We start from the raw sequence: 88862 nt of genomic DNA, 5'->3' as shown, positions 1-88862 counted from the left end.
TTAGGCGTATATTGTTTAAATACCTGTTTAGTCTTAGTTTTGGCCATAGTAATTTCAATGTGGTAATTAAAATTACTAATCGGCCCTTTCTCTGCAAAGAAAAGGGCCGACCTTTTTGGTCAGCCCCATATGATCGGCAGAGGACTGCTTATATCAGTTCTTTCAACCTAGCCACTACCTGGTCTACTTCTGCTTTGGTATTGTTTTTACAGAAAGAGAAGCGGACAGCGATCTGGTTGGGGTTGCTGTTGATGGCGCGGATAACGTGCGAGCCGGCATTCGCGCCGGAGGTACACGCACTGCCGCCGGAAGCACAGATGCCGTTGATATCCATATTGAACAGGATCATTTCTGATTTTTCAGACTTAGGGAATGCCACGTTCAGTACCGTGTAGAGGCTTTTGCCATACAGGTCGCCGTTGAAGGCTACCCCCGGGATATGCTGCTGCAATTGTTCTGCCATGTACATACGCAGTCCGTTGATATGCGCGCTATGCGCTTCATGTTCCGCAGTAGCAATTTCCAGTGCTTTGGCAAACCCGATGATACCGTACAGGTTCTCTGTACCTGCGCGCATATTACGTTCCTGGCTGCCTCCCTGGATGAAAGGCGTAATTTTCACGTTTTCATTGATGTACAGGATACCTACTCCTTTAGGACCGTGGAACTTGTGTCCGGCGCCGGTAACGAAGTGTACGGGCGTGTTACGCAGGTCGAACGGGTAGTGCCCCACCGTTTGCACGGTATCAGAGTGAAAGATGGCATCAAATTCCTTGCAAAGATTACCTACCGCATGAATGTCGAGCAGGTTACCGATTTCGTTGTTGGCGTGCATCAGGGTAACCAGGCATTTTTCGGTAGAATTTTGCAGCAGTTCACGCAGGTGTTCCATATCAATATGACCGGTAGGCAACACTTTCACAAAGGAAAGGGCTACGCCGTCATGATGATGCAGGTACTCTACGGTGTGCAGGGTAGCATGGTGTTCAATGGGAGAGGAAATAATGTGTTTGCACCCCAGGTCTCGCACCGCGGCAGAAATGGCGGTATTACTGCTCTCTGTACCACCGGAGGTAAAGAAAATTTCCCCGGGATGTGCATTCAGTATTTTAGCTACTGATTTGCGTGCGTTTTCGATACCCAATCTTGACTCCCGTCCGTAAGAATAGATAGAGGAAGGGTTACCGAACTTTTCAGTCATAAATGGCAGCATAGCTTCTAATACTGCCGGGTCCAGCGACGTGGTAGCTGCATTGTCGAAGTATATTCTTTCCATGGTGGTTTTTGATAAAAGAATAATTAATTAATGGTGGTATGGTTTAAAAAGAGGGCTAAGTTCGGAAAAAAAGCAGAAAGCGAAAAGCTTAAAGCAAAAAGCTATTGTAGCGAATACATATCAAATATAATAATATATTAATATTACGCTTCGATATATTCGCTACAATAGCTTTTTGCTTTAAGCTTTCCGCTTTCTGCTTCTCAGGAATTCCGGTTAATCACGTCATAGAAACGATCCCTGTACCCATCAGAGATAGGAATAGATTGATTGGCGATCATGACGGTATTTTTCTCCACGCAATTTATTTTGTTGAGAGATACCAGGTAGGAACGGTGCACCCGGATGAACTTATCTGCGGGTAAACGTGTTTCAAACGATTTAAGGCTACGCAGGGTAAGTACCGGCAAATTATGTGTATAAATTTTCGTATAGTCTTTCAATGCTTCAATGAAAAGGATGTCTTCCAGGTTGATCTTAATGATCTTATACTCTGTTTTGATGAAGATGTAGTCATTCACCCAGGTGGCTTCCATGGGTACAGTGTTACCAATGGCCGGCACATTTTTCTGCTGGGAAACCGACCAGGTTTCACTGGCTTTGGCAGCTGCTTTCAGGAAACGTTCGAAGGGCACCGGTTTCAGGAGATAATCAACCACATCGAGATTAAATCCATCCAGCGCATACTCGCCGTATGCCGTAGTGAATACTACCATAGGCGGATATTTCAATGACTTGAGGAACTGGATGCCGGTGATATCCGGCATTTTGATATCCAGGAATACCAGGTCAACCGGCTCGTCCTGGATGAAGCGCAACGCGGTGGCCGCGTTTTCGAATTTACCCGCCAGGGTGAGGAATGGAACCTTACGGATATAATCTTCCATAATTTCCAAAGCCAGCGGTTCGTCATCCACAGCAATACACTTAATCATTTGTTCAACACAATTTTAAGATCTACAATAAATTGGTTCTCCGTTTCGCTGATATTAATCTCATGCCTGTTTTCATAGAGCAATGCCAGGCGTTTCAGTACATTGTCCAGACCTATGCCTCCCCTCTCCGCTACACGTTCTTTAAAATGACTGTTTTTAACTATTAATCTGATCATATCATTTATTGTCGTCACATCTATATCGATGAAAGATTCCTCTGTATAACTAATACCATGTTTAAACGCATTTTCTACGAAAGGTACCAGTAACATTGGCTCTATCTGCAAACCGTCTGCATCTCCATTCAACTGGTACCGGATGTTAATATCTTTCGGTAATCTCAATCGCTGTATTTCTATGTAATCATGCAGGTACTTCAACTCCTGCGACAGTAACACTTTGGCCTCATTGGATTCATAGATCATATATCGCATGATGGTGGACAGCTTCAAAATAGCGTGTTCCGTTTGCGTCGACTGTTTATGCGCCAGCGAATAAATGGTGTTTAAACAGTTAAACAGAAAATGAGGATTAATCTGTGACTTTAAGAATTTCAGTTCCGCATTTAACTTCTCTACTTTCAGTTCTTCCCGCTGTTTTTCACTTTTAAACCATTCAAGCGCAATCTTGATAAAACCACTCATAAACAACATCAACAATGCAAAAAATCCCGATCTTCTGAGTACCTCCGGGAAAAAGAGATATTCCCACAGTGTGGGCCCTTCTTCAAATATGCGCGGAGGATGCATAGGCAAAAACCCGGGCGCTGCCACCGTTACAGCTCCTCCCGCCGTGTCATGCACCTCTCCCCTCGTTACAAATGCTGGTTCTCCCATGGAAGCCCGGGCGCTGAAAAACATGCGACGATGATGAAACGGAGGAAAGCTATCAGATGTTACTGACACCGTATTACTTTTTTGACCTAAACGAACCGCCATCATCTCAGGCCGGGGTCCTAAGTGTTTGAAAAAATAGAAATTAAGCGCCGCCTGTTGGGCCGTAATAAAAATAATTAACAGGGCAATACTGCACAGATATGTAACAATCTTGCTTCTATTGAAATACCGGGGAATCAGCACATAAATATTCAGGTAAAAAATACCAATGAGGAACAAGTTATCTACCAGCTCTTTTAAAAAGAAACCGGTATGCATGATCTGTATACGATAAATAAAAAACGGGAAGAATAAAAAGCATGCCCATCCCAGGATGTGCAAGGAAATGAGGAAGGGACGACTTTTGAGAATCCGTTTGAAACTTAGCATCATGTAATTTGATGCGATAAACTTACATTAGATAGGGTTAGACTTGTGTTAAAGTTTGTTAATCCTCTATAAGGGATTGTTAAATTTAATAAAGAACTTAAAATCGGCTTAAAATACACAAACAGATTAAACCTTTGGATCAGTATTGTTTTTAATGCGTGGCATTGAAAACAATACTGATCCAAAGGTTAATTTATATGGTAAACAATTACTCCGCTTCCGGTATACCCATGCGCACCAACTCCTGCTGTGACATAGAGGGGATTTTATGGTGGGTTAGCTTTTCTGCGACCACATTCCCTACCCGCAATGCGTTTTCCTTTGAACGGAATACCCGGTTTCCGGGAACGCCAGGGATAATGTCCTGGTAGATATAAGTGCGACCACCTACATTTACCTTATATCCCCAACCATCGTGTATCGCAAAGGGTTCTACTACTACGGCAAGCATATCTGAGCCGTTCTGCTGCGCGGTTGTACGGGATGTCTTCCAGGCGAAGAACACCAGCGCCGCAACAGCTACCAGGGAAACGATGATAATGTTACGCTTAGTCATTTTTGTTATACGCTGCGTTTGGATCAAATTCCCGCATATCATCCAGCTGTAAACTGGAGCTTTGTCCTAATACTACGAAGCCGCGGTTTTTCACGGTAAAGCCGGTAGCATAAGTGCGTGCGGCGCCTTCGAAATCTGTTTTCTGTACCCAGCGATCGGTAGCCGGATCGTACTCCCAGGTAGCGGCAGTATAACTACCTCTTGTACCGGTAGTGATATACCCTTTTCCATTGATAACAAAAGAAGCCGCACCACTGCCCGCAAAGTTGTAGGCATCATCAAAGCTATCGTCGCTTACATTCGCAATCGAGTTGAGGGTAGTCCAGTTGGTCCCATCAAAGGAATAAAAATCTGTAACAGGTGTAGAGTTAGCCGTTCCCATCACTACATACGCTTTGTTGTTGATCACAAAGGCAGAAGCGTCTTGTCTTTTACCGCTGTTGAGGCTCTGTGCTTGTGTCCAGGCATTGGTAGCCGGATCGTATTGCCAGTTATCCTTTAACCAGTTACCATCGTAGCCGGTAGCGATATAACCTTTGTCATTCAGGGCAAAAGCTACCGCTCCATAACGGGCACTACCGCTAAAGTCAGCTTTGCGTGTCCAGGTATTAGCGGCAGGGTCGTATTGATAAAAATCATTCAGTTTATTCAGTCCATCGTAACCGGTACCGATATATCCTTTTCCGGCCATGGCCATACCAACAGCGTTACTGCGTGCAGTTCCGGTAAAAGGCGCCTTCTGTGTCCACTGGTTCAGGTCCACATCGTACATCCAGATATCCTGTAATCTGTTAAGTCCATCATATCCGGTTCCTACATAGGCTTTATCATTAACCACGAATGAAGCAGCTGAGCTTCTGGCAACACCTTCAAATTCAGAACGTTTAATCCAGTTCCCAACCAGCGTAGTAGTATTTGAACTTTTCGAACAGGCTGCCAGGGAAGCCATCAATAATAAACTATAACCTTTTAAATATCGCATTAGCATGTTCTTTTTACTGCAGCCAAAATTATCTGCCGGAGCATTCCGGCAAACAGGAAATAGCTATTCCCGCTATTTTAGATGACGGATACCGTTATTTCATCTACCAGTAGGATTCTTTCCCCCGAAAAGCCCGTTCCCGCGCTATTGTCAGCATAAAGAACAGATTTCGTTATTCATCGATAAATTTTGGCTGTTGGCATATTAAAGTAATTGAAAGTATCGATCCTGTCTAAAATTGCGCACCATGAACAATACCATGTATCATTTAATTTTCACGTGCGTAAATGGTCGGATACGCAGGTACCTCCCGGCAGTGTTGCTGGCGGCGCTGATCTCATCCTGCCAGAAGACGGGGTTTACCTATAACAATATTGTAGACAATAATCAGCATACCGATTATATCCTTACTGATACCTTATCGGTGAAGATGCAAACCATACAGCAGGACTCCATGCCTACCTCCGGTGCAGAAGTATTACTGGCCGGCAAGAGAGTAGATCCGCTCTTTGGTACTTCCACCGTTCAATCTTACTTCCAGATTGCGCAACCGGCCACCATTGATATTCCTGCCAATGGCTCCAAATATGATTCCATGGTGCTGATGATGCGCCCCAATGGCTACCTCGCCGGCGATTCTACCCAGGTACAACAACTACAGGTATACCGGGTGACCTCTACCATCCAGACTGCCAAGAACTTCTACTACCTGTACAACAGCAGTAGTTTTTCTACAGAAAGTACGCCGATAGGAAGTTTCACCGGCGTTATCCGTCCCAATACCGACAAACTTATTACCGCCCATATGTCCGACCAGCTGGGCGCCCAGCTATTCCAAATGCTGGTAGATAAAAGTCCGGATATTACCACCAACAATATGTGGCTGGAATTTTTCCGGGGGTTGAATGTAAGGGGAGCCGCCGGCAGTACCCTGGTATCGGGCTTTACAGCTAATGATACTTCCCTGGTGATGCGTTTATACTATCACGTCAACGAATTAATCACTACTGTAAAATATGTCGACTTCAAAATGCAGGCATCTAACCTGCAATTCAACCAGGTGGTAACTACCCGTACGGGCACGCCACTGGCACCACTTACCGGCCCTGGGAAAACCCTGCCTTCCGCCAGTGCCGGCAACCAGGGCTTCACACAGCCGATCACCGGCGTAGCCACCCGCATCGATATTCCTTATATTAAAAACCTGGCTTACCTGGGGCAGTTCTTTAAAGTCATGAAGGTATACCTGTCTCTTAAACCGGTAAACGGTACCTATGTCAACGACCGCCTGCCACCACGCATGGCCCTCTGCGAAGTAGATAAGCTGAACAACGTTACCGATACGCTGACCTATGGACAGCTGACCATCGACAAACAATTTAACGTAAACACCAACTATACCTTCGATATCACCAATTATGTGATCAAAGAACAAACCGTTACCGATGTTAATTCACGGGGATTGTTACTCACACCAAGTGCTACAGATGGAAAAACAACACTGGACAGGCTGGTAATAGGCGATCAAAAAAACACTCAGAACCCGCTTAAAGTACAGTTATACTATCTGTTGTACAAATAAAGGATACACATGCGCATAAAAATATATAGCGGTTTAACTTTACTCCTGTTGTGCGGCACCGCTGCCAAAGCGCAACATGGCCTCAATTCCATCTATTCTGCCTATGGTATAGGAGATATGGAAACAAGGGATTACAGCCGGAACTACGGCCTGGGGAGCAGTGGTATTGCCCGTCGCCACTCCGGCTACCTCAATGAACTCAACCCTGCGTCTTACAGTGCGATACCTAATCAGAACTTCATGTTCGATGTATCGATCAAAGCGCAGCAGATCAACTATAACGGCGCCGGCATTTCCAATAGCGCAGGAGACGTCAACTTTAAACGATTGGCCCTGGGTTTTAAAGCAACCAGTTTCTGGGGTATCTCCGCCGGTATTGCACCTTTCAGCAGCATCGATTACAAAATTCTTAACCAACAGTTTGTCACTGGTACAGGCGCACCCGTTACCACTACCACCACCGGTACCGGCGGGTTTAACAGGGCATATATTTCTAACGGCTTTGCCATCAACAAGCATTTTTCCGTTGGGGTATCTACCGCATTCTTATTTGGCCCCATCAACGTATCACAAAATATTGGTTCCGACTCTTTACAAACACAGCACAACAAATATGGCTTTAAGCCCAACTTTACTGCTGGCGCACAATATGTAGGTAAAATCAATAAAGACTGGCAGCTGGGATTGGGCGCCACTTATCGCTTCCAGACCAAAATGAAATTGCAGGAAAAACTGAATATCGTCGATATCAACGGTACTTCCCTCTTCTCAAAAGACCAGGATCCCTCCTATTTCACGCTACCAGCTGAATATGGGGGCGGTATCGCCCTCACCAATGGTACCTTCACCTGGGTGGCCGACTACCGGCATTCTCTGTGGAACAGCCTGAATGAGAAAGGCCCGACCTTCACTTATGTAGACGGACAACGTTACTCTACCGGTATCGAATACACGCTGAAACGCCAGTATTACAATCAAATGATTGAAGGGGCTGTATTACAAGCTGGTTTTGCTTTCAACCAAACGCCACTGGTAGTGAGCAATACTCAGATTAAAGATATTTCCGGTACCCTGGGCGTATCGCTGCCCAGCAAAAACGGGCAGCTAAGATATTACATAGGGCTGGAAGCTGGGCAACGCGGCACTTCCGGCACGGCGCTGATAAAAGAAACTTATGTAAATGCGATATTTCACTTCAGCCTGAGAGATCTCTGGTTCCTGAAGCGATTAGCCCAATAAGAAGATTTACGCAAAGGTGCTAAAGAAAAAAGCACCTTTGCGTGACACGTTATTGCATTCGTTCAGTCAAAAGCTTCCTGAACCAGTATCCGGAATCTTTGATTATTCTTTGTTGGGTATCGAAATTAACATGCACGAGGCCGAACCTGGCCCGGTATCCTTCCGCCCATTCAAAATTATCGGTGAGCGTCCAGGCAAAATAGCCTTCTACCGGTACTCCTTCTCTACGGGCCTTTAACACACCGGACAGGTATTCCCGGAAATATTCAATACGGGCGGTGTCAGCAATGCGGCCATCGGCGGTAAGCTGGTCGGGGAAGGCAGCTCCTCCCTCTGTTACAATGATTTTCCTGACGCCCTCGTAGGCGCTAAACTGTTTGAGTATTTCATACAGCCCATTGCCACTGATTTCCCAGCCTAAACCGGTAAGCGGTACATTGCGGTACCTGGCCTTTACTTCCGCAATTTTTACCACGGGCATAAAGTAATTGTACTTCACTACGAGCGGGAAATAATTCTGTACCCCTATAAAATCAAAATCAAATGGGAGGCGATCCCAATCGCGCCACAGGGCATACCGGCGTTCAATACGGTGCAGCAGCGGGAAATCTTTTTCCGGGTATCCCATGCCCAGGGCTGGTTCCAGGAACAGGCGATTAAAGAGCGCATCTGCCCGGCGGGCGGCCTGTACGTCTTCTTCACTATTGGTATATGGGATAATTTTTGAGCAGGACAACGCCGTGCCAATATTGGCGCCGGCTACCTCCTGGCGGATCACCCGCCCCGCCTCAGCCTGTGCCAGGGCAGCATGGTGCACTGCCGGCAAAAACCAGGAAAGGCCAAACTTTCCCGGGGCATGTACGCCCAACATATAACCCAGCGCTGTAAACCCAAAGGGTTCATTGAGTACAATCCAGTTCTTTACTTTATTTCCGTATTCACGGGCACATATTCTCACAAATTCCTCAAAGGCAAATACTACTCCCCGATGGCTCCAGCCACCTTTATGTTCCAGCGCCTGCGGCAAATCCCAGTGATATAGCGTGATATAGGGTTCCAGCCCCAATTCGAGACAGGCATCTATCACCCGGTGATAATAGTCAATTCCTGCCTGGTTAACGGCGCCCGTTCCCTTGGGCATAATGCGCGACCAGGCCAGGGAAAAGCGGAATACGGAAAATCCCAGCAGCTTGGCCAGTAGTATATCTTGTGTATAGCGATTGTAAAAGTCAGTGGCCACCTGTGCGTGACTCCTATCTTTGATTTTACCTTTACGGCTGGCGAAGGTGTCCCAAATAGAGAGACCTTTGCCATCTGTATTGAAGGCACCTTCATTCTGAAAAGCGGAAATAGTAACCCCCCAAAGAAAGTCGTCACCGAAATCCTTGCGTGTAAAGGGTATAGCAGTTGTTTGCATACGCGATACCGTAAACCGGGGCTTGCGGACGTCCCGAAACCGTGTGCAGTTTACAACAGTTTTTGTGGAAAATCGATTATATAATTGTTAACACCTATATGGTGCCCGTTTTTTGAGGAAAAACCGTAAAGCTATGGTTTTAATACTATTTTTGAGTGCCGACTAAACAGAGCTGTCTATAACATGCAAAAAATAAACATACTGCTGGGGCTAATCCTGCTGAGTGCCTGCGCCGGGAATAGTGGCAAAAAGAAGAACGATCTTACGGAAAAGGATACACTGAATAAGATGGTATTGATTCCTGCCGGTTCTTTTTTCATGGGCGCAGACGACAGTACTGGCATGGCAGATGAGTATCCCAAACACAGGGTGGATGTTGCCTCTTTCTGGATGGATGAGCACGAGGTAACCAATGAAGAATTTGCCCGCTTCGTGGAGTCCACCGGTTATGTTACCACCGCCGAGCAACCTATCAGCAAAGCAGAATTGCTGGCCAGCCTACCTCCTGGCAGTCCTGAACCCGACAGCAGTGTACTGGCCTCCATGATGGCGCCCGGTGCCCTGGTGTTTACGCCCCCCGACCACAAGGTGCCTTTCAACGATATTTCGCAATGGTGGTCATTTGTTCCCGGTACCAGCTGGAAGCATCCTGAGGGGCCGTCGAGTAACATCAATAACAGGGGCAAGGAGCCTGTTACGCAGGTTTCCTGGCTGGATGCCCAGGCATTTGCCAAATGGGCCGGTAAAAGGCTTCCTACGGAGGCAGAATGGGAATATGCCGCCCGCGGGGGACTATCAGGGCAATTATATCCCTGGGGCAATGAGGCATTGACAAGTGGCCACCCTAAAGCCAATACCTGGAATGGTAATTTTCCTTATCACAATACGCAAACTGATGGTTATACCGGCCTGGCGCCGGTGAAATCTTACCGGCCCAATGGCTATCACTTGTACGATATGTCGGGAAATGTGTGGGAATGGTGCGACGATTGGTACGATGCCAACTATTACATACAGGGCGAAAAGGGCGTACAAAATCCTGCAGGCCCTACCACTGCTTTTGATCCGGACGACCCGGGGCAGGCCAAGCGGGTAATACGGGGAGGCTCTTTCATGTGCAGCGATGAATATTGCCGGGGATACCGGGTATCTGCACGTATGAAAAGTACGCCGGAGTCAGGGTTAGCTAACCTGGGATTTCGTTGTGTACGGTCAGCGGACCAGAAATGAGGCCAGGTCCTGGTAATCGCCGTCATATCTTTTCCCGTTCACATAAAAAGTAGGCGTACCATTTACGCCACTGCGCACGCCACTTTCGAAGTCGGCCTCCACTTTGCTGAGCAACCGGGGAGTGTCCATATCATTTGAAAACTTGTGGAGGTCTAAGCCCAGCTCAGTGGCCAGCGTTACCAATAGCGTCTCATCCAGGTCAGACTGGCGATTGTACAACGCGTCATGCATGGGCCAGAACTGCTGCTGTAAAGCAGCCGCTTCAGCAGCTAGGGCAGCATCCATCGCATATTCATGGGCTTCCGATAAGGGAAAGTTGCGAAAAATGAAGCGCAGCTTATCTCCCAGCTGTTGCTGTAACTCTTTCACTATAAAAAAAGCTTCGCGGCAATACGGGCATTGAAAATCGCCGTATTCTACCAGTTCTATTGTTGCATGTTCTGCTCCGGTGGCATGGTCCAGCGCATTTACGGGAGGAATCAGTGTAGGCATCACCGTTGTCATTTAATTTTTTCTAATGCATCCAGTATACCATCGGCTCCCGGGTTTTGGCCAATGGGCGATAAATAACTCCAGCGGATAATTCCTTCGGCATCTATCACAAACAAAGCGCGCTGGCTAACGCCTTCCGCATATACGTCATAAAGGCGTGACACCGCTCCCTTCGGCTCAAAGTCGGCCAGCAGATCGAAATGCAGCTGCCGGGCCTTCGCGAAAGCCTGGTGACACCAGGCGCCATCTACTGAAACACCCAGTAGTACCGCATTATATCGTTCAAAATACTTGAGCATTTCGTTGTATAACGACATTTGATCGCTGCATACAGGACTCCAGTCGGCCGGATAAAACGCCAGGATAACATTCTTTCCGCGCAAATCCGCCAGTGTTATACTCTTCTCGGGAGTTGACGGCAATGTGAAATCAGGTGCTTTTTCTCCTTTCTGTAACATAAGCTGGTAATTATCCCCTATATAAACAGCCTTTTTCACATAATGTTGTGCAGAAACAAAAATGCCACGGTGGCGGACCGTGGCTTTTTGTAAGTATGATATAACTATTGGCAGATGAAAATAGTGTATGAAAACCACCATACAAAATATATAGCCATTACCGATACTCCTGTCAAAAATAGCTTATCGTACGTTTATAGTATCTTTTGTTGCTGTTATATTGCTCCCTTTCAGATGGCCTTTAGTAGTGACGAGTACCACTCCATTTTTTGCTCTTCTACCATAAATGGAAGTAGCAGCTTCATTTTTCAACACACTAACGGACTGTATCTGATCAGGATTAATAGATTCGAGCCCTTTCTCATTTTCCAGCGGAACTCCATCTACCATAATCAGTACCTTTTTCAGGTCATCTTTCTCATTGTTGCTCAGGCCCCGGTATACCAATGGCCCTTTTGCAGACGGGTCTTTGGTTTCAATGAATACAATTCCATTCTTTGCCTGGTTGCCGTAAGTATCCACATCTTTTGCAGATGTACTTTTTACCACGGTAACGGATACCACTTTTTTATCGGCTTCATACTTATTCACAGCCTCCATATCACTGATATTTCCGTCAATCACGATCGCTGGCCTTGTAGCTGGATCTTTGGAAAAAATATCTGTTTTCTTACCACTTGTTACTTCCTGGATAACTGGTGTTGTTGGTGGTGGCGGCGGTGGCGGCGTTTTAGGCAGTTTTCCCGCTTTTTTCACTTGCGGTGCAGGCGCAGGGGGTGGCGGAGGAGGAGGTGGTGGTGGTGGCGGCGTTAGGGTATCTTTTTTCACCTCCTGGAATGGCATCATTACGGCGGCCCGGCTATAGTTCAGCGACAGCACGGCGCCGGCTACAATAACGCTCAGCACCAGGTAACGTACCACCTGATATTGGGATGATTTCTTTCTATTCATCATCATGATCCTGTTTTTAAGATGTGAGAAATTGAAATTGTTTGCGATGGCCGTCGCATATGGGATCCCACTAACTTTAATAAGGTTGTATTGATAAGCCGTTTTGTCTACTCCCTGTTGCAGGAGATAACGGTCGGTAATAAATTCGAGGTTCTCACGGATGGCTGTTTTCATGAGCCACGCGCCGGGATTAAACCAATAGAAGATGTTATTGAGTTCGCCTAGCACGACGTCCATACTGTGCCACTGCTTCACGTGCACTTTTTCATGCCGCAGGATGGCCGGCAGTTCTTCCGGCAGGTGCAGGGAAGGATTGATATAGATATGGCGGAAGAAGGAAAAAGGATTTACGGGCTGCTGCAATACCTGTACCTGTACGTTGTCGATTTCATCGCGGTGCGATTTCCGGTGTATCTTCCATAGGGAAAATAATTGTATAGCAAAACGTATAGCCATCACTGCTACACCGGTCCAGAAAACATATACCAGGGCTGTCCACACCGTAAACTCCGGCTGAGGCGCCTGCCATTTGGTAAAATCAGGTATATAAGTCATGACCGTGCCGGCAATGACTTCGTGTTTATCCACAAAGGCATTGATAGAGATCAGCGGAAACAGGGAAGAGAATACGATACCTGTCAACAGGAACAGCCTGTTGCCGGTATAAAAGGTAAGCCGGCGCAGTCCGAAGCGGTAAGCCAGAAAAAACAGCGTGAGCGAGATGTTAGCCTTTAACAGGTAGATCAAAACAGCAGGTACCATAAGTCTTCGTTTTATTATTTCCCTTTTTCAATCATGCTAATTATTTCCTTCAGTTCGTCGGGGCTGATCTTCTTTTCTTTAGCAAAGAAAGACACCAGCTCTTTGTAGGAATTTTCGAAGTAGTCTTTTACAAACCCGTTCATGAACTTTTGTTTGTATGCGGCTTCCTCCATCAATGGCGTATATTCGTATACGTTACCCATTTTCCGGCTTTTTACAAAGCCTTTTTTCTCCAGGTTTTTGATGGTAGATGCCAGGGTGGTATACGGTGGCGCCGGCGCCTGATGCGCTTCCAGGAAGTCTTTCACAAAACCTCTCCCTACTTTCCAGATAGCCAGCATGGCTGTTTCTTCTTGCTGGGTCAGTTTTTCCATAGCAACTGTTATTATTGAATTACGATTCTTTCGTAAATCTACGAAATAATCGTAGATAGCCAAATTTTTTTTTAAAAAAAACAACAGAGAGCAAAAGGCTTGAAAGCAAAAAGCTATTGTAGCGAATAACCAATGCGATTTTAATACCCGCAAAGTTCATTCGCTACAATAGCTTTCTGCTTTGAGCTTCCGCCTATTTCAGGATCTCTTCCAGTTTAGATTCGAGTTCTTCACCACGAAGGTTTTTGGCTACGATCTTACCTTTGGGATCAATCAGTACGTTTTGTGGAATAGCGCGCACCCCGTAGAGGTCGGCCGCTGCATTTTTCCAGCCTTTCAGGTCGGAAACATGTTTCCAGGCAAGCTTATCAGCTTCGACAGCCGCCAGCCATTTTTCTTTTTTATCATCCAGGGAAACACCGAGGATTTCGAAACCCTTGTCTTTGAACTTATCGTACGCCTTTACCACATTAGGGTTTTCCGCGCGGCAGGGACCGCACCAGCTGGCCCAAAAGTCGACCAGTACATATTTACCACGGAAAGAAGACAGGCTGATATCTTTACCATTTGCATCTGCCTGTGAAAATTCGAGGGCAGGTTGGCCTACTTCTGTTTTACGGGCTGATTCCAGGCGTTTGGCAAACTCTTTACCAGAAGGGGAATTCTTAGCCTGTTTGCTTAATTTCTTATATAAAGGCGCTATTTCAGTAGGTTTCAGGTCGTAGCCGGCTACCTGGTTCAGCAGGAACATAGCAATAGGCGAAGAAGTATTTTTCAGGAGAAAATCATGCTCGATTTTCTTCTCTTCTGCGTCCAGTGCGTCGTACTCCGCTTCCAGCTTTTTGATGCCTTCCTGGTCTTTATTCTTAGCCAATTCGCGGTATTGTTTCTGCAGGGCAGCACCTTTTTCATTCACATCTTTCAACAGGTCGTTCAGCTTTTTGTAGTCATCGTTGGCCTGGGAACCGGTAACGGTGGCTTTGCTGATAGAATCAGTGGTGTTCACACTCACCACACCTTTATCGATGAATACAGCGAGCATATCGCGGCCCATAGACAACGGCCTTTCTGTGCCTTTCTGCACTAACATTAAACTGGCCATGGAAGGTTCTTCCAGTGTGCCATTGAAGGAAAATTTACCATCTTTTACCTGTGCGCTGTCCAGGAAGTTTTCGCCCGACTTACGCATTCTGAGATAAACAGTGGCAGGATCTTTTTGCTGAGAAACTGTTCCTTGTATGGTGTAAGGCTTACCAGCAGCCGATCCCTTTTTATCCTGGGCTATCAGCACAGTGGGAGCTAAAAGGGCAATGCCTAAAATTGCTTTCTTCATTGGTTTTTGTTTTACGAATAACAAATTTGTAAAATCGGCGGCGCAATCGCAACCTGATTTTGATAAACGGCTATTTCAGCAGCTCCTCCAGTTTAGCTTCCAGCTCTTCACCACGCAGGTTGCGGGCGACGATTTTACCGGCAGGGTCTACCAGGAAATTAGAGGGAATAGACTGGATACCGTATTGCACGGCCACTTCATTGCCCCAGCCCCGCAAATCGGATACCTGGGTCCAGGCGAGCCCATCATGACTAATGGCCTGCAACCAGCGCTCCCGGTTATCATCCAGCGATACGCCCAGAATAGTGAAATTCTTACCCTTATATTTGTTATACGCTTTTACCACATTAGGGTTTTCCTGGCGGCAAGGCCCGCACCAGCTGGCCCAGAAGTCAACCAGCACATATTTACCGCGGAAAGAAGACAACTTCACCTGCTGGCCTTTGGCGTCCTGCTGCGAAAAATCATCAGCGGGCACATTAACGCCGTTTGCCCGCAGGCTTTTTATATAGGCGGTTACGCTTTCGCCGTATTGGCTGGCCTGTACCGACTTATCCAGCGAGCTGAACAACTGCTGGAACTCATCCGGCTCTAACCGGCTACGCAATTCATTCATCAGCATCCAGATACTGGCAATCGCCTTAGGATGGGTTTTGATGAACTCCTTACCTGTGCTCACCACATCTTTGCTGAACACATCTGCCTTCTTGCGGAAAGCATTCTTTCCCGGCTCATCCTCCGGGTTAATATTCTTTGCCTCTGCATTCAGGTCCTGCGCCCTTTTAATTAACGGCTCAAAAGCTTTCTGGTACTGCTGCATAGCCTGTGTATTCTCATTTCCCTTTACCGATGAAGCAATGGGAAACGTAGCCATGGAGGTGACCAGGTGTATAGGTTCATTTCCTGTTACGAATAACATTGGGTAGCTTACATCCTTCATAATCAAGGCATATACTGATGGCTCCTTCCCGTTTTTTACCTTAAAGCTGAACTCATCATTTTTGATCACTACCGAGTCATCAGGGTAATTATCCTGGTCGTCCAGGAGATATATGGTTTTACCGCTCCCGTTCTTCACAATACCCGATACCTGCTGAGCATACGCTCCCATGGAAAGCAGCCCTGCAACGGCCAACAGGAAAATTCTTTTCATTACAAATTATTTTAATTAGTTAGAGGCTGTAATATACGAAGAGATTTTTTATAGAGAGAAGGGGTAGTCAACCGCCACCAGTGGCAATTGATGGGACATGGTTTTCAGGATACCGGTACAGGCAAGCGTTTCATTCCCGTTTATTAAAAGCCTATTTGCTTAAAATCAAGCATTAATAAATAAAAATAAACACCGGCAGGTAGCTATACAGGGGCAATAAGCCAGCAGCAACACCCGCCAGGCGGGTGTTGCTCGCATTTATTTATGACGTTGTTTTAACACTGATATAACATCTGACAGCTGAAATCCTTTTGCCTGAAGGAGTATCAGGTAATGGAACAACAAATCAGCAGATTCATTGAGAAATAAATCGTCGTTATGATCCTTTGCTTCAATCACCACTTCTATAGCTTCCTCTCCTACCTTTTGCGCTATTTTGTTGATGCCTTTGGCAAAGAGGCTGGCAGTATAGGATTTATCGGTAGGATTGTTTTTCCGGTCGGCAATAATTCCTTCCAGGGTAGCCAGGAAATCGTTGCTGATATTTTGCTCATCCCAGCAGGTATCTGAGCCGGTGTGGCATACTGGGCCCAGGGGACTGGCTTTTACCAGGATGGTATCCTGGTCGCAATCTACTTTCAGGTCTTTAACGATCAGGAAATTTCCGCTTTCTTCCCCTTTTGTCCATAAACGGTTTTTAGAGCGGCTGAAAAAAGTCACCTTACTTTCCGCCATGGTTTTTTCCAGCGCTTCGCGGTTCATATAACCCAACATCAGCACTTTACTTGTCACAGCATCCTGTATAATAGCCGGAACCAGGCCATCGGACGACTTTTGAAAATCTATCTGCATGTTAACATATTTCAGGTATCACTAAAATCTTACGTTCACTCCCTTCTCATAGAGAAAGGTTTTGAGCGCAGGTATTTCTATTTCTTTGTAGTGGAAGATACTGGCCGCAAGGGCTGCATCGGCCTGCGCAATTTCAAATACATCCACAAAGTGGGCCATCGTGCCGGCGCCACCGGAGGCAATTACAGGCACGTTCAGGTGCTGAGACAATTGCGCGGTAATATCAAGAGCAAATCCCTGCTTAGTGCCATCATTATTCATAGATGTGAGCAGTATCTCTCCGGCGCCACGGTCAACGGCTTCTTTGGCCCAATCGAACGCTTTTACCGGCGTTTTTACGCGTCCCCCGTTCAGGTACACGTACCAATCGCCTTCTTCGAAGCGAGTGTCGATAGCAAGCACGATGCATTGACTACCAAATTCCCGCGCCAGTTTATCCACCAGTCCTGGATCTTTGAACGCGGAGGTGTTCACTGAAATTTTATCAGCGCCCGATTGCAACAACACATTCACATCTTCTACAGAGGAAATGCCTCCCCCTACTGTAAAGGGGATATTAACATGGCGGGCAATACGGGTAACCAGTTCCGACAATGTTTTCCTTCTTTCATTGGTAGCGGTAATATCCAGGAATACCAATTCATCCGCTCCCTGCTCAGCGTATAATGCGCCCAGTTCGATAGGATCTCCGGCATCGCGGATATTTTCGAAATTGATACCCTTAACGGTGCGACCGTCTTTGATATCCAGGCATGGTATGATACGTTTGGTCAACATGTTGTAATATTTTACAGGAATGTTTTTAATGCCTCCATAGAGATGTTTCCCTCATAGATGGCTTTACCGATAATAGCCCCACTACAGCCAATTTCCTGCAAGACAGCCACGTCGTCAATATTGCTTACGCCGCCACTGGCTACAAAGTTAATGCCTGGGAAGCGTTCTATAATTTTTTTGTACAGGGCGGTTGATGGTCCTTGTAAGAGGCCGTCTTTAGCGATGTCTGTACAAAAGATATTGGTAACCCCGGCTGCGATATTGCTTTCCAGGAAATCAAACACCGACAGCGTAGTGGTTTCCAGCCATCCGCCTACCGCTATTTTCTCTTCCTTCACATCTGCGCCCAGGAATATTTTCTCTGCGCCATATTGTTTTACCCAGCTGAAAAAGAGCTCTGGCTGTTTTACCGCAACGCTGCCAATAGTGGCCAGGGCCGCTCCGCATTCAAAAACAATATCCAGGTCCTTCCCCGTTTTGATGCCGCCTCCAAAATCTGTTACCAGGCTTGTTTTTCCAGCAATGCTCTCCAGCACTTTCCAGTTCACCACTGCACCTTTTTTAGCGCCATCCAGGTCTACCAGGTGAAGACGGCGTACACCGATCGCCTCGAATTCTTTGGCTACTTCCAGCGGATGTTCGTTGTATACTTTCTGTTGGCTATAGTCACCTTGCGTGAGTCGTACACATTTACCATCAATAATGTCGATGGCGGGAATTACTTCAAATTTTTTGGTCATAGTGTGCTGTTCCAGGGGCAGTTCCATTTTGATATACCTGATACCGCCCTTCATAAAATAATCGCCCTTTTTAATATAGCCGAGCTTCTCATAAAAGCTGGCGGCTGTATCACGAGCATTACACCAGAGTAATTTTATTTTCTCTTTTTGGCAAACGCCTGCCAGGTGCGCCAGCACAGCCTTGCCATAGCCTTTGCCCTGTGCGGCGGGCAGCGTAGCGAGTTTACGGAACTGAGCGCTGTCATGGCCCAGGAACAGGGATACCACCGTTACCAGTTGCCCCTGATCATATACACCGAAGTGTAGCCCATCCCGGTCATTCTCTACCATTACTGCCTCCCATGATTCATTGGGATACAGTACATCTCTTCTTAGCTGCAAGGTATCTGCTGCCGTAATCTGACGGATATTCATCTTACAGGTTCAAAAAGTTCTCTATAATGCGGGCGCCTGCTTCGGCAGATTTCTCCGGGTGAAACTGCACCGCATAAAAATTGTCCTTCTGCAGGGCAGCGCTGTAATTAATCACGTAGTTGGTGATAGCCACGGTATCAGCTCCCAGGGCAGCGTAGTAGCTATGTACAAAATACATGTAGGCATTTTCCGGTACATGTTCAAACATCACACTGTGTAAGCCGGTAATATTATTCCAGCCTATCTGTGGTATTTTGAGCAGGTTTTCTACGGGCGATTGAAAACGTTTTACCGCGGTGTCAAATATCCCGATACATTCGGTATCGTTTTCCTCCGAATGTTTGCACAGCAATTGCATGCCCAGGCAAATGCCCAGCACAGGCTGCTGCAAACCGGCAATCACCTTGTCCAGCTTCCGCTCCTTCAGATACTGCATGGCCGTACTGGCTTCTCCCACACCGGGGAAAATCACTTTATCCGCCGACATGATCTCCTCGTGATTATCCGTTACAGTACCGTCAACGCCTAAACGCTCCAATGCAAATTGCACAGAGCGGATATTACCGGCGTTATATTTTATGATAACTGTTTTCATGTTTGTTACTGAATTATTCCCGAAATAAACGTTTCTACCGTTTTATCAATATCCTGGCTATGTTCAATGGCTTTAATGAAAGCCGTACCAATGATGGCACCGTTAGCATAGGCAGATGCCGTATCAAAAGTAGCTTTATCTTTTATACCAAACCCGATTAATACCGGGTTACTGAGCTGTAAACTTTTCAGTCGCCCGAAATATGCCTGCTGATCGTTCATATTCTTGTCCTTCCCCGTAGTAGAAGAAGATGATACCGCATACAGGAAACCCTTGCTCAGGCTATCTATCTTGCGGATACGTTCTTCGCTTGTTTCCGGTGTTACGAGGAATATCAGGTGCAGGTTATACTTTTCAAAAACAGGCCGGTATTCACTTTCATATTCGGCCATCGGCAAATCAGGTACAATGACGCCATCGATCCCTACTTCGGCGCACTTGGCGCAGAAGGCTTCTACCCCATAAGTTAATACCGGGTTAAAATATCCCATAAGGATAACAGGAACATGTATCGTTTGCCTAAATTCCGCCAGCTGCGTAAACAGGGTATGCAGGCTCATTCCGTTCTGCAGGGCTTTGGTGCTGCTATCCTGGATCACGGGACCATCGGCCAGCGGATCGGAGAAAGGCATGCCCAGTTCAATTAGGTCCGCACCATGCTGTTGTAAAGCGGTCATCACCGGCAGTGTATCATTTAACTTAGGAAAACCTGCCGTGCAATATATATTTAAAACGCCGTGTTGCTTTTTGGCAAACAGTTGATCAATACGATTTTGCATAGTCCATTTTATTTTTTCATGTTACGGATATAGGTATCCAGGTCTTTATCCCCACGACCGGAAAGGCATACCACCACTACATCATCTGTGTTCAGCGGGAGGTCTTTCAGTTTGGCGAGGGCATGAGCCGACTCCATTGCGGGGATAATACCCTCCAGCGCACTCAGTTCGTAGGCTGCCGCCAGTGCTTCATCGTCAGTAGCATCCAGGAACTGGGCGCGGCCCGATTCATACAAATGAGCGTGCATGGGTCCAATACCGGGATAATCGAGACCCGCAGAAATAGAGTGTGGCTCTACAATCTGTCCGTCGCTGGTTTGCATAAGCAGGGTTTTACTGGCATGGATAATTCCGATGGTTCCCAGCTGCGTGGTAGCTGCCGAAAATCCGCTGTGTACGCCTTTACCACCGGCTTCTACTGCCACCAGCTTCACTTCTTCCTCATCGAGGTAGTGAAAGAAAGCACCAGCTGCATTACTGCCGCCGCCGATGCAGGCTACTACGTAGTCAGGATGTGCGCTGCCTGTTTTTTCCAGCAGCTGCTTCTTGATTTCTTCACTGATCACCGACTGGAAACGGGCCACCATATCAGGATATGGATGAGGGCCGGCAGCGGTGCCCAGTATATAATGCGTATCTACCGGATTGTTGATCCAGTCGCGTATGGCTTCATTGGTGGCGTCTTTCAACGTTTTACTACCACTGGTAGCCGGTACTACGGTGGCTCCCAGCATTTTCATGCGGGCCACGTTGGGCGCCTGTCTTTCGATATCGATGCTCCCCATGTACACTACGCATTCGAGCCCCATCAGGGCACAAACAGTTGCCGTAGCTACGCCGTGCTGACCAGCGCCGGTTTCAGCGATGATACGCGTTTTCCCCAAACGTTTTGCCAGCAGGATTTGTCCAATGGTGTTATTCACCTTGTGGGCGCCGGTATGATTCAGGTCTTCCCGTTTGAGGTAAATTTTTGCTTTATATTTTTCAGATAAACGCTTCGCGAAATATAAAGGAGAGGGTCTTCCTACATAGTCTTTCAACAAGGCTTCAAACTCCTGTTGAAAAGAAGGATCACTGAGTACTTCCAGGTATTTGGATTGTAATTCGTGTACGTTGGGGTACAGCATTTCAGGAATGTATGCCCCTCCAAATCTGCCGTAATAGCCGTTCTTATCCACCTGATACCTGGAGTTGCTGGTATTGATTGCAATATCCATGACCGTTTATTTTGTTAATGATGAATGTATTTCTTTTACAAATTGTTCCACCAGCGCTATGTTCTTAACGCCGGGGCTGTCTTCAAACTTACTGTTCACATCTGCTGCAAACAGCATGGGCAACTGCATGCTACTGATTTCCCCTGCCTGATCCGGTGTAATACCTCCGCTTAAGAAAAAGGGATGATCAAACGGGTAGGTTTTCAACAGTTCCCAGTTAAACCGGTCGCCTGTGCCACCATAGCCTTTTACCGACGCGGTATCGAACAGGAAATAGTCGGTAACCGGAATAAATGGCGCCACGGCTGTTTGCCAGCTAACGTTATCCCCAATACGAAATGCTTTAATCACCTGGATGCTATTGCGGAGAGCGGCACAAAATTCGGGCGTTTCATCGCCGTGCAGTTGTACCATATCCAACGCATAGTCGGCAACAGTACGTTGTACCTGTTCCTGGGAAGCATTTACAAACACACCTACTTTCCGGATGCGGGTAGTTTCCCGTACCGACCTGGCGTCTATTTTGTTGCCCGCAAAGCGGGGTGATTTCTCATAAAAAATAAATCCGGCATAGTCTACTCCGTTAGCTACCAGCGCCTGCAAGTCATTGATTCTTGTAATACCGCATACTTTAATACGCATATCGTTATTGTTTTTGCTGCAGGTCGTTGAGTGTCTGTACAAAGTTTTCAAATGCCCTGGCCGGATCTTCCTGTCTCATAAAATGTTCTCCGATGAGGAAACCCTGGAATCCTGCGTTCTTCAGGGTAACGATCGAAGCGGGATCATTGATACCGCTTTCCGCTACCTTTATTTTATCGGCCGGAATTTTAGGCGCCAGCTCACAGGAGCGGTTAAAGTCGACCTGGAAAGTAACCAGGTCCCGGTTATTTACGCCTACCAGGTGGGTATGTGCCGTTACCTTTTCCAGTTGAGCTTCGCTGTGTACTTCCAGCAATACTTCCAGGCCGAGGTTATGTGCAAATGCAGCCAGGTGTGCTACCTGTGTGGCATCCAGGCATTCTGCAATCAGCAGGATAACATCGGCGCCGATGGCCCTGGCTTCCAGGATCTGGTATTCATCTATCACAAAGTCTTTGCGTAGGATAGGAATCTGGTTAAAGCTGCGTGCCTGTTGCAGGTCGTCGGAAGAACCACCGAAATATTTCTCATCGGTGAGCACCGACAATCCGGAGGCGCCATAGCGGGTATAGGCAGTAGTTACTTCCTGCACGGTTACGTCGCCATTGATCAATCCTTTGGAGGGAGAGCGGCGTTTAAATTCTGCGATGATGCCTGTTTTTTCCGGTTGTTGCAGGAAATTGCGCAGGGATAAGGTTTCCCGGCTAAATCCGGGCGACTGTTGCAGGTCCTGCGCACTACGTTGCAATTTACGGGCAGCTACTTCTACCTGTTTATGTGCGACTATTTCAGCTAAGATGTTTTTCATGATCAATTATCTGGTACTACGATTGCAAAGCAATCAGTTTTTTAAATGAGGTAAGCGCGCTACCCGACTCGAGTGACTCCACTGCCGCGGCAAAGCAATCATCGTAGGATGAATATTTCCCCAGGCTGTAGAGGCCCATAGCTGCGTTGGCAAATACTACGGAATTCTGTGCCCAGGTACCTTCTCCTTTGAGTATCTTCATAAAGATTTTCGCAGCTTCTTCGGTAGAGTTACCACCATAGATATCTTCCGGGTGTACCTTTCTTTTGCCCAGTTGTTCCGGCGTCCAATCCTGCTCTCCTTTATTGGTGATCACCTTGGTATCGGCGGTCAGGGAAATTTCGTCGTATCCGTCCAGGCTGTGTACAATTACAAACTGCTTGTCTGTTTGCTGGAACAGGTAGTTATATACCCTCGCCATTTCCAGGTTATATACGCCAATGAGCTGATGTTTGGCCAGGGCCGGGTTTACCAGGGGACCCAGCATATTAAAGAAAGTTCGGATGCCCAGCTGGCGGCGGATACCGGCCACATGTTTCAGGGCCGGGTGAAATAACGGGGCGTGCAGAAAGCAGATGCCAGACTCTTCCAGTTCCGTTTTCAGCCTGGCATCATCATTTTTGAACTTATACCCTACCAGTTCCATCACATTGGAGGCGCCACTTACCGAAGACACGCCATAGTTGCCATGTTTGGCCACCTTGGCACCTGCCCCGGCTACCACAAAGCACGACAAGGTAGAAATATTAAAGGTATTTTTTGCATCCCCGCCGGTACCTACGATGTCCAGTACATCGTAACCATTCAGGTTTACCGGTACACAAAGCTCCAGCAGGGCATCGCGGAAGCCGAGCAGCTCGTCGATGGTGATACTGCGCATCAGGAAAACAGTCATGAAAGCAGCGAGTTCACTTTCATTGTACATACCCTTGGAAATGCTGATCAGGATGTCTTTTGCTGCTTCCCGGGAGAAGGTTTTATGTTCGAAGAGATAATTGAGAATCTTTTTCATAGCTGTTAGCTGTTGGCTTTTAGCTTTTTTAACAAAATGGTTTAATGCGACACGCGGAGCGCGGAAGGCTGTAGATTACCGCTCCAGCCAGTTTCGCAGGATTTGTTCGCCCTGTGGCGTCAGCACACTTTCGGGGTGAAACTGTACACCGCTTACATCGTATTTGTTATGTTGCAATGCCATAATAAAGCCGTCTTCATCTTTGGCAGTCACGATTAATTCAGCGGGGAGGGTACTTTCATCCACCACCCATGAATGATAGCGACCCGCCTGGATCTCGCGCGGCATGCCCTTAAACAGGCGCCCGTTGTCGGCAATAATGTTTACCCGGGTAGCCACGCCGTGGTATACTTCTTTCAGATTGGTTAAGGAAGCGCCGAAAGCCTGTCCGATGGCTTGTTGGCCGAGGCAAACCCCAAAAATAGATTTGGTGGGGGCATATTCTTTAATAAGCGGCAGTAACAGCCCCGCTTCTTCCGGGATACCGGGGCCGGGAGATAGAATAATTTTATCGTAGTCGTTTACTTTTTCCAATGGAATTTCATCATTGCGTACCACGGTGACTTTGCCGTTGATGATTTTTTCCACGAGATGAACGAGGTTGTATGTAAAGGAGTCGTAATTATCGAAAACGAGGATATTCATCACTAAATTTTTTGTGCCAGCAGGATGGCTTGTTTTAAGGCATTGAGTTTGTTATTTACTTCTTCCAGTTCTGAAGAGGCTACTGACTTGGCCACTACGCCCGCTCCGGCCTGATAGTACAGGGTATTCATTTTACTGAGTATGGAACGGATCATGATGGCATGGTTAAAGTCGCCGTTGAAGCCTACCGCGCCGATACAGCCGCCATAGAAGCCGCGGGCGGTGGGTTCGTACTGGTCAATGATTTCCATTGCTCTATATTTGGGAGCGCCGGAGAGCGTGCCTGCAGGAAAAGAAGATGCCAGCAGGGCAAAAGGATTCATGGTTGGATCCACTTTACCGGTTACTTCACTCACCAGGTGAATCACGTGTGAGTAAAAATGTACTTTCCGGTAGGAGGCCACTTCCACCTCGGTAGCATTGCGGCTAAGGTCATTGCGGGCCAGGTCTACCAGCATCACATGCTCTGCATTTTCCTTTGGATCTTCCAGTAGTTTTTCTGCCAGCAATTTATCCTGGTTATCATCCCCGGTACGGCGAAAAGTGCCTGCTATCGGGTGAATGGTGGCCTTGCCATTGGTAATTACAATCTGTGCTTCCGGGGAAGATCCCATTAATTTATAGTCGCCATAATCGAAGAAGAAAAGATAAGGAGAAGGGTTGATGGAGCGGAGCGCGCGGTATACGTTGAATTCATCGCCGCGGAACGACTGCTGGAAAGCTCTGGAAAGTACTACCTGGAAAACATCTCCGCGGAAACAGTGTTGCTTGCCTTTTTCCACCATTTGCATATACTCCTCATCTGTCATATTGCTTTCCTCTGCTCCGGTGGCTGCAAACGGGTATCCCGGCGAGTCTTTGTGGCGTATCAGTGATTCCACCAGGTCAAATTCACTGTCGAGGCCCTCTACCTGGTTTTCACAAAGAAAGAGTTCATCTTTAAAGTGATTGATGGCTATGATATATTGATAGTAGCGGTAACGCATCAGGGGGATGGTATTACCGGCTTGTTTCTGTTTATTGAATTCGATGGTTTCGAAGAACTGTACCGCATCGAAAGTGGTGTAGCCGAAGAGGCTTTGTGCGCCGGGTACGGGGTGTTTACCACTGAAAGAAAAGTTGCCCAGGAATTTCTGCAGTTCATCCAGCACGCTTTGGCTGTTTTTCAGCTCTTTCTTTTCTACCGGCAGGTTGGGATATTTGAATTCGAACTTAGTGGTAGAAGTAACTTCGATGCCGGCAATAGGTTTTACGCAGATAAAGGAATAGCTGTTTTCACTGGCCCTGTAGTCGGTGCTTTCGAGGAGGATGGAACCGGGGAATTTATCGCGGAGCCGCAGATATATCCCCACTGGCGTGAAAATGTCTGCCAGCATCTGTTTCGATCTCGTGTTTACTTGGATGGTACGCATGATATATTGGGTGAAATGTTTGTTTTTCTGTTGAAATAGAAAGGTATAAAAAGCCAGAAGGCCCGCTGTGTAACAGCGGGCCTTCCAAATATATTTCTAAACGAAACATGGCACTGTAACACAGATCAGGGATTGATTCCGTGCCACCACCAATGTTTATTTGTAATGATATTTTGCATAGCGGGACAAAAATGGGTATTTTTTTTATAAAATGCAAATTTTTTTCGCGTGTCACTTATAATACTCCTTTTGTAGATGGCAGCTGCATATTGTAAGGGTTCCGCTTCACGGCCATTTTAATGGCTTTGGCAAATGCCTTGAAGATGGCTTCTATCTTATGGTGCTCATTTTCACCCGTTGCCTGGATGTTCAGGTTTGCTTTAGCGCCATCGGAAAAGGATTTGAAGAAATGGTAGAACATTTCGGTAGGCATCTCCCCTATCTTTTCCCTTTTAAATGCTGCGTCCCATACCAGCCAGTTACGGCCGCCAAAGTCGATCCCCACCTGTGCGAGGCAGTCGTCCATAGGCAGGCAGAAACCATATCTTTCGATACCACGTTTGTCGCCCAGGCCTTTTGCAATGGCCTCTCCTAAAGCAATACCGGTATCTTCTATGGTATGGTGTTCGTCGATATGTAAGTCGCCTTTCGCGGAAATATTCAGGTCTATCGCTCCATGGCGGGCAATTTGGTCGAGCATATGATCAAAGAAACCCAGTCCTGTATGAATATTGGCTTTTCCTGTACCATCGAGGTTCAGTTCGATGCTGATATCCGTTTCGTTGGTTTTTCGTACATGCGTTACCGTTCTCAATCCCAGTTTCAGGAATTCATAGATACGGTTCCAGTCGGTCGATTCCAGCACGATTACAGATTGCAGGGCGGTTACATCATCGCTGATTTCCGCGCTGCCCAGGCCAGCGCCTTCATTGATCCAGATGGCTTTACTGCCCAGGTTTTTAGCCAGTTGTACATCGGTGATCCGGTCGCCTATTACAAAAGAGTTGGCCAGGTCGTAGCTGCCATCCAGGTATTTGGTGAGCATACCGGTACGGGGCTTACGGGTGGGCGCATTATCGGCCGGGAAAGAGCGGTCGATACATACTTCATCGAATTTCACGCCTTCATTTTCGAAGGCTTTCATGATCATATTCTGTGCCGGCCAGAAAGTATCTTCCGGGAAAGACGCTGTACCCAGGCCATCCTGGTTGGTGACCATCACCAGCTCATAATCCAGTTCTGCCGCTATCCGTACCATATTCACAAATACTTTGGGATAGAACTCTACTTTATCCAGGCTATCGATCTGGTAGGTGGGTGGCACTTCTTTGATAAGGGTACCATCACGATCTATAAAGAGTACTCGTTTCATGCAGATACAGGTGTTTCTTTTTTCAGATTAAAAGATTTCAATACTTCCAGCAGGTGCAGGTTTTCGGCGGGAGTACCGATGGTGATCCGCAGGCAACCCATGCACAGCTCTACTTTGGAGCGATCGCGCACCACGATGCCGCGCTCAATGAGGTAGTTATAAATACCTTTGGCATCGGTGGTTTTTACCAGGATAAAGCTGGCATCGCTGGGATAAATTTCCAGTACTTCCGGCAGCTGAATAAGGCCTGCAGAGAGCAGGTCGCGCTCTATCACGATTTCGCGGATCCACTCATTTACCTGGCTTACATTGTCCAGCGCCTGTAAGGCCAGCTCATTGGTAGCCTGGCTGATATTATACGGAGGCTTTACCTTGTTGAAGGTATTGACGATATCTTCACTGGCAAAGGCCATCCCTATCCGGAGCCCTGCCAGCCCCCAGGCTTTGGACAGGGTTTGCAGTACCACCAGGTTCGGGTATTCTGTCAGCTCCTGTATAAATGTTTTCTGACGGGAGAAATTAATGTAAGCTTCGTCGATCACCACGATACCATCAAAGTTGTTCAACAGTAATTCAATGTCTGCACGGTTAATGGAGTTGCCGGTTGGATTATTGGGTGAGCAGATAAAAATCAGTTTGGTATTTTCATCGATGGCCTGTTGCAGCGCAGGGATGTCCAGCTGAAAGTCAGGTGTAAGACTCACTTTGCGTACAATGGCATCGTTGATATGCGCACTTACTTCGTACATGCCGTAAGTAGGAGGGCAGAGCACCACGTTATCCACGCCGGGGTTTACGAAGCAGCGATACAGCACATCGATCGCTTCATCGCTACCGTGGCCGATGAAAATATTTTGTGGTGGCACGCCTTTTATTTCGGCCATTTTATATTTCAGTTTCCACTGCATCGGATCGGGGTAGCGGTTATAATTTACCGGCAGCGGTGATCCGAAATTATTTTCATTGGCGTCCAGGAAAATGGTCGCTTCTCCTTTAAACTCATCCCGGGCTGTAGAATACGGCACCAGTCTTTTTATATTTTCCCTGATCAGGGTATCGAGATTAAACATATCGATTGTAATTAGGTGATTATTATGAGTTGGATGTTTCCAGTTGCTGTAATCTTACGGTCACGGCGTTTTTATGTGCTTCCAGTCCCTCTGCTGCAGCCATGGCTTCGATGGTGGCGCCAATGTTTTGCAGCCCTTCCGGCGAAATCTGCTGGAAAGTGATTTTCTTCACGAAACTGTCCAGCGATACGCCACTATAGGCGCGGGCATAACCATTGGTAGGCAGTGTATGGTTGGTACCGGATGCGTAGTCGCCTGCACTTTCAGGAGTGTAGTTACCCATGAAGACGGACCCAGCATCGGTCACCCTGTCTGCCAGGTTTTCAGCGCCATTACAAGCTAAGATAAGGTGTTCCGGGGCATATGCGTTCAACATATCTATGGCGGTATCGATATCTTTCACCAGGATAATTTTGCTATTATCCAGCGCGGCCGTGGCAATGCCTTTACGGGGCAGTTTTTCCAGCTGGGTATGTAGGGCGTTGGCGACGTTGGTGATGACACTTTCGCTGGTGGTTACCAGTACTACCTGGCTATCGGGGCCGTGTTCTGCCTGTGATAACAGGTCGGCTGCCACAAAATCAGGGATACAGCTATCATCCGCCAGTACAGCTACTTCTGAAGGGCCTGCCGGCATATCGATGGCTACCCCGCTTTTATTGACCAGCTGCTTGGCGCAGGTCACATATTGATTACCGGGGCCAAAGATCTTATATACCTGTGGTACGGACTCCGTACCATATGCCATAGCGCCGATGGCCTGTACCCCGCCGATAGTAAATACTTTTTCAATGCCTACCAACTGTGCAGTATAGAGGATAGCCGGGTGCAGGGAGGGCGTACACAGTATCACTTCTTTACAACCCGCTATCATGGCTGGAATGCCCAGCATGAGGATGGTGGAAAACAAAGGGGCTGATCCACCGGGAATATATAAGCCTACCTTTTGGATGGCCACGGGCTTACGCCAGCACTGCACGCCTGGCATAGTTTCAATTACCTGCACTTTTTCCTGCTGTGCGCGGTGGAAGGTGGTAATATTTTTGGCGGCCTGCTGGATAGCCGCTTTCAGTGCGGGCTCCAGTACCGCTTCTGCTGCGGCAAAAGCGGCAGCTGGCACCTGGATATTTTCCAGGGTTACCTTATCAAATTCGGCGGCAAATTTTCTGATGGCCTGGTCACCATTGTCGCGTACTTCCTGCAGGATGTTACTCACTTTCTGTTCCAGCGCGGAAGTGTCCATTACTGGTCTTTGCAGCAGGGCTGCCCAGGTATTTTTTTCCGGAAACCTAATTGTTTGCATCATTGACTCTTTTATCAGATCACCATTTTTTCGATGGGCACCACCAGGATACCTTGTGCGCCAGCTTCTTTCAAGCTTTCGATGATATCCCAGAAATCATTTTCATTGAGCACAGAGTGCACAGAGCTCCAGCCAGCTTCTGCCAATGGCAGTACGGTGGGGCTTTTCATACCTGGTAGCAGGCCAATAATTTCATTCAGTTTATCATTGGGTGCATTGAGCAGGATGTATTTATTATTCTTCGCCTTTCTCACCGCCTGGATACGGAACAGTAGTTTATCGAGCAGTACCTGTTGCTCAGCTGTAAGTTGGTGACAGGCGGCCAGTACGGCTTCTGATTTCAATACAGTTTCTACTTCTTTCAGGCCGTTCATGAATAAGGTAGAACCACTGCTCACCAGGTCGCAGATAGCATCTGCCAAACCTATGCCCGGCGCTATTTCTACCGAACCGCTGATTTCGTGTATTTCTGCGGTGATACCATTGCGTTTCAGAAAATCTTCTACTATTACAGGATAGCTGGTAGCAATTCTTTTGTTTTGCAGGTCTTTTACAGACGTGTAATCCACCGATTTTTCCACCGCCATGGATAAGCGGCATTTGCCGAATCCCAGCTTCTGTACAATGTTTACCTGTTTTTGTTTTTCCAGTACTACATTCTCACCCACGATGCCGATATCGGCTACACCATCTTCAATGTATTGAGGAATATCATCATCGCGCAGGAAAAACACTTCCAGCGGGAAGTTGGTCGCTTCTGTTTTCAGCTTGTTCACACCATTGTTGATGTCGATGCCGCATTCCTTCAGCAACTTGATGGAATCGTCGTGCAGGCGGCCTGATTTCTGGATTGCAATTTTTAATTTCATCCTGGGTAAAAATAAAAAAAGGGGCTTACCTCTTCGGTAAGCCCCTGTTGATGATGTAATATAGTGATATACAAAAAATCATCCCCTGCCTACCGTGCTGGTAAGATATGATGGTGATGATGTATATGTATGTTTGTCTTCATAATTCGGGTACAAAAATAGTAAGGAAAATGATAAATCAAAGGATTTTTTTTGAATTGTTGTCATCAAATAAATATTAGTACTTATCTATCTCCCGGCAGAATGTTGGTGCTAAAGGATGATACCGGGAAGATGATTATCCGGAAATAATAACCTGGCTATGCTGCAAAAAAAATAACCATAAAAAATAAGGTAAAAACAGAAAGTATCACTTTCCATTTTCACCTTATTTTTCAATGGCTGGAAACTATTAATTAGTTAGGCACATTGGACCATGCAGACCAATCCAGGCCACTTTGCCATGATATCTGTACCATATTGCCATTGGATCCTGGTGCGTAGATATTAAGGCTACTAGTTGACCTTGCAGCTACTGTGGGCGTGCCTATGATGCTACCACCCAGTGTTTGCCAGCCTGACCAGGTATCTGTTACAGCTGCTACAGTATTATAAAGCTGCCCTAATGCATTATCTGAACGCTGTGCGTATATATTTATGGTTAACGGAGCCCGTGAAACGGTAGTTGGACCGGATATGATAGATCCGCCCAGATCTGCCCACTGGTGCCAATCTTCGCCCAATACCCATTTTTTGAGCATAAGATTGTTATTAGCTCCTTTTGCAAATACATATAAGATATTAGCGGCGGTGGCTGCCGTTGCCGGAGCAGAGGTAATCGTTCCGCCCAGGTCCTGCCAGTTTGACCAGGTCGTAGTGGTAGCCATCGTATATCGCTGCATGAGATTATTATTAACTCCCCGTGCAAAGATGTTGATACTTATACTATCCTTACAAACGGCCGCCGGGGCTGAAGTAAGTACTCCTCCCAGGTCTGTCCACGTTGACCACCCTGTTGAATCCGTCCATCTTCTTTCTATGATGGTATTAGTGGCGCTCTTTGCATATATCAATAACGAATGAGTGCCGAAAGAAGCCACTGCAGGTTGTGAGGTAATATTACCTCCCAGGTTTTCCCAGGCAGACCATCCGGTTAGTGGCGACCAGGTGCGGTGTATGAGTGTGTTGGTAACACTTTGCCCGAACATATCCACTACGTTGGTATACTTTCTTGAAAAAGCGACAGGGGAAGATAACAACCGTGGAACTGAATCTATATGTACGGAGTCTGTTTTAGGATTTGGAATAATATCGTCTCCCTTGCTAACAGTACAGGAGTAAAAAGCTAAAAAGCCCGCTAACAGGGGTAACAAAGTTCTTTTCATTGGTATTTGGTTTAAGGATCAAAAAACTATGCTTGCAATACGTAACAGGTATCGTTTCAGAACGCTGTAAAGATATATTTTTAATTACATATTATTAAAAACACTTATCTAGATAAGTATTTTCACCACTTTCGCCTGACGGGTTGTAATATCAAAAAAATCTGACTGCGCCTGGTTTAGCACTTTCTTTACACATTTTGCTGATTTGCTGTTTATTAGCATCCAGCCTGATTTTGCGGCGTTGTAAACGATCTGTTAATTGATTTTTTAAACTAATAAATTTAGTTTTAATTTGCTAATATTATTAGTATTTATTAAAACGATAGTTATATGGAAGAAGCATTGAAACGGCGCGTGTTGGATATAGCCCTGCCGTTTGTTAACACCAGCATACCCGCAGGGTTTCCAACCCCAGCATTGGATTACCAGGAAGAAGAAATAGATCTTTCCCGGATCCTGCAACCTAATCCCAACAGTTCCTTCATCATTAAAGTGAAAGGAGACAGCATGACAGACGCCAATATTCCTGATGGCTGCATGGCAGTGGTAGACCGCTCCATTCGCCCCGGCACCGGTGATATCATTGTAGCGGCGCTAAACGGGGAATATACCGTGAAACGACTGGTAAAAGCCGGACGTAGCTGGGTATTACATCCGGAAAATGCGTTTTATAAGCCGATCGTGATCACGGAAGACTGTGACTTCCAGGTATGGGGCGTAGTTACCGCCGTGATTGTAGATATGCGTAAATAAACCATGAAACCGGCCCGTCATGCATAATCCACTGGCATTATTAACGCCTGAACTGGTAAAGGCCTTACTCAATCACGGCTTTACGTTGTTCGTCCGGCAAAGCTATGCCGCCGGACAAAATGATTTAGATACACACATCAGGGAAGTATTTCTCATTACTCCCTATAAAGACATAGGCAAAGCCAACATCCACTTTCAGGAAATTCGTTTTGACCACCGGAAATATATCTACCAGGCGCACCACCCGGAAGAAATAGATAAATTATATATCGCCGCTTCACAGCCGGAAGGCTACAAAGTATATGTAGCACTGCTACAGCAGGAAGTATGGCAGCCGCCTCTATATATGGACCCGGCGGTAAGACGCTATATTTCTCTCAAAACCAGCTGGAAGCCGGACAAGGATGAAGAAGTGCAGGCAGAATTATACCTGCACTACGGGGAGTTGTATTTTTCCCTGAAATACGCCAATGAAGAAATAAAAGTACCTTTATCTGATATAGACTACGACTAAATTATTATGTGTTACGATATTGCCTTCAGTGCCAACATAGAGAGTATTTTCAAATATCTGCCCCAGCTGAAAGCCGGTGGCAACCTGGATATTCACTTTGACCCCACCTGGCATAAAATCGGGATGTCATACCCTCAATGGCCGGTCATTACACATCGTAATGGCCTGCAACTGGAACAATTCACCTGGGGACCTATACCTAAACTATTAGATACCCTGGAAAAGGTAAAAAGACAACGCCAATTGTACCTGAATGCCCGTAGTGAAAAAGTATTGGAAAATGGCACCATGTGGAATGCTATCCGGCACCAGCGCTGCCTGATACCGGCTACCGGCTTCTTTGAATACCGGCAGATACCCGGATGGAAAAATAAAATAGCTTACCATATCAAATCAAAGGAACAGGAAGTCTTTTTCATTGCCGGCCTGTGGGCGTTGTCCAACTCCTGGGATGTGGATAAACCAGCGCGTATCCCCACCTTTACCCTGTTAACGCGTAACGCCAATCCATTAATGGCGCAAATCCATAATGGCGGCGACAATGCCGGCAGAATGCCGATGATGCTGACAAACGAACTGGCAGATGAGTGGGTTAAGCCGTCTCTCACAGACACGGATATACGTGAAATATTACGATATGAGTTACCAGCCGATCAACTGGATTGCTGGCCGGTAAATTCTGTTCGCAAAGTGAAACCCGACGACGCTACTGTTATTGCCCCCGTGATACACGAAGGGTTGCCTGCTCTCCAGCTATAAGCTACCCCGTGAGCTGCTAACCCGGCTACTAAAACGCTTCACTGTTTACATAAAAATGCGGCTATTTTAAAAGAATTACTGCATTGCCTTCACCCTTTATGCATAGTGCGTTGTCTTACCTCTAATAAATGCGCACAAATATGATTAAAATAAGATATAGCGCCTGCTGTGCGCTGCTATTGTTCCTGCTACGGTTGCCGGGGCTGGCACAAGGGTTTGAAATCAAAGGCGCCGTAAAGGATGTAAAATATGGTAAGATAAAACTGCTGGCGCTGGAAGATAACAAAGTCGTACTGGGGGAAGCCGATATCAAAGGGCATCAGTTTATCGTAAAAGGGAAACTGGATTATCCTCAACCAGTTACCCTTTGCATCAACGGAAATGTTACGCGTGTATTCCTCGAAAACACCCGTTACCAGCTGCAAACGGATTACTTCGGATTGAATGGCCATCAATTACAAGGCGGGCAGCTGAACGCTGAATACCAGTACTATCTGCAGGATATGACGAATCCCTCCAATCCTGACCGTACCAGGGAATTTCTCGCTAAATACCCTGATTCTGAGGTAGGGGCTTTCCTGGCCAATTACTGGGGAAAATACCCCTATTCCCGGGTAAAAGCTTTCCTGGATGCCATGGGCCCTCATGCACGGCGATCCTGGTATGGCAAACTGGTAACCCAACGGGAAGATGTTATGGCGAGATCACAGCCTGGCCGCGTAGTACCCGATTTCAAAGCCCTGGGGGCAAATGGCGATACCGTTAATTACAACCGCTTCCGTGGCAAAGTACTCATGCTCGACTTCTGGGCTTCATGGTGCCACCCCTGCCGCATGGAAATACCCCATCTCAAAAAGGTATACCAGACCTTTCATGAAAAGGGTGTGGAAATTCTCAGTATTTCCGTCGATGCCGTAGATGCCGCCTGGAAAAAAGCACTCGGACAGGAGCAGATGCCGTGGCCGCAGGCTCGCGACCCCAAAGGATTTGATGAAAATGGCTTCCGCAAAGTATTTGGATTCGGCTTCGTTCCCTTTGCAGTGATCATAGGCGCCGATGGTAAAGTAGTTACCGTATGGGACCGCACCGGGAAATCGTTGGAACAATTGCTGGAAGAAGCATTGGCACAAACCAAATAAAAAAGATCCATGAAATATAGTCTTCTATTATGGCTGCTTGCAGGATGGGGCCTATCTGCTACCGCGCAACGGACAAGTATACAAAATCAGCTGACCGCTATGCGCAAAATAGCTGCTGATGGCTCCCGGGACAGCGCCACTGCCAGCAAAGCTGCCATCAAACTATTGCCGCAGCTGGATCCAGACAATCCACTGCTGGCCAGGCAAGGGAATGACAGCATCATCAATAGCTACCTGGACGGCTTTTTTGAGATGCGCCACCTGGCAGGAACTGCCACCAACTTCGACAACAGCAGCGACATGCGCCTGAAATATGTGCTTTACAATGTACAGAGCGATCGGGTAAGATGGGCTTATTATCAACGCGTAGCTGCCGAGCGCACCGCTCTTAACGATGACTACAGCATACTGAAAGAAGTGAAAGCCGACCTGGCGTTGGTAGTACCGGCACGCCAGCGGATGAAATACGATTCCTTGTTCAGTATCTGGTACAATGTACGCCAGGGCGAGCCGGCGCCAGCGTTTACTTTATACAATAGCCAGGGAGGACGCCTGCTTACCAATGCTCCCGGCGAAAAGATGTGGGTGATTCAAACCTATGCTCCGTCAGATACCGCCAGCATGCGCACTTACCGGAGCTTCTGCGCCCTTGCGCAACGATTCGCCAAAGACACCAACTTCATTTTTATTGGCGTTAATCTACAGCATGGAGCTGCACCCTCCACTATGCTGCCACAATATCACCTGTCGCCCGGGGATATACCGGCTTTCCGTCGCTTATATGCTATCCATGGCAACAGCCGGGGCATGATTATACGTAATGGCTATTTCCAGATGGCTACTATCCCCGATGCACCGGAAGATATGCTGGCACTGCTCCTGCAGTATAATACCAATATGCACTATCCGGATACCGAACATGGAGAAACAAGCATCAACGTAGAATAAACAAAAAAGGGATGGCATCTGCAGCGGATGCCATCCCTTTTTACGAGAACGAAATTATTTTTCCAGCACACCTGCCGGTACTTTACCATCCGTTTTTTCCAGTAATAGCCCCAGCAGTTGCGCCACTACCGGCGCTACATCCATTACGCTCATTTCTTTTACATGTCCACCTTTAATGATCCCCGCGCCATAAGCAACGAAGCCGGTTTGTATCTCCTTAAAATCCGGGAAATAACCATGGGTACCCCCTTTAGCACTTTTCACCAGGTTGCCTGCAGCAGCGCCACCAATGGTTACGCCTGGCGTAGCAGCCAATGCAAAAGCCGCATGAGGATCAGCCCCTGCCGCTTCCACCTGCGAATGACTGATTATTTTAAACAACTGACGTTGTTCGGCAGGCAACTTCTGTAAGATGTCCAGTACTTTATTACTGGTAGCCACATCGCGCTCCTCTTTCAGATGAAGAAAAGCTGCCCCCCCGGAAACATGGAACTGCGCTTTCCAATCGCCTGTGGCAGCATTATTTAACAAACCATTTTTTGCCAGTAAGATATTGGGAGAAAAAGTCTTATTGATATCCACAAAGCCGTGATCGCCGGTTACCACAATGGCTGTGCGTTCGTATATTCCGGCCCGTTTCAATGCCTCTATAATAGTGCCTAACGCCCTGTCGGCGCCGGCTATCGCCTTTCTCACCAAAAATCCATCCCTGCCCTGCTCATGTTCGTAATGATCTGTGCAGGCCAGGTGCACTGTGGTAAGAGCAGGCTTATAGGTGGCGATAAGGTAGGCCGACATGCGTGCTACATTTTCATCCATAATCATCTCCCCCTCTTCCATGGTGAAATCTTTTGGCCCCAGTTTACCTGTAGCATGTTCCTGCACTTCCTGCCACAACGAAAGCGGCTTACACACACGGGCCATCAGCTCCCGCCGGTCTTTTTCACCTATGGCCCACACATCGGGAATGTTGTAATCGATAGGCGCGCCTACCGATACCGGCCAAATTACGTTAGCCGACTGCTTACCAGCTTTATGCACAACATCAAACAGGGTAGGCACTTTGATACTGTCGTAATAAAAGTACCAGACACCGGTAGCTCCTTTAGGCTCAAATGGCGCATTGTAATAAATACCATGCCTGGCAGGCGTTACACCCGTGATTAAAGAAGTATGATTGGGATAGGTAACGGTAGGGAATACACTATTCACCCCATCAGCCCAGACGCCGTTGTCCTTCATCATTTGGAGGTTGACCATCCCCCAGGAAGGATCTGTATAAAACTCCGGGCGAAAGCCATCGATCGTAATTAACACTACATGATCAGCGCGTTGCGCAAATGAATATCCACTCATTAGCAGCAAGAGTAATAAACCAGTTAATCGTTTCATGTTTTTCATTATTATTCCCATCCTTTGTTTTGTAATAATGCAGGGTTCAAGGTCAGATCGTTTAACGGTATAGGATATACGTATTTATAATCTTCCCATTTTCTGTCGATATTATCCAGCCAGATAAGATTACCGCTGGCACCGGCCGACAGCCGGGTTTGGTCGTCATCTATGAGGAAGTAATATACGCCCGGCACTTTCGTAGCAGGAGTTTTCTTTACAAAAGAAACATCCGGTTTACCATCTTCATTCAGATCCATCAGTACATCCATAGCAGGCACATACAATCCTACATAAGGTTTGGCCAGCAGCTGGCCCAGGTTCCAGCGTACGAGGTCATAAAAGCGGAAACCTTCCAGGATCAGCTCAACACCCCTCTCCCGGCGGATTTCCAGTAATACCGGGTTTAAATTACCGTAAAAATTATCCCGGAGATAAGGATCCGCTGTTAATGGCAGATCTGTATTTCTCAGACCGGCACGGGCGCGCAATGGTTTGATGGTCTGGTTCCAGTCGGCCGCCTGTAAGGTGCCCTCCAGTTCTGCTTTCGCCTCAGCCTTATTCAGTAAAACTTCCGCATAACGGATGATGGGAATAGAATTATAGTTTTCTGCTACCCCATCGGTCGCCTTGGCGTCCAGGGTAAACTTTAGTGGTTGATAACCGGTATAGGTATACGTAAAATCCGGTGGCGCGATCTGTCCATCGCGGTTATATTTGCCCATGCGGATGGTTTGTTGCAAACGCAAATCCCTGTTCTTTACTTCTTCATTGAACGGCAGGTTATCGAAGCCGGGCTTGTCGGTAAAGCGGCTGCCATCGATGTTCAGGTAAGTATCTGTAAATGTTTTGGTGAGACTGATCCTGTTACCATAAGTGGCGCTGGTAAAGAACCAGTTGGCATCATTGAACACGCGCAGACTTTTATTACATACATAGGCCAGTATAATTTCGCTGGCATTTGGTGTTTCATTGATAAACAGGCTTCGATAGTTCATGGTGGCATCTCCAGAGGTATTCAGGGAATACTGTCCGCTATTGATCAGCTCATCTGCTGCACTCAGCGAAGCTTGCAGCCACCTGGTGGCATCCGGCAGATTCAACTCCGGGCGGTATTTACGGAAAGTACCTTCAAACAGGCATACCCGGGATTTAAAGGCCAATGCCACCCATTTGGTTACCTGCGAGGCCGTATTATCCTTTTTGGAGCGGATATTGGCACAGGCAAAATCCAGGTCGGCCAATACGCTATCCATTACGCTTACGCGGGGATCGCGGCCTTTATACAGATCAGGATCGTTAATAGACATGGTTCTGCTATACCAGGGCACATCCCCGAAGCGTTTTACTTTTTCAAAGTAGAACATAGCCCGGAAGAAGCGCGCCATACCGGCAAAATGATTCTTCGCTTCCGTAGGAATATTGGCTTGATTGTAATGCTCAAGGAAGTAATTAATGTTGCGCAGATCGCCCCAGCTCCAGCCGGTAGAAGATGTGGAAGAATACGCGCCCGGACGGATATATGCGTTCACGTCTTTCCCAGCCATATAATCGCTCATCACATCTCCCCTGATAATGGCATTTCCATCAGGTAATATTTTGTAGAAAGAGTTGGCATACAGCTGCAGGTCTGCTTCCGTATTAAACGCATTCTCCGGACTTAGCTTATCAAATGGTTTCAGGTTCAGGTCCTTTTTACAGGCGGTTGCCGCCAGTACCAGCAACAGATAAATATGCTTTTTCATCTTGGTAAACATTAATCATTAAAAAGTTACACTCAGACCTACAGTGTAGGTTTTCAACATCGGATAGGCCATGCCGTTACCGGCGCCTATACCACCTGCGTTGTTGTTCAGCTCAGGGTCAGAACCTTCAATTACTTCCGGGTCCAGTGTTTTCATGATACGGTACATAGGTGACCATGTCCACAGGTTTTGCCCGGTAAAAAAGATGCGTGCATTTTTCATCTTCACCCTGGATATCCATTGCTGTGGCAGGTTGTATCCAACAGTGAGGTTTTTGAGTCGGATATACGCTACATTTTGTACGTACCTGGATTGTGGTACTGTTAACTCTGCATTGGAGTTAAGCGCCGTGTAGCCTCTGAACCGGGGGAAGTAAGCATCACGGTTGGTTTCCGACCAGCGGTTATCCATAATTTGTTCGGGCATCCAGCTGTAAGGACGGTTGTACTGTCCCCAGAAAAGAGAGGCATCCGTACCAGGCCACCAGTCGCGTTTACCTATGCCCTGAAAGAAAAAGCTCAGGAAGAAATTATTCCAGTTAGCACTGCCGGTGATACCAAAAGCATAGCGTGGTTCTGAATTACCGATAATGGCCTGATCGCCCGGATTATCCAGCCTGCCGGTACCCTGGTCTATCTTTTTGTTGCCATCAAGGTCTTTGAACCGGATATCGCCTGGCATCAGGGTATTGGCATTGGATACCCGGATGAAGGACTGGTTTACGTCATATTTCGCAATTTCGTCGGCGCTCTGGAAGTAGCCATCATTTACAAATCCCCACATATCGCCTACGCGCATCCCTTCATAGTAAGTATTGATCAACTTGGTAGGATTATTAAACCGGGTAATGAAAGACTGGTAGTCAGACAATACTACGCCCACGCTATAGGCCAATGGCTTGCCGCCAGCCTGAAACTGATCGGCCCAGTTCACCGACAATTCCCATCCTTTCGTTTTCAGGTCCGCATAGTTTCCTTTAGGTACACTGGCGCCAAATACAGCCGGCACCGGTAGTCCTGCAGTAAACATATTGGTGGTATAGCGGGTATATTTATCGAAGGTTACTTTTAACCGGCTGTTCAGAAAAGCTGCATCTACGCCGCCATTAAGGGTGGTAGACTTTTCCCAGGTGAGGCCATTCGGAATTACGTTGGGTTGTTGGGTATAATCCGGAAGGATACCATTGATAGACATCGGTAACTTGCTCACCGACATGGTTTGCAAAAACTGGTAAGGATTGACGTTACCATTCCCCAGGGCGCCATAGGACATTCTCAGTTTAAGGTCGCTCACTGCTTTGGGCGCAATGTGCCAGAATCTTTCTTTAGATACCCTCCATCCTGCGGAAGCAGAAGGGAAAAAGCCGAATTGCTGGGACTGTGGGAACTTGGATGAACCGTCGTAACGGCCATTCACTTCCAACAGGTAACGCTCATCGTAATTGTAGTTTAAGCGAAAGAAACCGCCCAATGTTCTCCATTCATAGCCGCCGCCGGTGAGGGTATAGTTCAATCCATTCATCAGCGAAAAATCGGGCATGCTGGCATTGATCAGCCCATCGCGCTGGAAATACCTGGATTTGAACAGGGTGTTTTCATAGTTATAGCCCACCAGTATTTTAAACGTATTTTTTGCCAGCCGCTGTTCATAGTCGGCATAAAAGTTTAACCCGGTGTAAGTCGTTCTGTCGTTTTCTTCATTCATCTTGCTTTCGCCGCGCACCAGGGTTTCACCTGGCTTCTTGCTGTAAGGCACGGGTGTATATAAACGGGTTTCTACGCTGGATGTATAAGCATAGGTAAAGTCGCCGTTTACATGCAGTTTATCATGCAGGAAGGAAGTGGTAAAACGGGAGGTATTCCTCAGCAGCAACTGTGTCTGATCAGAATAATTATTACCAGTTAAGAAACTCCCAAATACAATCGCGGCGTTTTCCGTGAGGGATCCATCAGGATTTTTCAGCATAGCAATAGGAAATGCCTCATCGGAAATCCTTCTCCAAACGGGCGTATTGCTGGGATGGTTCAGGATAGGAAAGAAATAAGTACGCTGGGAGAAATCGAAATTATTTTCCAGTTTCAGCCAGTCGAATGGCCGTACTGCTCCTTTGGCCCGCACGTTATACATTTTGTATTTATCGGGGTTGTAACGGAAAATACCATTTTGTGCCATGTACCTGCCGGAGAGGTAGTACTCCGACTTGGCATTACCACCGGATGCGGTCAGCGTTTGTTCAGTAGATGGGTTTCTGTCGGCATACAGTTCCTTGAACCAATCGGTATTACCATAGTATACATAGTTACCGGTGGTGGGATCGATATCTGTTTTAGGCAGGGATGGGTCGTCGTTACGGCGTTTTAGTTCGTCGAGATAGTCGAGCGAAAAAGGGAATACACTGTTGGCTTTTGCCGGATGCGATTTATAGTCATTCCATGCATAGTAGGCTTCGTCAAAATTTTTGGCCCATTCGTACCCGTTAGTAACAAATTTAGGTTTGATGGTACGGTCGTTCAGGGAATAGTTGCTGGCATAGGTGAGCTGGGTATTATTTTTCGCCGGGCTTTTGGTGGTAATCAACACTACGCCAAAACTTCCCCGGGCGCCGTAAATAGCGGCGGATGCGGCATCCTTCAGTACCGACACGCTCTCAATATCATTCGGATTGAGCAGGTTAGGATCACCGGGTACACCATCGATCAGTACCAGGGCACTTCCGCCGGCACCAATGGAGGTGGTTCCCCTTACATTATAGGTAGCGCCCCGGATAGGCTTTCCATCTGTCATGCGGATATTCAGGTTGGGTAATACCCCCTGTAAGCCACGGGTAGCACTGGTCATGGGCCTGTTTTCAAACACTTCTTTGCCCACCTGGTCTACGGCGCCTGTGAGATTTAGCTTCTTCTGTGTACCATATCCCACCACTACTACTTCCGTGAGTGCTGAAGAAGATTCCTTCAGCACTACATAAATAGATTGTTCTTTTTGTGGATCGAGGCTATTTTTGACGATTGTTTGGGTTACATATCCTACATAGGCTATGGTGAATACAAATGGTCCTTGCTGATGTGCATTATCGAAAGTAAAAACGCCGCGGGCATCTGTTACGGCAAAGCTTTTGGTGCTGTCGGCGCCGCTTTTCATCTGTACAGAAGCGCCTGGAACGGGCTGTCCTTTTTCATCTTCAATCAGCCCTTTGATCCACGCCTTTCTTTGGGCCTGGGCCGGCGCCAGGTGGATAAAAGCCAGGAGTAGCAACAGGCAGAAAAATTTAGCGTAGTGCTGCAGGTGTTTAAAGGGCAAGGCTCCGCCCTTCACTAGCAGGTAGCGATGTGTCATAAAGCGCAAATATTTAGTGAGTTATTTTTTCTCTATCCGGTAACCAGTACTTGTTGATATTATTTTTAAATCGTGCAGCATGGCCATGCGATGCAGTACCTGTGCCAGCGAGTCGGTGCCCCGGATCATTCCGGAAAAGGCAATATCCTCGAAGACGTGTGGCTGGTGGCTGATCTGTATATGATATCCTGCGGCAATGGAATCCAACACGGCAGATAATGGTGTTTGATCGAAGGCGGCGGTAAAGCCCTGCAGAGACCCGAAGGCGATGACCGGTGTCACTACTGACCGGGCTGGTTGCGGCTGTACACGGGCAATACCTGTGGTGATATTACAGCTTAGCTGTTGCCCCGGTTGCAGGTAGCGTGTTTGCGTAATAGACTTTACCATTACCTTACCGGTATGCAACAGTACTTTCACTTCCCGGTGCGCGGAATAAATGGTGAAGGAGGTGCCCAATGCTGTGGTGGCTATGCCCTCGCTGATAACGGTAAAAGGCAGCGGCGCGTTGCGAACCACATTAAAAAATCCTTTCCCTTGCAGCCAGATAGTTCTGTCTTTGGCGCCAAATGGTGTAGCGTAGCGGATGGATGCACTGGGATACAGCACTACCTGTGAACCATCCGGTAAATTGAGCGCCTGCGGTTGGGCCAGCGTGTTTTGTACCACGGTGGTATCTGGTGTGGATGGCTTTTTTTCTGCTAATACAGGCCGTATAGGCGATGACGTTATTCCTGATATCCACCACATACCCAGGGCAATGACAACAACAGCGGCAGCGGCGGCAGTTATCCAGCGCAGGTAATGCACTTTCTTCCGGGCGCCTATACCGGCAGCAATTACCTGGTACATATCATCGGCTTCTTCGGCTGTAAACAAGTGCCCGTCCGGGTTTGACTGTTGTTCATACCATTGGTGATACGCTGCCTGTTCCGCATCAGTAGCGGTACCATCCAGGTATTTTTCCAGTAAATATTGCAGGCGCGATGGCGTCATCAGCATGGGTGTTTGTATACTTATCACTTCAACCGCTATTTACCCCCATCTGATTTTCATCAAAAAAGCGGAATTCATATTTAGTTAACATTGGAGCAATGTTCACTATAAGTTAACATACAAACCCTGCCCCAGTAAATATCTTTGCACGCAAAACTATATTCTTATCTACCCGGTTGATCATCATACTTGCAATGACTTATGGCAGGCAGCCAGGAACGGCAACACAAAAGCGTTTGAGTTGCTGTACCGGGAGCTGGTGATTGTACTCAGCAACCAGGCGTTCCGTGTATTAAAAGACCGGGAACAAGTGAAAGATATTATCCAGGAAGTATTTATCAGTTTATATACGCGGAGAGATGAATTACCCGAAGCCGTGAATATCGTCGGTTATCTTAACAATGCCGTAAAATATAAAGTATCCAACCAGCTGCGGAACCAACTGCTTAAAGAAAACCACCACCAGGCGCTCATCCGCCAGGCTCATCAGCAGGAGGCGGCACCAACTGTTCACCTGGAACAATATGAGCTGAAAAATAAAATTGCCCGCAGCATTAATATCCTGCCACAGAAATGCAGAGAGGTGTTTATGCTCAGCTATTACGGTAATATGGGCTACAAGGCGATTGCACAGGAAATGGGTATCTCTGTAAAAACAGTGGAAAAACATATGAGCAAGGCGCTACAGGTATTGCGCCGGGAACTGAAAGAAGAACACTATCTCAGTATGCTCCTGGTAGCTGCCAGCACCCTGATCTAGCCCTAAAATTAAAGCAATATTATATCCCTCTGGTATGGTGATTGTGGCATATTATAACGAACTTTGTATCGTTCAACCTATTGTTACACCAAAACGTTACTGATATGGCACACGTAGAAATTCATCACAAGAGGAAGAGCAACACCACCTGGATATGGATGATTATCATACTGCTTACGTTAATGGTCATTTTATTTGCATTGATGCGCAGTACTGATAAAGTGGCTCCATCACCTATTCCGCCAGCCAATACTGCTGCAAAAGCCTAGAATACCGGTCCGGGGAGCATTTGAACGCCCGTATTTAGCACATCACTACTTAATATTTAAAATATTATGTTTTATTTGTGCCAAATAACCGGGATGAAATACTTTTTGTGGTACTGTTTTCTGCTGCTTCCCTTCATTTCGTATGGACAGGAATTGACTTCCTATCGCGATACGGTACATAACTTTTCAGTGGGTATTCCTGCCGGGTGGGAGGTGATGCAGGCGCCTAAATCGTCGCCTGTAAAACTTCTGGCAGGGCGGATATCTGCCGACAGCACCCATCGCATGCCAGAAAAATTTAATGTAACTATTATTGATGCGCCCAGGTCCAACCTGTATGCGGAAGTAAAGAAACTGCTGAATTATACCCGTCACAACCCCTATTTTAAGCTGGTAGATTCCAGCACTATCGTCAATAAGGGGAAAAGGCTGTTCCGGATGGATGAAATACACCAGGAACCCAATATTCCAGATACCTTCTTCGCCAGCATTTTCGTGTCTTATACCAACAACAAGGTATACCTGCTGACGGCATCTACCTTATTGCCATTTTCAGCCGGTTTCCGGCCATTATTTCACCAGGTGGGCGCCTCATTCAAAACAGGTAAGGCCAGCCGGAAAGAACGCCTGAAAATCGCTTTCCCAGCCACAGAAAAATGGAAGACCATTGTAGATACCGATGTGGATAACCTGGCTACGCGCCAGTTGCTACCGGAAAACGAAACTCCGGATAACTGGACCCAGCTGCTGAATGAAATGACGATGGAACAGGGCCAGGTAGCTAATATTGACCAGGCCATTAAAAGCTTTACGGGGGCTGCCCTGCAGCAATCGCCCAATGCTACCGTGACTTTACTGGCGAAAGAAAATCTTCCCAAACGCCGCTGGGCATTATTTAAAGTAGAAAGCCCGGTATCTGCAGTACAAACGCCCCAATCGCAGTTATATTACGTCATGCAGGGACCAGAAGCATTTCATGTAGTATTTATTGCGAGAAAGGAGTCTTACCTGTTGCCATCCTTTATCAAAACCTGGGGAGATATTTTCCGGAAAAGCCAGGTGGTATACGAATAACTAAGCCGGCAGGATTGCCTTACGGCCGGAAAACCAGGTTCCGGCCGCAGTAATAGCAATTAAAATAATGGCAATAATATGCGGCATGGCCGTCATCACGTTGCCATGCGTAGCCTGTAATACCAGCGTCATGTCTGTAAAAGGAACCATGACACCCATCAACAGCACCACTACCAGGGCTTTTCTTTCATTCATAGCCGCCAGTAATACGATGACCATACCGGTAAACAAATCGCGGATACCTTTGATGTAATGAAATGAGTAATCTCCATTTTCCTGGAAATGCAAGCCGAACCCAATCTCCCCTGCTTCCGGCTGTATCAGGAATTTTAAACCAATATATACCAATATTAACCCGGAACAGATAGTGAGATACTTAAAGAAATTTGAACGTGTCATAGCCAATAGTTTTATAACACAAATTTCCGTCAGGCAGACAAGGATTTCGTGCACCCAGGTTAATTAATTCCTTTTGCCATTCTTTTCCGGATCCGGCTAAGCGATTGTGGTTTTACACCTATATAAGACGCAATCATATACTGTGGAATACGATGTTGTATGCCCTGAAACATTTCAAAAAACTCGTGGTACCGTTGCTCCGGTGTTCCCGTATAGAGGGAAGTAATTTGTTTCGCCGACCTGATAAATACGTCTTCTATAATGAGCCGTCCCATGCGGTCACCTTCCCGGAAAGTGTCGTACAAGCGCTGCAAATCTTCCGCGGAAATGGTCCACAAGACAGTGGGCTCCACCGCAATAATACTTTTGGTAGAGGCCGTACGGGTGAGCATACTTTCGTGAAGCCCCACCCACTCATTTTCGCAGGAAAAATACAAGGTTACCTCTTCCCCGTTATGGTTCGTTAAATACCTGAGCAGCCCCTGTTCTACGAAAGCCACGCGGGTTGCTACCTTCCCTTCCTGCAGGAAGTATTCATTTTTCTTCAGCGTCACCCGTTTAACGAAATCAGGTAACATTTGTTCCTCCTCTTCCGATAAGCGGATCAAATACTTAATGGATGCGACTAGTTGCTGGTTCATAGGTATCAAATGTATAAAAATTATCAAAAGACCTGTTTAGGTTATATATTCACCGGATATTCAGCCAGATTTACCATTTGCTCAATGGGCAAAAATAGCGTGTACTGATACCGATAGCTTTGGCATTATAAACCTATAGTATCATGAAAAGGACTTATTATCTATTGCTATTGCTTTGTATCCCTTTACTGACAGCGGCAGCAAAACCACCAGGTTACCTGGCATTGCAGCCTGGTGACTGGTTTGAGATGCAGGTAACATTTGGACCTAAAGACGGTCCCTTCCCCATACTTCCTTCTCCCTATCTTCCCGAAGGGTTCGGGCCCGCCAAAGGAACCACCTCTTTCCTATGCAGCCGGCGTTACACCTTGAGATACCTTCTGCTACACCAATTAGCCAACGGCCACCAACAGTACCGAATTTCCCTGGAAAGAGTAGCCAATTTCGCCCAACCGGATCTCTCGCAAAACGGCAACCGCTATTTACCCACCGGCTGGATGGGATACGACAGTTACTACCCTTCCTACATACAAGGGCTCTCGCAAAAACCGCCTAAAGATGTGTTTACACTGGAGATTACCCCTGAAGGGAAAACCGTATCGCTGTTGGAAGATTCCCTCCTCCAACCAGTCACCATTACGATGACCAATTATGGTCCTGCCACCAACGCTGCCAGCAGCATGCTCATAACCACCCCTGCTATCAGTATAGTGGACGTGCAGGAAAATATTCAACATATAATGGCATTACGTACCCGGGAAAAACTGCCGCCGCTGTTTACACCGGTGAGTAAAGGTGGGTATTCACAGCTATTGGTGGGGGCATCTTACGTCCCGGGTGGTAATACCCTGGTAAAAGGCAGTATTGAAACTAGTTCTAAAGCATTGACCCTACAACTACCAGATAGCACCTATACCATTCCGGTAAAAGCCAATGGCGAGTTCCTTTGCCCTTTATTGCTGAAAGCCCCGCAGGAAGGGATGTTACTCCTGGACAACCGCAACGTCCACATTTTCCTGACACCGGGCGATACCCTGGCCATAGCCTTCGATAAAACCGGTGCTATGACGCTGAATGGCAATGCCGCTGTTAATACCCGGCTGTCTGAAGCAGTGAATGGACTCTACTACTACCGCGACCAGGTAAAGCCTATCCAGATGATGACCAATATCCAGGAGTGCATGGATATACAACAAATAGCCACCGATAAATTTAATGCACTACTTCAGCAGTACCGGGACAAAGCATCGCCGGTATGCGTGGACTACTACCAAACTGCCTGGAAATACTACATCGCCGGCGAACAACTGCTGTTCCTGAATGTACGCGGCTACCAGGCCGACCGTGCCCTGGCTTCGTTCCAGCAGATCCCAATTTCTGTTACCACTACTATGGATACCTTGCCGGTAGCCCTTTGTCCGTACCCACAAAATAATTTTTATAAAATTTATATAGAACAGCTCCTGCAATACCAAACGGCGCATATCAGCTACGCCAGCGGCGGCAAGGCCCTGTTCAACAATTTTTACGACGACTTTTTCTCAGCCGTCTCCATATTGAAAGGTTACCCGCTTTATTACAGACTTGCCAGTAGTATCAATAAGGAGCTGATGCAGAAAAGCTGGACAGAAAATCAAAGACTTAAACCTTATTACCAGGATTTTATACAAAACTGTGGCGACAGTATACTAACAGCACCGGTGGTAAAAAACTGGCAGTTGATGGATCAGTGGGCGCCCGGAAATAATTTACCTTTCAGCAGATTACCGTTGCCCAATGGCGGGTATACCACATTACAACTTTCTCAAGACAAAATTACCTGCTTGTTATTCGACCATGGCAGCCCGATCCAGGACACCGCTTTTCTTTCCTTCTTGAAAAGGCATCCTGAAGTGCATTTCATTTACCTCTGGATGCAAGAACCGCATACTACGGCGCCACAAAGAAGGGATAGCCTGTTTCGCACGCTGGCTCATGTAACCAGCATTGAAATAGCTAACAAAGGCGATCAAAACTATGCTGCTTATGGCTTAGCCAAAATAGGCAACAATAATTTTGTGGTGTTGGATAAATGGGGGCGCATTGCCGACGATCACGTTCACAGCAGTTATAACAGCTGGCATGAACTGGAAGAAGCTTTTAAAGCGGCAGAAAAAATTCCCCGTTTTTCCGCCGCGCAAAAAGCAAGTTTTTTGAACGTTGCAGGATGGAGCTTAGGCTCTATCCTGCTCACTGCTTTAGCGGGCGCCTGTTTTTACAGGATCCGCATACGCAGGCTTCAACAAGGCGCTGCCCTGAAAGCGACTATCCGCGACCTGGAAATAAAAGCGATCCGCTCCCAGATGAATCCACATTTTATCTTCAATGCGCTCAACTCCATTCAATCGCTGATCAATACCGGGCAATTTAAAGCGGCCAACAGCTACCTGGTAAAGTTTTCTCAACTATTAAGAAGTGTATTGCATAATGCCGAAAAAAATACTTTGCCCCTGTCTGATGAATTGGCTACGATACAACTATATTGCGAACTGGAACAGCTCCGGTTTAACTTTAACTTTGAGATGACGGTAGATCCTGATATTGAGCCAGACCTGCTATCGATACCCGGCATGATTATCCAGCCACTGGTAGAAAACGCGATTGTACATGGTATTGCCGCCAAGGGCGCCGCCGGAATTCTTCAAATTAAAACGACCAGGCAAGATAGCGTCTTACGTATCAGTATATACGATAACGGAAACGGTTTCACCACCGCTCCTGCGGATACTGCACAACATAACGGCATAGGGCTCAAACTGGTAAAAGAACGGCTGCAACTGTTTACTACACATACCGGCAGTCTCCAATTCAGCAACGGCACCGGCACTACGGCACTATTAATCATTCCAATTGAACCGGCATGAAAATAAAGAGTATCATTATAGACGATGAAAGTAAAAGCCGCGAAAACCTGCGGGTGCTACTCAGTGAATATTGCCCGGCCATTGAAATTGTGGCGGAAGCTGAAGATGCCGCCAGCGCTTTGAAACTGATCCGTCAACTGGAGCCTCATCTGCTGTTCCTCGATATTGAAATGCCCGGAGGATCCGGATTCCAGTTACTACAATCATTGCCAGCCAACAGGAACTTTGAAGTCATATTTGTAACCGCCTACGATCAATACGGCATTGCTGCTGTAAAAGCCTGTGCCATTGATTATGTGCTGAAGCCGGTTGATGTGCTGGAATTATCAGCAGCAGTAGAAAAAGCAGTGGCACAAATTATTCCCCAAAAAGAAAACAGCCGTCTACGCGAGCTAGTTGCCAACATGAGCAAATCTCCTGCGGAAAGCCGCATTGCATTCCCTCTGGCCGACAAAATTATTTTTGCTTTACCTACTGAGATCATACGGCTGGAAGCAGACGGCAACTATACGCATGTATATATCGCCGGGCAAAAAAAATTAATTGTCTGTAAAACATTGAAGGAGTATGCCGACCTGCTGAGCAACAGTCATTTTATCCGTACTCATCAATCCCACCTCGTTAACAGCCACAAAATAACTGCCTGGATCAAAACAGAAGGAGGCGCCATTTCTATGGAAGATGGCAGCCTGGTACCTGTTTCCCGTCAACGCAAAGAGGAAGTATTAAAGCACCTGGTGAAATAAATCGCCGCTATTGTGTATTTCTTTACGCACCTGTAAAATCACTATGAATTGTAAGTCAACCACTTCTACATGGTGCAGTGTTTGGAGCTGATCCTATAAAAAACGTTATGCAAAAAATACCTGAAACACCTGGACCATTGCGGGACAATGACCTGCAACCGGATGACGTGGTGCTGAATCAGCAGCAGCCCGTACCGCCCAAAGGCAACCAGGACGAGCAATCGCGATCATCCGCCGACCGTTCGGAAGAGCTGGAGGAGGAAGAATTGGAAGATGAACAGATAGATGATTTATTGGAAGAAGAGCATATTACTGATGAAGATATCAATCCTACTTTTCCGGAAGAAGATGATGCCGAGAAAGGCCCCATGAAATGATAAGATATAAACGGATACAGGCAAGTAGTGTTGCCTGCATCCGTTTATTATTTATTAGTCTTTATAGATAAAGACTTCTATTTTACCGTCTTTGGTAACACTACCACGATACATGCCTTCTGTATTAAAAGACATGGTCATATTACCATTTTTATCGAGCGCAATCAGGCCGCCATCGCCACCCATATCGCCTACTTTTTTGATCACTGTTTTACCCGCCTGTTGCACCGTATATCCTTTATACTCCATCAGAGCAGATAAATCGTATGCTACCACATTCCGGATATAAAATTCACCCCAGCCGGTACAGGAGATGGCCGCAGTTTCGTTGTTGGCATACGTACCCGCGCCAATAACCGGCGAGTCCCCAATGCGGCCGAATTTCTTATCGGTCATACCTCCGGTAGAAGTCGCAGCTGCCAGGTTACCTTGTTTATCCAGGGCCACTGCGCCTACAGTACCGAACTTATAATCCCTGTTCTTAATGCCCAGTTTGCCGGACTGATTAGATACATGCGTTTTAAGTGCTGCGATAGAGTCATCTTTCAACGCCCTTTGCAGGTCGTTCCAGCGTGATGTTGTTCTGAAGTAGGAAGGATCTACGATAACCAGCCCTGCTTCTTTGGCAAACTTATCGGCGCCAGGACCTACCAGCATCACGTGTTCAGACTTTTCCATTACCGCTCGGGCAGCAGTGATGGGATTGCGAACGGTGGTAACGCCCGCTACTGCACCGGCAGCTTTAGTTTTACCGTTCATGATAGCAGCGTCCAGCTCATTGCGGCCATCGTGCGTAAATACAGCACCTTTGCCGGCATTAAAGAGGGAGTCGTCTTCCAGTATTTTCACCGTAGCCTCCACTGCATCGAGACTGCTGGCTCCTGATTGCAGCACCCGGTAGCCCGTTTCCAGTGCCTTCTTCAGGGAAGCTTTATAAGCAGCTTCTTTCTCCGGTGTCATATTCTTTTTCAGGATAGTACCAGCTCCTCCATGGATCACCAATACATAAGAAGGCGTTTTTTCCTGTGCCATAGCCGGTGTTAAAAACGATATCAAGGATAACAAGAAAAACAAATAACTAAACCGTACTTTCATATCAAACTTTATTAGGAATCATCAAATTGCTTTTTTCTTCAATTGCCCCTTTTCCACCCACCACCAATACCAGCTACCGCCGCTGGCTTTAGCAGGGTCGAAGTCGGCCACGGAAAAGCTGCCGTTGCCATTGGCGGAAGCAGGAATTTCGTACACTTTCAATGCCTGCCCGGCGTGGTTCCATTCCAGTGGCTGACTGTTCTCGCAAAGTTCTGGTTTTTTAAGACTATCTGTCATAATAAAACAGGCTTTACTTACGCCATATACCGTGGCCATCCCATTTTCGTCAATGCACACCGCCGTTTTCTCGTCGGGGGCGATACCGCGTGGGAAAACCGCATTGTCTTTTATAATACGGCTCATAAAGGTAACATGCCTGCCCTCCCGATGACGTTTCAGGTAATGCTGATCGCTGATTACCTGTTGCAGGTAGGGCGCATGCAGGAAGTCGTTATTATAAAGCTTTACGAGTGAATCATATGGGTTGGCGAGTACCGAGTCGGATACTGCGCTGCCACCTTCTCCACTGTAATACCAACCGCTCAATATAGCGCAGCCGGCGCTGGTACCGCCTACCGGCACTTTCTTTTCCTGCAACAGGTAATTAATGGCTGCGTCTACTTTGGTACCTCTCCATTGCTGCATATACCTCGACTGATCTCCTCCGGCAATAAACAACATCTCTGCATGGCGGATAATGTACGCCACCGTGTCGTTGTTGGCCAGCTCCCGACTGGTAATGTTCAGGGTTTCCACTGAGTTTACCTTGCCCAGCGAATCGATATCTGCGTTATAACCGCCGTTGCCGGAAGCGGTGAGCACCACTACATCTCCGCCGCCACTGCGTGATAGCATCCATTGAAAAGCGCCATCTACATTACCTCCGCCACCAATTAACACCACTCCACCTTTCACAGGTGCAGCAACATCGGCTGTATCGCCTATGAAACCAATGGAAGCCGGGCGCCCGGGAATCACCGGCGTTTGGGGTGCAGATTGATAGCAGGCGGAAAAACAGATAGCCGTTGCCGTTATAAGCGGGGAAAAGAGCTGATTTATTTTCATCTGATCGTTGTTATGGTTTTACCGTAAACCCGGGAGATTAGTAGCCTGGGTTTTGTTTCATGTTTTTGTTGGCTTTGGTTTCTGCGTCGGGAATAGGGAAAATATATCCTTTGTCGCCGGGTTTCAGCAATACTTTGCCTTGGGCATTGACAGCGTCTTCCGGGGTCCTGGTTACAGGAAGATTCCTTCTTCTGAGGTCAAACAATCGTTGTCCCTCGAAGGCCAGTTCTTTGAAACGTTCGGTATAAATAGCGTTGATCAGGGCATCTTTACCGGCAAACGCTTCCGGCGTGTAACCATTGATACGCGCGGTCCGCAGCGCGTTGAGATCTGCGGCGCCCTCGGTCACTTTATTTTTTTCCGCCAGTGCTTCGGCGCGGATCAGGTACATTTCCCCGGTTCTGAACAACTTGATATCGGCGAGACCAGGATTACCAGCCGGGCCGAAATACTTGTTCACGATATACTTTGAGGTGCCATCACCGCGGGTATCATCATACAGGATGTAAGCAGGATAGCGCACGTCATTGTTCTTATCAAACAGGTTAATCAGTTCAAAGGAAGGTGCATAATACACGATGTCGCCATCGTAGTAGACAGCTCCTACGGGGTCATCGGCGCCGGCCACCTGTTTCAGTTTCCAGATCACCTCAGCAGATTTGGTATCTTTCCAGATGCCAGGGAATTCGCTGGCAGTAGCCAATGGCAAGGCATCAATAGCTTCCGTAGCATAAGTAATGGCATCGTCCCATTTTTTCTGGTACAGTGCTACACGCGCACGGATGGCAGCAACTCCGGTACGGGTAATTCTTGTATTATCGTCTGCATCGGCAGGAATCAGGGTACTGGCCAGCTGCAGGTCTTTTTCTATACCTGCCATCACTTCTCCAAAGGTATTACGGGCAGGAAAACTGTTGATCGCCGTATCCATCAGGGGTACGCCCATGGCAGCGGGGTCGTATGCTTCTGCATAACTCTGCAATAGCTGGAAATGGCAATAGGCGCGCAACGCCAGTCCCTCGCCGCGGTATTTATCTTTCAGGGCAATATCATCTCCTTTGGCGGGTACGCGGTTAATAGCAGCCAGCACCCGGTTTACACGATCCAGCGTGATGTAATATTCACCAAAAGAACCGGTAATAGTGGTGGTGCCCGGATCTATTTGCCAGCGGTAAGTGGCAACGCCCCTACCCAGGTTGTTTTCATTGGGCAACATACATTCATCTGTAACCAGCGAAACGCTGTAGATCGTATTGTACGTAAGCTGTGTATAAGCGCCCAGCAGCCCGCCGTTCAGGTCGGCCACATTGCGAAAAGTCCGTTCCGGATCAATAATGGAGTCGGTAGGTTGCAGGTCCAGCTGCTTGTTACAAGAAAACAAAATGAACGGCAGCAGTAATGCGATATATTTTAAATGACGAAACATCATAATTGCTGATTTTAGAAATTAACATTCAGGCCAAAAGTGTAGGTCCGTGCACTGGGATAGTCAAACATGCCTTCCCCATTATTATTTTCCGGATCAAAGCTTTTCCATTTGGTCCAGGTATAAAGGTTCTGTGCCTGTGCAAATACCTGTATACCCTGCACGAATTTTAAGTGCGTCAATAGTTGTTTGGGGAAGTTATACCCGATATTCACATTCCTTAAACGGATATAAGAAGCATCCTGGATATCTTTTGAAGAGTAATTTCTCGCGGCAGTGATCCTGGGCAGCACGGCATGATCGCCGGGCTTTTTCCAGCGGTCGTACAGCATACGCTTCGATTGGTTGCTGCTGGCAAAAGAAGGATTCTCGTTGTAGTAATCTTCGTTCAGGTAACGCATGGCTTTATCAGCGAACGTAAACAGGGCGTTAGCATAAAGCCCTTTCCAATTGAGCGATGTATTAAAGCCACCGGTGAAGGGAGGAATATAGGTACCAAACTCTGCGACGCTCAGTGCTGTTTCGTTGTAGTTGGAAGTTTTTTTACCCTCACGGTCGTAGTATTGTGGATCACCTGTTTCCGGATCTACGCCGGCCCATTTAGGCGCGTAGTGGGAACCGTAGGGTAATCCTACTCTTACAATCTGGGAAAGGCCCTGGGTAAATTCACCTGCGCCGCCCAGGTCGGTGATCACGTTTTTATTATAGGCAAAGTTGACGCCTACACTCCAAGTAAAATCTTTACGGCGGATCACATCTCCCTGGATATCCATTTCTATCCCCCTGTTGCGCATAGCGCCTGAGTTCAGGAACATGCTGTAGAAGCCGGAAGTGATGGACATTGGTTGATCTACAAACAGGTTGTTGGTTACTTTATTATATACGTCGGTAACGAGGCGGATGCGGTTATTCCATACCCCGAGGTCGAAGCCGATGTTAAGTTCTTTGGCATACTCCCAGTCGTAGGCCGGGTTACCGGGTTGCGCAGGGATAATAGCGGGGATACCGCCATACTGGTCTGTTTTATAGGTACGGAAATAGGCGAATGGTCCGAGCCCGGAAAATGGATTCGCAGAAGTACCGTAGCTGGCGCGGAAGCGCAGGTTATTGATAAAGTTGTTGTCTGCCAGGAAATTTTCCTTCTTCACTTCCCAGCCCAAGCCAACGGAATAGAAACCATGCCAGCGGTTGTTGATAGGCACGGTGGAAGCGCCATCACGCCGGTAGCTGGCATTGAGCGTATATTTTTCGTTGAAGGTATAACGGCCTACTGCGATATAAGATGCCAACGCACTTTGCGTACGACCGCCATGCAACAACGGCGTGTAGGGCGAACCAGGAGTAATGGCAGCAGGTGTAGCCGGCAGGCGGCCATCGAGGTCGTAACCGGTATAGTCGAAAGAACGGTAGTTATTTTTTGTGAACTCGAAGTAACCGGACACTTCAAAGTCGTGCATCCTGTTAATTATTTTCGACCAGGTAAGCCCTGAAGTACTTACCAGGGTGAAGTTACGGGTAGTGCCTTCGCCGAAGCTGCCTTTGGAACCATTGTCTATTTTATAACCTGAGTAAGAATCGGGGTTTACATATTGTTCAGCAACGGTTTCCCTGAAGTCCAGTCCCAGTCGTGTTTTCGCCACCAGTCCTTTTGTAAGTTGGTAGTTCAGCGATGTACCGATAATACTTTTCAGCTGGTTTTCTTTGCTGGAGGTATTCAACATGGCTTCCAATGCACGGCTGCCTTCGCGGGGATCCAGCGTGGGGTATTTGTCGCGGTTATAGCGGGTCATGAGCGTGCCGTCGGGTGCGTATGGATATTCGTAGGGCATGGCATAGTATACGGCCGACAAGGTATTATCGCCGTTGCTGGAGCCTTCCCGCCGTATAAAGGAGGATTCGGAGTAGGCGAGGCCGATGTTAATGTTGGCAGTTAATCTGCCGGCATTAAAGTCTACGTTATTCTTCAGGCTATAGCGTCTGAGCCCCGACCGCCGGGCGATACCCTGCTGATCGAAATAATTTACGGAGCTATAAAATCTCACGTTATCATTGCCGCCGCTGGCGCTTAACTGATGTTCCTGGAACTTACCTGTTTGCAGGAATATTTTCCTCCAGTTAGTGTTCATTCCTCTGAGGCTATCGAGGATGTGGTTGGCCTGCTGCTGTTCCTGTGGGGTTTTGGTAGCATAGTCAGGATTTTTGGGAGAATAATCCCAGCCGGGACCATTACTTTCACCAGTTTCCAGGCCGACTTCTTCCTGGAACTGCAGGACTTCGGCCGAGTTCATCATCTGGTATTTGGGGGTGGTCATGTTGGAAAAACCGTATTGCGACTTATAGGCAATACCCACTTTACCGGATTGTCCTTTTTTGGTAGTGATCACAATCACGCCGTTGGAGCCGCGGGAGCCATACAGGGCTTTGGCAGAAGCATCTTTCAGTACCGTAACGGAGGCAATATCTTCGGGGTTAATGCCCTGGAATTGGCCGGATTCAATGGGGATACCATCCATTACATAGAGGGCAGCGGAACTGCCATTGATGGTGCCTACCCCCCTGATGGTTACTTTAGCGCTGGCGCCTGGCTGACCGGAGCCTGCAGATACTACCATGCCGGGTACGCGTCCCTGCAGGATCTGGTCGAAGCTGGCCATAGGTACCTGGGTAATTTTATCGGCGCCCACCACACCGGAGGCGGCGGTCGATTTATCCCGGGTATAATTCGTGTAGCCGGTAACCGTTACTGCGTTCAGGGTTTTGATATCTTCAATGAGCTTCACATTTATTTCGGATCGCTGGTCAATATCTACCTGTTGACTTACATAGCCTACCAGCGAGAACTGTAGCGATTTAGCGTTGTCGGGTATATTCAGGGTATAGGTACCGTCGGTATGGGTGAGGGTACCGATGGTGGTGCCGGCTGCTCTTACCGTAACACCGGGAAGGGGAAGATTATCCGTTCCCCGCACGGTTCCATGGATAGCAATGTTTACTGCCGCTTTAGCGGTTGCATCGGCGTAAATCACTACCAGTCCATCTTCTTTAAGCCGGTACGCTAATCCGGTACCAGTGAGGGCCTGGGCCATTACTGCATCCAGGGTAGCCTCTTTGGCATAAACGGTGACCTTTCTGTCGGCGGGCAGTGTTTTATCGTGAAACACAAACCGGTAGGCGGTTTGATGTTCCAGTGTTTTCAGCAGTTGCCTGATACTGGTTTCTTTTACCTGCAGGGTAATGCTTTCCTGTGCGGAACAAATGGCTTGTACCTGCAGGCAGATTAAAAAAAGAAAGACTGTCAATTTCATAGTTAGCAGCAGTTTGCCGGTGGGAACAGGTTTTCCCTTCCACTCCAGGAATACAAGTTTTAACATACCTTTGATGTTGGTTTAGTAAATGATCAAATCCGACATTTTTCTGACCTAAGTCCGGGGGAAGTGTTCCAGCACTTCCCCCCTTTTTATTTTTGGTTGATATATCGTTTACTTACTGATAATAATTTCTCCGTTAAGCATTTTAAAATTAAATGGATACGATAATTGCAGCGCGTCCAGCGCTTTTATGATTGTTTCACTCTCGAAAGTTCCTGAATAGCGGTACTGCTTCACTGTATCGTCGGCAAATACGATCCGGATGCCATACCATTTTTCCAATTCGGCAGCGATTTGCTCCAGCGGTTCATTCTCTATTTCGAGCCGGTTTCTTACCCAGGCAATTTCCCTGGCTTTATGATTCACCGGGTCAGCATCCAATGATGCTACCGTAAAAGGAGTGGTTGTATTGGTTGTTAATTTCTGATTAGGTGCTAGTACTATTTTCTGTGTGGGTTTCCCGGCCAGCGTTACCTCTATCTTTCCTTTAAACAGGGCGGTAGCTGTTTGTCCGCTACCTGTGTAGGCGCTGACATTAAAAACAGTACCCAGCACTTTGATATCAAGTGCAGCAGTATGTACAATAAAGGGGAACTGTGCATTTTGGGTAACATCGAAAAAGGCTTCGCCGGTGAGGGTAAGGCTCCTGTTACTGTGATTGAATCCCGGCGCCAGCTGTATAGTACTATTTTGCCGTAAAACGATGGCAGAGCCATCGGGCAATACCACCGTTTTCCGCGGCTCGCCGCCGGACTTGATAGCAGTGGCCTCTTCAACAGGTTTCTGCTGATACGGTGAAAAAAATAACACGCCGGCAGCCAGCACGAGTACGCCTCCTATCATGGCAGCATATGGCCATATACGCCGGGGCCGGCGTATTGTTACAGGCACTGTTTCTTCCAGTGCCTGATGCAGCAAGTCATAGCGCGCGATCCCGTCTTCCAGGTGTTTTAGCTGCTCCAGGCGGTTACCCTGGCCGGCAGATAACAGTCTCACCATATGGCGGGCTTCAGCCACAGCGGCGCTTTTTTCAGGATGCCTGGTTATCCAGTTCTCCCAAAACTGTATATCTGCCTCCTGCTCTTCCAGGCAATAGCGCTGGAAAGATTCGTCGCAAGCAAAATCAATGGCTTCGTAATCCTGGAAATTCATGTAGGTAATGCCTTTAGATATACAGACGGCATAAAGCAGCTTTTTTCCTAAGGATTTTTCAATTTTTTTTTGAGAGAGAGAAAGAGCGCTGTTTATTTCAGCATTTTTCTTAACGTCTTGATGGCGTCATAGATCGTATTATAGGCCGTTTTCACGGTTTGCGATGTCTGGGCAGCGATTTGTTCATAAGTCATTCCTTCAAAAAACTTCAGCCTTACCAGCTCTATTTGCCGGGGAGTTAACGCTTTCAGCGCCTGTTGCAGGCGATGCTTTATTTCTTCGTCCTGTTGGTGGCGGATAATCATTTCTTCGTACGACAACTCACTCTCCGCTTCCTTATCGGTCATCCGGTGAATAGCTGCATGGATTTTGGCCTGGTAGGCCAACTGATCAAGTAGTTGTCGTTTCAGGGCCGTAAACAGGTATCCCTGCACATTCGTCACAGGTGGCAGCGTAGCCTGCTTGGTCCACAGCTGCAGAAACAACTGGGTAATACAATCTTTTACCAGTTCATCGTTGCTGCCTGTTTTCAATCCAAATCGCAGCAAATGTGAATAGGTGTTATTATACAACGCAAACAACGCCTGTTTGTCGCCTTTCCTCAGGCGCTCCCAATAAATATGATTATCGTCTTCATAAGCATCCATGCGCCGTTGTTGTATGCTGAACATGACCGGCAACTGGCCATCTGCCAGCTTTCCAGGAAAGGTATACACCATACCAGGTGTTTTCCGCCGGTTAAGATACAGCGAAAAAAACTTTATCGGGCATATCTTCTTTGTTCAGATACCGAGCATCGCCCGCTCGTCTTCCGCCGCTATTTCCTCCGGCGAACGTTCCGGCATGTCGATGACCTCTGTCAACAACAGCGTATATCCCAGCAATAATACGATGAGCAATACCTGGTAACGCAGCACAATAGGCGCTGCAAACACGCTGAAGCCAAAGTTGAGCAGGATGAAAGTCCAGCATAGCAACAAGGCGAGGTTAAATTTGCGGGAGGTACGCCTGATCCCTTTCCTGATAAGGTAGCGGATCGTTTCCTCCAGGAACAGCACATGACAAACAACAATCAGCCAGGGAAATATAGCCATGAGCGTTAGTTGTATATCCCCGTATTTACCCACCGGCTTTTCTTTTGCGCCATCTGTAAAGAAAGCTGCCACATTTTGCAAGTTGGATCCCATATAAGGGCGGTTATAGGCTGCCAGCACTTCCATTTCAGGGAAGAGGTATTGTTTGGCATTGGGCCACAGGTAATAATGAAGAAAGTCCCAGGGATATTTTTTTATCATGTATGTACCATAGCTACCAAACAAAGGCGCCACATTCGCCCAGCCAGTATAGGTATCTTTTCCCGGGTGCGCCTGGTTATAACGCGCCAGCATGATCTTTTGAGGTCCGCCGTTATCCCACATAAATGCCGATCCAACACTTGGATCTATCCTGCCTTTGCCCTGTTTCAACAATGTACAATACTGGTACACCAGTTTATGCATAGGTTCCAACTCAGCAGGTACGCCCGTGGAATCTATTTTAACATACTGCAGCATATACATCGAGTTATTCATCATTTGCCAACCGCTGAAAGCGGAAAACAAACGTATGCCCGCATGCTCATAACTCTTTTGGCGGACAAACAATACAAAGGCGGTAATCAGCACCACCGGGAGCAAAATAGCTGTTATCTTCTGCCAGCGCCGGTACCGGGAGCACAAGATAGGAATCAATGCCACCAGCGGATAAAACATGGCGTTATAACGTATGGTAAATGCCGCCCCCAACACCAGTCCATGCAATACCAGTAAAGTGGTGGTAGGTTTATGCAGGATCCACAACAGCAGGGTAATCCAGGTCAGTCCCAATGACAAAAACAAAGCATCTGAAATAAAATAATTGCCCAGGAAAGGAAACAAGGGATTAATGAGCAGAAAGGCATAAAACCCATAACGGAAATAACTTTCGGGATGAAAGATATATACCACGCTGAAATAAAAGAAGAAAGCGCTCACCTCCAGCAAAGTAAACTGCAATACTGCCAATACTGTTTCTGAATGCGATACCTGGTGAAACAACCATAAAAACCTGGAATACCCGATAGGCCAGATATTATAATCCATGTGCTTCAGGGTTGTTTCCATATAAGACCCGGTATCGGATGTAAAATCCATATATGGAAAAAAATGTTTAAACACCATCATTTTAATCATGGCCATTACTACTGCACCTGCCAATAACAGCTGGTTCCGGCGATGGACAAAGATAAAAGAGGCAAAGCCGGGAGCGGGACGCAGGAAAGACGTGGCGGTTGTTAACAGCATAATTTGAGGGTATTGATTGCAGGGTTTTACAAATGCGCTTGCGCTTACAAGAATAAGGGAAGAGGCTGAAATGGTAATTCAGTGGTATATAAATACCTGGCAGCCATACTATTACAGCATATTTTTTGTGCAAATCGCAATAAAAAGTGCTTAAAAATTTGGTATTTATGAGAAAAGTTATAATTTCGCGGTCCTGATTTACTATTGCCTGATAGTATAACGGTAGTACGACAGACTCTGACTCTGTTTGTCTTGGTTCGAATCCAGGTCAGGCAACAATAAGAAACCCACTCTGAGAGTGGGTTTAATTTTTTAATAGCACGACGCAATGATAGAATCATGTGATACTATCATTGTTTTTTAAATCTATACAGGAGTGCTTAAAAAAATTTATATTTGATAGTATCACATGATACTATCATTGTTAAAAAAATGACTCCTCCATATCAGATAACAAATAGCATTCTTCAGCTTATTGCTTCTGTCTCTGAAAAGATTGGAGCTATAAATGCTACTCATCTGCAAAAAGCTCCCGCAACTTTAAGAAAAACTAACCGGATTAAAACCATACAATCCTCACTGGAAATTGAAGGTAACACACTTACGGAAGAGCAAGTGACTGCCATCTTAAATAACAAGAGGATATTAGCCCCCCAAAAGGACATCCTGGAAGTAAAAAATGCTATAGCATTATATGATGCCATCCAGGAATTTAAGCCTAATAGTCAAACCTCCTTTTTAAAGGCCCATAAGATATTGATGCAAGGGCTCATCGCCGCACCTGGAAAAATACGGAATACAGGTGTTGGAATCGTTAATGGATCAAAGATTGCTCATATTGCTCCTCCTGGGCAAATGGTAAAACCCCTGCTGAACGAATTATTCACTTATTTAAAAAGTAATAAGGACCTCCCACTCATAAAAAGTTGCGTTTTCCACTATGAAATTGAATTTATTCATCCGTTCATTGACGGAAACGGAAGAATGGGACGCTTCTGGCAAACCATTATCCTTAAAGAGCACTATCCTATTTTTGAATTTCTTCCTATTGAAGCGGTAGTAAAAAAGCGTCAGCAGGACTACTACAAAGCACTCAGTATTGCCGACAAATCGGGGAACTCCACCGTATTTATCGAATTTATGCTCACTGTAATAGAGGAAACCTTAAATGAATTGTCTTTGAATCAATTGGTCCCTATAAAAGGGAAAGACAGGATAACACAATTTGCAGCGTTCATAAAGGGCGCTTCCTTTAGTAGAAAAATTTACCTGGCGCATTTCAAAAATATATCTGTTGCTACTGCCAGCCGTGATCTGAAAGAGGCCGTAGAAGCAGGCATTCTGAAAAAGGGAGGAGATAAGAATACATCCGTCTATAAGTTTAAAAAAACTTGAAATATTGCAGGCTCTGATACTGCCTGTCTCCCCTACGTGATAGTATCACGTGATACTATCATACAATCCATGGTCAGCCGAATAAAGCATGTTATTCAACAAAAAGTAAGTGAAAGAATTAGCGGAGATTATCTGGAATTAACATGTTTGCGAGGCATTTTTCTGGAAACAGATTTTCCAGCAGCTATCCCCACTTTATCTATATATAAATCAGCAATACCTAAATCCTGCGCAAGCTTCTCTCCCATCTCAGGAGAAGCAGCAATAACCTGCCATTAAATGTAAAAACGACAACTAATCCACCCCCTACTTTTATCTCCCTAATATGTTTATATTTATACCACGCCACTACCACACGTTATGTTAAAGACAACGCTACTGATCTCACTCTTATTATGCTTCCTGCTACCTGCCAATGCCCAGGAGTTTTCCTCGCTGAATGTAAACAATGGTCTTTCCAATAACCAGGTAAATTGCATCTTTAAAGATAATCGTGGATTCATGTGGTTTGGCACCATGAGTGGCCTGAATCGCTATGATGGCTTTAATTGCAGGGTGTTTCGGCATAGTGCCACCGATTCCTCTTCCATCTCCGACGACTATGTTACCGCCATCACTTCTGCTCCTGGCAACCGGCTGTTTATACGCACCCGGAACGGCGATGTGTTGTATGATCCTGTTACCGAACAGTTTACCAATGCCGCCGGATGGCTGAAAAGTAAAGGCCTGCCCATTACAGGGATCACTGCCTTGCAGCAAACCAGTCAATCCTGCTGGATAGGCTACCAGGATGGTAACATCTATCAGTTAGCAGGAGAAAAAGTACAACGTTGGCAATTCCATACAGGCGTACCGGTGGCGGATATTACATCCACTGCACCGGGGCAGTTAGGCGTTCTTTATATCAATGGCGAGCTGGATATACTACAGGAAAAAAACGGGCAACTGCTGTCACACACGGATACCCTCACCCATTTTATCGATAACCGGCCACTATCCCTCCGCCTCTTTACCGACGCACAGCTCGACAAGTGGATATACATGCCAGGCACCGATTTCGGCGTCATCTATATCAACGGCCAAACCGGCAATGTACGCCGCCTCACGTCTAAAAACAGTGCACTCAATAACGATATCATTAACGGTATTGTGCAGGATGAGAAGGGGTATATCTGGATTGGCACCGATCACGGTGGCATCAATGTGTTGAACAAGGCCGACTTCAGCTGTTATTATCTCCGTAAGCGTGCGGAAGATGTAAAAAGCATCGCGGAAAACACCATTTATACCCTGTATAAAGATAACCTGGGCATCATCTGGTGCGGCACCTATAAACGGGGCGTCAGTTACTATGCGGAAAATATGATGAAGTTTTCATTGTATGTACACAAATATGCCGATCCGCAGAGTTTAAGCTATAACGATGTCAACTGCTTTACAGAAGACCGGAAAGGAAATATATGGATCGGCTCCAACGGCGGAGGGCTCATCTACTTCGATCGCCAGGCCAATACGTTTTCACAGCTAAAACACGATCCGGGCAACGACAACAGTATCAGCAGCGACGTCATCTTAAGCTTGTTTTTAGACAGTGATAATAGCCTGTGGATAGGATACTACTTCGGTGGCCTCGACCACTACAATAATGGCCGCATTACCCACTACCGGCCAGGCGCCGCCAAAAACAGCCTGGGTAGTAAAAGTGTATGGAAGATCTATAAAGACAGCCAGCAGAATTTTTGGATTGGCACCCTGGGAGGAGGCCTCGACCGCTTCGACCAGTCGGCCGGCTTATTCTATCACAACAACGCCAACATTCCGAACTCCGTGCATTCCAATTTCATTACCGACCTGGCGGAAGACCGCAAAGGCAGTCTCTGGATAGGCACCGCCTACGGCATCGATGTACTGGATAAAGCCAAAGGCGTGTACATTCACTACCTACACGACTCGCACCAACTGAGCAACGATAACACCAATTCCCTGCTCTGCGACAGCCGCGGCATCATGTGGGTAGGTACCCGCGATGGCCTCAATGCCTACGATCCGGACAAACAACAGTTTATTGTTTTTCGTATGAAAGACGGGCTACCCGATAACAACATTATTTCTATCCTGGAAGACAACGACCATCACCTATGGGTAAGCACATCCAATGGTCTGAGTAAAATAACGGTACTACCGGAAAAGAATGGCAGGATCAACATCAACTGCCATAACTACGACGAAAAAGATGGTTTGCAGGGCAATGCGTTTAACATCAACGCCGCGCTCAAGCTCAGGTCTGGCGAACTGCTGTTTGGTGGCTACGACGGATTCAATATTTTTAACCCGGCGGCTGTAAAACCCATCCGGCAGGAACCCCCCATTGTGTTTACCAGCCTGCAATTATTTAACCGCACTATTGCAGTAAATGAAACTATACACCATCACGTCATACTGCCTGCTGCGATGCCTGAAACCCGGGAAATTGTGCTACGCCATGACGAAAACGATTTTTCCATCGATTTCGCCACACTCGATTTTACCAATACCGATAAAAACCGGTATACCTATGCCTATAAGCTGGAAGGGTTTAATAAAGAATGGCAAACCACCGACGGAAAATCCAGGCGTATTAACTACACCAATATCAACCCCGGCAACTATACCTTGTACCTGCGGGTAGTCAGTGACGACCAGGTGAATCAATGGAAGGGCATTTCCCTGCATATACGCATCCTGCCGCCCTTCTGGGCCACGCCACTGGCCTACATCACTTACCTGCTGTTGATAACGGCTATCCTCCTGCTGTTGAGAAAGATTGTACTTCACCGGGCACAACGCCGTTTTGCGCTGGAACAGGAGCGGCGCGAAGCCCGGCAGTTGCACGAATTGGACATGCTCAAAATTAAACTGTTCACCAATCTCAGTCATGAATTCAAAACACCCGTTTCGCTGATCATAGCGCCCCTGGAAGAAGTCATTGCCCATGAAACCGACCATAACTTCCGCCACAAGCTATACCTGATACGCCGTAATGCCAAACGACTGCTTTACCTGGCTAACCAGTTGATGGATTTCCGGAAGATGGAAATGCAGGAGCTAAAGTTAAATCCGGCCAATGGCGACATTATCGCATTTATCCGCGATGTGGTATACTCTTTTACAGACCTGGCCGAACGCAAACAGGTGGAATTTTCCTTTTTTGCCGAAAATGAAACTTTGTTTACCAGCTTCGATCACGATAAAATGGAGCGGATATTATTTAACCTGCTCTCCAATGCTTTTAAATTCACCCTCTCCGGGGGCAGCGTAAAAGTATTTACCAGCTATACCCAAACAAACGATCAGGCGCTCCTCGAAATCCGCGTAGACGATACCGGGATCGGCATCCCCCCGGAACGGCATGAAAAAATCTTTGAGCAGTTTTTTCACAGCGATTCCCCCGGCGGATTTGTGAATCAGGGCAGCGGTATTGGCCTGGCCATTACCCGGGAATTCATCAAACTCTGTAAAGGTACCATCGGGGTGAACAGCGAGGTGAATAGAGGCACTACCTTTACCCTTCACTTACCCCTGGAAATACTTCCTGCTGCCACTGTGCCGCCAGAACCCGCCATCACTGCCAGCTTAGTGGGCCCTGCCTTGCCGGAACCCATCACTCCCGAACCTGCCACCCAGTTAAAACAAGAAGAAAAACAAACCATCCTGCTGGTAGAAGATAACGACGACTTCCGCTTTTACCTGAAAGAAAACATGAAAGCCCACTATCATATTATTGAGGCGACTGATGGCGTGAGCGGCTGGCAGAAGACCCTGTCCACGCACCCCGATCTGGTAGTAAGCGATGTTAATATGCCCGCCATGAACGGCCTCGCCCTCTGTACCAAAATCAAAAGTGATAACCGCACCCGGCAAATTCCTGTGATATTACTGACCGCCCTCACAGCGGAAGAAGAACAGTTGCGTGGATTGGAAAACGGGGCAGATGACTACATAATTAAACCCGTACGATTTGAAATCATGCTCTCCCGGGTACGTAACTTACTGACGCGCAAGGCGCCCGCCAAACAAATGATCGTATTACCACCACCGGATACTATCACCGCCTTATTATCGGCCGACGAAAAGTTCTTGCAAAAAGCCCTGGAAATTGTGAATAAACATCTGTCCAACGCCAACTTCTCCGTAGAAGAACTAAGCCGGGAACTATTCATGAACCGGGTATCCGTTTACCGGCGCATCTATAGTATTACCGGGCAGCCTCCTATTGAGTTTATCAGGGGAGTACGCTTACAGCGGGCAGCCCAATTGCTTGCCCAAACAGAAATGAGCGTAGCAGAAGTTGCCTACGAAGTAGGCTTTAACAACCCGAAATACTTTACTAAGTACTTCAAAATGATGTACCAGGTACTGCCTTCTGCCTATGCCGCCGCAATGAAAAAAGAATAGCTGCAACAAAATATACCCTTGACCATATACATTTAATACCCTTGCCACGCAACATAATAACCTGAATTATAAACATCCGGATACCCTGCATTAGGATCAATAAGAATAACTTTATCCCCATCGCCACAAATGCTACGTCTATGAAATAGCAAAACCAAAGTCAGTAGAAGATTCCTTTTTTAAAAATTTTTAATTTCTCCACGTATGAAAAGAGCCAGTATTACTGGAAAGCCATATCTATGGGTATGGCTAACGATCACTTGCTGTGCCTTTGCTTTTACTGCAAGCGCACAAAATCCACCTCCAGGAAAAAAAATTACAGGTACTGTTACTGCCCACGAGTCGGGGCAACCTGTGCCCGGCGCCACTATTGTTTTTAAAGGCACTACTACCGGTGTAGCTACCGACGCCCTGGGCAAATTCAGTATCGCCGCCGCCCCCGGTCAGGTACTCACCATCAGTTCTATTGGTTTTACCACGAAAGAGGTAACCGTAGGCAATGGCGCTGTTCAGAATATTGTTATCAGCGAATCCAGGAGCGCTCTCCAGGACGTGGTAGTAATAGGTTACGGCACCATGAAAAAAACGGACCAGAGTAGCGCGCAGGTGTCTATTTCCTCTGCCGATATCAACAAAACGATTAACACTACCCTGGATCAGGCCATACAAGGCCGCGCTGCCGGCGTTTATGTAACACAAAACTCCGGGCAGCCGGGTGGTGGCATCTCCGTTAATATCCGCGGGGTAAATACTATTGGCGGTACCAACGAGCCATTGTATGTAATAGATGGGGTACAGATACAACCGGCTGTAGTATCTTATGGCGTTACCAGCTCCGTGAATCCGCTGGCAGGTATCAATCCATCTGACATTGAATCCATGGAAATATTGCAGGGCCCCTCCGCTACCGCTGTATATGGCTCCCGCGCCACCAACGGGGTAGTATTGATCACCACCAAAAGAGGACAGGCAGGCCTGAAAGTAAGTTATAATTATCTCTATACTTCCCAGGAAAGGCCGGAAGAAGTGAATACAATGAGCCTGCAACAATTTGCCATTATGAGCAACGAAATTGCCAGCCAACTGAATCGCACGCCTACGCCGGAATTCAAAAACCCTGCGGTACTCGGCGCAGGCACCAACTGGCAACAGGCACTTTTTAAAGTAGCTCCCTTACAAAAACACCAGGTCACCGTTAGCAATGGAAATAAAAATACCAACTACTACATGGGAGGTGAATATTTCTCCCAACAGGGGGTAGCTATCGGCTCTAACTTCGATCGCTATTCCTTCCGGCTCAACCTCGACAACAAAGCATTCGACTGGCTCAAATTAAGTACTTCCCTTAATTTCTACCAGACGAAAGAAAAACTGGGCGCTACCAGCGAAGATGTAATCAGAAACGCCATCAATCTAGCGCCTAATGTCCCTGTAAAAAATCCGGACGGCAGCTGGGGCGGTGCCACTACCAATGAATTTGGTAACAACGCACAGTACGCCCCACTCAATCCGGTAGCCATCGCCAACCTGGTTAACAACAACTATAAAAGAACCGGAGGCCTCGGCGGCGTTAGCGCGGAATTAAATCTTATACCAGGACTTACCTTCCGCACCAGCTTTAACGGCAATTTCGAATATGCCGACGGATCTAAATTTACGCCTACGTACCAGCTGGGATATGCCTCCAATGAAAAAGCTACGCTCAGCATTAGTACCAACAAAAATTTCTACTGGAACCTCAATGAACTGTTACAGTACAATAAAACATTCGGAAAACACAGCATCAGCGTAATGGCCAGCCATGAGGCACAGGCATGGAATTACCAGAGCTTTTCCGCCTCCCGTACCGGCTTCGCCAGCAACGAAATCCCTTCGCTCAATCTCGGCAATGCCCAGGGACAAACCACCGGCTCCGGCAAAGGTTCCGGCGCATTGGAGTCTTACCTCGGACGTATCAACTATGTATACAACGATAAATATATCCTCCAGCTGGCCGGCCGTGCAGATGGATCTTCCAACTTCGGCACCAACAACAAATGGGGCTACTTTCCCTCTGTGTCAGCAGCATGGCGCATTTCCAATGAACCTTTCATGAAAAATGTTAGCTTCATCAACGATCTCAAACTGCGGGCAGAATATGGCACCACCGGTAACACCGGCGGCGGTGGCGCACAATACGCACGGCTCAATGCAGTAACCACCCCATGGGGAACCGGTTTTGCTACGGCGCTGTATGGAAATGAAAACATTAAGTGGGAATCTACCACCACAAAAAATATAGGCTTCAACATCAGTCTGCTGGACAACAGGATACAACTGGAAGGCGACTACTACATCAAAAAAACAGATAACCTCCTGCTGCTAAATCCTTTGCCCGCTTACATGGGCACACAGGGAGAAGGCGCCATCACCCCACCTACCATCAATATCGGTTCCCTGCAGAACAAAGGTTTTGGTATCACCTTAAACACCGTGAATATCAAGAGCGGCAGCGGTTTTGTATGGAGAACCAATTTCAATATCTCTTCCTTTAAAACTAAAATCCTGCAGTTCTATTCAGACAACGCCTTTGTTTCACACAGCGCCTGGTATATGAATAACTTCAGTGAACGCGCTGCCGTAGGACAAGCACCCTGGCTGTTTTATGGCTACGTGGCCGATGGCATATTCGCTTCTGTAGACGAGATCAACAAGAGCGCTATCCCCACCAAAGCAGATGGCAGCCGCCTCGATGTATCCAAAGATGGCGGCGTATGGGTAGGCGATATCAAATACAAAGACCTGAATGGCGACAATGTAATCGACTCCCGTGACCAGACCTTTATCGGGAATCCCTGGCCAAAATTTACCTTTGGATTCACCAACACTTTCTCCTATAAAGGCTTTGATCTGAGCGTACTGATTACTGGTTCACAAGGCAATGATATTTATAACTACCTGCGCTTTGAAAACACCAACCCCAATAACATCAACCTCGGACGTAACCTACTGGTAGAGGCTTTCGACTATGCCAGGTTTACCAACGACGGAGATAAATCTACCCTGCTGAATCCCGGCACCAAAGTACCCAGGATTACCGGTTCAGACGTAAATGGTAACGGCAACCGCTTCACCAATCTCTTTGTAGAAGACGGCTCCTATATAAGGATCAAGAATGTGCAACTGGGATATAATGTACCTAACTCGCTGCTGAGAAAGCAACCGGTTATAAAAGCGGTAAGACTTTCCGTCGGCGTGCAGAACCTGGCCACTTTCACAAAGTATAAAGGCTATGATCCCGAGGTGGGTGCCTCCATTGGTAAGGAAGTGCAACTCAACAGCCAGTTCTATGGCGTGGATGGCGGCCGCTATCCTTTAACCAGGATGTATTCTGCCAGCGTTGCAGTTGATTTTTAAAGCAGTAAAAAAAAGATCATGAATTATCATTCATATACAAAATACCTGACCGCATTCTTAATTTTGGCTATCCTGGGTAGCTGCAGCAAGGACTTCCTGAACAGGCCACCGGAAGACAGCATTGTGGATGCTAACTTCTACCAGACATCCGACCAGGTATGGGCTGGTACCGCCCCGCTCTATGGCCTCGTATGGTTTGCCTACAACGACAAAGCCTCTCACGGCCTGGGCGATGGAAGAGGCGGTGTACTCATGTCGGGCTCCTACCAGATAGAAAATATCCGCATGCAAACTACCGATGTTACGCCGGAAGTATACAGTTCCTGGACAGCATTCTTCAACGTGGTAGCGCAATCCAATATGGCGATCAACAACGTTACCAAATACACCGCTAAGAGTGTACCCGACAACGTTAAAAACGGCGCTATTGCAGAAGGCCGTTTTATGCGGGCACTCGCCTATTCCTACCTGGTGCAAAACTGGGGACCGGTGCCCGTGATTGTCGATAACAACGTATTGGTAACAGATACTTCTATCAGTCGCAATACTGTAGAATCTGTATGGGGCTTCATTATCCGTGAGTTTCGCTATGCAGCCGCCAACCTTCCCACTGTACCCGTGCAAAAAGGCCGCTTAACCAAATGGTCGGCAGAAGGGATGCTGGCAAAAGCATACCTTACACGCGCAGGCGTAGGTAGCGGGCAAACACGGCGGCAAGCTGATCTCGACAGCGCAAAATGGTTTGCTAAAGATGTGATCAGCAACAGCGGCGCAGCACTCATGAGCAATTATGAAGACCTGTTCCTGACGAAAAATAATAACAACTCCGAAAGCCTGTTTTCCCTGCAATGGAAATATGACGGCGACTGGGGCACGCAAAACAGCGTGCAGGCATTCCTGGCCTATGGCTCTGAAATCACCGGCTTTGCGGATGGATGGGGCAGTGACCTGGGCGCTTCGCTGGACCAGCTAAAATTATATTCTCCCAATGACAAAAGACGCAAAGGCACCTTTATGTTCCCGGGCGATCATTACACCTATATTCATCAGTCGGTAGATGATCCTAATAATCCCGGAAAGAAGATCATACAGGAACTACAGGTCCCCTGGCGCTACAATGGAACCGAACGGTATAACACACGGGCATGGGTAAAAAAATATGTTGTAGGCAGGCCGGAAGACAATGATGGAAAAGTAACCCAGCAGCATACAGAAATTAACACCTACATGCTGCGGTTAGCAGATGTATACCTCATATATGCGGAAGCCATACTCGGTAATGCTGCCACCACTGCCGACGGAGAAGCGCTTTCGTATTTTAACGCCGTGCGCCAGCGCGCCGGGCTGCTGCCCAAATCCAGCATTACCTGGGATGATATCTATAAGGAAAGAAGATTGGAACTCGCCATGGAAGGACAAGCATGGTACGACATCCTGCGCCTGCATTATTACAATCCGCAAAAGGCCATCAGCATCCTGAATGCACAGGATAAAGGCACCTACCGCATTGTACCCGATAAGGAAACCAATGCTACCAGCTGGACAATCACCTCTGATACACCGGCATTTTACCCGGTAACAGAAAGCAACTTCCTGCTGCCGCTGCCGGCTGCCGAATTATCGGCCGCTCCCAATCTCCGGAAACCACCGGTACCTTATCCTTATTAATCTTCAAAATGAACTTGTATGACGCACAATAATCCTGCACTTCATAAACAATACGGCAGCCTGGTTACAGGTATGCTGGCCATCTTGTGCCTGCTCCTGTCCTGCTCTAAAAACAACGACCAGTCCGGTCCACCGGTGATTAATAAAGTCACCTTGCTCGACTCTACCCTGCAAGACAGCACCTTCACCAAAGCCTTGCCGGGCACATTACTCCTCATTACCGGTCAAAACCTGGGAGGTGTGGTAAGCATTGCGTTCAATGGCGCCAGTGCCTATTTTAATCCTACCTACAATACCAGTACACACATTATTCTCACGATCCCGTCTAACGCACCTACCGAAGCTACTGATCCCAAAGTGCCCAACCAGATACACCTGGTTACCACCCATGGAGAGCTCATGTATACTTTTGTAGTGGATATACCGCCTCCATCTATAGCGGCTATTTCTAATGAAAACGCACTTCCCGGCGACTCCCTGATCATTTACGGGTCTAGCCTCTTCCTGATAGATAAGATCACGTTCCCCGGAGGAAAAGAAGTGACATCAGTTGCCACCAATGCCGCGGGTACACGTGCAGGCCTCCTTATGCCCGATCTGGGCAGCGATACCGGCCGCCTGGTCATACATGCCAAATTCGGCACTGCGATGTCAGACGGGCCTCTAAATGACCATGCCAGCGGCGATGTGATCAGCAACCTGACCAACAGCGGCGAGAGCGGTGAACCCCCTGTATTCAACTGGGCCTGGTGGGGCGCCAACAGAACCAGCGACGCGGCTTTATTTCCCGGTACCCGAGGCGGATATCTGCAGAACATCTTCGGAGGTGTGGGCGCTAATGATGGCGGATGGTGGAATGGCAACCGGTCCGGCAACTTCAATGATGTAGCCATGTTTACTACAGATGTACTTACTAAAGAAGCCGCTCAATATGCGTTGAAATTCGAAATCAATACCAAAGAGCCATGGACAGCCGGTATCAACGTACTTCGCTTCAATGACAAATATGCTTTCAGGTATATGCCATGGCAAAACGCCGACAACAAAACCTTTGACACCAAAAACAAATGGCAAACGGTAACGATTAACCTCTCCGCATTCCGGCTTGCCGACAACGGAGTGGAAGGAACCGGCGCTGCAGCTGCAATAATGGGCGACCTGCTAAAAAGCGATGGCAAGGTTGCTTTCGGATACCGCATCATCACAGAAAGTGCCGGCGTAGATGTATATAATACCGCCTACGACAACTTCAGGATCATAAAGATAAAATAGTGGTCAACTGCGTGCCCCCTCCTGATATGGAGGGGCACGTGGTATTCAAAAGGAAGCTTAATCTGTTCAGATGAAAAACATAAACGACAGGAAACGGCAGCAGCCCCGGTGGCTCCGCCGGAAGCCCCAAAGATTATGAAAATGTAAAAGCCAATGCCGCCCTTACACAGAACGGTATTAGAGTAGCCTTGCCGCCGATGTCGGTAGCATATGTTGTGATAGAAAAAAAATAACCGTAGTTATGAAAAGTTGGACAGAGGGCATTATTCAACAATGGAAAACAGACAGTATCCCGCTTAACAAAGGTGCATTGATAGAAATGATTGCCGAAACAGAAATCGCACTAGGATTCAGATTCCCGGGAGAATTCACAGAACTCTACCTGCAAACAGATGGATTTGCACACCAGGAATCGTCTGGCTGCGGTTATGTTATATGGCCTATCCACCGGATATTGCATGAGTTCAGGGAAAGCGACAATAAAAATTTTATCGGCTTTGCCGACCTTCCTGGGCATCACCAGACAATCGGTTTCCTGAAAAACAAAAAAGGTGTCTTCAGAAATTCAGATCAGCAATCTTCATTTGCCGATACCTTCAGGGAATGCCTACAGTGGATGAATAAAAACACTTCTTTACTGCATTGACAGTGACAGGTAAGAAGAGCATTGCTGCCGGCAGCAATGCTCTTCTTATGTAGTAATAACATCATCGCTCTACATCCCACCATACACGGCCGGTCAGATCGTCTTTACCATGCAGCCCCGGCTGTGCAGCGATAGCAGCTTCTACATTCTTAGTATTGATATTATGCTCCGACAGCGGATAACCCTGCCGGCGGGGAATAGGAATATTATTATTTCCAGGGGCAGGCGTCAGCTCCGGATAGCCCGTTCTTCTCCATTCTGCCCAGGCTTCATAGCCATTCATATACAAATGCACCCAACGTTGGTAAGCAATCTGTTTAATGGCAGTAGCAGCATTATACACCACTTCCGGACGGGCCATATAGGCAGCCAGGCCGGTGGAAGAACCTGTCCACTGGTTAACAGAGGCTTCGATAGCCGCATTGTAATCCGCCATAGCAGCGGCATCGCCGCCGGGAATCCAACCCAGCTTGGCTGCCTCCGCACGTGCCAGCAGCACCTGTGCATAAGTGACCACGTAAGCGGTAGCATCCTGCTTACGGATAGCTGTTCCCTGGAACGATACACTACCGGCCGGAATATTCTGCGCATCTTTACCTTCCAGGCCATAAGGCATTCCTACATAATCGCCGCTGCTGTTGGTTGCTGCATACACTTTTAACCTCGGATCACCGAGGGGCTTCATAAAATCTACCAGGGGTTTGCTGATGCAATACCACCGGCGGCCCTGTACACTATATACATAATACCAATAGTTCTGGTACGCGGTTTCAGGCAAATGCTGTGTAATAGCATTATCATCATTCCCGGTAAAAATTCCGGTAGTGAGCGCCGCGGCAAATTCCCGTTTGCCCCAGGCAGGATCCACTTTCGACAACCGCAATGCCATCAAGGCATGCAAGGTGCCTGCAAAGCGTTTCCATTTGCCAGTATCGCCATAGTACAACACATCACCTTTAGCCGGGTTGCTGTTTTCCAACTGTGCAGCCGCCTCCGTCAATTCTTTAAACAAGTCGGTATAAATATCTTTCTGGCTATCATAGGCCGGATCTATCTTTGCTCTGCCCTGTAAGGCTTCTTTATAGGGCACATCACCCCAGCGATCAGTGATATACCAGAAAAAATATGCCCTCAATATCCGGGCTACTGCTAACTGATTATTAGCCGACCCTTCATCTGTATTAAAATGCGATGTTTTAATAATCAGGTTCAGGTTCATCAACGCATCTGCATAAAAATTAGAAAACTCAAAAGAGTTGTTGATATAACGGGAGGCATCGGTATACACTTTCTCCGACAAGTGCTGCACGTACAACAGGCCATACGGCGTAGCGGCTGTAGTATCCATTTTCAGGATGGCATAAGTCAGCAATTTCGGATTAGAAAAGGTATCCGGCAGATTGGGGTTCCGGTTAAGGCTATCGGAAAATTTAGTACATCCTACTAACGTAAACGATAATACGAAAATAATATATAGTAACTGCTTCATGATGATCGGGTTTACAGGGAAATATTCAGGTTAATACCAAATGACCGGGTAGAGGCCAGCTGCCCTGTTTCCAGCCAGCTGATAGAAGACCTGCCGGTAGACAGTTCTGAAGGATCCAATCCTTTAGGTGCTTGTTGGTAGATCATCGCCGGGTTGCGGGCTATCAGGGCTACGTTGATACTGTTAAACGGCATCCGGCGATGCGCCTCCCGGGTAAACGTATAGCCCACACGTACTTCTCTCAGCTTAATATAACTCGCATCATACAACCATTCTTCATATATCGAGGTGCCCAGTGTAGTACGATAATAGGATTTGGCATCAACGTAAGCGGTAACTTCCTGCCCGGTAACACTGGAAATACCGTTCACTTTTACACCGCCTCCATCTGCCAGCGGATCACGTACGTTCTTGCCGCGATCATTCATGGCAGCCGTTTCCGGCGCCTGTCCCGATTTTACGCTCAGCATTTTTGTCCAGCTGAAAAACTTACCGCCGGACTGAAAGTCAATCATGGCCGATACATCAAAATGCCCTACGCGGAAAGTGTTCTGCCATCCCCCGGTAAAGTCAGGTACTACACTACCAAAATTGTGATTCTCCTTAAACATCGGCAAATTGGCCGCATCCAGCAGGATCTTACCGGTCTTAGGATCACGCTGGTAAGCATTGCCCACCAGGGTACCAAAAGCCGCATTCACATCTGCATTCAGGTAAACGCTCACGCGGGAATAGGTATTGGCATCCAGCTGCAGCGTATTTAAACCGGGATACAATTTCTTTATCAGGCTCCGGTTGCGGCTGAAATTCAGAACAGATGACCAGTTGAATAATTTTGTTTGTATAGGGGTGGCATTCAGACTCAGCTCCACGCCCTGGTTCTGGATATTACCCGCGTTGATCACGGTGCTCACATAACCGATAGCACCTGACACCGGGATGCTGAGTACCTGGTCGATGTTCTGTTGATTATACCAGGTAAAGGCCAGGCCCACCCGGTTTTTTAACATCTTCACATCCACGCCTGTTTCAAAAGAGTTACCCAGCGAAGGCCGTATTGCATTATTATTAAGCGTAGAAGGCAAGTGCATAGGCAGGTAAGGACTGTTATCCCGTCCTTTGTAAGGCGCCTCCAGCAAGTAGGATTCATAAATCTGGTAAGGATCCAGGTCAGAACCGGCTTTAGCAAAACTGATGCGGAACTTGCCGTAGGAAAGCGGCTCCCATTTCAGTAACTCACTGAATACGACGCTCAATGATACAGAAGGATACCAGTAAGAGTTATGATTCGATGGCAGAGCCGAAGAAATGTCATTACGGATAGTAGCATCCAGGTAATAGATATTATCATATCCCAGCGAAACGGCTGCATACTCGCTGCGCACTTCCTTTCTCCGCAGATAATTAGACACATCCGGCCGGTCGATAGAGGCAGACAGATTATAGAAATTTACCACAGATAAGCCTCCCTGGGTTCTTCCCATGATACCGGTATAACGCTGGGTAAGCAGGTTGGCGCCGAGATTGGCATTCAGACTCCACTTGTCAAATGTTTTGTTATACTGCGCTAATACTTCATAGTTCATCTCCTTATTCTCAAATTTAGCCTCGTAATATTCATTGAGATCCCTGCCTCCATAGGCCTTCCGCTGGTTGATGCTTTGGGTAAACATATCCGCTCTTACCGCACCGCTTACCTTCAGGCCAGGCAGCACGTCGTAAGTAAGACCTACATTGCCAAAGAAGCGATCGCGCCCATCCTGGTTCAGGTTTTCATAGGCTTCGAAGTAAGGGTTATTCCAATCGCTGCCAGGCTTCTTCAGAAAATCCGGATCATCTACATCCTCATGATTCCAGTGATAAAAAGTACCATCAGGATATTTATACTGCCGCAGCTTTTTCATATCCAGCGAACGCTCAAACCATTGGTAAAAGTTACGGGAGCCGTTGTAGTAGCCCTGCGCCGGACGCTGCCCTTTATTATTGGCGTAATTAAAACTGGTAGATACCGTTACTTTGGAATTCAGGTTGAGGGAGCCGTTAAATCCAAGGTTATTTCTTTTGAGATAAGTATTAGGCTCTATTCCTTTTATATCCGTATGATTAAACGACAGGCGGAATGTAGTGTTTTCGCCTCCTCCCGACATGCTGACATTGTTATTAAACGTGGTACCGGTTACAAAATAATCTTTCACATTATCAGGGTGTGGACTGAAGGGCGTCAGCTTACCATAGTCGGGATCGGCGGGGTAAAAACTGTACATCTGGCGTACAGGGGTGCCATCCATTTTAGGCCCCCAGCTTTCATCCGTGCCGGATGCCAGCAATTGCGTTTGCCCGTTTACGGTAATGGTACTAAACTGCTGACTACTACCGGCGCCATAAATATTCTGCAGCGGCATAAAGTTACCCGCCTTTTCTATAGAGAAGGCGGAGTTAACATCTACCATTACCTTCTTATTTCCCTTACGGCTACCTTGCCGGGTGGTGATGAGAATAACGCCGTATTGCCCTCTAAGACCGTACAGGGCAGAAGCAGCGGGACCTTTCAGCACATTTACCGACTCTATATCCTCCGGGTTAATATCCTGGGCCAGGTTGCCCAAATCGGGGCCATTTCTGCCCGCGAAGTTGTTATTGCTCACAGGTGTACCATCTACTACAATTAAGGGCTCTTCCTGGCCATTAATGGAGTTGATACCCCGGAGCTTAATTTTTTGCGTACCTCCCATACTGGCACCGGAAGCGCCTACTACCTGTACACCGGCAATTTTACCCGACAAAGAGCCCAATACGTTTTGCTCTTTGGTCAGCGTAAGATTGCCGCCTTTTACTTCCTGCACCGAATAACCTACGGCTCTTTCTTTCCGGGAGATGCCCAGGGCGGTAACCACTACCTGGTCCAGGTTATGGGTATCCTGCTTTAATACTACATCGATGCTGCTTTTTCCCGAGGTACTGATTTCCGTAGTAAGGTACCCCACTAACCGGAAAATAAGTACGGCATCTTTTTCTCCGGCATCCAGCTGGTAGTGGCCTTCCGGATCTGTAGACGTCCCTTTATTAGTGTTCTTAATTTGTACGCTTACGCCGGGCAAGCTTTCCCCTTTTTCGCCTGTAACCCTACCGGTAAGGACGTGGGATTGGGCCACAGACGTCAATGAAACAGCACAGCACACTAATAGGATAGTGAATAGTTTTTTCATGAATAAGCGGGTTAGATCTTGGTGAAATATTATGTTCTACAAAATATAATAATAATTGGGGATTGTCAATAGGTATAAATGCCGGCTGCTATCCTGTATAAATTCCGTAAATTAACATATGCGTTTACTCATATTGCTACTGCTGACAGGACTTTTATCCACCGCCGTAATTGCGCAGACCGCACCACCAGCGGTGCTGGGGCAACTGACCACCGACAAAGTAAAGGAGGCATCAGGCATTGCGTCCAGCGTGCCGCTGAAAGGCTGCTACTGGACACATAACGACAGCGGCAACAAACCGGAAGTATACCTGCTCAACAGTAAAGCGGCACTGATCAGCACTATTAAGCTGGAAGGAGTAAGTAACCGCGACTGGGAAGATATTGCAGAAGGCGCCGGCCCCGAAAAAGGCAAGCACTATGTATATGTAGGCGATATTGGCGACAATGCCGGTATCCGGAAACATATCCGCATTTACCGTTTCCCCGAACCTGAGAAATTACCGGAAGAAAAAACAAGTGTTACACCAGATATCTTAACGCTCAAATATCCCAATGGCCCACGGGATGCAGAATCTTTGCTGATAGACCCTATCAATAAACAAATCTATATTATCAGCAAAAGAGAAAAAGAAGTAAGTCTCTATAAAGCCGGTTCCACCCTCTTTAAAGATGGAGATAAAGTGGTACTGGAAAAATTAATAAAGCTACCCTATACCTGGGTTACTTCCGGAGATATTTCTAAAGACGGCCACCATATTGTGATAAAAACGCTGACCCATATTTACTACTGGCACCGTAACAGCTATGAAACGGTGGAAGAAGCAATGGCGCAACCTGCCAAAGAACTTCCTTATGTTGAAGAAAAACAAGGCGAAGGCATTACCATCGCCCCTGGCAATGATGGCTATGTTACCATCAGTGAAGGGAAAAATGCACCTATCTATTTTTATAAATGGAACTTCTAGTTTCCCTTGCCGTACGGCTGCAATCGCAATTCAGTAACTAATCCTATCATTGTATAGTGCAGGCAGCCCTCACTTTCTGCTGCTAACCCTTTATCATATAAACCCTCAAAACAGGTATTGCTGTTGACAGCAATACCTGCGTAAAACCGTTTTGCTATGCCATCGTTCAAAAGGTTCCATCATTTTCATGTGCGGGGAATGCCGCTCCGGCACAACATACCAGACCAATAAGCGCTATATCAGCTCACCTCAGAAACCATTTACTCAACAACCTCATTCGCTCATGCAAAAGAAAGCTATCATCATTGGCGCTGGCCCGGCAGGGTTGACCGCTGCCTATGAACTACTACAACGTACCAGCATCATTCCGGTGGTACTCGAAAAAAGTACCGACATAGGAGGCATCTCCAAAACAGTCAATTATAAAGGCAACCGCATCGACATTGGTGGCCACCGCTTCTTCTCAAAATCAGACCGTGTAATGGATTGGTGGATGAACATGATGCCACTGGATAAAGAAGCCGCTGAAATATTTTCCATCAGCTATCAACAGAAGACAAGGGAAATAAAATCCCCGCGAAGTAATCACAGTACCGATACGCTGGTAGCACCCGATCCCGACCTGATCATGCTGGTAAGAAAACGCCTGTCTCGCATTTACTTCATGCATAAATTCTTTACCTACCCGATACAACTATCGGTAGACACCCTGCGTAAACTGGGTTTCGCCACCACCATCAGTATCATGGTATCTTATCTGTGGGCACAGATCTTCCAGCGAAAAAATGAAAGCACCCTGGAAGATTTTATGATCAACCGCTTCGGTAAAACCTTGTACCACCTCTTCTTCAAAGACTATACAGAAAAAGTATGGGGCGTTTCCTGTAAAGCTATTTCGGCCGAATGGGGCGCACAAAGAATTAAAGGAATCTCCATCGGTAAGGCTATTGCACACGCAGTAAAATCTGCGGTGGAAGCCGGCAAACCGAAAGATCTTAAACAGAAAAATGTAGAAACCAGCCTGATCGAACAATTCCTATACCCTAAACATGGCCCCGGCCAGCTTTGGGAAGAGGTGGCACACCAGGTGATCAATAAAGGCGGCACCGTATTAATGCAGCACGATGTCAGAAAAATTCACACCTCCGGCAACCAGATAACCGCTATTGAAGCGCTGGACCGCACTACCGGCGAAATAGTTACGCTGGAAGGCGATTACTTTTTTTCCACTATGCCCATCAAAGAACTGGTAGCCGACCTGGAAGCAAATGTTCCGGCTAATGTACAGGAGATAGCTGCAGGCCTGCATTACCGCGACTTTATCACCATCGGTATCCTCCTAAAAAACCTGAGCTTCGAGGATAAAAAAACAAAAGAACATAAGCCCATCACCTTAAAAGATACCTGGATTTATATACAGGAAAAAGATGTAAAAGTAGGACGCCTCCAACTTTTTAACAACTGGAGCCCCTATATGGTGAAAGACCCCGATACGACCTGGGTAGGAATGGAATACTTCTGTAATAAAGGCGATGATTTTTGGGAACTGACAGACGATGCTATCCGCCAGACCGCCATCAACGAACTGTGTAAGATAGGCCTGGCCCAGCCTTCCGATGTGCTCGATGCCACTGTATTGCGCATGGAAAAAACTTACCCGGCCTATTGGGGTACCTATGCCCGGTTCGAGGAGTTAAAAACATATATTGATTCCTTCGAAAACCTTTTCCTCGTGGGCCGTAACGGTATGCATAAATATAATAACTCCGACCACTCCATGCTTACCGCCATGGTGGCTGTAGACAACATTACAGAAGGTATTGTTACCAAAAACAATATCTGGTCTATCAATACTGAGCAGGAATATCATGAAGAGAAAAAATAATAACAAGGGCTGATCAGAAAATCAGCCCTTGTTATTTTCATATCGCCTGCGCCGGCACTGCTACCGCGGCGGCTTTGTGTGGAGCAATCGGCAGTGGCGCTGCTACTTCATCCCCAACCATCGGCCCATCTGCGGCCAGCTCACTACCTTCTTTCTTTGATTTAAAGATAGGCCACAGCAACTGCGCATACCATTCTTCCTCTTTGTAATGTTTTAAGCCGTAGGCCTTAGGATACTGCCGGGTTATGATACCGGTTCCAAAAATGAGGTCCCAGATAAAAAACATATTTCCAAAATTGCCTTTATAGTAGCCGATACCATCATCTGTCGTATCGGCATGGTGTGCATGGTGAGTAGCCGGAGTGGATATGAGCCGTTCCATGACCCAGCCGATAGGCTTCAACCACTTGATGGTGTAAAACGGTTTATCCCATTTGATACTGCTATGTGCACCGGTTGTGATCAAAGATTTGATGCCCCCTACAAAGAGCGCCGGATATCCTAAACCCAGATAGGTAAGCGCTACCGTGAGGTATATCTGCGAAAAGAAAGCGGTATAAATAATATTCTGCCTGCTGGCCATCGCCATTCCCATATACGGCGCCGAATGATGCGTACGGTGAAAACGCCACAGGATGGGCAACTGGTGGTGCAACCGATGATACCAGTATTGGGTCAGATCATCGGCTACTGCCATGATGGCAAATCCCCACCAGAAAGGCACCCAGGCAAAAGCATCTTTAGCCTGCGGTAATACCCAGGGCAACAGTTTCAACCCGAAATAGGCAATCATAGGTCTTAATATCACCTTAGGAAGGATAAAGCATACTACATCAAGTATTCGCTCGTTCTTCGTCCACTTGTTTTCGTATAGCCCTACGGAAAATTCCACTATCCCCACCGCTATCATAATAGCCGGCAGGCCCCATGTTTTCAGGTTTTGAAATACTGCCTCCAGGATTACGGGTATACGGAAAGGTAGCTGTGTTGTTGCAGTGGTTAACCAGGGTTTGCTTCCGCTGAAATAAAAGAAGAGCAACATCAGGGCAATAGGCAATACATACAGCAGCAGGCTCACCAACGAATCCCGCAGGATGACCTGTGTACTTGTTTTTGCAGGTGCTGTCATAATAAAAGGTTTTAGGTTATACGTTAATTGTTTAACAGGTTAAATACAAACCAAATAGCGCCGGATATTACTATCAGCGGTATCAAAAAAATAACAATGCCGATGGCAATCTTCTTTGTTATCAATACGATGTCTGTCAGTGTCATAAATCGTTTTTTTAAATGGGTTAAGGATGTATTATTTCTACATGGTTCAGCTTACCGGTAAACGTGTAGGGCGATCTATACAACGGCGATACTGCTGACCCCTGATCCCGGCCTATATCCAGCCCTTCGTCATAAGGTGTAATCACCGCATCTTCTTTGGTAATAGCCCGCTCGGCAACTTTTTCATCGTTGATGTATAGTATTTCAGTACCAGCGGGATCTGTTAAGCGCCGCGCCGGTGCATACTTCAATTCATAACGCAGGATAGCTTTGCCCGCGGTAAGTTTACGGGAGGCAGTCAGGTTTGTTAACCGGCCGTTATTGTTATGCACGGCTTTCAACCTGCCATCCTGCACAAAAAGAGTAAACCCGGAAAAGCGGCCACCGATGGCCAGCAACACCCCTGCCGCCTCGTCATCCTTCAACTCCACATCCGCATTAATGATAAATGACTGCTCGCTGAGGAAAGGCGCCGAACGTGTAGGCACTTGCGTTAGCCCCGGATATAAAACAGCGCTGCGCCGGATATCCAGCGGACCCCTGGTAAGTAATGCCAGGGTAATACGGGTACTGTCGCCCAGCAAAGGATATACTTTATACTTATGCGCCTGCTCATCAAACAATGTCTCTAACTCTTTTAGCTTCGCGGGGTAGGCAGCAGCCAGGTCATGTTGCTCATTAAAGTCTTCATTAAGATTATATAATTCCCATTTATCGTTGCTGAAAGGAGTTCCCCGCTCATGTGCCACAGCTGCTTTCCAGCCATCTTTGTAAATGCTCCGCCCACCGGCAATTTCATAGTATTGTACATGGTGTCTCCCCATTGCTGCGGGGTTGTCAATCGTATAGGCGAGGCTGATACCTTCCAGGCTGTCTTGTGGATAACCATTAATTACTTTTGGCATGGTTAATCCTGCCAGTTCCAGCACGGTAGGTGTAACGCTATTTACATGAGAATACTGGGTACGGATACCTCCCTGTTTAATCAGCTTAGGATAAAAAATGACCAGCGGATTACGGGTACCGCCTTCGCTGTTGGCGTCCTGCTTCAGGTAGCGGAAAGGCGTATTGGCAGCCTGCGCCCAGCCTATGGGGTAGTTAGGACCCGACTCCGGCGTGCCTATTTTATCATACAAGCTATCGATCTCTTTAATCCTGCTATCATATGATTCGCTAAAGAGGTTTCCGTTAATATATTCGTTGATGCCATGTACATGTCCGCTGAGCCCACCTTCCTTGCTGGCGCCATTATCCCCGATAATCAATACTACCAGGGTATTATCCAGTTGCCGGGTATCGCGCAGATAACTGATTAATCTTCCTACTTCATAATCGGTATGGGATAAAAAGCCTGCATATACTTCAAAAAAGCGGGCAAATACTTTCTTCTCTACGGGCGACAGTGATGCCCAAGGCTTTACGCCGGGGTTACGGGGAGGCAGTGTTACATTGGGGGGGACCAGCCCCAGTTTTTGCTGACGGGCTAATACCTGCTCCCGGTATACATCCCAGCCTGCATCAAACTTGCCTTTGTATTTCTCTACCCAGGATTTATCTACCTGGTGTGGCCCATGCGTGGCGCCTGGCGTAAAATAGAGGAAGAAAGGTTTATCCGGCGCAGCCGAATGCTGGGCTGCGATATAGGCGATCGCCTTGTCTACCAATACGGTAGTGAGATGCTGCCCATGCAGGTCTGGCTCTACTTTCACGGTATTTTCCCAGAGTGCAGGCGTATACTGATCTGTTTCTCCTCCCATAAAACCGAAGAAGGCATCAAAACCGCGACCGGTAGGCCAGCGATTAAAAGGTCCTGCTGGCGTAAGGTCCGGGCTGGGTGTAATATGCCATTTACCCACGGCGTAGGTATTGTAACCATCTTCTCTCAATATCTCCGCAATAGTCCCCTTCTCAAAAGGCATATAACCATTATGACCCGGGAAATTAACAGCTGCATCAATTACCGTAGGCACGTTGACAGAATGGTGATTACGCCCGGTTAACAGGGAAGCGCGCGTGGGACTGCATATCGCTGTGGTATGAAAGTTCGTATAGCGCAAACCGTTATTAGCGAGACTATCAAATACGGGCGTTTCTACCAATCCCCCAAAGGCGCTGCTGGCGCCCCAGCCAACATCGTCCAGCATGATGTAAACAATATTAGGAGCGCCTTTCGGGGCGGTAGGGTTAAAAGGTGTAGCCGCCACTATCGATTGTGATAAGGTGCCGCCTACTTTGCCTGCATAGGGCTTTTCAGGGCTATACTGGGCATATGCAGAAGCGCCGGAAAGCAGCGCTATGGTAAAAAACGTTTTGTAAGAAGATAAATACTGCATGTGAAGTTAATTGTGTTGGCTATTAGATTATTTGTCCCACCAAAGTGCCGGTGTCTGATAACCAGAGCCCGCGGGTGTATGAATATTCAGGGATACTTCATTCTGTGGATAAGGAATCCTGCGGGGAATCTTGCCTTCCGGGTTAGCCACGCTGGTAGCATTTTTAGCCAATGGCAACGCCGGAAAACCGGTACGGCGGTAATCGCTCCAGGCTTCCGGTTGCAGGAACAGGGCAATATATTTCTGCGTAATGAGCGTATTAAGGTCGGCGGACTCTCCCTTTAGGGTAGTCTTTGCCGTTATATAAGCCAGCTGCTTCTCCGGTGTGGCATAGGGATCGGCGCTATTGCTAATCACCTTGGCGAATGACGCCTTAATAGCTGCTTCCAGCGACGCTTTCACCAGGGGATCAGCCGGGTTAATCCGCCATCGTGCTTCCGCTTCCAGGAATTTGGCTTCCACAAAGCTGGTAAGAATAACCGGGCTGGTGGCAGTTCCATAATAGCTGCCAATAACAGAGAAAGCGCCAGATACACCTGGTGCACTCCCCCTGTAAGTGGCGCTGCCTACGGGATAAGGCGTAGCAAAATAGGCACGGCGCGGATCTACCAGCGGTCCTTCCGGCTTGGCAGGATCATCTGTTACGGCGTTGCCATTAAGCAGGTTCACAAAAGAAGCGCCCAATCCAATCCAGCCCGGGCGGTTACTGTTCTGTTGATAAAATGGATTGGCGTTGGTGGTAGAGGCGCCAAATACCACCTGGGCATCAGCAGAATTATCAGCTATCCCCCGATACCTGCTGCCATCATATAAGGCAGCCAACACCTGTTGCGCAGCACCGGTACTGTTTATTTTTGAGAGATGGATAGCATACCGGGCTTTCAATGTATATGCGAACGATTTCCAGCGGTCTGTGTTTCCACCGAAGATAACATCATCTGAAGCCGGTAAAGCACCTTTGTTGGTGGCTGCCGGCACCGCTAATTCCAACAACGCTGAATCTAGTTGTGCCTGCAAATCTTTATAGATATCTTCCTGTTTATCATAGGCGGGGTTGGTAATATTATTCCCGTATAGAGATTCCTTATAAGGGATATCTCCAAAAAGATCGGTCAGCGTACCGTAACTGTAAACACTCAGTATCCGTGCAATACCGCTGTAGTAAGGTAATTGCTGTTGCGCGGCGGCGGTTTTCACAATCTTCAGTTCATCCAGTACATCCCCATAAAATCCTTTCCAGGTACTGTTGAAATACTGGCTGGAAGTAGTATAGTTATCGAATGAGGCGGCGTCTCCATTAGCACCGGATGCCTGCTGTATGTATATGTTGGCAATAAGCCCCGCGTTCACACCCACATTGAATCCCAGGGCTACCTCCGCCCCGGTCAATACAGCACTGATAGATACGTCTGTAGATGCATTGGGGTTTACATTAGTTTCCTGCAGGGAGCAAGCTACCGGCAATGTGATGATGCCAGCGCCAACGAGTATACGGTTTAAATATTGATAGACTTTCATACTAATAGATTGAGGTGGTTAAAAAGAAACGTTCAGCGCAATACCATAGCTCTTGGTATTGGGGGTAGTCCAGAAATCAATACCGGCGGCATTCGACAAACCATTACGACTACCCAGGTCGGGATCGCTACCGGTATAGTTAGTGCCGAGCAGGAAGTTCCTGGCGGTAAGCGTTACACTGGCAGCCTGTATATGCGCCGGCTTTAAAAGATGCTGCGGTAAGGCATAGGTGAAGTTGACGTCTTTCAGTTTTACCCAATACAGGTCGTGTTCTACATAGAGCCCCTGTATGTTGAAAGTATTGCGGTACCAGGCCTGCGACAACACCGCAGGGATGGTATTGGGCTCGCCTTTGGAGGCGGTTACGCCTTCAAAAACTGTTTGAGAACCTCTGTTGACTGTAGAAGCATCTACGCCATTAAATACCATCTGCAAGTGTGGGGCATTAAAAATATCGAAGCCGAAACGGCCATCCAGCAGGAAAGAGAAAGTAAAAGCACCATACCGGAACTCGTTGCGCAACCCCACGTTGAAGTCGGGATTGGGATCGCCAATTTTAGTAAATGCGGTATTTACCAGCGGATATCCATAGTTGGCACTGGCAGGGTTATCATCAATTACCGGTTTACCTGCTGCATTGCGTTTTACGTCAATGCCATAAAATACGCCATAAGGCTGTCCTGCCTGTCCACGGGCTTCCATCCATATACCGCCCAGGCTCACACTGGAAATATTGTCGGTGATATAATTAACGCGACTGATATTCTTATTGAACAAAGCGGTAGCGGTCCAGTTAAAATTCCGGCTGTTGATAATCCGTTGCTGTAAAGTGGCCTCGAGCCCCCGGTTCACAATATTGCCGGCGTTGGTAAGCGTATAGGCGGCACCGGTAGAATAAGGCAGGGTAACCGGGATAATCTGGTCTTTACTGCTGTTGTGATAGTATACTACTTCCAGCTGTGTTCTGTCGCGAAAAAAATGCAGGTCCAGCCCTGTTTCCCAGGTGCTGATGCGTTCCGGCTTCAGGTTGGGATTACCGATGGTCGTGCTGTAACTCAAGCCCTGCTTACCATTGAAGGGAAAGCTGATAGCGCTTTGTATCCATCCGCTGCTGGTGGTAGGCACGTAATAGGTTTCCAGTGAGTAGGGATCGGCATCGTTACCCACCTGCGCATAGGTAGCGCGTATCTTTCCAAAGTTCAGGAAGCTGCTGCTCCAATGCAGCGCATCTGTAAAAACGAAGCTAGCACTGGTGCTGGGATAAAAGAAAGCATTCTTTCCTTTAGCGAGCGTAGAGGTCCATTCATTCCTACCGGTTAACTCCAGGTACAGCCAGCGTTTAAAATCCAGCTTCAGATCGGCATAGCCGGCCACCAGTTTTTTACGGATAGTCTGGTTAAAGGTTTGGGTAGCAGCTGCATTGGAAATATTGAAATTCCCCGGGATTGTTAATCCATCGCCGCGTGTATTTACCTGGTTTCTCCAGGAATTATAGTAGTTATAACCCGCTACTGCCGTTAGTTGCAGGTCTTTACTCAATTTCTTTTCTGCAATCAGCAATACATCCAGGTTATTATCTCTCCGGGCGTAATTCACATCATTGACAGTACCTGTAGACACGCCGGAAGTTCCCCGGCTGAAGGCGCCTTTACGCACGTCGGTATAGTTATCAATGCCATACCGCACCGTACCTTTCAACCAGCTGGTGATATCAAGATTGGCTTCGGCGAAGGTGATAAAGCGGTTCACTTCATCCGATTGCGGGTTCATATTCAGCGACCAATAAGGGTTATCCCACCCAATGCCATTGGCGTAAGAGCGGCTGTCGCCCCAGGGCTTTGCCGTGGTTGGCGGCAGCTTATAAGACTCCGGATGTTTCCAGGCATCGGAGTAGCCATTGGTAATATCGAAGTTGGATGGCGTGTTCATCAATGCCCGCATTACATTGGTATTAAAGCCTCCCATGAGTGCGCGGTTATCTGCGCCATCTTTGATATAATTAACGCCACCGGAAAGTTTCAGCCGGTTACTCACATTATAGTCGCCGTTAAACCGGAATGTTTGACGATAGAAATCTGTAGTGGGAATGATACCGGTTTGTTTTAGATTACCGTAAGAAAAATAATATCCTGCATTTCCCGTATTACCGTAGAAGCTGATATTATGGTCATTCGTATAGCCGTTTACGAAAAAGTTGTCGATGTTATCGTACCTGTTCAAAGGGATGCCGTTGGACGCAGGATCACTTTTACCGACAATGGTACCATGCTTGTCGAAGTTGCTGGGAATATTGCTGTAGGTAAGGGTATCCAGCAAAGCGCCCC

At 47.2% G+C, this 88862-nt stretch carries 70 protein-coding genes and 1 tRNA gene (1 of these 71 cut by a window edge); 23 read left to right on the top strand and 48 right to left on the bottom strand.

What is annotated here, in order from left to right:
* Positions 1-148 precede the first annotated feature (148 nt).
* The 5 genes from HGH90_RS23940 to HGH90_RS23920 all read right to left on the bottom strand — a co-directional run bounded on the left by HGH90_RS23940 (position 149) and on the right by HGH90_RS23920 (position 5014).
* Positions 149-1276 carry a cysteine desulfurase family protein gene (locus HGH90_RS23940; protein WP_168766256.1) on the bottom strand — a complete coding sequence of 376 codons (1128 nt, stop codon included), beginning with the start codon at positions 1274-1276 and terminating at the stop codon, positions 149-151.
* A 203-nt stretch (positions 1277-1479) separates the two neighbouring features.
* On the bottom strand, positions 1480-2211 hold the full coding sequence (locus HGH90_RS23935; RefSeq protein ID WP_168766255.1) for a LytR/AlgR family response regulator transcription factor: 732 nt from the start codon (positions 2209-2211) through the stop codon (positions 1480-1482).
* Entirely contained in the window at positions 2208-3479 is a 1272-nt protein-coding gene (locus tag HGH90_RS23930) for a sensor histidine kinase (protein WP_168766254.1), read from the bottom strand. Before HGH90_RS23930 ends, HGH90_RS23935 begins: the two co-directional genes overlap by 4 nt.
* A 205-nt stretch (positions 3480-3684) precedes the next feature.
* Complete coding sequence (locus tag HGH90_RS23925) at positions 3685-4032, bottom strand: DUF4907 domain-containing protein (RefSeq protein WP_168766253.1); 348 nt, start codon at positions 4030-4032, stop codon at positions 3685-3687.
* Positions 4025-5014, bottom strand: a complete 990-nt coding sequence (locus HGH90_RS23920) for a Kelch repeat-containing protein (RefSeq protein WP_211093071.1) — start codon at positions 5012-5014, stop codon at positions 4025-4027. The genes HGH90_RS23925 and HGH90_RS23920 overlap by 8 nt, the downstream gene beginning before the upstream one ends.
* A gap of 247 nt (positions 5015-5261) precedes the next feature.
* Between HGH90_RS23920 and HGH90_RS23915 the strand changes: the two genes are divergently transcribed.
* Positions 5262-6596, top strand: coding sequence for a DUF4270 family protein (locus HGH90_RS23915; RefSeq protein WP_169192042.1), 1335 nt, complete (start codon positions 5262-5264; stop codon positions 6594-6596).
* Between the two features lie 9 nt (positions 6597-6605).
* Positions 6606-7835 (top strand): hypothetical protein, encoded by a 1230-nt coding sequence (locus HGH90_RS23910; protein ID WP_168766250.1) that lies wholly within the window; start codon positions 6606-6608, stop codon positions 7833-7835.
* A 49-nt stretch (positions 7836-7884) separates the two neighbouring features.
* Here the strand turns inward: HGH90_RS23910 and HGH90_RS23905 are convergent, their stop codons facing one another.
* Entirely contained in the window at positions 7885-9252 is a 1368-nt protein-coding gene (locus tag HGH90_RS23905; RefSeq protein WP_169192041.1) for a GH1 family beta-glucosidase, read from the bottom strand.
* 183 nt (positions 9253-9435) lie between these two features.
* On the opposite strand from HGH90_RS23905, the gene HGH90_RS23900 reads away from it, so the two are divergent.
* Positions 9436-10482: a formylglycine-generating enzyme family protein gene (locus HGH90_RS23900; RefSeq protein ID WP_169192040.1), complete on the top strand. Its 1047-nt coding sequence runs from the start codon at positions 9436-9438 to the stop codon at positions 10480-10482.
* On the opposite strand, the gene HGH90_RS23895 is transcribed toward HGH90_RS23900, so the two are convergent.
* From HGH90_RS23895 to HGH90_RS23790, 22 genes are all read right to left on the bottom strand, one after another.
* Entirely contained in the window at positions 10465-10974 is a 510-nt protein-coding gene (locus HGH90_RS23895; RefSeq protein ID WP_168766247.1) for a DsbA family protein, read from the bottom strand. The genes HGH90_RS23900 and HGH90_RS23895 overlap by 18 nt on opposite strands.
* An 8-nt stretch (positions 10975-10982) precedes the next feature.
* Positions 10983-11432, bottom strand: coding sequence for a redoxin domain-containing protein (locus HGH90_RS23890; protein ID WP_168766246.1), 450 nt, complete (start codon positions 11430-11432; stop codon positions 10983-10985).
* Positions 11433-11615: 183 nt separating this feature from the next.
* Complete coding sequence (locus HGH90_RS23885; protein ID WP_168766245.1) at positions 11616-13145, bottom strand: M56 family metallopeptidase; 1530 nt, start codon at positions 13143-13145, stop codon at positions 11616-11618.
* Between the two features lie 14 nt (positions 13146-13159).
* Positions 13160-13519: a BlaI/MecI/CopY family transcriptional regulator gene (locus HGH90_RS23880; protein ID WP_168766244.1), complete on the bottom strand. Its 360-nt coding sequence runs from the start codon at positions 13517-13519 to the stop codon at positions 13160-13162.
* Positions 13520-13712: 193 nt separating this feature from the next.
* Positions 13713-14852, bottom strand: coding sequence for an AhpC/TSA family protein (locus tag HGH90_RS23875; RefSeq protein WP_168766243.1), 1140 nt, complete (start codon positions 14850-14852; stop codon positions 13713-13715).
* A gap of 70 nt (positions 14853-14922) precedes the next feature.
* Complete coding sequence (locus HGH90_RS23870) at positions 14923-16005, bottom strand: TlpA disulfide reductase family protein (protein WP_247679992.1); 1083 nt, start codon at positions 16003-16005, stop codon at positions 14923-14925.
* Between the two features lie 258 nt (positions 16006-16263).
* Entirely contained in the window at positions 16264-16857 is a 594-nt protein-coding gene (gene hisIE, locus HGH90_RS23865) for a bifunctional phosphoribosyl-AMP cyclohydrolase/phosphoribosyl-ATP diphosphatase HisIE (RefSeq protein ID WP_168766242.1), read from the bottom strand.
* Between the two features lie 21 nt (positions 16858-16878).
* Positions 16879-17634 (bottom strand): imidazole glycerol phosphate synthase subunit HisF, encoded by a 756-nt coding sequence (gene hisF / locus HGH90_RS23860; protein ID WP_168766241.1) that lies wholly within the window; start codon positions 17632-17634, stop codon positions 16879-16881.
* Between the two features lie 11 nt (positions 17635-17645).
* Positions 17646-18788, bottom strand: a complete 1143-nt coding sequence (hisA, locus tag HGH90_RS23855) for a 1-(5-phosphoribosyl)-5-[(5-phosphoribosylamino)methylideneamino]imidazole-4-carboxamide isomerase (RefSeq protein WP_169192039.1) — start codon at positions 18786-18788, stop codon at positions 17646-17648.
* 1 nt (position 18789) lies between these two features.
* Complete coding sequence (gene hisH / locus HGH90_RS23850) at positions 18790-19383, bottom strand: imidazole glycerol phosphate synthase subunit HisH (protein ID WP_168766239.1); 594 nt, start codon at positions 19381-19383, stop codon at positions 18790-18792.
* A gap of 5 nt (positions 19384-19388) precedes the next feature.
* Entirely contained in the window at positions 19389-20162 is a 774-nt protein-coding gene (gene trpA / locus HGH90_RS23845) for a tryptophan synthase subunit alpha (protein WP_169192038.1), read from the bottom strand.
* Positions 20163-20170: 8 nt separating this feature from the next.
* Positions 20171-21379 (bottom strand): tryptophan synthase subunit beta, encoded by a 1209-nt coding sequence (gene trpB / locus HGH90_RS23840; RefSeq protein WP_168766237.1) that lies wholly within the window; start codon positions 21377-21379, stop codon positions 20171-20173.
* A gap of 6 nt (positions 21380-21385) precedes the next feature.
* Positions 21386-22021, bottom strand: a complete 636-nt coding sequence (locus HGH90_RS23835; protein ID WP_168766236.1) for a phosphoribosylanthranilate isomerase — start codon at positions 22019-22021, stop codon at positions 21386-21388.
* Positions 22022-22025: 4 nt separating this feature from the next.
* Positions 22026-22829 carry an indole-3-glycerol phosphate synthase TrpC gene (gene trpC / locus HGH90_RS23830; protein ID WP_168766235.1) on the bottom strand — a complete coding sequence of 268 codons (804 nt, stop codon included), beginning with the start codon at positions 22827-22829 and terminating at the stop codon, positions 22026-22028.
* 16 nt (positions 22830-22845) lie between these two features.
* Positions 22846-23841 (bottom strand): anthranilate phosphoribosyltransferase, encoded by a 996-nt coding sequence (gene trpD / locus HGH90_RS23825; protein WP_168766234.1) that lies wholly within the window; start codon positions 23839-23841, stop codon positions 22846-22848.
* A gap of 75 nt (positions 23842-23916) precedes the next feature.
* Positions 23917-24486 (bottom strand): anthranilate synthase component II, encoded by a 570-nt coding sequence (locus HGH90_RS23820; protein WP_168766233.1) that lies wholly within the window; start codon positions 24484-24486, stop codon positions 23917-23919.
* A 2-nt stretch (positions 24487-24488) separates the two neighbouring features.
* Positions 24489-25898, bottom strand: coding sequence for an anthranilate synthase component I family protein (locus HGH90_RS23815; RefSeq protein WP_168766232.1), 1410 nt, complete (start codon positions 25896-25898; stop codon positions 24489-24491).
* A 235-nt stretch (positions 25899-26133) separates the two neighbouring features.
* The gene (hisB, locus tag HGH90_RS23810; RefSeq protein ID WP_168766231.1) at positions 26134-27270 is read right to left on the bottom strand and encodes a bifunctional histidinol-phosphatase/imidazoleglycerol-phosphate dehydratase HisB; all 1137 of its coding nucleotides are present in this window, start codon (positions 27268-27270) and stop codon (positions 26134-26136) included.
* A complete protein-coding gene (gene hisC / locus HGH90_RS23805) occupies positions 27267-28340 on the bottom strand; it encodes a histidinol-phosphate transaminase (protein ID WP_145672260.1) in 1074 nt (357 codons plus the stop codon). The genes hisB and hisC overlap by 4 nt, the downstream gene beginning before the upstream one ends.
* A 22-nt stretch (positions 28341-28362) precedes the next feature.
* Positions 28363-29646: a histidinol dehydrogenase gene (gene hisD / locus HGH90_RS23800; protein ID WP_317166172.1), complete on the bottom strand. Its 1284-nt coding sequence runs from the start codon at positions 29644-29646 to the stop codon at positions 28363-28365.
* A gap of 11 nt (positions 29647-29657) precedes the next feature.
* The gene (gene hisG, locus HGH90_RS23795) at positions 29658-30512 is read right to left on the bottom strand and encodes an ATP phosphoribosyltransferase (RefSeq protein WP_145672265.1); all 855 of its coding nucleotides are present in this window, start codon (positions 30510-30512) and stop codon (positions 29658-29660) included.
* A 395-nt stretch (positions 30513-30907) separates the two neighbouring features.
* Positions 30908-31876 (bottom strand): carbohydrate-binding protein, encoded by a 969-nt coding sequence (locus HGH90_RS23790; RefSeq protein ID WP_168766230.1) that lies wholly within the window; start codon positions 31874-31876, stop codon positions 30908-30910.
* Between the two features lie 330 nt (positions 31877-32206).
* On the opposite strand from HGH90_RS23790, the gene HGH90_RS23785 reads away from it, so the two are divergent.
* The 5 genes from HGH90_RS23785 (at position 32207) to HGH90_RS23765 (ending at position 35989) form a co-directional block, all read left to right on the top strand.
* Positions 32207-32629, top strand: a complete 423-nt coding sequence (locus HGH90_RS23785) for a LexA family protein (RefSeq protein ID WP_168766229.1) — start codon at positions 32207-32209, stop codon at positions 32627-32629.
* A 19-nt stretch (positions 32630-32648) separates the two neighbouring features.
* Complete coding sequence (locus HGH90_RS23780) at positions 32649-33143, top strand: hypothetical protein (RefSeq protein ID WP_168766228.1); 495 nt, start codon at positions 32649-32651, stop codon at positions 33141-33143.
* A 6-nt stretch (positions 33144-33149) separates the two neighbouring features.
* Positions 33150-33902 (top strand): SOS response-associated peptidase, encoded by a 753-nt coding sequence (locus HGH90_RS23775; RefSeq protein ID WP_169192037.1) that lies wholly within the window; start codon positions 33150-33152, stop codon positions 33900-33902.
* 140 nt (positions 33903-34042) lie between these two features.
* The gene (locus HGH90_RS23770; protein WP_168766226.1) at positions 34043-35041 is read left to right on the top strand and encodes a TlpA family protein disulfide reductase; all 999 of its coding nucleotides are present in this window, start codon (positions 34043-34045) and stop codon (positions 35039-35041) included.
* A 9-nt stretch (positions 35042-35050) separates the two neighbouring features.
* Positions 35051-35989 carry a hypothetical protein gene (locus tag HGH90_RS23765; protein ID WP_168766225.1) on the top strand — a complete coding sequence of 313 codons (939 nt, stop codon included), beginning with the start codon at positions 35051-35053 and terminating at the stop codon, positions 35987-35989.
* A gap of 54 nt (positions 35990-36043) precedes the next feature.
* Here the strand turns inward: HGH90_RS23765 and HGH90_RS23760 are convergent, their stop codons facing one another.
* From HGH90_RS23760 to HGH90_RS23745, 4 genes are read right to left on the bottom strand one after another with little or no spacing between them, the layout of a single operon-like run.
* Positions 36044-37381 (bottom strand): alkaline phosphatase family protein, encoded by a 1338-nt coding sequence (locus HGH90_RS23760; protein ID WP_248277051.1) that lies wholly within the window; start codon positions 37379-37381, stop codon positions 36044-36046.
* A gap of 11 nt (positions 37382-37392) precedes the next feature.
* Positions 37393-39126 carry a RagB/SusD family nutrient uptake outer membrane protein gene (locus HGH90_RS23755; RefSeq protein WP_168766223.1) on the bottom strand — a complete coding sequence of 578 codons (1734 nt, stop codon included), beginning with the start codon at positions 39124-39126 and terminating at the stop codon, positions 37393-37395.
* A gap of 18 nt (positions 39127-39144) precedes the next feature.
* The gene (locus tag HGH90_RS23750) at positions 39145-42462 is read right to left on the bottom strand and encodes a SusC/RagA family TonB-linked outer membrane protein (RefSeq protein ID WP_169192035.1); all 3318 of its coding nucleotides are present in this window, start codon (positions 42460-42462) and stop codon (positions 39145-39147) included.
* Positions 42463-42483: 21 nt separating this feature from the next.
* Positions 42484-43485 carry a FecR family protein gene (locus HGH90_RS23745; RefSeq protein WP_169192034.1) on the bottom strand — a complete coding sequence of 334 codons (1002 nt, stop codon included), beginning with the start codon at positions 43483-43485 and terminating at the stop codon, positions 42484-42486.
* A gap of 214 nt (positions 43486-43699) precedes the next feature.
* Here HGH90_RS23745 and HGH90_RS23740 point away from each other — a divergent pair, with 214 nt between their 5' ends.
* From HGH90_RS23740 to HGH90_RS23730, 3 genes are all read left to right on the top strand, one after another.
* Positions 43700-44218 (top strand): RNA polymerase sigma-70 factor, encoded by a 519-nt coding sequence (locus HGH90_RS23740; protein ID WP_168766220.1) that lies wholly within the window; start codon positions 43700-43702, stop codon positions 44216-44218.
* Positions 44219-44322: 104 nt separating this feature from the next.
* Positions 44323-44487: a hypothetical protein gene (locus HGH90_RS23735; protein WP_168766219.1), complete on the top strand. Its 165-nt coding sequence runs from the start codon at positions 44323-44325 to the stop codon at positions 44485-44487.
* Between the two features lie 93 nt (positions 44488-44580).
* Entirely contained in the window at positions 44581-45561 is a 981-nt protein-coding gene (locus tag HGH90_RS23730; RefSeq protein ID WP_168766218.1) for a hypothetical protein, read from the top strand.
* Here the strand turns inward: HGH90_RS23730 and HGH90_RS23725 are convergent, their stop codons facing one another.
* Positions 45562-45960 carry a DUF4267 domain-containing protein gene (locus tag HGH90_RS23725; RefSeq protein WP_168766217.1) on the bottom strand — a complete coding sequence of 133 codons (399 nt, stop codon included), beginning with the start codon at positions 45958-45960 and terminating at the stop codon, positions 45562-45564. It abuts the gene before it with no gap.
* A 59-nt stretch (positions 45961-46019) separates the two neighbouring features.
* On the bottom strand, positions 46020-46601 hold the full coding sequence (locus HGH90_RS23720) for a Crp/Fnr family transcriptional regulator (protein WP_168766216.1): 582 nt from the start codon (positions 46599-46601) through the stop codon (positions 46020-46022).
* 143 nt (positions 46602-46744) lie between these two features.
* Between HGH90_RS23720 and HGH90_RS23715 the strand changes: the two genes are divergently transcribed.
* The 3 genes from HGH90_RS23715 to HGH90_RS23705 all read left to right on the top strand — a co-directional run bounded on the left by HGH90_RS23715 (position 46745) and on the right by HGH90_RS23705 (position 50627).
* Positions 46745-49504, top strand: a complete 2760-nt coding sequence (locus tag HGH90_RS23715) for a sensor histidine kinase (RefSeq protein WP_168766215.1) — start codon at positions 46745-46747, stop codon at positions 49502-49504.
* Positions 49501-50250, top strand: a complete 750-nt coding sequence (locus HGH90_RS23710; RefSeq protein WP_169192033.1) for a LytR/AlgR family response regulator transcription factor — start codon at positions 49501-49503, stop codon at positions 50248-50250. The genes HGH90_RS23715 and HGH90_RS23710 overlap by 4 nt, the downstream gene beginning before the upstream one ends.
* Positions 50251-50357: 107 nt before the next feature.
* The gene (locus tag HGH90_RS23705; RefSeq protein ID WP_168766213.1) at positions 50358-50627 is read left to right on the top strand and encodes a hypothetical protein; all 270 of its coding nucleotides are present in this window, start codon (positions 50358-50360) and stop codon (positions 50625-50627) included.
* A gap of 54 nt (positions 50628-50681) precedes the next feature.
* Here the strand turns inward: HGH90_RS23705 and HGH90_RS23700 are convergent, their stop codons facing one another.
* The 7 genes from HGH90_RS23700 to HGH90_RS23670 all read right to left on the bottom strand — a co-directional run bounded on the left by HGH90_RS23700 (position 50682) and on the right by HGH90_RS23670 (position 61054).
* A complete protein-coding gene (locus HGH90_RS23700; RefSeq protein WP_247679990.1) occupies positions 50682-51659 on the bottom strand; it encodes an isoaspartyl peptidase/L-asparaginase family protein in 978 nt (325 codons plus the stop codon).
* A gap of 84 nt (positions 51660-51743) precedes the next feature.
* Positions 51744-52787: a cyanophycinase gene (locus tag HGH90_RS23695; protein ID WP_169192032.1), complete on the bottom strand. Its 1044-nt coding sequence runs from the start codon at positions 52785-52787 to the stop codon at positions 51744-51746.
* A 37-nt stretch (positions 52788-52824) separates the two neighbouring features.
* On the bottom strand, positions 52825-54216 hold the full coding sequence (locus HGH90_RS23690) for a RagB/SusD family nutrient uptake outer membrane protein (protein ID WP_169192031.1): 1392 nt from the start codon (positions 54214-54216) through the stop codon (positions 52825-52827).
* Between the two features lie 11 nt (positions 54217-54227).
* Positions 54228-57584 (bottom strand): SusC/RagA family TonB-linked outer membrane protein, encoded by a 3357-nt coding sequence (locus tag HGH90_RS23685; protein WP_211172673.1) that lies wholly within the window; start codon positions 57582-57584, stop codon positions 54228-54230.
* Positions 57585-57692: 108 nt separating this feature from the next.
* Positions 57693-58733 carry a FecR domain-containing protein gene (locus HGH90_RS23680; protein WP_168766209.1) on the bottom strand — a complete coding sequence of 347 codons (1041 nt, stop codon included), beginning with the start codon at positions 58731-58733 and terminating at the stop codon, positions 57693-57695.
* 92 nt (positions 58734-58825) lie between these two features.
* Complete coding sequence (locus HGH90_RS23675; protein WP_168766208.1) at positions 58826-59452, bottom strand: RNA polymerase sigma factor; 627 nt, start codon at positions 59450-59452, stop codon at positions 58826-58828.
* A gap of 63 nt (positions 59453-59515) precedes the next feature.
* A complete protein-coding gene (locus tag HGH90_RS23670) occupies positions 59516-61054 on the bottom strand; it encodes a hypothetical protein (RefSeq protein WP_169192030.1) in 1539 nt (512 codons plus the stop codon).
* A 205-nt stretch (positions 61055-61259) separates the two neighbouring features.
* Here HGH90_RS23670 and HGH90_RS23665 point away from each other — a divergent pair.
* The 7 genes from HGH90_RS23665 (at position 61260) to HGH90_RS23635 (ending at position 73865) form a co-directional block, all read left to right on the top strand.
* A tRNA-Gln gene (locus HGH90_RS23665) sits at positions 61260-61330 on the top strand.
* Between the two features lie 120 nt (positions 61331-61450).
* Positions 61451-62449 carry a Fic family protein gene (locus tag HGH90_RS23660; RefSeq protein ID WP_168765849.1) on the top strand — a complete coding sequence of 333 codons (999 nt, stop codon included), beginning with the start codon at positions 61451-61453 and terminating at the stop codon, positions 62447-62449.
* Positions 62450-62809: 360 nt separating this feature from the next.
* Entirely contained in the window at positions 62810-66883 is a 4074-nt protein-coding gene (locus HGH90_RS23655) for a hybrid sensor histidine kinase/response regulator transcription factor (RefSeq protein WP_169192029.1), read from the top strand.
* A 204-nt stretch (positions 66884-67087) separates the two neighbouring features.
* Positions 67088-70279 (top strand): SusC/RagA family TonB-linked outer membrane protein, encoded by a 3192-nt coding sequence (locus tag HGH90_RS23650; protein WP_169192028.1) that lies wholly within the window; start codon positions 67088-67090, stop codon positions 70277-70279.
* 18 nt (positions 70280-70297) lie between these two features.
* On the top strand, positions 70298-71947 hold the full coding sequence (locus HGH90_RS23645; RefSeq protein WP_169192027.1) for a RagB/SusD family nutrient uptake outer membrane protein: 1650 nt from the start codon (positions 70298-70300) through the stop codon (positions 71945-71947).
* Between the two features lie 18 nt (positions 71948-71965).
* Positions 71966-73219, top strand: coding sequence for a glycan-binding surface protein (locus tag HGH90_RS23640; protein WP_169192026.1), 1254 nt, complete (start codon positions 71966-71968; stop codon positions 73217-73219).
* Positions 73220-73460: 241 nt separating this feature from the next.
* On the top strand, positions 73461-73865 hold the full coding sequence (locus HGH90_RS23635) for an SMI1/KNR4 family protein (protein WP_169192025.1): 405 nt from the start codon (positions 73461-73463) through the stop codon (positions 73863-73865).
* A 61-nt stretch (positions 73866-73926) separates the two neighbouring features.
* On the opposite strand, the gene HGH90_RS23630 is transcribed toward HGH90_RS23635, so the two are convergent.
* Both HGH90_RS23630 and HGH90_RS23625 read right to left on the bottom strand, forming a co-directional pair.
* The gene (locus tag HGH90_RS23630; RefSeq protein ID WP_168765855.1) at positions 73927-75354 is read right to left on the bottom strand and encodes a SusD/RagB family nutrient-binding outer membrane lipoprotein; all 1428 of its coding nucleotides are present in this window, start codon (positions 75352-75354) and stop codon (positions 73927-73929) included.
* Between the two features lie 11 nt (positions 75355-75365).
* Positions 75366-78560 carry a SusC/RagA family TonB-linked outer membrane protein gene (locus HGH90_RS23625; protein ID WP_168765856.1) on the bottom strand — a complete coding sequence of 1065 codons (3195 nt, stop codon included), beginning with the start codon at positions 78558-78560 and terminating at the stop codon, positions 75366-75368.
* A gap of 118 nt (positions 78561-78678) precedes the next feature.
* Between HGH90_RS23625 and HGH90_RS23620 the strand changes: the two genes are divergently transcribed.
* Positions 78679-79527, top strand: a complete 849-nt coding sequence (locus HGH90_RS23620; RefSeq protein WP_169192024.1) for a hypothetical protein — start codon at positions 78679-78681, stop codon at positions 79525-79527.
* 283 nt (positions 79528-79810) lie between these two features.
* Complete coding sequence (locus HGH90_RS23615) at positions 79811-81412, top strand: NAD(P)/FAD-dependent oxidoreductase (protein WP_168765858.1); 1602 nt, start codon at positions 79811-79813, stop codon at positions 81410-81412.
* A 37-nt stretch (positions 81413-81449) separates the two neighbouring features.
* Here the strand turns inward: HGH90_RS23615 and HGH90_RS23610 are convergent, their stop codons facing one another.
* The 5 genes in view from HGH90_RS23610 to HGH90_RS23595 are tightly spaced (at most 27 nt apart) and all read right to left on the bottom strand, a layout consistent with a single transcriptional unit that may run on beyond the window.
* The gene (locus HGH90_RS23610; protein WP_169192023.1) at positions 81450-82541 is read right to left on the bottom strand and encodes a sterol desaturase family protein; all 1092 of its coding nucleotides are present in this window, start codon (positions 82539-82541) and stop codon (positions 81450-81452) included.
* Between the two features lie 23 nt (positions 82542-82564).
* Positions 82565-82687 carry a hypothetical protein gene (locus tag HGH90_RS32015; protein WP_262888602.1) on the bottom strand — a complete coding sequence of 41 codons (123 nt, stop codon included), beginning with the start codon at positions 82685-82687 and terminating at the stop codon, positions 82565-82567.
* Positions 82688-82707: 20 nt separating this feature from the next.
* Positions 82708-85020, bottom strand: a complete 2313-nt coding sequence (locus HGH90_RS23605; RefSeq protein WP_168765860.1) for an arylsulfatase — start codon at positions 85018-85020, stop codon at positions 82708-82710.
* A gap of 27 nt (positions 85021-85047) precedes the next feature.
* Complete coding sequence (locus tag HGH90_RS23600) at positions 85048-86538, bottom strand: SusD/RagB family nutrient-binding outer membrane lipoprotein (RefSeq protein ID WP_169192022.1); 1491 nt, start codon at positions 86536-86538, stop codon at positions 85048-85050.
* Positions 86539-86556: 18 nt separating this feature from the next.
* Positions 86557-88862, bottom strand: the 3' portion of a protein-coding gene (locus HGH90_RS23595; RefSeq protein WP_169192021.1) for a SusC/RagA family TonB-linked outer membrane protein. Its footprint extends 913 nt past the window's final position; 2306 of the gene's 3219 nt are visible here — the last part of the coding sequence; its start codon lies beyond the right edge, outside the window — the gene reads right to left on this strand; its stop codon occupies positions 86557-86559.

This window comes from Chitinophaga sp. Ak27 (assembly GCF_012726295.1).
In the GTDB taxonomy this organism is placed as follows: domain Bacteria; phylum Bacteroidota; class Bacteroidia; order Chitinophagales; family Chitinophagaceae; genus Chitinophaga.
Note: the sequence above shows the minus strand (reverse complement) of the source record. Positions and strands in the feature narration are given on the sequence as shown.

What these genes read in the sequence shown, in the direction of transcription:
- HGH90_RS23940 (WP_168766256.1), bottom strand. Translation starts at nt 1,276, where the DNA reads ATGGAAAGAATATACTTCGACAATGCAGCTACCACGTCGCTGGACCCG.
- HGH90_RS23935 (WP_168766255.1), bottom strand. Translation starts at nt 2,211, where the DNA reads ATGATTAAGTGTATTGCTGTGGATGACGAACCGCTGGCTTTGGAAATT.
- HGH90_RS23930 (WP_168766254.1), bottom strand. Translation starts at nt 3,479, where the DNA reads ATGATGCTAAGTTTCAAACGGATTCTCAAAAGTCGTCCCTTCCTCATT.
- HGH90_RS23925 (WP_168766253.1), bottom strand. Translation starts at nt 4,032, where the DNA reads ATGACTAAGCGTAACATTATCATCGTTTCCCTGGTAGCTGTTGCGGCG.
- HGH90_RS23920 (WP_211093071.1), bottom strand. Translation starts at nt 5,014, where the DNA reads ATGCGATATTTAAAAGGTTATAGTTTATTATTGATGGCTTCCCTGGCA.
- HGH90_RS23915 (WP_169192042.1), top strand. Translation starts at nt 5,262, where the DNA reads ATGAACAATACCATGTATCATTTAATTTTCACGTGCGTAAATGGTCGG.
- HGH90_RS23910 (WP_168766250.1), top strand. Translation starts at nt 6,606, where the DNA reads ATGCGCATAAAAATATATAGCGGTTTAACTTTACTCCTGTTGTGCGGC.
- HGH90_RS23905 (WP_169192041.1), bottom strand. Translation starts at nt 9,252, where the DNA reads ATGCAAACAACTGCTATACCCTTTACACGCAAGGATTTCGGTGACGAC.
- HGH90_RS23900 (WP_169192040.1), top strand. Translation starts at nt 9,436, where the DNA reads ATGCAAAAAATAAACATACTGCTGGGGCTAATCCTGCTGAGTGCCTGC.
- HGH90_RS23895 (WP_168766247.1), bottom strand. Translation starts at nt 10,974, where the DNA reads ATGCCTACACTGATTCCTCCCGTAAATGCGCTGGACCATGCCACCGGA.
- HGH90_RS23890 (WP_168766246.1), bottom strand. Translation starts at nt 11,432, where the DNA reads ATGTTACAGAAAGGAGAAAAAGCACCTGATTTCACATTGCCGTCAACT.
- HGH90_RS23885 (WP_168766245.1), bottom strand. Translation starts at nt 13,145, where the DNA reads ATGGTACCTGCTGTTTTGATCTACCTGTTAAAGGCTAACATCTCGCTC.
- HGH90_RS23880 (WP_168766244.1), bottom strand. Translation starts at nt 13,519, where the DNA reads ATGGAAAAACTGACCCAGCAAGAAGAAACAGCCATGCTGGCTATCTGG.
- HGH90_RS23875 (WP_168766243.1), bottom strand. Translation starts at nt 14,852, where the DNA reads ATGAAGAAAGCAATTTTAGGCATTGCCCTTTTAGCTCCCACTGTGCTG.
- HGH90_RS23870 (WP_247679992.1), bottom strand. Translation starts at nt 16,005, where the DNA reads ATGAAAAGAATTTTCCTGTTGGCCGTTGCAGGGCTGCTTTCCATGGGA.
- hisIE (WP_168766242.1), bottom strand. Translation starts at nt 16,857, where the DNA reads ATGCAGATAGATTTTCAAAAGTCGTCCGATGGCCTGGTTCCGGCTATT.
- hisF (WP_168766241.1), bottom strand. Translation starts at nt 17,634, where the DNA reads ATGTTGACCAAACGTATCATACCATGCCTGGATATCAAAGACGGTCGC.
- hisA (WP_169192039.1), bottom strand. Translation starts at nt 18,788, where the DNA reads ATGAATATCCGTCAGATTACGGCAGCAGATACCTTGCAGCTAAGAAGA.
- hisH (WP_168766239.1), bottom strand. Translation starts at nt 19,383, where the DNA reads ATGAAAACAGTTATCATAAAATATAACGCCGGTAATATCCGCTCTGTG.
- trpA (WP_169192038.1), bottom strand. Translation starts at nt 20,162, where the DNA reads ATGCAAAATCGTATTGATCAACTGTTTGCCAAAAAGCAACACGGCGTT.
- trpB (WP_168766237.1), bottom strand. Translation starts at nt 21,379, where the DNA reads ATGGATATTGCAATCAATACCAGCAACTCCAGGTATCAGGTGGATAAG.
- HGH90_RS23835 (WP_168766236.1), bottom strand. Translation starts at nt 22,021, where the DNA reads ATGCGTATTAAAGTATGCGGTATTACAAGAATCAATGACTTGCAGGCG.
- trpC (WP_168766235.1), bottom strand. Translation starts at nt 22,829, where the DNA reads ATGAAAAACATCTTAGCTGAAATAGTCGCACATAAACAGGTAGAAGTA.
- trpD (WP_168766234.1), bottom strand. Translation starts at nt 23,841, where the DNA reads ATGAAAAAGATTCTCAATTATCTCTTCGAACATAAAACCTTCTCCCGG.
- HGH90_RS23820 (WP_168766233.1), bottom strand. Translation starts at nt 24,486, where the DNA reads ATGAATATCCTCGTTTTCGATAATTACGACTCCTTTACATACAACCTC.
- HGH90_RS23815 (WP_168766232.1), bottom strand. Translation starts at nt 25,898, where the DNA reads ATGCGTACCATCCAAGTAAACACGAGATCGAAACAGATGCTGGCAGAC.
- hisB (WP_168766231.1), bottom strand. Translation starts at nt 27,270, where the DNA reads ATGAAACGAGTACTCTTTATAGATCGTGATGGTACCCTTATCAAAGAA.
- hisC (WP_145672260.1), bottom strand. Translation starts at nt 28,340, where the DNA reads ATGTTTAATCTCGATACCCTGATCAGGGAAAATATAAAAAGACTGGTG.
- hisD (WP_317166172.1), bottom strand. Translation starts at nt 29,646, where the DNA reads ATGATGCAAACAATTAGGTTTCCGGAAAAAAATACCTGGGCAGCCCTG.
- hisG (WP_145672265.1), bottom strand. Translation starts at nt 30,512, where the DNA reads ATGAAATTAAAAATTGCAATCCAGAAATCAGGCCGCCTGCACGACGAT.
- HGH90_RS23790 (WP_168766230.1), bottom strand. Translation starts at nt 31,876, where the DNA reads ATGAAAAGAACTTTGTTACCCCTGTTAGCGGGCTTTTTAGCTTTTTAC.
- HGH90_RS23785 (WP_168766229.1), top strand. Translation starts at nt 32,207, where the DNA reads ATGGAAGAAGCATTGAAACGGCGCGTGTTGGATATAGCCCTGCCGTTT.
- HGH90_RS23780 (WP_168766228.1), top strand. Translation starts at nt 32,649, where the DNA reads ATGCATAATCCACTGGCATTATTAACGCCTGAACTGGTAAAGGCCTTA.
- HGH90_RS23775 (WP_169192037.1), top strand. Translation starts at nt 33,150, where the DNA reads ATGTGTTACGATATTGCCTTCAGTGCCAACATAGAGAGTATTTTCAAA.
- HGH90_RS23770 (WP_168766226.1), top strand. Translation starts at nt 34,043, where the DNA reads ATGATTAAAATAAGATATAGCGCCTGCTGTGCGCTGCTATTGTTCCTG.
- HGH90_RS23765 (WP_168766225.1), top strand. Translation starts at nt 35,051, where the DNA reads ATGAAATATAGTCTTCTATTATGGCTGCTTGCAGGATGGGGCCTATCT.
- HGH90_RS23760 (WP_248277051.1), bottom strand. Translation starts at nt 37,381, where the DNA reads ATGAAACGATTAACTGGTTTATTACTCTTGCTGCTAATGAGTGGATAT.
- HGH90_RS23755 (WP_168766223.1), bottom strand. Translation starts at nt 39,126, where the DNA reads ATGAAAAAGCATATTTATCTGTTGCTGGTACTGGCGGCAACCGCCTGT.
- HGH90_RS23750 (WP_169192035.1), bottom strand. Translation starts at nt 42,462, where the DNA reads ATGACACATCGCTACCTGCTAGTGAAGGGCGGAGCCTTGCCCTTTAAA.
- HGH90_RS23735 (WP_168766219.1), top strand. Translation starts at nt 44,323, where the DNA reads ATGGCACACGTAGAAATTCATCACAAGAGGAAGAGCAACACCACCTGG.
- HGH90_RS23730 (WP_168766218.1), top strand. Translation starts at nt 44,581, where the DNA reads ATGAAATACTTTTTGTGGTACTGTTTTCTGCTGCTTCCCTTCATTTCG.
- HGH90_RS23725 (WP_168766217.1), bottom strand. Translation starts at nt 45,960, where the DNA reads ATGACACGTTCAAATTTCTTTAAGTATCTCACTATCTGTTCCGGGTTA.
- HGH90_RS23720 (WP_168766216.1), bottom strand. Translation starts at nt 46,601, where the DNA reads ATGAACCAGCAACTAGTCGCATCCATTAAGTATTTGATCCGCTTATCG.
- HGH90_RS23715 (WP_168766215.1), top strand. Translation starts at nt 46,745, where the DNA reads ATGAAAAGGACTTATTATCTATTGCTATTGCTTTGTATCCCTTTACTG.
- HGH90_RS23710 (WP_169192033.1), top strand. Translation starts at nt 49,501, where the DNA reads ATGAAAATAAAGAGTATCATTATAGACGATGAAAGTAAAAGCCGCGAA.
- HGH90_RS23705 (WP_168766213.1), top strand. Translation starts at nt 50,358, where the DNA reads ATGCAAAAAATACCTGAAACACCTGGACCATTGCGGGACAATGACCTG.
- HGH90_RS23700 (WP_247679990.1), bottom strand. Translation starts at nt 51,659, where the DNA reads ATGGCACAGGAAAAAACGCCTTCTTATGTATTGGTGATCCATGGAGGA.
- HGH90_RS23695 (WP_169192032.1), bottom strand. Translation starts at nt 52,787, where the DNA reads ATGAAAATAAATCAGCTCTTTTCCCCGCTTATAACGGCAACGGCTATC.
- HGH90_RS23690 (WP_169192031.1), bottom strand. Translation starts at nt 54,216, where the DNA reads ATGATGTTTCGTCATTTAAAATATATCGCATTACTGCTGCCGTTCATT.
- HGH90_RS23685 (WP_211172673.1), bottom strand. Translation starts at nt 57,584, where the DNA reads ATGTTAAAACTTGTATTCCTGGAGTGGAAGGGAAAACCTGTTCCCACC.
- HGH90_RS23680 (WP_168766209.1), bottom strand. Translation starts at nt 58,733, where the DNA reads ATGAATTTCCAGGATTACGAAGCCATTGATTTTGCTTGCGACGAATCT.
- HGH90_RS23675 (WP_168766208.1), bottom strand. Translation starts at nt 59,452, where the DNA reads ATGGTGTATACCTTTCCTGGAAAGCTGGCAGATGGCCAGTTGCCGGTC.
- HGH90_RS23670 (WP_169192030.1), bottom strand. Translation starts at nt 61,054, where the DNA reads ATGCTGTTAACAACCGCCACGTCTTTCCTGCGTCCCGCTCCCGGCTTT.
- HGH90_RS23655 (WP_169192029.1), top strand. Translation starts at nt 62,810, where the DNA reads ATGTTAAAGACAACGCTACTGATCTCACTCTTATTATGCTTCCTGCTA.
- HGH90_RS23650 (WP_169192028.1), top strand. Translation starts at nt 67,088, where the DNA reads ATGAAAAGAGCCAGTATTACTGGAAAGCCATATCTATGGGTATGGCTA.
- HGH90_RS23645 (WP_169192027.1), top strand. Translation starts at nt 70,298, where the DNA reads ATGAATTATCATTCATATACAAAATACCTGACCGCATTCTTAATTTTG.
- HGH90_RS23640 (WP_169192026.1), top strand. Translation starts at nt 71,966, where the DNA reads ATGACGCACAATAATCCTGCACTTCATAAACAATACGGCAGCCTGGTT.
- HGH90_RS23635 (WP_169192025.1), top strand. Translation starts at nt 73,461, where the DNA reads ATGAAAAGTTGGACAGAGGGCATTATTCAACAATGGAAAACAGACAGT.
- HGH90_RS23630 (WP_168765855.1), bottom strand. Translation starts at nt 75,354, where the DNA reads ATGAAGCAGTTACTATATATTATTTTCGTATTATCGTTTACGTTAGTA.
- HGH90_RS23625 (WP_168765856.1), bottom strand. Translation starts at nt 78,560, where the DNA reads ATGAAAAAACTATTCACTATCCTATTAGTGTGCTGTGCTGTTTCATTG.
- HGH90_RS23620 (WP_169192024.1), top strand. Translation starts at nt 78,679, where the DNA reads ATGCGTTTACTCATATTGCTACTGCTGACAGGACTTTTATCCACCGCC.
- HGH90_RS23615 (WP_168765858.1), top strand. Translation starts at nt 79,811, where the DNA reads ATGCAAAAGAAAGCTATCATCATTGGCGCTGGCCCGGCAGGGTTGACC.
- HGH90_RS23610 (WP_169192023.1), bottom strand. Translation starts at nt 82,541, where the DNA reads ATGACAGCACCTGCAAAAACAAGTACACAGGTCATCCTGCGGGATTCG.
- HGH90_RS32015 (WP_262888602.1), bottom strand. Translation starts at nt 82,687, where the DNA reads ATGACACTGACAGACATCGTATTGATAACAAAGAAGATTGCCATCGGC.
- HGH90_RS23605 (WP_168765860.1), bottom strand. Translation starts at nt 85,020, where the DNA reads ATGCAGTATTTATCTTCTTACAAAACGTTTTTTACCATAGCGCTGCTT.
- HGH90_RS23600 (WP_169192022.1), bottom strand. Translation starts at nt 86,538, where the DNA reads ATGAAAGTCTATCAATATTTAAACCGTATACTCGTTGGCGCTGGCATC.